The sequence below is a fragment of the Thalassotalea castellviae genome, from assembly GCF_031846185.1.
Lineage (GTDB): Bacteria > Pseudomonadota > Gammaproteobacteria > Enterobacterales > Alteromonadaceae > Thalassotalea_H > Thalassotalea_H castellviae.
The window spans coordinates 1-115,343 of sequence record NZ_JAVRIF010000003.1; the positions used below are offsets into that span (position 1 = coordinate 1).

The 115,343-nt window shown below is 37.9% G+C and carries 113 protein-coding genes and 1 riboswitch (1 of these 114 running past the window's edge); of the genes, 76 read left to right on the plus strand and 37 right to left on the minus strand.

The window, feature by feature from the left end; translation table 11 throughout:
* The 8 genes from RM573_RS06330 to RM573_RS06365 form a co-directional block, all read right to left on the minus strand.
* The coding region (locus tag RM573_RS06330) for a hypothetical protein (RefSeq protein WP_311578964.1) at positions 1-226 on the minus strand (226 nt) is incomplete at its 3' end.
* A gap of 511 nt (positions 227-737) precedes the next feature.
* The gene (locus RM573_RS06335) at positions 738-992 is read right to left on the minus strand and encodes an antitoxin Xre/MbcA/ParS toxin-binding domain-containing protein (protein ID WP_074498713.1); all 255 of its coding nucleotides are present in this window, start codon (positions 990-992) and stop codon (positions 738-740) included.
* Between the two features lie 309 nt (positions 993-1,301).
* Entirely contained in the window at positions 1,302-1,613 is a 312-nt protein-coding gene (locus tag RM573_RS06340) for a hypothetical protein (RefSeq protein WP_074498712.1), read from the minus strand.
* 81 nt (positions 1,614-1,694) lie between these two features.
* Positions 1,695-2,021 (minus strand): peptide chain release factor family protein, encoded by a 327-nt coding sequence (locus RM573_RS06345; RefSeq protein ID WP_074498711.1) that lies wholly within the window; start codon positions 2,019-2,021, stop codon positions 1,695-1,697.
* A 589-nt stretch (positions 2,022-2,610) separates the two neighbouring features.
* Complete coding sequence (locus RM573_RS06350; RefSeq protein ID WP_311578976.1) at positions 2,611-5,811, minus strand: efflux RND transporter permease subunit; 3,201 nt, start codon at positions 5,809-5,811, stop codon at positions 2,611-2,613.
* Between the two features lie 11 nt (positions 5,812-5,822).
* Positions 5,823-7,139, minus strand: a complete 1,317-nt coding sequence (locus RM573_RS06355; protein WP_074498709.1) for an efflux RND transporter periplasmic adaptor subunit — start codon at positions 7,137-7,139, stop codon at positions 5,823-5,825.
* Between the two features lie 63 nt (positions 7,140-7,202).
* Complete coding sequence (locus RM573_RS06360; protein ID WP_074498708.1) at positions 7,203-8,420, minus strand: TolC family protein; 1,218 nt, start codon at positions 8,418-8,420, stop codon at positions 7,203-7,205.
* A gap of 83 nt (positions 8,421-8,503) precedes the next feature.
* Positions 8,504-8,854 carry a hypothetical protein gene (locus RM573_RS06365; RefSeq protein WP_092251245.1) on the minus strand — a complete coding sequence of 117 codons (351 nt, stop codon included), beginning with the start codon at positions 8,852-8,854 and terminating at the stop codon, positions 8,504-8,506.
* A 166-nt stretch (positions 8,855-9,020) separates the two neighbouring features.
* On the opposite strand from RM573_RS06365, the gene RM573_RS06370 reads away from it, so the two are divergent.
* From RM573_RS06370 to RM573_RS06390, 5 genes are all read left to right on the plus strand, one after another.
* Positions 9,021-9,920 carry a cation efflux transmembrane domain-containing protein gene (locus RM573_RS06370; protein ID WP_074498707.1) on the plus strand — a complete coding sequence of 300 codons (900 nt, stop codon included), beginning with the start codon at positions 9,021-9,023 and terminating at the stop codon, positions 9,918-9,920.
* Between the two features lie 74 nt (positions 9,921-9,994).
* Positions 9,995-10,300 (plus strand): hypothetical protein, encoded by a 306-nt coding sequence (locus RM573_RS06375; RefSeq protein WP_311578992.1) that lies wholly within the window; start codon positions 9,995-9,997, stop codon positions 10,298-10,300.
* A gap of 70 nt (positions 10,301-10,370) precedes the next feature.
* A complete protein-coding gene (locus RM573_RS06380) occupies positions 10,371-11,663 on the plus strand; it encodes a TolC family protein (RefSeq protein WP_311578996.1) in 1,293 nt (430 codons plus the stop codon).
* 70 nt (positions 11,664-11,733) lie between these two features.
* Positions 11,734-12,630 (plus strand): efflux RND transporter periplasmic adaptor subunit, encoded by an 897-nt coding sequence (locus RM573_RS06385; RefSeq protein WP_074498704.1) that lies wholly within the window; start codon positions 11,734-11,736, stop codon positions 12,628-12,630.
* 10 nt (positions 12,631-12,640) lie between these two features.
* Positions 12,641-15,769: an efflux RND transporter permease subunit gene (locus RM573_RS06390; protein ID WP_085283341.1), complete on the plus strand. Its 3,129-nt coding sequence runs from the start codon at positions 12,641-12,643 to the stop codon at positions 15,767-15,769.
* A gap of 71 nt (positions 15,770-15,840) precedes the next feature.
* Here the strand turns inward: RM573_RS06390 and RM573_RS06395 are convergent, their stop codons facing one another.
* A complete protein-coding gene (locus tag RM573_RS06395) occupies positions 15,841-16,728 on the minus strand; it encodes a cation diffusion facilitator family transporter (RefSeq protein WP_074498702.1) in 888 nt (295 codons plus the stop codon).
* Positions 16,715-17,446 carry a transglutaminase-like domain-containing protein gene (locus tag RM573_RS06400; RefSeq protein ID WP_074498701.1) on the minus strand — a complete coding sequence of 244 codons (732 nt, stop codon included), beginning with the start codon at positions 17,444-17,446 and terminating at the stop codon, positions 16,715-16,717. The genes RM573_RS06395 and RM573_RS06400 overlap by 14 nt, the downstream gene beginning before the upstream one ends.
* Before the next feature lie 77 nt (positions 17,447-17,523).
* On the opposite strand from RM573_RS06400, the gene cadR reads away from it, so the two are divergent.
* The 4 genes from cadR (at position 17,524) to RM573_RS06420 (ending at position 18,987) form a co-directional block, all read left to right on the plus strand.
* Positions 17,524-17,913 carry a Cd(II)/Pb(II)-responsive transcriptional regulator gene (cadR, locus tag RM573_RS06405; protein ID WP_074498700.1) on the plus strand — a complete coding sequence of 130 codons (390 nt, stop codon included), beginning with the start codon at positions 17,524-17,526 and terminating at the stop codon, positions 17,911-17,913.
* Between the two features lie 42 nt (positions 17,914-17,955).
* A complete protein-coding gene (locus tag RM573_RS06410) occupies positions 17,956-18,333 on the plus strand; it encodes a MerR family transcriptional regulator (protein ID WP_085283343.1) in 378 nt (125 codons plus the stop codon).
* A gap of 61 nt (positions 18,334-18,394) precedes the next feature.
* Entirely contained in the window at positions 18,395-18,784 is a 390-nt protein-coding gene (gene merC / locus RM573_RS06415) for an organomercurial transporter MerC (RefSeq protein ID WP_085283345.1), read from the plus strand.
* Positions 18,772-18,987, plus strand: coding sequence for a GDCCVxC domain-containing (seleno)protein (locus tag RM573_RS06420; RefSeq protein ID WP_085283347.1), 216 nt, complete (start codon positions 18,772-18,774; stop codon positions 18,985-18,987). Before merC ends, RM573_RS06420 begins: the two co-directional genes overlap by 13 nt.
* A 48-nt stretch (positions 18,988-19,035) precedes the next feature.
* Here the strand turns inward: RM573_RS06420 and RM573_RS06425 are convergent, their stop codons facing one another.
* On the minus strand, positions 19,036-19,572 hold the full coding sequence (locus RM573_RS06425; protein ID WP_074498696.1) for a manganese efflux pump MntP: 537 nt from the start codon (positions 19,570-19,572) through the stop codon (positions 19,036-19,038).
* Positions 19,573-19,931: 359 nt separating this feature from the next.
* Positions 19,932-20,186, minus strand: coding sequence for a helix-turn-helix domain-containing protein (locus RM573_RS06430; RefSeq protein ID WP_074498695.1), 255 nt, complete (start codon positions 20,184-20,186; stop codon positions 19,932-19,934).
* Positions 20,187-20,323: 137 nt separating this feature from the next.
* Between RM573_RS06430 and RM573_RS06435 the strand changes: the two genes are divergently transcribed.
* From RM573_RS06435 to RM573_RS06450, 4 genes are all read left to right on the plus strand, one after another.
* On the plus strand, positions 20,324-20,977 hold the full coding sequence (locus RM573_RS06435) for a hypothetical protein (RefSeq protein WP_085283349.1): 654 nt from the start codon (positions 20,324-20,326) through the stop codon (positions 20,975-20,977).
* Between the two features lie 392 nt (positions 20,978-21,369).
* Positions 21,370-22,167, plus strand: coding sequence for a substrate-binding periplasmic protein (locus RM573_RS06440; RefSeq protein WP_311579028.1), 798 nt, complete (start codon positions 21,370-21,372; stop codon positions 22,165-22,167).
* Between the two features lie 116 nt (positions 22,168-22,283).
* Positions 22,284-22,775: a type 3 dihydrofolate reductase gene (gene folA, locus RM573_RS06445; protein WP_349254882.1), complete on the plus strand. Its 492-nt coding sequence runs from the start codon at positions 22,284-22,286 to the stop codon at positions 22,773-22,775.
* A gap of 12 nt (positions 22,776-22,787) precedes the next feature.
* Positions 22,788-23,690, plus strand: a complete 903-nt coding sequence (locus tag RM573_RS06450; protein WP_311579032.1) for a radical SAM protein — start codon at positions 22,788-22,790, stop codon at positions 23,688-23,690.
* Positions 23,691-23,756: 66 nt separating this feature from the next.
* Here RM573_RS06450 and arcA read toward each other — a convergent pair whose 3' ends face one another.
* From arcA to RM573_RS06465, 3 genes are all read right to left on the minus strand, one after another.
* Positions 23,757-24,458: a two-component system response regulator ArcA gene (gene arcA, locus RM573_RS06455; RefSeq protein WP_311579035.1), complete on the minus strand. Its 702-nt coding sequence runs from the start codon at positions 24,456-24,458 to the stop codon at positions 23,757-23,759.
* A gap of 185 nt (positions 24,459-24,643) precedes the next feature.
* Positions 24,644-26,275, minus strand: coding sequence for a sensor histidine kinase (locus RM573_RS06460; RefSeq protein WP_311579038.1), 1,632 nt, complete (start codon positions 26,273-26,275; stop codon positions 24,644-24,646).
* A 99-nt stretch (positions 26,276-26,374) separates the two neighbouring features.
* Positions 26,375-27,412: a methyltransferase gene (locus tag RM573_RS06465; protein WP_311579041.1), complete on the minus strand. Its 1,038-nt coding sequence runs from the start codon at positions 27,410-27,412 to the stop codon at positions 26,375-26,377.
* Between the two features lie 191 nt (positions 27,413-27,603).
* Here RM573_RS06465 and RM573_RS06470 point away from each other — a divergent pair, with 191 nt between their 5' ends.
* From RM573_RS06470 to RM573_RS06510, 9 genes are all read left to right on the plus strand, one after another.
* Positions 27,604-28,884, plus strand: coding sequence for a DsbA family protein (locus tag RM573_RS06470; RefSeq protein WP_311579044.1), 1,281 nt, complete (start codon positions 27,604-27,606; stop codon positions 28,882-28,884).
* A gap of 129 nt (positions 28,885-29,013) precedes the next feature.
* A riboswitch (Lysine riboswitch) is annotated at positions 29,014-29,235 on the plus strand.
* 76 nt (positions 29,236-29,311) lie between these two features.
* A complete protein-coding gene (gene dapA / locus RM573_RS06475; protein WP_311579047.1) occupies positions 29,312-30,256 on the plus strand; it encodes a 4-hydroxy-tetrahydrodipicolinate synthase in 945 nt (314 codons plus the stop codon).
* A gap of 31 nt (positions 30,257-30,287) precedes the next feature.
* The gene (locus RM573_RS06480) at positions 30,288-31,037 is read left to right on the plus strand and encodes a 2,3,4,5-tetrahydropyridine-2,6-dicarboxylate N-succinyltransferase (RefSeq protein ID WP_311579050.1); all 750 of its coding nucleotides are present in this window, start codon (positions 30,288-30,290) and stop codon (positions 31,035-31,037) included.
* Positions 31,038-31,078: 41 nt separating this feature from the next.
* Positions 31,079-32,326 (plus strand): PLP-dependent decarboxylase, encoded by a 1,248-nt coding sequence (locus tag RM573_RS06485; protein WP_311579053.1) that lies wholly within the window; start codon positions 31,079-31,081, stop codon positions 32,324-32,326.
* A gap of 56 nt (positions 32,327-32,382) precedes the next feature.
* Entirely contained in the window at positions 32,383-33,531 is a 1,149-nt protein-coding gene (locus RM573_RS06490) for a succinylglutamate desuccinylase/aspartoacylase family protein (protein WP_311579056.1), read from the plus strand.
* Between the two features lie 136 nt (positions 33,532-33,667).
* A complete protein-coding gene (locus RM573_RS06495) occupies positions 33,668-35,170 on the plus strand; it encodes a M16 family metallopeptidase (RefSeq protein WP_311579059.1) in 1,503 nt (500 codons plus the stop codon).
* 1 nt (position 35,171) lies between these two features.
* The gene (locus RM573_RS06500) at positions 35,172-36,572 is read left to right on the plus strand and encodes a M16 family metallopeptidase (RefSeq protein ID WP_311579062.1); all 1,401 of its coding nucleotides are present in this window, start codon (positions 35,172-35,174) and stop codon (positions 36,570-36,572) included.
* 682 nt (positions 36,573-37,254) lie between these two features.
* Positions 37,255-39,633: a collagenase gene (locus tag RM573_RS06505; RefSeq protein ID WP_311579066.1), complete on the plus strand. Its 2,379-nt coding sequence runs from the start codon at positions 37,255-37,257 to the stop codon at positions 39,631-39,633.
* 77 nt (positions 39,634-39,710) lie between these two features.
* On the plus strand, positions 39,711-40,268 hold the full coding sequence (locus RM573_RS06510) for a PEP-CTERM sorting domain-containing protein (protein WP_311579069.1): 558 nt from the start codon (positions 39,711-39,713) through the stop codon (positions 40,266-40,268).
* Positions 40,269-40,398: 130 nt separating this feature from the next.
* On the opposite strand, the gene yjgA is transcribed toward RM573_RS06510, so the two are convergent.
* A complete protein-coding gene (yjgA, locus tag RM573_RS06515) occupies positions 40,399-40,908 on the minus strand; it encodes a ribosome biogenesis factor YjgA (protein ID WP_311579072.1) in 510 nt (169 codons plus the stop codon).
* A 150-nt stretch (positions 40,909-41,058) separates the two neighbouring features.
* Between yjgA and pmbA the strand changes: the two genes are divergently transcribed.
* On the plus strand, positions 41,059-42,384 hold the full coding sequence (pmbA, locus tag RM573_RS06520; protein ID WP_311580322.1) for a metalloprotease PmbA: 1,326 nt from the start codon (positions 41,059-41,061) through the stop codon (positions 42,382-42,384).
* Between the two features lie 60 nt (positions 42,385-42,444).
* Here pmbA and mgtE read toward each other — a convergent pair whose 3' ends face one another.
* The 12 genes from mgtE to RM573_RS06580 all read right to left on the minus strand — a co-directional run bounded on the left by mgtE (position 42,445) and on the right by RM573_RS06580 (position 51,874).
* Entirely contained in the window at positions 42,445-43,806 is a 1,362-nt protein-coding gene (gene mgtE / locus RM573_RS06525) for a magnesium transporter (RefSeq protein WP_311579076.1), read from the minus strand.
* A 192-nt stretch (positions 43,807-43,998) separates the two neighbouring features.
* Positions 43,999-44,277 carry an HPr family phosphocarrier protein gene (locus tag RM573_RS06530; RefSeq protein ID WP_311579080.1) on the minus strand — a complete coding sequence of 93 codons (279 nt, stop codon included), beginning with the start codon at positions 44,275-44,277 and terminating at the stop codon, positions 43,999-44,001.
* A gap of 4 nt (positions 44,278-44,281) precedes the next feature.
* Positions 44,282-45,136, minus strand: coding sequence for an RNase adapter RapZ (rapZ, locus tag RM573_RS06535; RefSeq protein WP_311579085.1), 855 nt, complete (start codon positions 45,134-45,136; stop codon positions 44,282-44,284).
* A gap of 24 nt (positions 45,137-45,160) precedes the next feature.
* On the minus strand, positions 45,161-45,613 hold the full coding sequence (gene ptsN, locus RM573_RS06540; protein WP_311579088.1) for a PTS IIA-like nitrogen regulatory protein PtsN: 453 nt from the start codon (positions 45,611-45,613) through the stop codon (positions 45,161-45,163).
* A 27-nt stretch (positions 45,614-45,640) separates the two neighbouring features.
* Positions 45,641-45,928 carry a ribosome hibernation promoting factor gene (gene hpf, locus RM573_RS06545; RefSeq protein ID WP_311579092.1) on the minus strand — a complete coding sequence of 96 codons (288 nt, stop codon included), beginning with the start codon at positions 45,926-45,928 and terminating at the stop codon, positions 45,641-45,643.
* A gap of 23 nt (positions 45,929-45,951) precedes the next feature.
* Positions 45,952-47,460 carry an RNA polymerase factor sigma-54 gene (locus RM573_RS06550; protein ID WP_311579096.1) on the minus strand — a complete coding sequence of 503 codons (1,509 nt, stop codon included), beginning with the start codon at positions 47,458-47,460 and terminating at the stop codon, positions 45,952-45,954.
* A gap of 67 nt (positions 47,461-47,527) precedes the next feature.
* Positions 47,528-48,259 carry an LPS export ABC transporter ATP-binding protein gene (lptB, locus tag RM573_RS06555; RefSeq protein WP_311579099.1) on the minus strand — a complete coding sequence of 244 codons (732 nt, stop codon included), beginning with the start codon at positions 48,257-48,259 and terminating at the stop codon, positions 47,528-47,530.
* On the minus strand, positions 48,256-48,810 hold the full coding sequence (lptA, locus tag RM573_RS06560) for a lipopolysaccharide transport periplasmic protein LptA (protein ID WP_311579102.1): 555 nt from the start codon (positions 48,808-48,810) through the stop codon (positions 48,256-48,258). The genes lptB and lptA overlap by 4 nt, the downstream gene beginning before the upstream one ends.
* A complete protein-coding gene (gene lptC, locus RM573_RS06565) occupies positions 48,776-49,342 on the minus strand; it encodes an LPS export ABC transporter periplasmic protein LptC (RefSeq protein WP_311579104.1) in 567 nt (188 codons plus the stop codon). The genes lptA and lptC overlap by 35 nt, the downstream gene beginning before the upstream one ends.
* Positions 49,339-49,917, minus strand: a complete 579-nt coding sequence (gene kdsC, locus RM573_RS06570; protein ID WP_311579107.1) for a 3-deoxy-manno-octulosonate-8-phosphatase KdsC — start codon at positions 49,915-49,917, stop codon at positions 49,339-49,341. Before kdsC ends, lptC begins: the two co-directional genes overlap by 4 nt.
* Entirely contained in the window at positions 49,917-50,882 is a 966-nt protein-coding gene (locus RM573_RS06575; protein WP_311579110.1) for a KpsF/GutQ family sugar-phosphate isomerase, read from the minus strand. The genes kdsC and RM573_RS06575 overlap by 1 nt, the downstream gene beginning before the upstream one ends.
* Positions 50,883-50,890: 8 nt before the next feature.
* The gene (locus RM573_RS06580) at positions 50,891-51,874 is read right to left on the minus strand and encodes a calcium/sodium antiporter (RefSeq protein ID WP_311579112.1); all 984 of its coding nucleotides are present in this window, start codon (positions 51,872-51,874) and stop codon (positions 50,891-50,893) included.
* Positions 51,875-52,232: 358 nt separating this feature from the next.
* Between RM573_RS06580 and mlaF the strand changes: the two genes are divergently transcribed.
* The 7 genes from mlaF (at position 52,233) to murA (ending at position 56,998) form a co-directional block, all read left to right on the plus strand.
* Positions 52,233-53,042, plus strand: coding sequence for a phospholipid ABC transporter ATP-binding protein MlaF (mlaF, locus tag RM573_RS06585; protein ID WP_311579114.1), 810 nt, complete (start codon positions 52,233-52,235; stop codon positions 53,040-53,042).
* A complete protein-coding gene (gene mlaE, locus RM573_RS06590) occupies positions 53,039-53,815 on the plus strand; it encodes a lipid asymmetry maintenance ABC transporter permease subunit MlaE (protein WP_432280222.1) in 777 nt (258 codons plus the stop codon). Before mlaF ends, mlaE begins: the two co-directional genes overlap by 4 nt.
* Positions 53,816-53,862: 47 nt before the next feature.
* Positions 53,863-54,333, plus strand: a complete 471-nt coding sequence (gene mlaD, locus RM573_RS06595; protein ID WP_311579116.1) for an outer membrane lipid asymmetry maintenance protein MlaD — start codon at positions 53,863-53,865, stop codon at positions 54,331-54,333.
* A 26-nt stretch (positions 54,334-54,359) separates the two neighbouring features.
* Complete coding sequence (locus tag RM573_RS06600) at positions 54,360-55,064, plus strand: MlaC/ttg2D family ABC transporter substrate-binding protein (protein ID WP_311579119.1); 705 nt, start codon at positions 54,360-54,362, stop codon at positions 55,062-55,064.
* A gap of 13 nt (positions 55,065-55,077) precedes the next feature.
* Entirely contained in the window at positions 55,078-55,368 is a 291-nt protein-coding gene (locus tag RM573_RS06605; protein ID WP_311579122.1) for an STAS domain-containing protein, read from the plus strand.
* Positions 55,369-55,450: 82 nt separating this feature from the next.
* Positions 55,451-55,708: a BolA family protein gene (locus tag RM573_RS06610; protein WP_311579125.1), complete on the plus strand. Its 258-nt coding sequence runs from the start codon at positions 55,451-55,453 to the stop codon at positions 55,706-55,708.
* Between the two features lie 27 nt (positions 55,709-55,735).
* Positions 55,736-56,998, plus strand: a complete 1,263-nt coding sequence (gene murA / locus RM573_RS06615; RefSeq protein ID WP_311579127.1) for a UDP-N-acetylglucosamine 1-carboxyvinyltransferase — start codon at positions 55,736-55,738, stop codon at positions 56,996-56,998.
* Between the two features lie 191 nt (positions 56,999-57,189).
* Here murA and RM573_RS06620 read toward each other — a convergent pair whose 3' ends face one another.
* The 3 genes from RM573_RS06620 to RM573_RS06630 all read right to left on the minus strand — a co-directional run bounded on the left by RM573_RS06620 (position 57,190) and on the right by RM573_RS06630 (position 60,336).
* The gene (locus RM573_RS06620) at positions 57,190-58,185 is read right to left on the minus strand and encodes a trypsin-like peptidase domain-containing protein (protein ID WP_311580328.1); all 996 of its coding nucleotides are present in this window, start codon (positions 58,183-58,185) and stop codon (positions 57,190-57,192) included.
* Positions 58,186-58,429: 244 nt separating this feature from the next.
* Positions 58,430-59,791: a Do family serine endopeptidase gene (locus tag RM573_RS06625; protein ID WP_311579129.1), complete on the minus strand. Its 1,362-nt coding sequence runs from the start codon at positions 59,789-59,791 to the stop codon at positions 58,430-58,432.
* An 80-nt stretch (positions 59,792-59,871) separates the two neighbouring features.
* Positions 59,872-60,336 carry a Z-ring associated ZapG family protein gene (locus RM573_RS06630; RefSeq protein WP_311579132.1) on the minus strand — a complete coding sequence of 155 codons (465 nt, stop codon included), beginning with the start codon at positions 60,334-60,336 and terminating at the stop codon, positions 59,872-59,874.
* Positions 60,337-60,519: 183 nt separating this feature from the next.
* Between RM573_RS06630 and zapE the strand changes: the two genes are divergently transcribed.
* The 6 genes from zapE to RM573_RS06660 all read left to right on the plus strand — a co-directional run bounded on the left by zapE (position 60,520) and on the right by RM573_RS06660 (position 66,370).
* Positions 60,520-61,635, plus strand: coding sequence for a cell division protein ZapE (gene zapE, locus RM573_RS06635; RefSeq protein WP_311580331.1), 1,116 nt, complete (start codon positions 60,520-60,522; stop codon positions 61,633-61,635).
* Between the two features lie 200 nt (positions 61,636-61,835).
* Positions 61,836-63,992 carry an adenosylcobalamin-dependent ribonucleoside-diphosphate reductase gene (locus RM573_RS06640; RefSeq protein WP_311579134.1) on the plus strand — a complete coding sequence of 719 codons (2,157 nt, stop codon included), beginning with the start codon at positions 61,836-61,838 and terminating at the stop codon, positions 63,990-63,992.
* A gap of 22 nt (positions 63,993-64,014) precedes the next feature.
* Positions 64,015-64,677 (plus strand): TSCPD domain-containing protein, encoded by a 663-nt coding sequence (locus RM573_RS06645; RefSeq protein ID WP_311579137.1) that lies wholly within the window; start codon positions 64,015-64,017, stop codon positions 64,675-64,677.
* 251 nt (positions 64,678-64,928) lie between these two features.
* On the plus strand, positions 64,929-65,357 hold the full coding sequence (gene rplM / locus RM573_RS06650; protein WP_311579139.1) for a 50S ribosomal protein L13: 429 nt from the start codon (positions 64,929-64,931) through the stop codon (positions 65,355-65,357).
* Between the two features lie 3 nt (positions 65,358-65,360).
* A complete protein-coding gene (gene rpsI / locus RM573_RS06655; protein ID WP_303449351.1) occupies positions 65,361-65,753 on the plus strand; it encodes a 30S ribosomal protein S9 in 393 nt (130 codons plus the stop codon).
* Positions 65,754-65,974: 221 nt separating this feature from the next.
* The gene (locus tag RM573_RS06660) at positions 65,975-66,370 is read left to right on the plus strand and encodes a hypothetical protein (protein ID WP_311579142.1); all 396 of its coding nucleotides are present in this window, start codon (positions 65,975-65,977) and stop codon (positions 66,368-66,370) included.
* An 81-nt stretch (positions 66,371-66,451) separates the two neighbouring features.
* Here RM573_RS06660 and hemL read toward each other — a convergent pair whose 3' ends face one another.
* The 4 genes from hemL to RM573_RS06680 all read right to left on the minus strand — a co-directional run bounded on the left by hemL (position 66,452) and on the right by RM573_RS06680 (position 71,075).
* Positions 66,452-67,732 carry a glutamate-1-semialdehyde 2,1-aminomutase gene (gene hemL, locus RM573_RS06665; RefSeq protein ID WP_311579145.1) on the minus strand — a complete coding sequence of 427 codons (1,281 nt, stop codon included), beginning with the start codon at positions 67,730-67,732 and terminating at the stop codon, positions 66,452-66,454.
* A 61-nt stretch (positions 67,733-67,793) separates the two neighbouring features.
* Positions 67,794-68,807 (minus strand): aspartate carbamoyltransferase, encoded by a 1,014-nt coding sequence (locus RM573_RS06670; protein ID WP_311579148.1) that lies wholly within the window; start codon positions 68,805-68,807, stop codon positions 67,794-67,796.
* Positions 68,808-68,925: 118 nt separating this feature from the next.
* Positions 68,926-69,354: a CopD family protein gene (locus tag RM573_RS06675; protein WP_311579151.1), complete on the minus strand. Its 429-nt coding sequence runs from the start codon at positions 69,352-69,354 to the stop codon at positions 68,926-68,928.
* Entirely contained in the window at positions 69,351-71,075 is a 1,725-nt protein-coding gene (locus tag RM573_RS06680) for a chloride channel protein (protein ID WP_311579154.1), read from the minus strand. Before RM573_RS06680 ends, RM573_RS06675 begins: the two co-directional genes overlap by 4 nt.
* Before the next feature lie 72 nt (positions 71,076-71,147).
* Here RM573_RS06680 and RM573_RS06685 point away from each other — a divergent pair, with 72 nt between their 5' ends.
* From RM573_RS06685 to RM573_RS06705, 5 genes are all read left to right on the plus strand, one after another.
* Positions 71,148-71,903 carry a DUF6776 family protein gene (locus RM573_RS06685; protein ID WP_311579157.1) on the plus strand — a complete coding sequence of 252 codons (756 nt, stop codon included), beginning with the start codon at positions 71,148-71,150 and terminating at the stop codon, positions 71,901-71,903.
* A gap of 52 nt (positions 71,904-71,955) precedes the next feature.
* Positions 71,956-72,297 (plus strand): iron-sulfur cluster insertion protein ErpA, encoded by a 342-nt coding sequence (erpA, locus tag RM573_RS06690; RefSeq protein WP_311579160.1) that lies wholly within the window; start codon positions 71,956-71,958, stop codon positions 72,295-72,297.
* Between the two features lie 234 nt (positions 72,298-72,531).
* A complete protein-coding gene (locus RM573_RS06695) occupies positions 72,532-73,620 on the plus strand; it encodes an efflux RND transporter periplasmic adaptor subunit (RefSeq protein WP_311579163.1) in 1,089 nt (362 codons plus the stop codon).
* Between the two features lie 9 nt (positions 73,621-73,629).
* On the plus strand, positions 73,630-76,770 hold the full coding sequence (locus tag RM573_RS06700) for an efflux RND transporter permease subunit (RefSeq protein WP_311579165.1): 3,141 nt from the start codon (positions 73,630-73,632) through the stop codon (positions 76,768-76,770).
* A gap of 217 nt (positions 76,771-76,987) precedes the next feature.
* Positions 76,988-78,394 carry a M20/M25/M40 family metallo-hydrolase gene (locus RM573_RS06705; RefSeq protein ID WP_311579167.1) on the plus strand — a complete coding sequence of 469 codons (1,407 nt, stop codon included), beginning with the start codon at positions 76,988-76,990 and terminating at the stop codon, positions 78,392-78,394.
* 6 nt (positions 78,395-78,400) lie between these two features.
* Here RM573_RS06705 and RM573_RS06710 read toward each other — a convergent pair whose 3' ends face one another.
* On the minus strand, positions 78,401-79,612 hold the full coding sequence (locus RM573_RS06710; RefSeq protein ID WP_311579171.1) for a cyclic di-GMP phosphodiesterase: 1,212 nt from the start codon (positions 79,610-79,612) through the stop codon (positions 78,401-78,403).
* Positions 79,613-79,823: 211 nt separating this feature from the next.
* Here RM573_RS06710 and RM573_RS06715 point away from each other — a divergent pair, with 211 nt between their 5' ends.
* The 10 genes from RM573_RS06715 (at position 79,824) to RM573_RS06760 (ending at position 88,723) form a co-directional block, all read left to right on the plus strand.
* Positions 79,824-80,441, plus strand: a complete 618-nt coding sequence (locus tag RM573_RS06715; protein ID WP_311579174.1) for a tetratricopeptide repeat protein — start codon at positions 79,824-79,826, stop codon at positions 80,439-80,441.
* 57 nt (positions 80,442-80,498) lie between these two features.
* Complete coding sequence (gene rnr / locus RM573_RS06720) at positions 80,499-82,934, plus strand: ribonuclease R (protein WP_311580334.1); 2,436 nt, start codon at positions 80,499-80,501, stop codon at positions 82,932-82,934.
* Between the two features lie 116 nt (positions 82,935-83,050).
* The gene (rlmB, locus tag RM573_RS06725) at positions 83,051-83,806 is read left to right on the plus strand and encodes a 23S rRNA (guanosine(2251)-2'-O)-methyltransferase RlmB (protein ID WP_311579177.1); all 756 of its coding nucleotides are present in this window, start codon (positions 83,051-83,053) and stop codon (positions 83,804-83,806) included.
* A 216-nt stretch (positions 83,807-84,022) separates the two neighbouring features.
* Positions 84,023-84,451, plus strand: coding sequence for an ABC transporter substrate-binding protein (locus RM573_RS06730; RefSeq protein WP_311579180.1), 429 nt, complete (start codon positions 84,023-84,025; stop codon positions 84,449-84,451).
* A complete protein-coding gene (locus RM573_RS06735; RefSeq protein WP_311579183.1) occupies positions 84,432-85,172 on the plus strand; it encodes an ABC transporter substrate-binding protein in 741 nt (246 codons plus the stop codon). The genes RM573_RS06730 and RM573_RS06735 overlap by 20 nt, the downstream gene beginning before the upstream one ends.
* 145 nt (positions 85,173-85,317) lie before the next feature.
* Positions 85,318-85,740: a 30S ribosomal protein S6 gene (rpsF, locus tag RM573_RS06740; protein WP_311579186.1), complete on the plus strand. Its 423-nt coding sequence runs from the start codon at positions 85,318-85,320 to the stop codon at positions 85,738-85,740.
* Between the two features lie 39 nt (positions 85,741-85,779).
* Positions 85,780-86,100, plus strand: a complete 321-nt coding sequence (gene priB / locus RM573_RS06745) for a primosomal replication protein N (RefSeq protein ID WP_303449327.1) — start codon at positions 85,780-85,782, stop codon at positions 86,098-86,100.
* A gap of 59 nt (positions 86,101-86,159) precedes the next feature.
* A complete protein-coding gene (gene rpsR, locus RM573_RS06750; RefSeq protein ID WP_070375547.1) occupies positions 86,160-86,387 on the plus strand; it encodes a 30S ribosomal protein S18 in 228 nt (75 codons plus the stop codon).
* A 20-nt stretch (positions 86,388-86,407) separates the two neighbouring features.
* Positions 86,408-86,860 carry a 50S ribosomal protein L9 gene (gene rplI, locus RM573_RS06755; RefSeq protein WP_303449322.1) on the plus strand — a complete coding sequence of 151 codons (453 nt, stop codon included), beginning with the start codon at positions 86,408-86,410 and terminating at the stop codon, positions 86,858-86,860.
* A 345-nt stretch (positions 86,861-87,205) separates the two neighbouring features.
* Positions 87,206-88,723 (plus strand): EAL domain-containing protein, encoded by a 1,518-nt coding sequence (locus tag RM573_RS06760; RefSeq protein ID WP_311579196.1) that lies wholly within the window; start codon positions 87,206-87,208, stop codon positions 88,721-88,723.
* Here RM573_RS06760 and RM573_RS06765 read toward each other — a convergent pair.
* The gene (locus RM573_RS06765) at positions 88,677-89,624 is read right to left on the minus strand and encodes a 1-aminocyclopropane-1-carboxylate deaminase/D-cysteine desulfhydrase (protein WP_311579199.1); all 948 of its coding nucleotides are present in this window, start codon (positions 89,622-89,624) and stop codon (positions 88,677-88,679) included. The genes RM573_RS06760 and RM573_RS06765 overlap by 47 nt on opposite strands.
* Positions 89,625-89,746: 122 nt before the next feature.
* Between RM573_RS06765 and RM573_RS06770 the strand changes: the two genes are divergently transcribed.
* From RM573_RS06770 to RM573_RS06890, 25 genes are all read left to right on the plus strand, one after another.
* Entirely contained in the window at positions 89,747-90,652 is a 906-nt protein-coding gene (locus RM573_RS06770) for a hypothetical protein (RefSeq protein WP_311579202.1), read from the plus strand.
* A complete protein-coding gene (locus tag RM573_RS06775) occupies positions 90,652-91,260 on the plus strand; it encodes a PilN domain-containing protein (protein ID WP_311579205.1) in 609 nt (202 codons plus the stop codon). Before RM573_RS06770 ends, RM573_RS06775 begins: the two co-directional genes overlap by 1 nt.
* Positions 91,260-91,952: a hypothetical protein gene (locus tag RM573_RS06780; RefSeq protein ID WP_311579208.1), complete on the plus strand. Its 693-nt coding sequence runs from the start codon at positions 91,260-91,262 to the stop codon at positions 91,950-91,952. The genes RM573_RS06775 and RM573_RS06780 overlap by 1 nt, the downstream gene beginning before the upstream one ends.
* Complete coding sequence (locus tag RM573_RS06785) at positions 91,945-92,262, plus strand: hypothetical protein (RefSeq protein ID WP_311579211.1); 318 nt, start codon at positions 91,945-91,947, stop codon at positions 92,260-92,262. The genes RM573_RS06780 and RM573_RS06785 overlap by 8 nt, the downstream gene beginning before the upstream one ends.
* A 14-nt stretch (positions 92,263-92,276) precedes the next feature.
* A complete protein-coding gene (gene mshL / locus RM573_RS06790; protein WP_311579214.1) occupies positions 92,277-93,962 on the plus strand; it encodes a pilus (MSHA type) biogenesis protein MshL in 1,686 nt (561 codons plus the stop codon).
* Positions 93,963-94,016: 54 nt separating this feature from the next.
* Positions 94,017-94,919, plus strand: a complete 903-nt coding sequence (locus RM573_RS06795; protein WP_311579217.1) for an ExeA family protein — start codon at positions 94,017-94,019, stop codon at positions 94,917-94,919.
* Positions 94,916-96,067 (plus strand): tetratricopeptide repeat protein, encoded by a 1,152-nt coding sequence (locus RM573_RS06800; RefSeq protein ID WP_311579220.1) that lies wholly within the window; start codon positions 94,916-94,918, stop codon positions 96,065-96,067. The genes RM573_RS06795 and RM573_RS06800 overlap by 4 nt, the downstream gene beginning before the upstream one ends.
* 5 nt (positions 96,068-96,072) lie before the next feature.
* Entirely contained in the window at positions 96,073-97,788 is a 1,716-nt protein-coding gene (locus tag RM573_RS06805) for a GspE/PulE family protein (protein WP_311579223.1), read from the plus strand.
* A gap of 4 nt (positions 97,789-97,792) precedes the next feature.
* Positions 97,793-99,034, plus strand: coding sequence for a type II secretion system F family protein (locus tag RM573_RS06810; RefSeq protein ID WP_311579226.1), 1,242 nt, complete (start codon positions 97,793-97,795; stop codon positions 99,032-99,034).
* Positions 99,034-99,546, plus strand: coding sequence for a hypothetical protein (locus RM573_RS06815; RefSeq protein ID WP_311579229.1), 513 nt, complete (start codon positions 99,034-99,036; stop codon positions 99,544-99,546). The genes RM573_RS06810 and RM573_RS06815 overlap by 1 nt, the downstream gene beginning before the upstream one ends.
* Before the next feature lie 148 nt (positions 99,547-99,694).
* Positions 99,695-100,306, plus strand: coding sequence for a type II secretion system protein (locus RM573_RS06820; RefSeq protein WP_311579232.1), 612 nt, complete (start codon positions 99,695-99,697; stop codon positions 100,304-100,306).
* Positions 100,307-100,339: 33 nt separating this feature from the next.
* Positions 100,340-100,852 (plus strand): type II secretion system protein, encoded by a 513-nt coding sequence (locus tag RM573_RS06825; protein WP_311579235.1) that lies wholly within the window; start codon positions 100,340-100,342, stop codon positions 100,850-100,852.
* Positions 100,853-100,934: 82 nt separating this feature from the next.
* Positions 100,935-101,417 carry a type II secretion system protein gene (locus RM573_RS06830; RefSeq protein WP_311579238.1) on the plus strand — a complete coding sequence of 161 codons (483 nt, stop codon included), beginning with the start codon at positions 100,935-100,937 and terminating at the stop codon, positions 101,415-101,417.
* A gap of 14 nt (positions 101,418-101,431) precedes the next feature.
* Positions 101,432-101,950, plus strand: coding sequence for a prepilin-type N-terminal cleavage/methylation domain-containing protein (locus tag RM573_RS06835; RefSeq protein WP_311579241.1), 519 nt, complete (start codon positions 101,432-101,434; stop codon positions 101,948-101,950).
* Complete coding sequence (locus RM573_RS06840; protein WP_311579245.1) at positions 101,940-102,509, plus strand: type IV pilus modification PilV family protein; 570 nt, start codon at positions 101,940-101,942, stop codon at positions 102,507-102,509. Before RM573_RS06835 ends, RM573_RS06840 begins: the two co-directional genes overlap by 11 nt.
* On the plus strand, positions 102,509-103,294 hold the full coding sequence (locus RM573_RS06845) for a PilW family protein (RefSeq protein ID WP_311579247.1): 786 nt from the start codon (positions 102,509-102,511) through the stop codon (positions 103,292-103,294). Before RM573_RS06840 ends, RM573_RS06845 begins: the two co-directional genes overlap by 1 nt.
* A 61-nt stretch (positions 103,295-103,355) precedes the next feature.
* On the plus strand, positions 103,356-103,769 hold the full coding sequence (locus RM573_RS06850; protein ID WP_311579250.1) for a hypothetical protein: 414 nt from the start codon (positions 103,356-103,358) through the stop codon (positions 103,767-103,769).
* A 165-nt stretch (positions 103,770-103,934) separates the two neighbouring features.
* The gene (locus tag RM573_RS06855) at positions 103,935-104,546 is read left to right on the plus strand and encodes a PEP-CTERM sorting domain-containing protein (protein WP_311579253.1); all 612 of its coding nucleotides are present in this window, start codon (positions 103,935-103,937) and stop codon (positions 104,544-104,546) included.
* Between the two features lie 178 nt (positions 104,547-104,724).
* The gene (locus RM573_RS06860) at positions 104,725-109,527 is read left to right on the plus strand and encodes a LamG-like jellyroll fold domain-containing protein (RefSeq protein ID WP_311579256.1); all 4,803 of its coding nucleotides are present in this window, start codon (positions 104,725-104,727) and stop codon (positions 109,525-109,527) included.
* 178 nt (positions 109,528-109,705) lie between these two features.
* Positions 109,706-110,749, plus strand: a complete 1,044-nt coding sequence (locus RM573_RS06865) for a rod shape-determining protein (RefSeq protein WP_311579259.1) — start codon at positions 109,706-109,708, stop codon at positions 110,747-110,749.
* 175 nt (positions 110,750-110,924) lie between these two features.
* The gene (gene mreC / locus RM573_RS06870; RefSeq protein WP_311579262.1) at positions 110,925-111,812 is read left to right on the plus strand and encodes a rod shape-determining protein MreC; all 888 of its coding nucleotides are present in this window, start codon (positions 110,925-110,927) and stop codon (positions 111,810-111,812) included.
* Entirely contained in the window at positions 111,799-112,278 is a 480-nt protein-coding gene (gene mreD, locus RM573_RS06875) for a rod shape-determining protein MreD (protein WP_311579265.1), read from the plus strand. The genes mreC and mreD overlap by 14 nt, the downstream gene beginning before the upstream one ends.
* 1 nt (position 112,279) lies before the next feature.
* Positions 112,280-112,864 (plus strand): Maf family protein, encoded by a 585-nt coding sequence (locus RM573_RS06880; RefSeq protein WP_311579269.1) that lies wholly within the window; start codon positions 112,280-112,282, stop codon positions 112,862-112,864.
* Positions 112,865-112,892: 28 nt separating this feature from the next.
* Positions 112,893-114,356 (plus strand): ribonuclease G, encoded by a 1,464-nt coding sequence (gene rng, locus RM573_RS06885; RefSeq protein WP_311579272.1) that lies wholly within the window; start codon positions 112,893-112,895, stop codon positions 114,354-114,356.
* Between the two features lie 94 nt (positions 114,357-114,450).
* A protein-coding gene (locus tag RM573_RS06890) for a YhdP family protein (protein WP_311579274.1) crosses the window boundary here: on the plus strand, positions 114,451-115,343 show its 5' end (the start). 3,097 nt of this gene lie beyond the right edge of the window; the window shows 893 of its 3,990 coding nt (coding positions 1-893); the start codon lies at positions 114,451-114,453; the stop codon falls past the right edge of the window.

A 115,343-nucleotide genomic window follows, 5' to 3' on the forward strand; every position in this document is an offset into this window, starting at 1 on the left:
CTATATGGCAGTTGTTAGGCAACTCTTGAAAGAGCGGAGTGATTACTTCGTCAAATAATTTCTTGTGACTACTTTCGACATCTTTTTTAACCTTATTGGTCAAAGGGTACATTAAAGGTAATTTAGCATCGAAGCTAATCCCTGCACCTAGAAGCCAGCTTTGTTCACTACACTTTAGGTGCTCCTCAATTTGCAGGAACAACTCATTATCAATCAAATCATCCATTTCTTTTTTCCTTTAATAGAGCTGTAAGAAAGATGGCAAATAACGCGTAATAATAGTTTTTATAGGTAGTTCACGCTTAACCAAATGACCCATAATTAACTTCGGTTTCATCGCTAACTTTATTTAATTATTTTAGTAAGTTATCAGCCGACAAAAACATATTCAATGAATTAATAGTGATACTTTGATCTTGTTTGGTTTTTTCGAGAGTCAAATATTAATAGTAATCAGGTATGCCTCGAATATAGAGTTTTAAACCATTCATATAGAGTAAACAGTTTTGTTTACCGCAATGTTTGCAGAGCGACAGCGGTTCGAAATAGACTTTATTTTTTGGACAGCCTTAAAGCCAAATGATTAAGCAAGCTCGCACTGCTCTAGTAGCAATAGTGCAAGCTCTCGCTGGAAGTACTGATAGTTATTATTTGCAGCATGAAACAACACTTCGGCTGTTTTGCTGCGTTGTATATTAGCAGTACATAGAAAGAGGATATTCATTTGCATTTACCTTTTATGAAAAATCCCCTGTCCTCATGCGAACCAGCATGGCCTTCACTGCATCAACATCAATAGTTAGCATCTCAAACGGTGACTTTCCTTGTAAAAAAGGTTTAGGTTTAGTCAGCCATTCCTGGCATATCCGATCATCAAATTTAAATTGTTTCATCAATTCCTGATAAATTCCAAAATGCTCAGTTTTTAAAAATTCTAGCTCAGGTGAATAAGTAAGTTTTTCTACAGAAAATTTGGAGTTTTGATTAGGCATAAATTTGAGATTTAAGTAATGATGACCTTAATCAACACTAAAGCATAAAATCTATTTGCTGTCTAACCCATACTTGAACTTACTATTTTTCAGTTTAGTTTATAGTCGGCCTAGTATTGGTAATTAACTTATAAAACGTCTGCTCTGATATGATAGCTGACCTCACTAATTAGCTTAACCCCTCAAGAATACACATTTTAAACAATTTCACCTTTAAATAGTTCGTAGCGATTGATTGTTAATATTAACGGCATACAGCTTTTTGTGTGTTGTTGATGTGACCATGTCACACCTAAATATCAATACGATTTAATTGCCTATATTTCTTTGAAAAATTCCTGATATGGTGTGGTCGATACTTAAAATTGAACCCTTTTCATTAGAAAATTCAACATCTATATTGATGGCTTTAAATATTGCCGCAATGTCGTGTGGATATAGCCCGATTTTCTTTGGATTTTGACTAATCACATGGGCAGATGAACCATAAATAAGGTTAGAATATTTCTTGCCAATTTTTATTGCATTTTCAGCAGAAAATTCATTATCTATTGCTGATTTAATATCTGAGCTTAAAATATAGTGAGGTGTGTTTGTTGTGTTTACTTTAATTTTAATCATTATGAACCCGCTTATTAAAATCCCCAGTTTTAAATATATAAAGTATATCTAGAACTTTCTTTTTACCATCGACTTTAGCGATTAAAGATAAAGGGGTTGAACTTTCCAAAGGTTTTTTGGGTTAGTTAACCAGCTGATAGCCTTTGCCTCTATTTTAAATACATTAAGAAGCTCATCATGCAAATTTTGATTTTTTTCTAATGTATTATTTACTTGTTTGCATATTTCTCTTTCTAGTTTATCAATAGTAATGATTTTGTTTCTATGTTGTGTTTTTTCAGTTAATGACTCGACTCTGATATTCGTTGGTATGTGTTTGATTTTTAAACCCACTTCAGCACTTCCAGTTTTTGATTCATTGGCCGGGCAAATCATTATTTCAATTTCATTTTCCTTTAAATCAATCATGGCTCTTCTTTTAAATTTTTTATATGGATAAATTTATTGTTTGTAGTATTTATTATAGTCAAAAGCAGTAAATTAATACTATGTTGGTATTAAGTAACATACATAATTAGTGAATATAAAATGATTAAACGAGCAAGTTTAAGTAACAGCAATAACCCTTTGGAGGGTTTCGATAAATTATGGGGGGACGCTCTTAAAGGCTCTATTTTGTTAAAAAACAAGCTCAGAACAAAGGTATTGTGCTTACAACATGTGGATCGCCACAAAGAATGATACATACGACACCAGATAAGAAAATTTATCTTAATTAGTTACGTTTTAAGATCGTCCTTAATCTTTGAAATAAATCCCTCATATGATCACTTATACACCAAACCAATCATTTTTTAGTGAAATAAAAAACCTCAGATTGGGCTGCTTAGATACGAAAGCGGAAGTTAGCTTTGGCCTGTCTAAGGACAAATGTTGCGACAAAGCAGTCATGACTATTAGTTATATTGTTAAATATAATCTTTGTTCTAGCGCATATGCACACGACTAATCCCACGCTAAACGTGACTTTAGCGTGGGGTTAGAGGTCTCAGTTATTTTATCTGGATAGCTCTTCTATTTTTTTCCTTGAAAACCAGCTATATAAAACAGGTAATACGAACAGTGTTAACAGCGTGGCCGTTACCAAGCCACCTACAATAACACTGGCAAGTGGACGTTGTATTTCTGCACCTACACCATTCGACATTAGCATTGGGATTAAGCCTAATGCAGATGTTATAGCAGTCATTAGTACAGGTCTTAATCTTGAAGTAGCACCTTCAAAAACGGCTTTAGATGCGTCAAGTCCGTCTTTAATACGTTGGTTGATACTTTCTACCATAACGACCCCATTCAATACCGCTACACCAAATAAGGTAATAAAGCCAACGGAGCTTGGTACGGATAGATATTGTCCTGATATGTACAAAGAAAATACGCCACCAATAACGGCAAGTGGCACATTAACTAAAATCAGCATAGCTTGACCAACAGAGCTAAAAGCAAAGTAAAGTAACAATGCAATTAGCGCTAAAGATAAAGGTACAACGATAGCTAGTCTTTTTTGAGCACGCTGTTGGCTTTCGAATTGTCCACCTATTGCTACCGAGTAGCCTGAAGGTAGGTCAACTTTCTCAGCAATAACTTTTCTGATGTCGGCTACTACACTACCCATATCTCTATTCTGAACGTTTGCTTGAATAACGACACGCCTTTGAACATCATCGCGCCTTACTTGAGGAGGACCTGATTCAAATGAAACAGTTGCAACATCACCTAAGCGTACCCAGGCGCCTGTTGGTGACTGAATTCGAATATCTGAAATAGCTTCCTTATTTTGTCGGTACTCTTCTTCAATACGCACGTAAATATCATAACGTTCATTGCCTTTGATGATTTGTCCAGCTTCAACCCCTCCAATACCATCTCGCACAACTTCCATTATATCAACAACTGAAAGTCCAAAGCGCGATAGCTCTTGCCTATTAGGTTTTACGACAAGTTGCGCTTCACCTGCAATTTGCTCAAGAGCAACATCTCTTGCACCATCAACACTCTTTATAGCCGCTTCGATCTCTTGTCCTTTAGCTGCTAAAACGTCTAACTCAGGGCCAAATAACTTTATCGCCAACTGAGCTTTTACGCCAGATAGTAACTCATCAACACGAGTCGCAATAGGTTGAGAAAAGTTTAGTAGTAAGCCAGGAAACTCCTCTAAAGATCTCTCCATTTTCCCTTGAAGTTCATATCGATTAGATGCACTGGTCCACTCAGAAACAGGCTTCAACCCTATGTAAATTTCTATGTTATTCACAGGCTCTGGATCTCCACCTATTTCGGCTCGACCAATTCGGCTTAATGCATAGGTTACTTCAGGAAAAGCCATTAGTTTTTCTTCTAGAATTGGTGCCACAGTGAGCGCGGTATCTAAACTGGAAGAAGGTGCCAGCGTTGCTCTTAAGTTTATCGTCCCTTCTTCTAACTCAGGTACAAATTCAGTACCAATTAATGGAACTAATGCAAAGGCAGAGAAAACTAATATAAGTGCGGCTGAAATGACTAACTTGGTGCGTTTTAGTGCGAATGTAAGCCCTTTTCTGTAGAGTTTGTCTAATGGCCTAAGAACAAAGCTTTCCCTCTCTTTTACACCTGACTTAAATAAATAAGTTGCCAGTGCAGGTACGATAAACAACGCAACCACAATCGCAGATACAACGGCTAAGATGATGCTTATTGCCATAGGTTGGAATAACTTTGCTTCAACCCCTTCAAAGCTGAACAATGGCGCAAATACGACTAAAATAATCGAGGCAGCAAAAAAGACGGGACGAGCCACTTCTTTACCTGCATTTTGCAGACGTAATTTAATGCCGTGCTCATCGTGTTCTACATCGTGCGGATCTGCGTCAGAAGTTGGAACACGTTCCTTTACCGATTTCGAATGTGTCGCGTCAGGTCTATTTAAATGTTTAAACATATTTTCAACCATAACCACTGAGCCATCTACAAGCATACCAATAGCGACCGCTATGCCACCCAGTGACATAAGGTTTGCAGAAATGCCCCACCAAGCCATGATCATTAACGCGATACCAATTGAAATTGGAATAGATATTAATACCAAGAAGGTTGCACGTAAATTCATTAAAAATAGTGCTAATACAATACAGATGAAAATAAATGCTAGTAATAGTGCATCAACCACTGTATTTACCGCTTTTTCAATCAAATCAGCCTGATCATAAAAAGGCTCAAAGCGAACACCTTTTGGCAATGCTTGACTAATTAATGGAATTCTTGCATTGATACCATCAATGGTGGCTTTAGTATTTGAACCCATGCGTTTTAAGACAATGCCAGAGACAACTTCGCCTAAATTTTCGACTTTACCGTCTTCGGTTTTGCGCGTCATGGTGACAGCACCTTGACGAATTTCACTGCCCATTTCAACTTTAGCAATATCTGAAACCGTAACAACCGTACCATCGACTGTTTTAACGGGAACTTGTTTGATATTACTGATGCCAGCCTCACCACTCTCAAACCAGCCTGTGCCTCTAATCACAAGCTGCTCTTGCCCACGGTTCATGTACCATCCGCCAACATTCGCATTGTTGTTATCTAGGGCACCAACAACGTCTTCTTGCGTTAGTTCATATGCTAAGAGCTTAGATGGATCGACATTGACTTGGTATTGCCTAACATTACCACCAAAAGATAATACATCAGTGACTCCATCGACAGGCATAACGAGTAACTTAACAATCCAATCGTTAAGGCTTCGAAGCGCCATAGCATCATAACCTGCACCTTTATCTGAAATAAGAAGATACTGAAATACTTGGCCCAGCCCAGAGGTGTTTGGTCCCATTTCGGGTGTCCCAACACCTTCTGGTATCAGTTCTTTTGCGGCTTGAAGACGCTCAAATACGAGTTGTCTTGCAAAGTAAATGTCGGTGCCTTCTTTGAAAACAACCGTAACGCCAGACAAGCCTGTTTTAGAAATTGAGCGCACTTGTTCTACATCAGGTAGGGCATACATTACCGCTTCAATGGGGTACGTAATGAGTTGTTCAACTTCTTCAGCAGCCAGTCCTGGCGCTTCAGTATTTACAGCAACTTGAACATTAGTAACATCAGGAAAGGCATCCAAATTTAATTTTGGAATCACCATAACTGCACCAACCATAGTGGCAAACAGCGCAATCAAAATCAGGAGTCTATTATTAACAGACCAATCTATTATTTTATTAAACATAGTCTTGCTCCCTAGTGGTTGTGCGGATCAAATCCGCCTTTAGCGATTTCAGACGCAACAAAAAATGCGCCTTTAGTTACAATTCGCGTTCCACTATCAAGGCCAATGATTTCTCTAAAACCACCTAAGGCTCGGCCTAGTTCTATTTCTACAGCTTTAAATTCTCCAGGGTGGTCTTCGACAAATACTGTCCAATCACCATCTGCGCTGCGGATCAATGCTTCTTCTGGCACAGCCATCACTTTCTGCTTTGTGGCAAACTGAAAGTAAACTTTTACAAACATGCCTGAATGAAGATTATCATCCGAATTATCTACTCCTAACCTAATAATTCGAGTACGAGTAATAGGGTCAATTGTATGGGCTTCTTGGATAACTTTGGCATTGTAACTCTGGCCTTCTAATTTAAGTACCGCAGGAGAATCAATTGATAAATTCAGCTTTTTATTTGGAGAAACTTTTGCTTCAACCCATAGTTGTTTTTCATCTGCTAACAACATTACTGAATCACCAGCATCAACACGTTGCCCTTGGATAAAATCGTCTTGAAGTACAACCCCTTCACGCTGAGCAATTAATGTATATTGCCCAAACGCTTTTATGTCTTTGTTAGAAATGCCATCTATTGCTTTTTCAGTTAACCCTAAAGCAATAAGCTTCCCGTAACTCGCATTGTATGTAGTCTCTGCTTGTAATAATCTACTTTCACTCACCGTCTTGTTACCCAGCTTTTTCACACGTTGCCATTCGGTTGAAGCGATTAAATAGTCAGCCTGTGCTTGTGCCATTGCTTCACTAAATAATGTAACTAACTTCTGACCTATTTCTACATGCTCTCCAAGCGCTGCATGGCGACTAATAATGACTGACTCTGTACGTGGCGATACCACATAACTTTTATAGCCATTAGCTTTTATTTCGCCTGGTGCATATACGGTGCTAAATTGATATTCAGGCTTAACACTTTCCACTTTAATGTTAGCAAGCGACATCTTCTTTGGATCAATAGTGATACCTTCTTCATGCTCTTCATCTTTTCCTTCCTTATTTACTTTTTCGTGATCATGTTCGTCATGGTCATCTTTTTCTTCCCTATTTTCCTTTTCGTGATCATGCTCGTCATGGTCATCTTTTTCTTCTTTATGTCCTTTATCGTGACCATGTTCGCCATGATCATCTTTATGTTCTTTTACATCTTGCTTCGAAACTTTTGTGACAGAGCCAGTACCATCTGACGACTGTGCAAAAGCGTCATGATTTGTAGTAAACCCAACTAACAGGCTGCTAATTACTACGGCTAATAATTTTTTACTAAATATTGTATTCATTTTTTTAACCTATATTTTGATAAATTTAAGATTTCGTTTTTCGCTACTGAAAAAATAAAGCGTTCAAATCTCAAATTTTGATAACTGACCCATACTTAAAACGAAGGATATTTCTGCAAGCTTGAATTGATTTTCCAAACGTATTCCTGCATGAAGCCCTTCCGCGCGTTGATTTAATGCAAGTAGGTAGTCAGACGTATTAATGTCACCAGCTTCCCAGCGCTTATTTAATAAATTTGCACTGCTATCTAATCTGCCTTGTGTGAGTTTTCGCCATTGCTCATAGTATTTTTTACTGATATTAAGCGATTCATATTTAGCTTTTGCTTCAAAAGACTGCTTTCGATATACCGATCGAAAGTTAGCTTCTGCTGCAATGGCTTCTGAATAAGCGGCTTTAACCGTATCTGAATAGTTATTTCTGATGTTTAAAGGAATTGATAAAGTCACACCAACCAAGTCTTCATCTCCACTTTTCCCTGCGCTAACGCCAATGGTTGGATTAGCTTTAGATTCCATAGTGGTTAGCTGAGCCTTAGATTGTTGTCCCTTCCATTGCGCTCTAGCGAGTTTAACTTTTGGATGATCCTCAACCCACTGGGAGTTAAATGAATAGCTTGTTGCCCCAAAAGTAAATGAAAACAAATTTGTAGTATTAGGCGTCCAATCAGGCAATAACTCCTGAACCTTTACCTCTGCATTTTTCAATGCTATTTGCGACTCAGATATTTCACTGAAAATTTGGGACAAGTTTAAATAGACCAATTCAGCGTCAAGTGGCTCTAAAAGTCCGGCTTTTCGCTTATCTTCAACAATGCCAACGAGCGTTTGCAATTGCTCTTCTCTTTCTGAAAGTAACTGAGCAGCTTCTTTTGCTGCTTGCCAATTAACTAATGCAGTTAAAGCGTTAGCCTTTTTAGAATCGAGTAAAGATAACAATTGTTGCTGGTTTACATAGACATCAATTTCACCAATGCTTTTATTTGCTGATTGCTTATCCCAGAAATCAATTGTTTGGCTGATACCAATGGAGTAATTATCAAAATCACCTTCTTTTTCATAACTAGCTTCTAGCTCTGGGTTATAAACGGCTTGAGTTAAACCATTGGCTCTATGACTACTTGCATTGAGTAACTCTTTCGCTGCTATAACTTCGGGATCTTTATTTATTTGACTATCAAGCCATGAAATATTTTTCTCTTTGCCATAACTGGCAGCTGAAAAACTCACAACCATGCATAAAGACAGGACTAAACCTGTATTTTTTAAATATATATACATAAAAAATCTTAATTTTAAAATTAATAAACACGAACCCTTTATCCATTATTAAAGGATAAATAGGTCATTAAAAATTAATCTAATTAAGAAATAGGCGGACGAAGTATAGCTTCAAGAAAGGTACTTGTTTGATCAATTTGATAAGGCGTTTTATTGATAATATTTAGCTTACCATCGACATTGGAATTACTGACTAAAATCCAAGATAAGTGGCTGCCACTGCAATGACCACAGTGATGACAATCCTTTACATCGTGCTGTTCATCATCTGTATTATCATTTAAGGCATTTCGATCATCTGCATGATCATGTTGAGTTTGAAGGTGCTCTATATCTATTTGGTGATTCTCAGATGTTGAAGATGCAACAGCAGTTAACGATTGTAAAACAATCGAAAAGACTAAGAGCATTTTTAGTACAACATTAAGGTTCAAAGTTATCACCAGTTAAATATAGTATTTAAAATACTAGCAGAAACTATTTTCTTAAACTAGCTTTTCAATTCAGTTTCCACGCTTTTACATTAAATAATTTTTATATTTGACTCTATAGCCACTATAGATTTTATACTTATTTTAATATTATTACGGAATGTTAAATATGTCAGAAAAATGTAGTGGTCAGTGTCAATCATCTTCTACCAATGAAGATGTAAAAATTGATGCGCAATTAGATAACTATAGTGGCGGGTTTGTCAGTACATATAAAGTGCCTCAAATGGACTGTCCTTCAGAAGAAAGGTTGATCAGGTTAGCACTAGATGGTGTGGAACCTTCTGTTGGCTTGCAATTTGATATTCCTAATCGCTTAGTGAAAGTTTTTCATGATGAAAATTTAGATGAAATAACAAAAAAGTTACAACAACTTAAACTCGGTGCAGAGTTAGCATCAACTAAAGAAAGTTGCAGCACAGAAGCTGCAAAAGCAAAAGATCTAGCCCAAAAAAATGAGATGAAAGAAGCATCAACACTAAAATGGTTGTTGGCTATTAACGGAGTCATGTTTTTTGTAGAGATAATTGCCGGGATTATTGCGCAGTCTGCTGGCCTTATTGCCGACTCATTAGATATGTTTGCTGATGCTGCGGTGTATGGTTTAGCTATTTATGCCGTAGGTAAAAGTATCAGCATGAAACTTAGAGCGGCACATATATCTGGTGTACTTCAAATTATTCTAGCGCTAGGTGCTTTGAGTGAAGTCGTAAGACGCTTTATTTATGGTAGTGAGCCTATGTCATCTTTAATGATGATATTTGGTGGAATAGCACTAATCGCTAACATTGCTTGTCTGTTTTTAATATTTGGCAACAAAGAAGACGGCGCTCATATGAAAGCGAGCTGGATTTTTTCCGCAAATGACGTTATCGCAAACGTTGGCGTAATCTTAGCTGGTTTATTAGTTACAGTAACAAGCAGCCGTTATCCAGATTTAGTGATTGGTTTGATAATTGCCCTTGTCGTTTTAAACGGTGCTCGCCGCATCTTACAGCTAAAGTATTAAGCAGAGAAATGAAAATAGTGCACTCCTCGTATATAAAATCAAATATATCATACGTGATAATGATTTTAATCGCGGTGCAGTCTGTATTTTTTTCGCTAGAAGAACTTGAAATAAACTTAAACGAGAGTTCTTTTAACACATCACTAACTGAGTCAATTACCCCATTAAAAGCTTCAGAAACCTCCAATGTATTTGAAGTAAATAATAGCTACACTTCAATTGATGATTGTAATTTTTGTTGCTGTTGTCACCTATTTTTAAATGCAGATTCTTCTTGTAATGTTTTACAAGCAATAGATCAATTTCCCACCTACGCCTTAGTTTCTCCTGAGCTAAAAGGCTATATGTCGGTGCCATTTCGTCCCCCTAAACACGCCTAATTTTATATCAAATTTAAAGAGGTCAACATTATTGGCCTAAATAACAATATAAATTTATAGGAAAGTATACATGGCACTTAATACCTGTGCGCATCGCAAGATAGTAATTTTGAGGTGTGTAACACCTCGGCTTAAATATATCGCGTTTCTCGCTTTGTCACTTTTTACATTTAATGTTTATGCCTTTGAAAAGCAGTTAAATCTTCAAGAGGCAATTCAGCAGACGCTTAAACACAACCCTGAACTCAAAATATTTAATTTCAAACAAACCGCATTAACAGGACGAGAACAAACAGCAAGTTTAAATCCCGCTTATGAACTAGAACTTGAAGCCGAGAACTTTGCAGGCTCAGGTGAATTCTCTGCATTCGACAGCGCAGAATTAACCATCGCTCTATCTTCGGTTATTGAAATGGGGGATAAACGCTCAGCGCGAATTGGGCTTGTTTCAAATTCAAGAGCACTACTCACTGCTGAAAAAGAGGTAATAGCGCTAAACTTGATGGCTCAAGTCACTGAGAAGTACGTAGAAGTACTTGCTGCCCAACAAAGAGTGATATTGGCAGATAATGCATTGAAGTTAGCACAAGAAACGTTAGAGATTGTATCTCAGCGTAACCGCGCAGGTGCTACCCCTGAGGCTGAAGTGAAACGTTCAAAAGCAGTTATTGCTCAGGCAAATTTAACCGTTCAATCTGAACGAAAGCGTTTGGAATATTTAAAACTTTCTTTAGCAGCTTTCTGGGGAGAAAACTCTGTAACTTTCTCTGAAGTACAAGGTGATCTTTTTCAGTTTGGCAATGATAGTGACTTTAACACTCTCTTTGCGAAGTTAGAAAAAAATCCAGCAATTCAAATCTATGCAAGCGAACAGCGACTAAAAGAGGCTGAAATACGTTTAGCGAAAACAGAGGTCAATGCCAATATAAAATGGTCTGTTGGTGTTAGGCGTTCTCAAGAAGCCAATGATACTGCACTGGTCGCTGGCTTTAGCTTACCTTTGTTTGCTGAAAAGCGAAATTCTGGTGCAATCGCTAGTGCGCTAGCAGAGCGTGACCAAGTTGCCATAGAGAAAGAGGCGACTAAGTTGAGGTTTAGAAATCACTTACTACGAGCATACTCCAATAGAAAACAAGCCATATTAACAGTTAATTCATTAAAGCAGTCGGTTATCCCAATGCTTGAAGATGCACTGGAAGATACTCAAGACGCCTATCAAAAAGGTCGATATGGATATCTTGATTATGTATCGGCTAGACAAGAGCTGTTAAATGCTCGGCGAACCCTCATTGATGCGGCATCTGCTGCCCTAATTTATGGCGCAGAGATAGAAAAACTAACAAACGAAGCGCTGTCACTCTAAAAAAGCATCACTTTAAGCTTAATAACAATTTATTGATTCAGTTATTAACTGAATCGTTTAGGAATTCAAAATGAAAAACTATTTACTCGCACTATTGATTTTTATTGGGTATTTGTCACCCATTCAAAGTGGTTTCGCTAGTGAAGATGAACATGAAGGCGAAGAAGGCATAAGCAAAATCGACAATAACATGGCAAAAAAGGTTGGTGTTGAAACAGCCTATTTAGCTTCAAAAACGTTGAACCAAACTATCCCTGTATACGGCGCTACGACGATAGGCGCTGAACAATTATTTCAAGTTGGCGCTAGATATAACGGCGTTATAAAGACAATAAACTCCACTGTTGGTGATAAGGTAAAAAAAGGCGATCTATTAGCCGTTATTGAATCTAATGAGAGCTTAAATACTTATAAAATAACATCGCCTGTTTCTGGGACTGTTTTACAGCGAAATGGAAATATTGGCGGTATCACGCAAAACACCAGCTTGTTTGAAATCGTAAATTTTGACACCTTGTGGGCTGAATTTAAGGTGTTTACCAGCCAATATAATCAAATCAAAGTCGGTCAGCATGTTGATATTGAGCATGGTGAACACGCATTCAACTCCGTTATCACTAATATTATTCCAGCTAAAGATCAACCTTATGTATTAGCGCGGGTACGTTTAAACAATGCTGAGTTAAGCCTAACGTCAGGTCAATTATTAAAAGGCAACGTTAAAATAAATCAATTTGAGGTGGATTTAGCCGTTGAGAAAGTTGCTATACAAGAACTAGGTGGACAATTAGGTGTATTTGTTAAAGAAGGTGAAGAGTACGAATTTGCGCCGCTTGTATTAGGGCGTTCAGATAAGAACTATATAGAGGTCATTGATGGCCTCAGTAAAGGCGCTGAATATGTGAGCAAAAACAGTTATCTGATCAAAGCAGATATTTTGAAATCTGAAGTAGAAGACGACGATTAGGAGACGCAATATGATTGAATCAATTTTGCGTCTAGCAATAAATAGACGCTATTTAATACTAAGTCTGCTGATGGTAATCATCGGCATTGGCATGTGGAGTTATCAAAAACTTCCTATTGATGCTGTTCCAGATATAACAAACGTGCAGGTACAAATAAATACCTCTGCCCCCGGTTATTCACCTTTAGAAGCAGAGCAAAGGGTAACCTTTCCTGTAGAAACCGCCTTAGCTGGATTGCCAAGGCTGTCTCACACCCGCTCCCTGTCAAGATATGGATTATCTCAAGTAACCGTTATCTTTGAAGAGGGAACCGATATTTATTTTGCTCGCAACTTAATCAATGCAAGATTAGCTGCGATAAAAGGCGTTATTCCCTCTGGCTTAGAGCCAGAAATGGGTCCTATTTCCACAGGGCTTGGCGAAATATTTATGTATACCGTACAAGCTTCTCCTGACGCTAAAATGCCTAATGGAGAGCCTTACACCGCTATTGCCCTGAGGGAAATTCAAGACTGGATCATTAAACCGCAATTGGCTCAAGTTAAAGGCGTCATTGAGGTCAACAGTATCGGCGGCTACAACAAGCAATATCATATAACACCGAAACCTGAAAAATTACTTTTTCATCAGGTAAGCTTTGAAGAAATATCTGATGCATTACGTAAAAACAATGATAACCGTGGCGCAGGTTATATCGAACAAAACGGACAGCAAGTGTTAGTGCGCTCCATTGGGCAACTTGCGACAATAGATGAGATCCTCAATGTCATCATCAAAAAGAACGATGGTATTCCTGTAAAAATAAGTGATGTTGCCAATGTTGCTATTGGCAAAGAACTTAGAACAGGGGCTGCTACTCGTAATGGCATTGAGACAGTGCTTGGTACAACCATGATGCTGATTGGTGAGAATTCTCGTACTGTTGCCTTAGCAGTGGAACAGAAGCTCAGCGAAATACAAAAATCTCTGCCAAAGGGCATTACCGCAGAGCCTGTTTACGACAGAACAACGTTAGTAGATAAAGCGATTACAACCGTTACCAAAAACCTCGTTGAAGGTGCGCTATTAGTTATCGTTGTACTTTTCTTATTGCTTGGAAATTTACGCGCTGCATTAATAACCGCCGCTGTAATACCACTATCAATGTTAATGACAATCACAGGTATGGTACAAGCGGGAGTATCTGCCAACTTAATGAGTCTCGGCGCATTGGACTTTGGTTTGATAGTGGACGGGGCTGTCATCATCGTTGAAAACTCTGTTCGTCGGTTAGCAGAGGCGCAACACAACGGCCATAGGCAAGACTTAAGGGAGCGACTAAATACTGTTTTTGAAGCCACTTCAGAAGTCATACGCCCAAGCCTGTTTGGTGTAGCTATTATCACAGTTGTTTACATACCTATTTTTACTTTAACTGGTGTTGAAGGGAAAATGTTCCACCCTATGGCGGCAACAGTCGTTATGGCGTTAATATCGGCCATGATCCTTTCAGTTACACTGGTTCCTGCTGCTGTTGCGATATTTATGAAAGGTAAAATCAGCGAAAAAGAAAGTGTAGTTATTCGTTCAACCAAGTCTATTTATGAACCATTGTTAAAAATGGCGATGAAATTTCGTTGGATTATTGTTTCATTTGCAACGCTGTTAATGGGGTATAGCCTTTGGTTAGCAACTACGCTTGGGACAGAATTTGTTCCACAATTAAATGAAGGTGATATTGCACTACAGGCATTAAGAATTCCATCGACTGGCCTAGAGCAATCAGTAGAAATGCAAGAAGTACTTGAGCAACGTATTAAAGCGTTTCCTGAAGTTGATAAAGTATTCTCGCGCATCGGCACACCAGAAGTAGCAACTGATCCAATGCCACCGAGTATTGCTGATATCTTTGTTATTTTAAAACCACGTAAAGATTGGGCCGAACCTTCAAAGCCAAAGAGTGAATTAGTTGAAGAAATGGAAGAGGTACTGAAAAACATTCCGGGCAACAACTATGAATTCACTCAGCCTATTCAAATGCGTTTCAACGAATTGATTTCTGGTGTTAGAGCTGACGTGGGTATCAAAGTATTTGGTGATGATTTGGATCGGTTATTACTTACCGCAAAAGATATTCTAAATATTGTGAAAACCGTGGACGGTGCTGCTGATGCCCGAATGGAACAGGTCACAGGTGTTCCATCTTTATCAGTAATTCCTAAACGAGAAGCGCTTGGTAGGTATGGATTGAACGTTACCGAATTGCAAGACTGGGTTGCTACTGCGATTGGCGGTGAATCAGCGGGGATCATTTATGAAGGTGACAGACGATTTGAGTTAGTTGTTCGCCTACCAGAGCAAACAAGAACAGATATCGATGGCTTGAAGCACCTGCCGCTTCCACTTGAGGGCGGTAACTATGTGCCACTTGAAGAAGTTGCAGAGCTTAAATCAGAGTCTTTACCTGCTCAAATTAGCCGTGAGAACGGAAAAAGAAGAGTTGTGGTTACCGTCAATGTTCGTGGCAGAGATTTAGGCGGCTTTGTAAAAGAAGTGAAAGCTAAAATTAATCAGGAAGGAGAAGTCCCAGCAGGATACTGGCTTGATTATGGTGGAACGTTTGAACAACTAGAGTCAGCAAGTAAGCGATTAAGCCTAGTTGTACCGATAACATTGGTTGTTATCTTAGGTATTTTGATTATAGCATTTGGTTCATTAAAAGATGCATTAATCATTTTCAGTGGCGTACCGTTAGCATTAACTGGGGGCGTATTTTCACTTTATTTAAGAGACATGCCCTTATCAATTTCGGCAGGTGTCGGCTTCATAGCATTGTCAGGTGTCGCCGTATTAAATGGCTTGGTTATGTTGGCTTTTATTCGAGATCTTTGGCATGAAAAAGGCGACCTTTACGTAGCAATCATTGAAGGTGCCATCATTCGTTTAAGACCTATTTTAATGACGGCACTGGTTGCTAGTTTAGGTTTTATTCCAATGGCGTTAAACACTGGAATTGGTGCAGAAGTACAAAGACCACTAGCAACAGTTGTTATTGGCGGTATTGTATCTTCTACAATTTTAACTTTGTTTGTATTGCCTATTTTATATCAATGGGCGCATGGCTCTGAGAGTAGCAAACAGCAGTCCGACGAAATTTAAAAACAATAAAGCAGCTTAATTTATGTTTAAGCTGCTTTTATATTTAATCTTTTTATTTTAATTTTTAAAGTTTAATTCGTATCATCTCGGCAACTTTCATTTAGAAACTCAAACTCTATCGTCGTATGCGATAAATGATAGGAAGCTAATTTAGTTGCAACTTCTTGTTTAAGTCTAATTAGGTCTTCAACTTCAAAGTTGTCTCTAAGCTCAAGATGCGCTGTTAAAACGTGACTTTCACCATCTAGTGACCAAAAGTGCATGTGGTGGATACCATTAACTTCTGGAAATTCCAGTAATGATTGTTTAATTCGTTCTTGGGTCTCTCTATCTGGTGCCGCTTGAAGAAAAAGCACCAACGTTGATTTCAAGTTTCTAAAAACGTTAAATAAGATAAATAGCGTGAAGCCAATTGATAATAAAGGGTCTAAAATTGGCAGTTCAACAAAAAGAAGTACGACAGAAACAATAAGAACAGCAACCCAGCCAAGTACATCTTCAAGTAGATGCCATGTCAGTACTTTTTCATTTAATGTTTCACCCGCTTTTAATTTGAAAACTGCATATCCATTCACGGCAACACCGAGTATGGCAAGTCCCAGCATCCCCTCAACTACAGGCATTTCAGGATTGGACAACCTTGGAATGGCTTCAAATAAAACCCAAATAGAACCAATAATCAAAACAATACTATTTACCAATGCACCAAAAAGTGTAAGACGGCGATAACCATAGCTGAATTTGTCTGATGCTTCTTTATCTGAAAAACGACTTAAAATCCATGCAAAGCCGATAGACAGGCTATCACCTAAATCATGTACAGCATCTGCCATTATCGCGGTACTGTTGGTAAGCCATCCACCAATAAACTCGATAATAGTAAATGTCACATTCAGAAAAAATGCCCAACCAATACGATCGCCTTTACCATGCTGATGACTGTGACTATGGTTGTGCATTTTGTACCTCTAGTACTTTTTTATTTCTTAGTCTTGATACATTCATATTAATCAAGTGACGTATCACGCGTTGATATATCCAACGTTTTACTCCCGACAAATTAGTACCCTTTTCAAGATAAAACTCATCAGGGGAATCATAAAGCCCAAAGTCGTCATGAATACCTTCTTTTTGAATATAGGTATCCTCTCCACGCCAATCCGTACCGGGTGAAGATAAGCACTTTGTTGCAACACCATAACCACAAAACTCACCTTTTGCTTGGTCAAATTTTTGCTGTAGTGAGCTTAAGTATTGCTCATCCAATATAAAGCCCTCTAAGTTTATCCAGCGTCCATCGAAATAAACTTCCACCCAACTATGGATGATGTATTTAGGCGCTAACCAAAACACATAGGTTGGAATAGCACCTTTTTGTAATTGCTGATCAATAGTAAAACCGTGAAAACGACATTGAATGCCTAACCCTCGCAACAATGCCATCAGCAAGTTGCCTTTGGTATTACATTGTCCGTAACCATCGGATAAAACACTGCTTGCTGAAATATCATCACTCTCATTGTAACCAAATAATATTTCATCTTTAACGAATTGGTAGGCTGCACCAATTTTGTTGAAGTTATCCAAGTTTTTCCACCCTCGTTGATTAATGAGAGATTGGATATTCTTATGTTCAAAATTAACAATTGTCGTATTATTTAAATATTTTTTTGTCATTTTATTCTCCATTCAACTTGTATACTAACACTATAGAATCTATAGTAACTATAGAGTCAATAGCGTTAAGGAATTTTATGAAAATAGGTGAGTTCTCAAAAAAATCAGGCTGTTCAATACAGACAATTAGATATTATGAAAGAGAAGGATTGCTATTAAATCCAAACCGTTCAGAAGGTAATTTCAGGCTGTATGATAGTAAAGCACTAAAACAATTGGAATTCGTAAAACATTGTCGCAGCCTAGATATATCACTCAATGATATTAAACGTCTTATCGAACTAAAAAATACCCCCGAAGAAAGCTGCTCTAGCGTTAACGCATTAATTGATCAGCAACTTGCACTAGTGAATAAACGCATGAAAGAATTAAGGGCGCTTAAAGCTGAATTACAACAGATGGCAAGTGCTTGTGGGTCAGATAATACAATTGAAGCCTGCGGGATCATTAAAACATTGGATAGTTAAACTAAATATAACTTTAGATTATTAGTATTCACAAAGGCAATAATGAAAACCATTGGCAAATTAGCACAATCATTAAATTTAAATGTAGAAACCATTCGTTTTTATGAACGAGAAGGGCTGATTACACAACCTGAAAAACCAATATCTGGTTATAGACAATATGACGAAACAATAGCAGGACAACTTAGGTTTATCACAAAAGCCAAAGCGCTCGGCTTTACGTTAAGAGAAATAAAATCGCTAATGTCTATGGACAGCAACTGCGCTCAAGTTGAGCTATTAAGCCGACAAAAGTTAGTAATCATTCGAGACAAAATTAATGACCTTCAACGTTTAGAGAAAGTAATTGTGGATATGACAAATACCTGTATGCAAAACGAAGATCCAACACATTGCCCCATAATTGATTCATTAAAATGATTGACTCCGTACTTATATACGGAGTTTAAAGTGCTGGTAATATCAACCAATAGACTTTCAAATGATAAATAAAATTTTAGATAAAGTTGGCTCAGGCGGGGTTTGGCTTGCAGCACTTAGTTGTACAGGGTGTTTCCCTGCACTCGGTTCATTAGCATCAGCGTTGGGGTTAGGTTTTCTTTCTCACTTTGAGGGGATTGCTGTAAATACCTTGTTACCTATATTTGCAACTCTGGCGCTACTAGTAAACTTATACAACTGGCACAAAAATAAAAACCATACCAGAGCTGTCTTCAGCATTCTAGGGCCTGTAGCAGTGCTATTAACGCTTTATCCTCTTTGGCAATATGATTGGAGCACATACCTATTTTACTTTGGTATTTGCTTAATGATCGTTATGTCGGTTTTGGATATCGTAAAACCAGTAAGGGAGCAAACATGCAACGTATAGAGCTAAAGTCGACTATTACATGTCCAGAATGTGGGTATAGTCAAATTGAAGAAATGCCGACAAACGCTTGTCAGTGGTATTATGAATGTGAATCGTGCAAAGTTTTGTTAAAGCCTTTAAAGGGTGACTGCTGTGTTTATTGTTCGTTCGGAACAGTTAAGTGTCCTCCTATTCAGGAAGGGCAAAATTGCTGCTCTGGCTAATAAATCATTAAAATCTTAATGTTTAGTGCTAAATTACAACCGTTAAGATTACAGCAACACTTTAAAACCAATAAGAATTAGCACAATGCCACCTAATAGCTCAGCCTTACTTTCAAGTAAAGTTCCGCTTTTAGCACCTATTTTCACACCCAGCCAACTAAAAGCAGCTGTGGTCACACCGATAGTCAAACAAGCTATTAGTACATTTACGTCCATTAAAGTGATTGCATAACCTGCGGCCATAGCATCAATGCTCGTTGCAATAGCTAAAGTCAGTAAAACGCGGTGAGTGACTTGAGATATGTCTTCTTCAATACCTTCAGCAAATGATTCATAAATCATTTTTCCCCCGATGAAGATCAACAAAGCAAATGCTATCCAAGGCGCATAATCGTTTACCCATGATGATATCCCTTTGCCACTAAAATAACCGAATAGCGGCATTACTCCTTGAAAAAAGCCAAAGTAGAAAGCAGCCTTAAAAGCTAGTTTATTTAAACTAGTTGCCTGTTTAGAGCCTAAGCCGATCGACACAGCAAAGGCATCCATACTTAAGGCAATAGCAAGAATTAACACTTCAAACAATCAACTTTCCTCAAGGTTTTATCAAAAAAATTCAGAAAGTCTAACCCACTAAATACAACGATATCAAACCAATAATGAAATGCTCTGGTTACTCTTTGTCTAGTATTGTACCTAAACAATTTTCATTGAGAATTGTTTAGGTACATTAGAATAAACTTTTCGTTGAATAATGTTAATCTCATAAATTGGCTATGAGTGATTGTTTATAACTCAAAAGCTAATGTCTGCTATTGGCTAAGAAATGACATTTACATATTGTTTTTCTATGCCCTAAGAGTTGCTAGCTGACTAATTCGAACAATTTTATAGAATAGTGTCAATGCTCGTAGTTGGCAATAGGAGTAACTTTAAGGTTTTGATTAAGCTCTAGAAATAAAACTTAATTCTTTTAATTTGCTTAGCCCAACAGAAGTATCAAGTTTTAGAGCTTCGCAATATTGTACGTACTCAAATACATTTAGTTTTCTTTCACAGGTTTCTATTCTTACCACAAACTGGTGAGGCTCACCTAATAATTCACCAAGATCACGTACAGTTAATCCCTGCTCTTTACGAGCAGCTTTTAGCCAATCTATCAAGGCTTTATAACGAGAATCGTTTATATGCTTAATCATGGCATCAACTCTATTGTAGAACCCTCTTGGCAACAAAATAGCACCAAGGTATGATGACACTTTGGTGCTATTTTGTTGCCATACTATATTAAAAATTAATAGCTAATGTCATTAGGTATCAGACGGCTGAGGTATACATGAATCAAGAAAAAAAAGAGATGTTCAAAGAGTTCAAGCATATGCTAGGTTCAGGGGCTCTTCGTATTTTACTTAATATTAAAATTGGAGAACCGGCCTTGAACGGCTTAGCAGAGCAACTTCACCGTGATAATGCGCGGTTTCATAACAACAATATTAATATTGCTAAATGCTATAAATTTTTAAAGTATCAATTAAATAAATTTGGCTTAGCAGGCATTCAACAAATAGATAAAGATGAAATAGACTTAACACGCCTTTTCAGGTTTAAATTTGACTTTAAAGTTGAGGACAGTGAAGTAAATTTTTTAATCCCTGAAGCATGGGCAATATTACGTTTGCCTAATACAGAAGATCAAAGAATCATTAGATATAGAATATTTATGAATTGCACACATAAGGACGTAGATTCAGTCAAATTATCTGAAACAATAATGAGTTTGCATCATATTGCTCAAAGCCAAGATAAGTTTGAATGGGTTGCCCCATCTGGAATTAAATTCGTTCTATATAAGGAGAGAATGTTGGGCTTTAGTGAATATGCAACGGATCACCTAGAACGAAATTATGTTCAACCTTATCTTCAGTGGACAAAAGGGCAGAACACACGCCCTAAAATTTTAACGTTACCTGAAATAATAAGTAGAGTATAATTATTAAAATTAGTAACTAGCGTTCTTTATCAACTTTAGTAGAACATCTAGATAGGTATTTTTGCTAAATGTACCGTTATTTATGGTTATTCACAATTTTCACAGTTCAGGAAGTGTAACGGTGCTTAAAGATGATTACGATGTAGAAGTAGAATATCGTCGTTAATTTTCTCGTAACATAAGTATTCATATAATTAATGCCTATCACGTAAATCGATAGGCATTTTTTTTGAATAAAGATTGTTAGCGTTTTCTTTGATAGAGCAACTCTTTCTAGACAGTTTATTTTCAATGAATCAATATTGATTGTACACGCTGATTTACAGCGCATGCAAAGTTGGGATTTTAGACTATTATCAAAGTATAGTTGACTCATTATGAAAGGAATTCTAGTGCGCACTTACATTCACGTACTTATCTTACTCGTTTTCTTATCGCTAAGTTCGTTTGCTAATTCTTATAACAGAATACAAATAAACGTCGGAGCAGGTGTACGCCCTCCTTTTTTACTTGAAGATAACACTCAAGGTGTCGGTCCCGATATCCTTCATGCGTTAAATCTCATTCAAGAGCAATTTATTTTTCAACTAGTGCCTGTACCGATTAAACGGCGTACGCAATCATTATATGAAGGCTGGGTTGATATTATGATGTGGGATAACCCCAAATGGGGGTGGGAACTGGAAAGCTTGCAGCATAGTCAACCATTAATCCATGCAAAAGATGTGTTTATAGCGCGCACTGATAAATATCAATCCCAAGGCGTTTTTGATGAATTAAGCAGTCATAGCTTAGCTATGGTTCATGGCTATCATTATAAATTTGTTAATTTTGAAACTGACCCGATTAAATTAAATCAATCATTTAGCATTACTTTAGTCAGAACAGAAGAAGATTCAATTAATCTATTGTTATCTAAAAGAGTCGATGTTGCCGTTGCAAGTGATGTTGCACTTGCTTGGCACTTTAAAAAACACCCTCAAAGTCAAAGTAAAATAATGATCTCAGAAAAATATGATACAGAATTTATGCGTTACTTTTTAGTGCCTTCTTCCTCTCCCATTTCCGCAAAAGAATTAGATGAGCTGCTCATTTTGGCCGATAATAAAGGTTTACTCGCGCCCATCTATGAAAAATATGGCTTAGATATGCCAAGCTTTAAGCCTCATTCCTCAATGCTATCGCATTAGTTTTCGCATAAAAGATGCTTGATGGGGAAAATTCGATTTATTTGCATGAGTAACGCTAGTACCTCTTGCTGTTTTTTTATTAGAATAGCCACAATGTAAACGGTAAAAGAAGACTTATGACTATCCTTTCTATGATTGTAGCCCACGCGAATAACCGAATTATTGGCAAAGACAACGATATGCCTTGGCATTTACCTGCAGATTTAGCGTATTTTAAAAAAACAACCTTAGGTAAACCTGTCGTTATGGGTCGTAAAACTTATGAATCTATCGGTCGTCCATTACCAGGTAGACAAAATATTGTTATTTCTCGAGATAAGAATTATCAAGCAGAAGGAGTCACAACAGTTACCTCTGTTGAGCAAGCCTTACAGCAAGCAGGTGATGTTGAAGAAGTCATGGTGATTGGTGGCGGTGCAATTTATCAGCATTGTTTACCGGCGGCTGACCGCTTATACATCACCCATATTAATGCTGAGATAGAAGGCGATACGCAATTTCCAGAATACGATGTTGAAAACGATTGGACGTTAGTAAAAAGCGAAAAATACTCTGCCGACGAGAAAAATGCTTTCCCGCTTGATTTTTGTCTTTATCAACGCAAGTAATTAGTTACGCGCATGTACCCACTTACTTATATCGAGCCCGTTTTTAGGCCACCCAGCGAATGGAAAAGCCTGATTCTGCAAGTGACCAATGGTTGCTCTTGGAATCGCTGCACTTTCTGTGAAATGTATACTGCAGAGCAGAAAAAGTTTAAACCGAAAAAACTTGAATTAATTGAGCAAGAAATCCAAACCATAGTCAATTCAGGTTTACCTGTTGGTAGAGTGTTTTTGGCTGACGGTGACGCATTAATGCTACCCTTTCAACGGCTTAAAGATATTTTATTATTGATCAAAAAATATTTACCAACCGTCACTCGTGTATCAAGTTATTGTTTACCTCGTAACTTATCCAATAAAACGGTCGAACAATTAGCCGAGCTAAGGGAGTTAGGCTTAAAACTAGTCTATGTCGGTTGTGAAAGTGGCGATGATGATGTACTTAAATTAATAGATAAAGGCGAAACATATACCAGTTCTTTGATTGCTCTGAATAAAATTAAACAAGCAGGTATTAAAAGCTCTGTCATGATCTTAAATGGTTTAGGCGGACCAGCGTTATCAAAACAGCACGCCATTAACTCTGCTCGATTAATGAATGAAGCACAGCCTGATTATTTATCGACACTTGTTGTTTCGTTTCCTTTAGGTGAAGAACGTTTCGCTAAACGTTTTGAAGAGTTTGACCTTCAAAGATTTCGAATGTTAAATCAGCATGAACTCTTCCAAGAAATGAAATGGTTATTAACTGAATTATCACTCGCTAAAACCATCTTTCGCTCTGATCATGCCTCAAATTATTTAGTGTTAAAAGGGGTGTTAGGGCAAGATAAAACTAAGTTACTACAGTTAGTGAATGAAGCCATTGAGCGACCAAGCAATGTAATGCTGCGACAAGAATGGCAACGGGGTTTGTGATTAACCAAAAATAGCGAATAAAAAAGCCACTTTACGTGGCTTTAATGGTTATATTCACGAGGACTTTTATTCTACAGTACCGACAAATCGATAACCTTCACCATGAATAGTATTGATAAGCTCTGCAGCGCCTTCTACAGATTCAAAATGCTTTCTTAAACGACGAATAGTAACATCAACGGTTCTGTCGTTAGAGCGTAAATCACGGCCTGTCATTTCTTTGATTAATTGCTGGCGAGTGACAATTTGTCCTGTATTTTCAATGAGTAATTTTAAAGCTCGATATTCGCCGCGAGGTATAGAGATGATTTCGCCGTTTGGTGAGGTCATTTTACGAGAGTTACCATCTAACACCCATTGATTAAAACGGATGATGGCACTATCAGACTCGGTTTTACCTTGTGATATACGATTAAGAATATTTCGAGCACGAATGGTTAATTCGCGAGGATTGAAAGGTTTAGTCAGATAGTCATCTGCCCCTATTTCTAATCCTAAAATTTTATCAATATCACTATCTCGTCCCGTTAGAAATATTAGCCCTAAATCACTATTGTTTGTTAGCTCACGCGCAAGCAATAAACCGTTTTTACCCGGTAAATTAATATCCATGATCACTAAGTTAATAGTATTTTTTTGTAATTGTTGCTCCATGGCTTCGCCATTGATCGCTTCTGAGACATTATACCCTTCAGCTTCGAATAAATTACGCAAATTAAATCGGGTAACATCTTCATCTTCTACAATAAGTATATGAGGTTTTTGCATGCTCAGTTTCCAGTTCAAAAATACTTTTCAAAAAATAAGGAAGTAAAATTCGTCTTGTTTAGTCATGCCTATGAAACGTATTGTTAACATAGGTTATAAAACAGTTAAATGACATGTTATATAACCTGCCATTAAAAAACAATTACTAGTTAACGAACAAAACCTTAATTTATTCATTGATATGCTTAAAGTAATTGCTCACTAATTGGGAAGTTTATTTCAAAGGTAGCACCTTTGTCAGGTTCGCTGTCTAACCTAATACTGCCACCAAGTGCTTGTGTCACTAAATTGTAAACTAAATGAAGACCAAGTCCGCTTCCTCCTTCACCACGTTTGGTGGTAGTAAACGGCTCAAAAATTTTGTCTTTAATTGTGACATCAATACCATGGCCATCATCAGCAAAGCTAATATTAAGCTGTTCGCCTAATTTCATTACCGTGATATCAATTGTGCCGTGATCTCTGTTATCAAAACCATGGATGATTGAATTAAGGATCAAGTTAATGAGTACTTGATTAATTGGACCAGGTTTACTCACCACGAGTAAATCTTCAGGACAAGTAATATTGATTTGATAAGGGGTATTTCTAATTTGCGGGGCAAGTGTTAACAACACTTCTTTGAGTAATTCATCAAAATTGAATTGTCTAAAATCTTCATTTGATTGATCGACTGCTACTTTTTTGAAACTAGAAATGAGCTCTGCGGCGCGGTTTAAGTTGCGATAAATTATACCAACATTTTCTTGGCCTTCATTTAAGAACCGTTTCAACTGACTAGATTTTAATGTTTTGTCATCAAATGATTTTTTAATATCATTGAGTCGATCAGATAACAAGGTTGATGCGGTTACGCCTAATCCTATTGGGGTATTTACTTCATGAGCCACGCCTGCCACCATATCACCTAAAGAGGCCATTTTTTCACTTTCAACTAACTGACCTTGAAATTGATGTAATTTTTCTAAAGTAGATAATAATTCTTGGTTGGAATCTTTTAATGCTTCAGTTCTTTTATTTACTTTATCTTCAAGCTCAATATTTAGGAGTAAACTTTGCTGTTCTGCGACATCAAGTTTAGTAATGTGCCGTTCAGTCCTATTTAGCAAGTTGTTAATGTTTCTCGCTAAAATATCGATTTCCTTAAACGGCATAGGCTTCACTCGAAGTGAGTAATCTTTCGTTTGCGAAATATGCAAAATATCTGCATTTAATTCCCTTAGAGGTGTGGTGATGAGGTTTTCTAATCTAAAACTGATGAAGATTACCGATGCGAGTAAGACTAAAAAAGTAACAATAAAAATAATAAAAAGTCGAGTGCTAAAAGTAAGGCCAGAATTAATATCTAATTGAATATAAACATAACCGATTTCTTCTCGATTAAACTCAATAGGTGCGACATATTTAACGATATCATCTTCAAAATAAGGGGAAGCATATAAGGTTTTTTCTTGGGAGGTAATTCGCGTGGTATTTTTAGAAATTGACCCACCCATTTTAAAGTTATAACTGGCAAATATGCCAAAATTTTCTGGATACTTTTTATAAACATCAATGTAGTGAATTGAAGATAATGATTTGAAATTATCAAGTTTGTTGTTGAGGTTATTAAGCTTATTTGTACGAATATCTTCCACACTTAATTGAGCAACATAGTTACCTAAATCAATAATATTTTGCTTGTACTGTTGTTTCGACTCTTTCAGAAAAGTACTAGAAATATAAAAGATAGCGAGTGAAATAAAAACAAAAACAAAGCCTAATACTGTGATCAAAATTGAACGACGAATTGAGCTTATTTTATGGGTTTTTGGCATATTGAGTTGTTCTAAGATTAATAACAGCTATTTAGATAATTATTGATAACTTAACAGATTTCAACTTTTCTTACAGAATTATGTTTTAAATCTGTTGAGTTAGCGTTTCAACCTCGCATGATAAATAGTAAAACCTCGTTCTACGGCCAAAATTTCAGTTTGCCCTAAAGATTGCTCAATAATCGGTTGGTATTTTAGAAAACTATTGGCAACAATGGTTAACGAGCCTTGTTTATTTAGGTGTTTTTTAACCCCAGCTAAAAAGCGCTCTGTCGCTTCATAATGGGTTTTTATCCCTTGGTGAAAAGGAGGATTGGAAATGACATGCTGATATTTCTCAGTAATGTCTGACAAGCTATTTGTTGCAATCACCTTACCTGTTAATCCATTTAGTGAAAGGGTTTTTTCTGATGAAACGAGTGCTAGCGCACTGACATCAGCTAACGTTAATTCTGATTGAGAACAACTTAAGCCTAAGTAGCAAGCAATTACTCCAGCTCCACATCCAAAATCAAGCACCTTTCCCGTGACTTCTTTAGGTAAGTTATTGAGTAAAACTTGCGTACCTGTATCTAACTTAGCTTGACTAAAAACGCCGGGTAATGCGGCAACTTTGAAAGTGAGAGAGCCAATAGCGACATTATAATAATGGAACCACTCTTCAAGATTAAATACGCGGTGATGGTTAGATAATTGCGTTTCAACTAAGGTACAGTGGCGTGCAGAATCAATTTTGTCGCAAAAGTTTGTTTGCTCTTTGAGCAATTTGTTAATGGATTTTATGCCACTTTTATTTTCCCCGACAATCAATATTCTCGTTTCTGCTGTTGAACATTGCGCTAACATCGCAAAAGTAAATAATAGCTCTTGCTTGCTTTTAGGAAATTGAATAATAACTAAGTCATGTTTTTTTTGCGTTTGATAATGTGCAGCAAAAACACAGTGGCATTGTTGGTTTTGTTGATGCTGTTGGTGTAATTCAAAATTGTTATCAAAGTAGGTGATATCACATTCTTTATTTAAAGATGTTAGACTCTGTGACAACTCATCGTTTGGCATGTTAATTAATAAAGGAGTCGTTGCCAATAATAGTGATTCGTTACGAATTAATACTTGGCTTAAGTTACTTAAATACATTGAATTACCTAATTTATAAGCTTACAAAGCAAGATAAGTAGCCTATGATTCATTTACGTTATTTGATGGCGCTATTCTACAATAAGTTATCGAATACACCAATCATTCACCAAGACTAATATCACGGTTTGAATGTTTAATATGGACGTTAAAATAAGGGCATTACCATTACCGCTAAATTAATTTCAAAAATGAAAGCAGCATGGCTGAGAAGTAAAACCAGAGCGCATATATTAACGCTTAAGTATTTGCATTGGCCGAATATATTTGCTGATAAGCCGAGTGTTGAAGTTTATTTAGCACTTAACGACCCCCACAGTTTTATGCTGGTGCAAGTTTTACATGATTTGGAACAGCGGTTTAACATTAAATTAAAACTATTCCTTATATATGAAGCGGTACCGAGTATCTCAATTGATCCTAAGCTAAGGCGAGCATGGGCGCTACAAGATGCTAATTATATTGCTCAACAATATGGGCTTAAAGCCATTGCAGGTTATCCTTCTGCTAAAGCTTTAGTCACTGGTCAACAACTTTGGCAGTTGCAAGAAAAAAATGTCACGCAAGCCATGAAAATATTTGAACAAACTTGGTTTGACGAATTTGATTTTTACTATAATCCTTCCACTCCTTTGATTAATTTTCAAATCAAAAATCAGCAAAGACTGAATAATAAAGGTCATTATTTACCGGCAACGCTATTTTTTGCAGGAGACTGGTATTTAGGGATCGACCGATTACTTCATTTAGAAAGAAAACTGATTGCTCTGGGCTTGATTCATACAGATAAAATTAATAAATATACTGCTAATTTGTTAACCGATAATCAAGCTAGTCAGGATGAAAGCGATAATACCGGTAGTGAGCGTTTATCTAATGAAAACACTTGTGAGGTTTTTGTTTCTTTACGCAGTCCTTATTCATATATCGGCTTTGAAAAAGTTAAAAAATTGGCGCAGAAATATAATACGAGACTGATAATTAAGCCGGTTTTACCTATGTTAATGCGAGGATTGGAAATGCCCATTAACAAGTCACGCTATATCTATTTTGATGCTCATCGAGAAGCTAACTTAGCGAATATCCCTTTTAAAACCTTCAATGATCCACTTGGACAAGGCATCGTTAATTGTTATGAAATTTTCAGTTATGCCGAATTTACCGGGAAAGCTGTCGCATTTATAAGCGCGGCTTTTGAAGCTATCTATGTAAATAACTATGATCTTTCACAAGATCAAGTAATGAAGTTAATCTGTCAATCAATAAACCTTGATTATCACAAAGCCAAAGAATACGCACAGCAACATGATTGGCAACAATGGTCAGACGTTAACCAAACCGAATTAGAAACATTGGGCTTTTGGGGCGTTCCGTGTTTTAAATATCAAGAAATAATTAGTTGGGGGCAAGATCGTCTTGTTCCTATTGAAATTGCCATGCAAAACCGAAACGCTGAGAAAACTAACGATTAATTTTAATACGAGAGAAGGTTTTTGATGGCTAGACGGCTATTGCTTCGCTTTAGAATAAATGTTCTAATAGTGGCGTCCCTTATTTAAGTTAACTTGTCGTGTAAACATCGAAGGACAAGTTATCCCAAAAGGGCCAGAAGAGGAGCGTTAACTAGGTAGTTATCATGAAGAGATCAAACTCTAGTGATTGATAGTAATGGAGATTAACGCCGAGATAATTACATATTTTGATGATGTATTTGTCGGTTGTTTAGGTTGAATCCTAACAATTGTCACCTATTTATTATGTGTTTTAGACCTTAAGTTTTCTAAAATATTTAATGTTAATACTGGTGGAGAGCTTCTGGCCTTTGTAAGCCTCTCTTCATCACAAGGTGAGGCTATGCAAACGCCTTAAAGTTCTCCGAACAAGTTGAGTTCGAGAGAAATGAATCAAACGAATAGCGCTACTAAAAACCAATCCCAACAAATTCAAACGGTTGCACAAACACGTCTGTGGACAGCATTAGTGACACCAATGTTGCTCAATGGAGACGTTGATTTTGTTACGTTAGAAAAACTCGCCATAGAGCAAGCTAATGCAGGAAATGGTATTGCTTTACTCGGCAGTACAGGGGAAGGCTTAGCCTTAACTCCTACAGAGCAATTATCGGTGGTTAAATGTGTATGTGCTTTATCATTAACTGTTCCCCTAATGGTGTCAGTAGGCGGTTATAATCTACCTAATCAATTAGCGTGGATATCCCAGTGTAATGATCTCGAAATCTCTGCTTACTTATTAACTTGCCCTATTTACACAAAACCAGGAGAAGTAGGTTTAACTCATTGGTTTAGTGAGCTTTTAGAGCAATCTGAACACCCGTGCATGATTTATAACATTCCATCACGGAGTGGCATTAATATTCCGCTAGCTGTGATGAAAAATATTCAAAGCCATAAAAACTGTTGGGCCATGAAAGAAGCAAGCGGTGATATGGATACCTTTAAATCATATGCTCAACAATGTCCTGAACTTGACATATATAGCGGTGAAGATGCCATGGTTGCACACTTGCTTGAAGCTGGTGTAAAAGGTCTGGTTTCAGTAGCTGCAAATGTATGGCCACAAGCTACGCATCGTTATGTAAATATGGCATTAGCGGGTCAGCATCAAACATTATTTCCCATTTGGGATAAAGCAGTGGAGGCTTTATTTCAAGTCGCTAGTCCTATTCCGGTTAAAGTATTAATGCATCTCACGAATAGGTTGAATTACCCAACTTTACGTGCCCCTCTCACCGCGTTAGAAATCACCGATAATCCGTTTGCGTTAAAGTCTTTAATGGCAATAGATATCGAAATAAATCAATGGCTTGAGCAAAGCCAATCGTAAATTTAAAACAAATCATTGGAGTTAAGTAGTAATGAATTGGCAAGACACATTAGCTGAGTTAGAGGCAGGTACGATACGTGCCGCGAATCAAGATGAACAAGGTAATTGGCAAGCGAATATTGCTGCCAAAGAAGCGATTTTAGCGGCATTTAAAGCTGGAGAAAATACCGAATTTTCAGGAATATACCAAGGCTTTGTTGATAAAAATAATTTACCAGCCCGTGAATTTACCGTTGAAAACGAGGTGCGATTAGTACCCGGTGGTTCATCTGTTCGTCGTGGGGCTTATGTAGCTCCAGGAGTCATAATTATGCCACCCGCTTATATTAACGTAGGTGCGTTTGTTGACTCTGGCACTATGGTAGATAGTCATGCATTAATTGGTTCATGTGCCCAAATCGGTAAGAATGTTCATGTATCAGCTGCCGTGCAAATCGGTGGTGTTTTAGAGCCTGTAGGCGCTAGCCCCGTGATAATTGAAGATGATGCTTTTTTAAGTGCAGGGGTTGTTATTGTTGAAGGTATTGTTGTTAAGAAAGGCGCGGTTTTAGCGCCGGGAGTTTCTTTATCAGCGTCAGTACCTGTTTATGATTGTGTCAATCAAGTGATGTTAGAAAAAGGCGCTGATATACCTGAACGAGCGATTGTTGTGCCAGGCACACGTCCTGTGAAAGGTGAGTGGGCTCAGTCTCAAGGGTTGAATATGGCATGTGCGTTAATCGTAAAATATCGCGATGAAAAGAGTAACGCATCACTAGAATTAGAATCTTTATTGCGTTAAACGCAAACAATCAATGATAAAACAATCCCTTGAGTGAAAATATGAGTGCAAATACTAATCTCCCAGTGTGGCTTGAGCAATTTAAAGCCGATAAACAATTTCAACCTAGCCTACTTGCACATCAAACGAAAAATGAGCATGAGCAAGCTTACTTTGTTTATCATCTTGATGCCTTAAAAGCGCATTTAGCATATTTACAACAGCAAGATGTCATCAAACTTTGGTTTGCAGTGAAAGCGAATCCGTTATCCAGCATTATTCAAACACTTGATGGTGCGGGGTTTAATTTTGATGTAGCGAGTACTGGAGAGTTGCATCAAGTACTTAAACAGGGGATCAGTAGCGATAGAATTTTAAATACTGGTCCTGCCAAATCGAAAAAACAGTTAGCTCGTTTTATCGAACAAGGGGTTAATACTTTTGTTGTTGAAAGTGTGAATCAACTTAATTGGCTAAATGAAGTGGCCAGTGAGCAGCAAGTCAAACCGCAAGTGTTATTAAGAGTACAATTACAATGGCCTGATGGTGAAAAAAATCCATTAGGTGGTAATAGTTTAACGCCTTTCGGTTTGTCAGTTGCAGAGTGGCAAAATATTCATGTAGATGACTTTAATCAATTAGATCTCTGCGGATTACATATTTTTCAGTGGGGCAATATGCTCAGTAATGAAAAAATGTACTCATTATGGCAACAAATGGTAGAGCCTTTAGTTGACTTGGCAAACGATATTGGCATGTCACTTAATATTCTCGATTTAGGTGGCGGCTTAGGTATCGATTATCTTGAGCAAGGGCAAAAACTATCTTGGCAAAAGATATTAACAGATTTAGCGAATATCAAAGCACAAGCCAATGTAGCAGAGCTTTGGTTAGAATTAGGGCGTTTTGCTGTTGCCGAATGTGGTTATTATGTCGCGCCTGTGGTTGATCGAAAACTGAATTACCAGCAAGAGCAATTAGTCCTTTCTGCTGGCATAAATCATCTTTTACGACCTGCGATTACCGATCAGCCTTTTCCGGTAAGCTTATTACGTGACTCTTCTGCGGATGTGCAATATTTTGATATTCATGGCCCGTTGTGTACCAGTATGGATAAATTAGGCCATCTACCACTGCCTAATGACGTGCAGGTGGGCGATCAGCTTATTTTTGGTTATGCCGGGGCTTATGGTTTTACTGAAAGTATGCCATTTTTTCTTTGTCATCAAATTGCTGCTGAATATACCTATAGCCAAGGGGAGCTAACCGAAGTACGAGCTGCAGAATCAGCTGATTGGTATTTAAGATAAAACGATAATAACGAACAATAAAATTTAGCATAACCAAATAATAATAGAGAAGTAAAATGACACAATTTTCTAAAGAAGTCATGCATGTTGGTGAGATGGCCAGTGGTGCCGCATTAACGGTACCGGTATATCGCTTAAAAGGTCAAAGTGATGCGCCGAGTGTATATATTCAAGCAAATATGCATGGCGCTGAAGTACAAGGCAATGCGGTAATATTTCAATTACTTGAATTACTTCGAAATACACAAATTAAAGGTGATATTACCTTAGTTCCTTATGCTAATCCTGTCGGTTGTAACCATAAAAATGGTGAATATACCTTAGGTCGGTTCGACCCTATTACTGGGGTAAATTGGAATCGTATGTATCATTTTGACGAAAGTATCATTAAACCTTTCGTGCGCGATAGTATAGGTAAAGATGACAAGACCATTGAGGCAAATTTTAAGGCATTAATGATCGATAGTATTGAACAAAAACTCGATCATAATATTTTTGGCTTAACCACCGGACAACGAATTGCTTATCAATTACAACGTTTAGCTCATCAGGCTGATTTAGTGTTAGACCTTCATACTGGGCCTATTTCAAGTAAGCATTTATATTGTCCTGAGTATGCAGTAGAAAGCGCAAAATATTTCGATATTCCACATACCTTATTGATCCCTAACGCGTTTGACGGGGCTTTAGATGAAGCGACTTTTTGTCCATGGTGGAAGTTAGAAGAAGCGTTTGCAGAATTAGGGATCAAATTTTCTATTAGCTCAAATACCTTAAACAAAGAAAGCTTTACTGTTGAATTGGGCTCTCAAGAGCAAATTGATCTTGATGTTGCGCTTGAAGATGCCAAAAGTATATTAAGTTATTTGCAATACAAAGGTGTCATCGACACAAGCGCGTATCAGCCCAAAAAAATGACCCGTTTCGCTTGTTATTTAAAAGACTATAAAGCGTTTTATTCCCCTATGGGTGGCATGGTTGATTATTTGGCGGAGTTTGGCAAGCCTCTCAAAGCGGGCGAACCACTAGCGCGGATTTTGCGAATGGATAATTATCACTTTGAAGAAAAAGGCGATGCTGATCCGCTGCATTATGTCTCTTTAGATCATGAGGTGATCCCTATCCTGCATTTTGCTTCGGCAAGCGTAAATCAAGGCACTGAATTATATAAAGTCTTTACGGAGTTTTTTATTTTAGAAGAGTAAAAACAGTCGCCAATGTAACGCTGTTAAATCTCTTTTATTTTATCTATCTTACAAAACCTTTTCAAAATATAGCTTAGTTATTGACGGTTGCTGTTATTAAGGGCAATCTGTATAAAAAAAATACAAGGGAAAGGTTATGGAACATAAAAAAGCATTGTTTTATGGTGGCTTATTTTCGTTATTACTCGCGGGATGTAGCCAATCAGAACAAGTCAAAGAAAGCGAATCAGCTGCGCCGTCACAACAAACGTTGCTTGAAAAAATAGCTGACAAATCAAACGAAAGTCCTACCGTAACAAGTTTCAATGTCCCAATAGAATATTTCACCTTAGATAACGGCTTGAAAGTCGTATTATCTCCTGATGATACTGCTCCCACGGTGACAGTGGCCGTTTATTATAATATTGGTTTTCGAAATGAACCAAGAGACAGCACCGGTTTTGCCCATCTATTTGAACATATGATGTTTCAGGGCTCAGAAAACCTTGGCAAGATGGAATTCATTAAGTTAGTGAATGCTAATGGCGGCGTACTAAATGGCTCGACCAGATTTGACTACACTAATTACTTTGAAATAGTACCGTCTCATAAATTAGAAACCTTTTTATGGGCTGAAGCTGATCGAATGAAAGGCTTAGCCATTACGCAAGAAAATTTAACCAACCAACAAGGCGTCGTTAAAAATGAAGTAAAAGTGAATGTACTTAACCAGCCCTATGGCGGCTTTCCTTGGCTAGATATGCCTCAATATGCTTATTCTAATTGGTTCAACGCCCATAACTTTTATGGTGATTTGGAAGATTTAGATGCCGCAAGTTTAAAAGACGTTGATGATTTTTTTAACCTTTATTATGCACCTAACAATGCAGCATTAGTGGTAGTGGGTGATATCAATATAGTTGAAGCAAAAGCTATGGTTGAAAAGTATTTTGCTAAGTTGCCTGCAAGTGAATTACCACCGGCACCTGATTTAACGGAACTACGTCAAGAAAAAGAATTAAAGTTTAATAAGTTTGATAAATTAGCGCCGAAACCAGCTTATGCATTTGCTTATAAAATGCCTGAACGCAATACCCCAGAGTATTATGCGATGGGAATTATTGATCAAATTTTGGTGCAAGGTGAAGATAGCTTGCTGTATCAAGAGCTAGTAAAAAATAAGCAAATTACTGGTCAGATTGGCGGCGGTATCAATTATTTATTAGGGAATATGTTTAATTATAACGGCCCCATGTTGTGGATGAGTTCGTTTACGCATGACGAAAATGTTAGCCAAGCACAGATAAGCGCAGCGATTGATTCAGTTATTACTCGTTTAGAAGAGCAACCTTTAACGGAAGAAGAAATGTCTAGAGCGATTGTTAAAATTCGTTCGAGTTTGTTTGACTCATTAGATCAGTTTTATGGTTTTGGTAAAGCGGATTTATTAGCAAGTTTTGCGCTATTCGATAATGACCCAGCAAAAATAAATGCTTTAGAAACTTCTTTTAAAGAAGTAACACCAGAATTAATTATGAGTACTGCTAAGGAATATTTACGCAATACTAATCGGACAATATTAACGGTTACTCCGGGTGAAGATCCTGATAAAAAAGCATCCAATACTGACTCAGTCAGCCAAACAAGTGAAGGAGAATAAAATGTATTTAATTAAAAAATCATTCAACTTGTTGGCAGTTGCCAGTATTTTATCGTTTAGTTTAATTGCCTCACTTTATGCGAAAGAACAGCCACCAGTAGGCAGTAAGCCAAGCAACTTTCAAGTGCCAAAAACGTCGACGATGCAGTTAGATAACGGTTTGAAAGTTACTTTTATTCCTTATGGCACTACCCCTAAAGCGACAATACGGCTGATCACCAACACTGGAAATATCGATGATGGCAACCAACCTTGGTTGGCTGATTTAAGCTACGAAATGTTAAGACAAGGTACTAAGACTCAATCGGCTAAAGAAATTGCAGAAAATATTGCTAGCATGGGGGGACAAATCAATTCATCAGTCGCGATGGATTCAAGTTGGCTTGGCGTTGATGTATTAAGTGAATTTTCAACTAATGCCATTGATGTGCTCGCTGATATGGTATTAAACCCAGCGTTAGCAAGTAGTGATTTAACGCGTATTAAAACTGATCGTACTCGTCAACTCAAAGTACAGTTATCCCAACCTGGTAATATTGCATCGCAAGCTTTTTATAAAGCAATTTATGCTAATCATCCATATGGTGAGCTTTACCCTTCAGAGGAAAGTTTATCAGGTATTTCAGGCGATGATATTAGCCAATATTTAGCGAATAATTTGGTGGCAGGGCGTAGTCATTTATATATTTCTGGCGTCTTTGAGCAAGCGAGCTTAAGTGAAAAAATCGCGAGCGCTTTTTCTAGCTGGCAGAAAGGTCAAGCTAAAAAATCAATGTCGGTGATTAGCCAAACAGGACCTAAATTAATTATGCTTGAGCGAGAAAATTCACCTCAATCGACCATTCGTTTAGGTTTAGCCGCGATTGCTCCAGATCACCCAGATGCCTTGGCGATGAGTATGATGAATACGCTTTTAGGTGGCGCATTTTCTAGTCGAATTACTAGTAATATTCGTGAAGATAAAGGCTATACCTATTCGCCATACTCTACTGTTGTCAATCGTGTGAATTCAGGGGTCTGGTTTCAATCTGCAGACATCACATTAGAGTCTACGGGAGCAGCATTAACTGAAGTTTTTAATGAAATTAATTTGCTTGCCAAAACACCGCCGTCTAAAGAAGAGCTTGATGGTATTAAAAATTATATGGCGGGTATTTTTGTCTTAAGAAACTCGTCTCGAGCTGCCGTAATCAATCAACTTTCATTTATTGAGCTTCACCAATTAAGTGATACTTACCTAAAGGATTACGTTGCTAATGTTTATAACGTAACACCAAAGGAGATCAGTGAAATGGCCAGTAAATACTTAACGCCTGAAAAAATGACGTTAGTGGTTGTTGGTGATAAAGCGCAATTAACACCACAACTTAAAGCGGTTAAATCACTCGAAGCTTATTGGTAAAGTATAGGGTTGAACATACGCTTGATAGTAAATTTATATATTATCAAGCGAATGTTTCGTTTGGCTTAGTACATCTTAATAAGCTGATTTTGGGTGAAGTTAGTTCAACGTTTAATGTTTCAGCCTGACGGAGACGATACTGGTTGAGCTTAGTATAAGCGCGTCAATGGCTAATCTGCGCGCGAATGTTGTGATGCTTGGATCCGTTTTTGTTAAGGCTTCTTCAATTAATGTGATTGCATTAAGCATGAATGTTTTCTGAAATTAAGTATCCACAACGTTTAATAGAAAATTAGCGCTTATCATGGTCGATATTCAATTGTCGATGAACCTTCCTTGGGATGAATAAAACCTAGAGTCTTTATTTACCTTCCCTATTGACAGTCGACAAAAAATTAATCGATTTTTGTCACAATCATGTTTAATTCTGTGTAATTCCACTTCAAGAGAGTAAAAATTTACACTTTTCTCAAGCGATGTTTTGGTTATCTTTCAATCATTATTTTCTTTTTATCAAGAACTTTTGCTGAAAAGATCGGCTTTCTTCTCGTAAAAATCACTCATTAATTATTCAAAATTGTTGTTCAAATGTTAATTTAATGTTGATTAATATATTTTATACAATATACTTTTGGTTGCTTTTTAAGCAAATTAATAATAATAAAACCCCGAGGGTAATGTCGTGAAAATAGAAAACAATCCGTTATATGCCGGCGTATTGCTTGGAATGACTCTGGTCAGTTCCATTGCAAATGCCGAGCAAATACCAACGATGCCGAGTAAAGCAACGGCTCAAGTAATCAATACTCAACATGCTCAGCATGTAAAAAATAAAAGTAACCAAAGTTTTAATCCACCAAGGCAAATGTCACCCCATCAATTCCAACAGTTTTTACAAAATAATCGCGAAATTGATGACTTATACAAGGTCAAAAAAGCCAGTCTGGTTGATGTCAAACACAAGCAATCACTCTCAGAAAAACCAAGTGAAAACGCTAATGTCATTGCAAAAAGTACATCAATGGCACCTGAAAGCTGTACTTCACCTGCACAATTGCAAGGCCTTAGTGGTAACGATTTAGTAACTGCAGTGAAAGCAGGAGAACTAACCTCTTGTCTATATGGATTATTTGATACTTCGCTTGTAGGCACGAATGTTTTTTCTGATCAAAGTGTTTTAACCATTGTAACTGCAATTAATAGTCATTTAGTGGATTACACAGGTACCAATGTCAACAGTGCCGCTGAACTTGAAAAGCTGGTGATTTATTTACGAGCAATGCATTGGGCTGAATGGGGCAATAATCGCGTAATGCCTGCTGGTTATCAATCAGCCCTTGAGCAAGTCTTTGAACAATATTTCTCGGCTGAGCATTTCGTGACCTTTAATGGTGATGTTACGCGAGATTTTATGGTGCGTTATGAATTACTTATTTTATTAAGTAGCTCTGGCACCAATAGTATGCCGTATATAGCCAGAATAACCGATGCAGTGCTTGGTTATGCTAAAACAGTCAACCGAGATGACAATTGGGGCGTGTATTATGAAGAAAATGGTTTTACGCAATTATTAACCCATTTATTTAATGCCTCGGAAAATAAAACTGCCGAACTTGAACAAGCGGTTATCAATACCCCTAGCATCTTGTCAAACCTGCAAGCATTTGTCGATGTGGAAGGAACTTGGCTCATTGGTCACACACGTGAATATCAATGGGGCGATAGTGTGAATGAGTTGGCGCGATTTTTACGATTTGGTGGCTCAATTGCAGCAACGGTTCGTCCAAGTATTCAAGCGGTATTAGCGAATTATAGTTATCAAGGAACGGGGAGTTCAGGCTGGTTAAAAGCGCAATCTGCCGTAACATTTTATGATAGTGAAAATTGCGCCTTGTATGGTGATTCATGTGACTTTGACCTTCAAGCCACTGTGTTATCAGGAAATCATGTCTGTAGTTCAACGTTAAAACTACGGTTCCAACCACCGATTGCCAATGAGAATCTTGTTGATATTTGTCAAACATTAAGCGAACAAGAACAAGAGTTTCATCAATTATTTAACACGACTGCACAGACCCCTGTTGAGGACGATTATAATACCGATCTCGAAGTAGTCATATTCAGCTCATATAATGATTATGACAATTTTGCCGGCAATTTTTTCGGGATCAATACCAATAACGGCGGTATGTACTTAGAAGGTGATCCATGGGTGGAAAATAACCAAGCACGTTTTATTGCGCATCAAGCAACTTGGTTATCAGAGTTTGCCGTTTGGAATTTAGAGCATGAATATGTGCACTACCTTGATGGTCGATTTAATAAATGGGGTAACTTTAGCGAACAAGCTGCCAATTCCGTATGGTGGGGAGAAGGTTTAGCCGAGTATTTATCTCAGCCTGATAACAACCCGAATGCTTTGGCAGTAGCACCACAAGCAACTTATAACTTGAGCGAACTTTTTCAAACAACCTATGAAAACAGTGATACAACTAGAACTTACTACTGGGGGTACCTAGCTACTCGCTTTATGTTAGAACAGCAAACCTCAGAAATAGATAATGTACTACTGCCAAGCCTTCGCGCACCAAAACGAGTGATCCCAAATGGTGAATGTCAATTCGACTGGGGATGGAAACTTAAAACTGAAGCGGTTAGCAACAATTGGTCCTGGGCCTATGATGATAGTGAATGGTCTACCGGTGACTGGGTTTGGACTTGTGGTCAACCTCAACCTGAGATCAGTGAAGTGCCTGCATTTACCCCTTATCAAGAAATATTAAATACTTGGGGAACATCGTTTGATGAACAGTTTTCTCAATGGTTAGTTTGTTTGGTGGCTGGCGAAGGTGTTTGTCAAGGACAAACGACAAAACCTGCTGATCTTGATGAGAACGGGGCAGTGGATATTCGCGATATTAATTTATTTAAACTGTGGTTAAGAGAGCAAGCCAATTTGTCACTTGATTATGATTTTAATAAAGATGGCATGGTCGACCGTCGTGACGTTAGACCCATGATGGCATTATGTGATCTTGCACGTTGTGCTATAGCGCCATAAGTTACTTGGTTGCTTTTTCTTGCTTAAATTCAAACAACGAAAAAGCAACCCCTTATAAAAAGTTACAGGATATAAACATGAAAAAAATACTACTTATTATTGCGTTAATGTTTAGCGTAAACAGCCAAGCAACTATCATTGCATTAAAATTTGATCAAACAGAATATAATAACAACGACAGTATGACAGGTCAGTTGGTGGCGAGTGACTTATCTTATTCATTAGGCGGTTTCGCCGGTACTATTAATTTTGATCCTAGCCAACTTGCATTAACTGGCTGGTCATTTGGTAATGGTTTTGATGATGGATTGGGAAGTTATTTTGCTGCGGATGATAGCGTTGCAGGCACTTTATATTTAGAAGATTTTGCCGATTTTTTTGCCGATGAACTTACTTTAGTTGCGAATCAAGGTACGAGTTTTGTGCTAGCAAGCTTTACTTTTAATGCGTTATCTTCAGGTCTACAAACGGTAAGTTATTTACAAGGTTTAGAAGTGGTAAGTTTAGATAATTCACAACTTGAATCATTTGCTGGCCAGGCAGTAAGCTTTAATGTTTCACAGGTACCTGAGCCTATGTCGATAGTCTTATTGGCTGCCGCTTTAGTTTTCTTAACGCGACGACAAGAAGGTTAATTAACAATTTTGGATATTTTCTCAGGTTTAAAAAAGCAAACAATTATTAAGAGAAAATAACTAATTACGTGAATACAAACAAAGCAGTATGTTAATACTGCTTTGTTTAAATAAGGTCGGTGAGCAGAAATTAAAACGTAATATGCTCTTTTAAATAAGTAAATAAATCGCGGAAACCTTTGCCTGGTTTTTCGAGTTTTTTCTCTTTGGCGGCTTGTCTGATTAATTGGCGAAGTTTTTGACGTTCCATCGTTTCGTGCTGGTTTAATGTCTCTTCAATAAAGCTGTTATCTCCATCCATCAGCTGATCGCGTAGGCTTTCTAAATGTACAAATTTAGCGGTTTCTTGTTGATGTTTATTTGCCATAACATCTAATGCTTGGTTGATAGGCTCTAAATCCATTTCACACAATACTTTCGCCATATGACGAACATGACGGCGCAGGGCTTCATGTTTGTTTTGAATTTTATCAGCTAAAATAAGCTCTTGCTTAAATTCTTCTGTAAAAGGTATTTTGCTGCGTTGATGTTTAGAAAGCTTCACCAACTTTAGGGCAAAATCTTGCATTTGATGCATTTCACGTTTTATTTCTGATTTACTTTTTAATTCTTCATCGAATTCAGCAGCAGAGTCGGGCATAATAATAGGGCAATTTAACGATTGATGTGACTATTATACAACAAACTGTATGATGGGCTCCACACCGAAATTACCTTCAGAAATAACTGTGGGTAATTAATCAACAAAGTAATTAACGAGATAATCATTGTAATGTCAGAATCAAATAACATCATCACACAAATGGAACAAGTTGAAAGTCGAGTTGCAGATGCTTTAGCGTTAGCTAAATCTTTAGGCGCAGATGGCGCTGAAGTAGCAATGAGCCGTCAACAAGGCTTAAGTGTGAGTACTCGATTAGGTGATGTTGAAACGGTAGAATTTACCAATGATGGCGCTTTGGGAATTACAGTTTACCAACAGGGACGAAAAGGCAGTGCCTCTACTGCAGATCTTTCTGAAAATGCTTTGAAACAAGCAGTACAAGCCGCAGTCAATATCGCAAAATATACTTCTGTGGATGATTGCTCAGGCTTAGCCGATAAAGCATTGCTGGCGATGAAACCAGAAGATTTAGACTTACATCATGAAAAAGTTTTATCAACGGATGACGCGATAGCTATTGCCAAAGAATGTGAAGATACTGCTTTAGCTTTTGATAAACGTATTACTAATTCAGATGGCGCTACGCTAGCTTGTTTTGAAGGATTTAAAGTCTATGGAAATAGTCATGGACAATTAGTTGGTTACCCGAGTTCTCGACATAGTTTAAGTTGCGTGATGATCGCCACTGAAGATGATGATATGCAACGTGATTATGCCTATACGGTAAATCGTGACTTTAATTTATTAACGGCTCCTCAACAAGTGGGTCAAGAAGCATCATCAGAAGCGTTATCTCGGTTACACGCTCAAAAACTGAAAACGGGCAAAGTACCTGTTATGTTTCGTGCCGATATTGCCAATACGTTTTTTGGTCATTTTATTGCTGCGATCAGTGGTGGCAACTTATATCGTAAATCGTCATTTTTGCTTGACGCATTAGGGCAACCGATTTTTCCTGACTTTTTACATATTCAAGAGCGTCCACACCTTAAAAAGGCGTTAGCTAGTAGTGCGTTTGATAGTGAAGGAGTCGCTACTATTGATAGAGATATCATTAAAGCGGGGGCTTTAGAAACTTATTTATTAACGAGTTATTCGGCAAGAAAACTTGGTATGACAACCACGGGACATGCAGGCGGTATTCATAATTGGCAAGTGTCCGCAAACGGTGGTGACTTTAATCAAATGCTAAAAACTTTAGGAACAGGACTCTTAGTAACTGAATTAATGGGGCAGGGAGTCAATATTGTTAATGGTGATTATTCTCGTGGAGCTGCAGGCTTTTGGGTCGAGAATGGAGAAATTGCTTATCCGGTTTCAGAAGTAACAATTGCGGGTAATTTAGCTGATATGTTTAAAAACTTAGTAGCCGTCGGCACTGATTATGATGTAAAGGGTAGCATTAAAACTGGCTCAATTATTCTTGATGAAATGCAAGTTGCAGGGAATTAGCACTTACGATAATTCATGCTAACGTGGCTTTATTATGGGCCGCTGCGAGTCAGCAGCGGCTTATGTACCAAGTAATAAGGTTGCTGTTCCTAAGAAAGCAAAAATACCTACCACATCGGTAACCGTTGTTAAAATGACGCTGCCGGCTAGGGCAGGATCTATATCGAGCTTTTTAAGAAAGAGTGGAATAGTCACACCGGCAATACCCGCAGCGGTTAAATTCATTAACATGGCGAAGGCAATTACTGAGCCTAGCATAAAATCTTGTTTCCAAATTGCAACGACTGTCGCAATTAACAACGCCCAAATAATTCCGTTGAGAAAACCTACGGCGAGTTCTTTATAGAGTAAAGTGCGAGCGTTGCTTTCACCAATATGACCTAACGCCATACCACGAATAACTAAGGTTAAGGTTTGATTACCAGCAACACCACCCATGCTAGGGACTAAAGTATTTAAAATAGCTAAGATTGCTAGTTGACCCAGAATATCTTCGAACATGCTGGAAACAGCGACGGCAAATAATGCGGTAATTAGGTTAACGCCTAACCAAACAGAACGTTGTTGAGTACTTTTAAAAACGGGTGCGAATGTATCAGCTTCATCGTCTAAACCCGCCATACTCATCATGGAGTGCTCAGCTTCCTCACGAATAATATCAACAACATCATCTATGGTGATACGGCCCAACAAGCGGCCTTCATCGTCAACAACCGGTGCTGAAAACCAATCATAACGCTCAAACAATTGAGCGACTTCGCGTTCAGGCATATCGGCATTTAGCGCGGTAATTTCATCATTAATGAGTTTAGAGATCACGACTTCTGGTTTTGCTGTGACAATATGCGAAAGTGACACCGCTCCAATAAAGTGATCTTTTCTATCAACGACATAAAAAGAGTCTGTCGCTTCTGGTAATTCGCCTTTAAGACGTAAATAACGTAACACTACATCAACAGTAACATCAGGGCGTATAGTGATAGTATCGGTATTCATGATACCGCCAGCGGTATCTTCATCAAAAGAAAGCGCCGCTTCAACACGACTTCTGTCTTGTGAATCCATTGAACTTAATACTTCACGGTAAACACTATCTGGCAGTGTTCGTAATACCTCAGCAAGATCATCAACGTCCATACCCTCAGCAACTTCTGCGAGTTTTTCTGGACGCATTTTTTTCAAGATGCCTTTTCGAACTTCTTCGTTTAATTCTTCGAGCACTTCACCGTGATGGTCGTGATCGATAAGTTGCCATAACACGGTACGGCTTTTACTGGGAGAGGATTGTAAAATCAAAGCAAGATCGTAGGCAGGCATATTTTGTAATAGCTTGCGGACATAGACAAACATACCACTACCAAGTGCTTTGTTCACTTGCAGTAATCTTTGTTGGTTGTCTTCTTGTTCTGAAGTTTCCGGCATAAAGTTTTCCTGTGCCGTTAAAAAACGAAAATGGTAATTAATTACGAGTTATAGCGGGCAGAATTTGTTATACATAACATAATTATTGGTTGCCCAGTTGCTATAAGTTTATCTCAACTGACTGGTTTTAGCAGCTTTTTTCTTATTATATCCACGAAATTTTACAGCTTTGTGAAAGGGATCTTGAGGTTATTATTCGTCTTCATCGAATTTATCGGAAAAAAGCTGGCAGACATTATCAAGGGCATCTTGTGCTTCTAGCCCTTCAGTATGAATCGTCACTTCTTTCCCTTGGCCGCCGGCTAATAACATAAGCCCCATAATACTGCTGGCATCGGCTTGTTTGCTTTCAAGTTCAATTGTAACTTTGGCATTGAACTTTTGACTTAACTGCGCCAATTTAGTTGCGGCTCTTGCATGCAGCCCTAATTTATTAGTAATTAATAAGGTTTTATTTAGTTTAATAGTCATAAGGTTAAGTACTGGCTACGTCAAGATCTCGATGGCGCGCTTGCACATCTTTACGCTCTTTTCTTAAATTATTTGCGAGTAATTCCGCAATATAAACGGAACGATGTTTACCGCCGGTACAACCAATGGCTATGGTTATATAACTTCTATTATTACGTTCTAAATGTGGTAGCCAAGTCATCATAAAACTATTAATTTGCCAGATAAATTTAGTGACAATAGGTTGGCTAGCGAGAAAATCTTGTACGGGTTGATCTAGTCCCGTATATGGTTTGAGATCTTTTTCCCAAAATGGATTTGGTAAAAATCGAGCATCAAAAACATAATCAGCATCTTGAGGGACGCCATGTTTAAAGCCAAAAGATTCAAAGACCACAACCATAGTGCCAGTTGTTTTACCGAGAATTCGCTCTCTGATCAAATCCGCTAATTGATGAGGGGTAAGTTGACTGGTGTTGATGTATAAATTTGCACGGCTTGAAATAGGCTCTAACAGTTTTTTCTCAAGTGATATCGCTTGATCAAGCGCAATATTCTGTTTGATCAATGGATGCAAGCGGCGTGTTTCGCTAAAACGTTTAATTAAGTCGTTATCATCCGCATCTAAATAAACAATATTTAGATCTACCGCACTGGGTAAGTAATTGATAATTTCAGAAATATCATTAGGATCTGCCGGTAAATTACGAACATCTAAGCTAACCGCTACGGTTTCATAATCATTAATCACCGTATGTGTTAAAGCTGGTAAAAGATTGACAGGGATATTATCAACACAATAATAACCTAAATCTTCCAGCACTCTTAATGCGACACTTTTTCCTGATCCTGAACGGCCACTAACGATGATGAGTTTCATTGTCGAAATCCTTGGTACTAAGGTTTAGTTATTATTTTTCAATAAATTGAAAAGCTCTGAACTCGAGTGACATTTTCGGACCAGTTTGCAAGTTTGTTTATCACTAAAAATTTGTGCAATGCTTTGTAGCGTGGATAAATGTTGTTGACAATTTTCTTCGGGTACGAATAAAGCAATAAAAATATCGACGGGTCTATTATCTATCGCATCAAAATCAATTGGAGACTCTGTTGTGGCAATCACGACAACGACTTTACCCCCATCAGTTAATCTACCGTGTGGGATCGCGATACCATTACCTATCCCAGTTGAACCCATTTTTTCACGTGCCATTAGACTTTCAAGCAGTGAATAAGTGTTAAAATCAGTATAAGACTCGGCAGCTTTTTCACATAATAATTCTAAAATACGCTTTTTGCTAGTAGCATGAACTGCACACAAGGTGCAGTTCTCGTTAATAAGTTCAGTTAATTTCATAATGCTCGTGTTGAAATAGACGATGGATTAATGTTGGTTGATTTTGCCTTTGTACTTTAAAACTTGTTTATCGAGTTTATTAACTAAAGCATCGATTGAAGCATACATATCGGCATTTTCGGCTTTTGCGTGTATTTCTGTTCCGTTAAGGTGGGCTGTTGCTTCCGCAATTTGATTCAGCTTTTCTACCGTCAATACCACATGAACATTATTTATATGATCAAAATGTCGTTCTAACTTGGCAAATTTTGTATTGACACTTTCACGTAAAGCTTCAGTAATTTCAACATGATGACCAGCAAGATTAATTTGCATAAGCTTAGATCCTTATTTAGTTGTTAAAGTAGACTTTTTCGTTGGTTAGAAGGAGGAATTGACAATGATTCTCGATACTTGGCAATGGTTCTTCTGGCGACATTAATGCCTTGTTCTGCAAGTAATTCCGCCATTTTACTATCACTTAATGGTTTGGCTGGAATTTCTGCAGCGACCAACTTTTTAATTAAAGCTCGAATTGCGGTGGATGAACATTCTCCACCATTTTCTGTGCTTACGTGGCTAGAGAAGAAATATTTTAATTCAAAGATTCCTCTAGGTGTATGCATATATTTTTGGGTCGTAACACGGGAAATAGTGGACTCATGCATATCTACCGCTTCTGCAATATCATTGAGTACCATAGGTCGCATTGCTTCTGGCCCGTGTTCAAAGAAGCCTTGTTGGCGTTGTACAATGCAGTTAGAGACTTTTAACAATGTATCATTTCGGCTTTCTAAGCTTTTAATAAACCATTTAGCTTCTTGTAGGTTTGAACGTATAAACTGACTGTCTGTCGATGATTTCATATTTCGTGCCATGGAGGCATATTGCTGATTAACCGATAGTCGTGGTGCTGTATCTGGGTTTAATTCAACCATCCAACGACCATTTTTCTTTTCGACCGAAACATCAGGGATGACATATTGATCATCACCTTTAATGACACTATCACCTGGTCTTGGATCCAGCGATTGAATTAGCTTGATCACTTCGCGTAGTTGATCTTCTTTTAAACGCGTTTTCCGCATGATTTGGCGATAATCTCGGTTACCTAATAAGTCGATATATTCATTAATGATCAGCTTACTTTCTTTTAACCAAGGCGTTTCTTTATCAAATTGATTTAATTGAATGGTTAAACATTCTGAGATAGAGCGAGCCCCAACGCCAACAGGATCAAACATATTAATACGTTTAAGTACGGCTTCAACTTCATCAAGTTCAACTTCTTCATTGCCCATCGCTTCAAGAATTTCTTCAACACTGACTCTTAAATAGCCAGCATCATCGATGGCATCAATAATAGCCGTCGCGATGGCAAGGTCCGTTTCTGAAAATGGCGTTAACTCCATTTGCCAGCGTAAATGGTCTTGAATGGAGTCCGTTGTTTCGCCCTGATAAGTATAATCTTCTGAAGCAGGTGCACTGGCACCGGTATTTGAAACGCCAGCACTGTAGCTTTCTTCCCAGGTAGTGTCTATGTTGAGCTCTTCAGGGATCTCAGATTTATCCATAGCTTCCGTTGTACTAATTTCATCGATAGTAGGAGCTGAATCTTCACTGCCGTCGGATGTTTTAGTGTTTTGTTCTGTTACACCAGCAGAAAATGCTTCTTCTAAGTTATCCGATTGCGCATCATTGTCACTTGGGGTTGATTCATCTACTTCTAATAATGGATTACTTTCAAGAGCTTCTTGGATTTCTTGCTGAAGATCCAACGTCGACAATTGCAAAAGCTTAATCGCTTGTTGCAATTGTGGAGTCATGGTGAGTTGTTGTCCTATTCGGAGCTGCAGACTAGGGCGCATTTATCGTATTATTTTCCTATTTTCTAGCTTCATATTGATTTTTACTTTTTATCAAAGCTTTGTGTAACTATAGCGTGAATTGCTCACCAAGGTATACATCTCTTACTTGTTGATTCGCAAGAATTTGATCTGCATTGCCTTCCGCGATTAATTCACCGTGACTAACAATATATGCATGCTCACAAACGTCTAATGTTTCACGAACATTGTGATCTGTGATTAAAATTCCAATGCCACGTTGTTTTAAGTGTAGGATAATTTTTTTTATATCACCTACTGAAATTGGATCAACGCCAGCAAAAGGCTCATCAAGTAAGATAAATTTGGGCTCTGCCGCTAGTGCTCTCGCAATTTCAACTCGGCGTCGTTCGCCACCGGATAAGCTCATGCCTAAATTATCTTTGATATGACCTATATTAAATTCTTCAACGAGATGCTCAAGCTTTTCTTCTCTACTGATATCATCTAAATCTTTACGGGTTTGCAAAATCGCCATAATATTTTCATAAACCGTTAGCTTACGGAAAATGGAAGCTTCCTGTGGAAGGTATCCGATACCTTTTCGGGCTCTTTCATGCATAGGGAGTAAAGTAATATCTTCATCATTTAAGATGATTGAACCGCTATCACTATTGACTAAACCAACTATCATATAAAACGAAGTTGTTTTACCGGCACCATTTGGACCGAGCAATCCGACAACTTGGCCTTCTTGCACTTTCATACCAACGTTCTTTACGACTTTTCGGCCTTTGTAGGCTTTTGCCAAATTATTGGCAATTAAGGTGGCAGTGGTCATTTATTTTTATTATCCAACGATTTTTTATCTAACTTTTTTTTCTCAAGGTTTTTCGGTTGTAATACCGTTTGTACTCTAGCATTGTCGTCACTGCTTGCCTGTACTTGTTCGGTCAAAAAATTATAACTGATAGTGGTGCCACTGACTTTGCTGCCTTCTTGACGAAGTTCAGCATTTCCTGAAATCATCACCGTATTTTTTTCAGGTTGATATTTAATTTCATTTGCTTGCAGATAAATAGGCGTTCCGTCTTCCAATATTTGTTCGAACGTTGCTGGTTGCCCTTTGGCAATATATGTTTTTTCGTTACTCGTGGCTTCTGTCACAACTTGCACTAGGTCTGCTTTTATTGTTAAAGAGCCTTGGGTAATAATGACATTATCAATGTAACTAAATATTTTATTTTTGAGATCAGCTGCTTGTCTAGAAGCATCAATTTTGATTTCTTCATTCAAATCAACTTTTGCTGCTATAACACTATATGAAAGACTTAAGGTTACCCCTAAAGCCAAACAACTAGTTTTTAATAGGTTGAAATATGGTTTTTTCATGTTTTGTCAGCGTTACTTGTTTAGTGTTTAAGTCTACAATCAGTCCTGTACCGTACATGGTAAAATCAATTCCTTTTATTTCTATCTTTTTTTCTGAACTAATAATATTAGTGTTTAAATCTAATTCTAAATACTTTCCATGGATCTCTTGAATTAAACTTTTACTGTCGGTTGCAATTAACGCCACTTTACTTTCAAGTTTTACTCTATTGCTATTATAGAGTGTGCCTTCATTTGCACTAATTTTCCATGGAGAATCGGTATTTTTTGGGTATAAGGTATATTTAGGAAACTCAAAGTGTGTGACTGATAATTCTGAATAATGTTCCATTCGATTCGCATCGATAATATAGGAGAGTTGCCCTGTGCTGTTATACGTTTCGCTATTTAAGCTTTCAGCAATAAAATCAGGGGATATTTTGTTATCTATAGCATTGGTGATTTGGTTACTGTTTTGGTGCCATTCAATGACAATGTAACTGACCACTGAAAAAATAAAAAATAGTAACGAAGCTATATATATGCGTGTCATATACTTGCGCCACTGGCATATTGCAGGCTGTTTTGACTTTGCATAATGATATCGCATATTTCACGTACCGCGCCAAAACCTCCTTTAATCGTTGTTACATGATCAGCTAAACTTAAAATAGCCGGATGAGCGTCATTCACCGCTATGGATAAACCGACATATTCCATGCATGGATAATCAGGCATGTCATCACCTATATATGCTACTTGTTCCGCGGTTAATTGATATTTCTCAATTAAGGCTTTTAATGCCGGAAGTTTGTTTTCTTCTCCTTGGATAATGTGTTTTACATTCAGAGCTGTCATTCTTGTTTGTACGATATTTGATTGTCTTCCGGTGATCACGGCAACGTCAACACCACTGGCGCCTAAAGCTTTGATGCCATAACCGTCTTTTGTATGAAAGGCTTTTAATTCTTCGCCATCGTTACCTAGATAAATTCGACCATCAGAAAATACACCGTCTATATCACATACAAAAAGCTTTATATTCTTCGCTTTGTGGTAAATAGTATTGGCTATTTCACCGTATAAAGTTTTCGTTGTGTCGTTCGATGACAAGTTAGGCTTTGTCATTAAAGAACTCCTGATTTAAGCAAGTCGTGCATATTCATGGCACCAACGGGGTGATTGTTATTATCAACGATAATTAAGCCATTAATCTTATTGTCTTCCATAATTTTCAAGGCTTGTGCAGCTAACATTTCACCTTCGGCTACCCGAGGATTTTTTGTCATGACACTGGCTATGTCGTCCTGATGAATATCAATTTTTTCATCGAGGATGCGACGCAAATCACCGTCTGTAAAAAGCCCAATTAATTCACCACTGTCTTTAATGACGGCGGTCATGCCGAGACCTTTTAAGGACATTTCAACTAATGCCTCTTTGATCTTCGCCTTTTCATTCACTAATGGGATGCGTTCGCCACTGTGCATAATATCCTGCAGGCGTAATAATAACCGTTTACCTAAACTTCCCCCTGGATGAGAAAGGGCAAAGTCATTGGCAGTAAAGTCTTTCGCATTTAGCAGTGCTACCGCTAAAGCATCCCCCATGACTAATGTTGCTGTTGTACTTGAAGTAGGGGCTAAACCTAATGGGCAAGCTTCTTGTGAAACCTTGATACAAACATGGGTATCACTTAATTTTGCTAAGGTAGAGTCAGGGTTGCTGGTCATGGCAATAAGTTTAGCACCAATACGTTTAATAACCGGAATAATTGCCAATACTTCACCGGTTTCACCTGAATTCGATATTGTCAGTACAACATCTTGAGCAGTGATCATCCCTAAATCACCATGACTTGCTTCGCCTGGGTGAACAAAAAATGCAGGCGTGCCTGTACTGGCAAATGTTGCAGCAATTTTTCCACCAATATGACCTGATTTTCCCATGCCAATCACGATTACGCGTCCTTGACAGTTAAACATTAATTGGCAAGCCAGCTCAAAACCGTCGTCAATATATTGCTCAAGTTCAGCAATGGCTTGCTTTTCAATATCAATGACTTGCTTGGCGAGTTGTTTAAAATTCTTCATAAGTTGGATTAATTTTTCAGTTGGCTAAAGAGTAACATTTGATAAGCAATAAAGGTAAACAATAGTAAAACCCCTTTAAAACGGGTAATTCTAAAGTTGCCTGAATGTCTGCTGAAACAAAGAATAAAGAGTAATAATGTGACACCTAACATAAACGGCGCATCTCGTACCGATGCATCTTGATCGATATCACCCGGTGCAATTAAACCGGCTAATGATAATACCGCGAGAATATTAAAAATGTTTGAGCCAATAATATTGCCTAATGCTAAATCATCCTCTTTTTTGATAATACTCATAATGCTTGCGGCAAGTTCAGGCAAGCTCGTACCGATAGCAATCACCGTTAAGCCAATTACTAAATCACTGATACCAAAAGCTTTAGCAATAAACACGGATGAATCAACTAGATAACTAGCACTTAACGGTAATAGAATAAGGCCAACAGTTAACCAAAATAGCGCTAAAGGCGTTTTAATTGCTTCAGGAACTTCTGATTCCGCTTCAAGGATCATGGCATCATTGACTTTATTGTCTTTCGCTCTTTTTAGGGTAATAAAAAGTAATGAAAAAATGTAAACAAAGAAGCCAATAATTAAGATTAATCCTTCATTAAAAGTAAATTGATTATCCGAAAGCATCCAATAAGCAAGCGCCGTAATAGCTAAAATCAGTGGAATTTCACGTTTGATCGTTGAAGAAGAAACTGATAATGGGTGAAGTAACGCTGTTATCCCCAACACTAAGGCAATATTGGTAATATTAGAGCCGATAGCGTTACCGATAGCTGTGTTGGGGTTGCCATGAAATGAAGCGGTACCTGCAATCATCATTTCAGGGGCTGAAGACCCCATCGCGACTATAGTTAAGCCGATAATCATTGGCGAAATACCAAAGTTTCTAGCAAGTGACGAGGCACCAAACACAAACTTATCAGCACTCCAAACGAGAGTGACCAGCGAAATAAGTAAAATTAAAATTTGAACAAACATTAAGGACTCCATTAAACCAAGGGTAATTGTCGCTGGTTGGTAGAGAAAAAAAAAGGATTTTTGAGTAATGAGGTTAAAAAAAACCTCGATGCGATGAATTTTGCTATTTTTTCAGCAAAACCTCCTGCATTGAAACGAGATAATTGGCTTTTTGTACGAATAGATTTTTGCCAAGGCCGCGTTATCGGGAATAAAGTTTAAAATTCAATCGGTAAATCTTACACTTTCTTACGTTTTGATACGTTTACTTACTAATTATAAACGTAATAAGTTGTTATTTTCGGGTGAAGTATCTCGTTGGATCAGGTAGAATTCTCGCTTAATAATTTATAAGGATAATCGCACTAAAAAACGCACTATGTCAGATATTTTAGTAGATATTAAAAATATGACTTTTAAAAGGGACGAACGTATCATTTATGATGATATTAGTTTGCAAATCCCGAAAGGAAAAGTCACCGCAATTATGGGACCAAGTGGGATAGGGAAAACTACTTTGTTGCGTCTTATTGGTGGGCAATTAAAACCTGAATCGGGCCATATTTACTTTGATAACTTAGATATTCCTTCACTCTCAAGAACAGAACTTTATTCCGCTCGTAAACGAATGAGTATGCTTTTTCAAAGTGGTGCGTTATTTACGGACATGTCCGTTTATGAAAACGTTGCTTTTCCTATCAGAGAACATTCACAATTATCGGAAGCGATCATTGAAAAAATGGTGTTGATGAAACTAGAAGCCGTAGGTTTACGGGGTGCACGGTTTTTGAAGCCAAGTGAACTTTCTGGTGGTATGGCTAGGCGTGCAGCCTTAGCACGAGCGATTGCCTTAGATCCCGAACTTATTTTATATGATGAACCGTTTGCCGGCCAGGACCCTATTTCGATGGGGGTGATTGTTCGGTTGATTCGTGCATTAAACGATGCATTAGGCTTGACTTCAGTTGTCGTTTCACATGATGTGCCTGAAGTAATGAGTATCGCCGACTATATCTATATTATCGCCGAGCAAAAAATTATTGGTCATGGTACGCCAGAGCAAATTGCACAGCAAACTTCTCCTTTAGTGCAACAATTCGTCAAAGGTGAGGCAGATGGTCCAGTACCTTTTCATTATCAAGCGCAACCTTATCAAGAAGAGCTATTGGGTAAGGATACGTCATCATGAATATACTGATTTTATTGGGGCGTAAAGTTCTTGGACGTATCTCGGCATTAGGACGTGCCATATTAATGCTAGGCTCTGCCTTGTTACATGTGCCAAATGTAAAAAAAGGCTTTCCATTATTGATGAAACAGCTTTATTCAGTGGGGGTTTTATCATTAGTTATCGTGTTAGTTTCTGGGTTGTTTATTGGTATGGTTTTAGCCCTGCAAGGCTATACAATTTTGGTGGGTTATGGTGCAGAAGCCAGTTTAGGCCCTATGGTTGCTCTTTCATTATTGCGAGAGTTAGGTCCCGTGGTCGCGGCATTATTATTCGCCGGGCGAGCTGGCTCAGCATTGACCGCCGAAATAGGCTTAATGAAAGCAACAGAACAATTATCTAGTTTAGAAATGATGGCAATAGATCCACTTCGCCGGGTAATTGCTCCTAGGTTTTGGGCGGGTTTTATTTCTTTACCTTTACTTGCTGCCATTTTTTCGGCGGTTGGTATTTTAGGGGCACATTTGGTTGGGGTTGATTGGTTAGGCGTTGATGGCGGTACTTTTTGGTCAGTAATGCAAGCTCAAGTTTCCTTAGAAAAAGATATTTTAAATGGCGTGATAAAAAGCATTGTTTTTGCCTTTGTTGTTACATGGATTGCCGTTTATAAAGGTTATGATTGTGAGCCTACCTCAGAAGGTATTAGCCGTGCAACCACGGCAACTGTGGTACAATCATCCTTATTAGTATTAGGTTTAGATTTTATTTTAACGGCGTTAATGTTTGCAAATTAATCGCAATATTAACCTGAGTGTTTATTTTTTAGAGTGTGGTGTCTGACATGGTGTCGAAAAAAGTTGAGTTATTCGTAGGGTTATTTGCTGCATTGGGTATAGCAGCTCTACTCATGTTATCGTTAAAGGTTGCCGATAGTGGTATATCAGGCAATGGCAAGACTTATCAACTCTATGCTAAGTTTGACAATATTGGTGGTTTAAAAGTTCGCTCTCCTATTAAAGTAGGTGGCGTAGTTGTTGGCCGCGTCAGTAACATTAGTTTAGACGCTGAAGATTATACTCCGGTAGTGACATTAGATATTTATGCGGAGTATGATAATTTTTCGGAAGCAACGTCTGTGTCAATTTTAACGTCTGGTTTATTAGGTGAACAATATATTGGTTTGTTACCTGGATTTATTGATGAATCAGTCGAAACCTTAGTTTCGGGGGATTATATTGAAGATACTAAACCTGCTTTAGTGTTAGAAGAATTAATCGGACAATTTTTATTTAGCCAAGGGAGTGGCGATTAATGTTGGTGTTAAGAAAGTCAAATACGATGAAAAAAATAGTCACTTTTGGGTTAGGGATTAGTGTTAGCTTATTTGGTGTAGCAAGTGATTTTGAACAGCCGTTGTCGAAAATTTCTCCTGAAATGGTGAGTTTTGTTGCGTTAGCACCAGCAGGTGGTACTTCTATTAACGTTGATAAAAAAGACCCGTATAAAATGATCAAAACGGTGGCTGATATCACGTTTAAACGGTTTGCAAACGAACAAACTGCAATCCAAAAAAATCCAAACATTTTAAAGGATATTGTTCGTGAAGAATTGATCCCTTACATTAATTACCAATATGCCGCGTTTAAGGTTATTGGCAGTAATTTCAAAAAAACGAATAAAGCTGAACGCGCTGAATTTGTTCCTGTGTTTAGAGATTACTTGATCACTTCTTATGCACAAGTATTTACCTTATATAAAAACCAACAAGTTATTTTTGCTCCAGCAAAAGACTTTAGCAATGATAAGGTAGTCGCCGTTAATACCAGTGTGATTGAGCCTGGACGGTCTCCCATTGATATTTCATTTCGAGTTCGTAAAAGTAGCAAAACACAAGAATGGAAAGCTTATGATATGGTCGCTGAAGGGGTGAGTTTACTCGATAGTAAACAAGCTGAATTAAGCAGTTTAATTCGTCAAAAAGGCTTACCACATGTGACTGAGATGCTAAAAGAAAAAGCGCAAAAAACGATTGTCTTTAAATAAGGATGTTTCATTGATGATCGAAATCAAACAACAAGATAACCAGTTACTCATTTGCGGTGCTCTAACGCGTAAAACAATTAATCCCGCCTTTGAGAAAAAAGCAAGTCAGCTGTTTACTCAGTCAGTGAATGTATTAGATTTGGCTTCCGTGTCTCATGTCGATACTGCTGGTTTAGCTTGGTTATTACAGGTATTAGCTCAAGCAAAAAAACATCACACAAACCTGCATTTTACTAACTTACCTCAAGAATTGCTTAAGATTGCAAAATTAACGGCGGTAGATACTTTTTTACCGATAAAATAATCTAACTCTCGTCACAGACAATCGTTTTACTCAAAGGTAATTGAGGTTATAATCCCTGTAATTTATTTTCTGGGAGAACTAAGTGGAAGTTTCTGAAATTGAAAAGCTAATCAACGACGCATTAACGTTGGATGAGCTTCATGTTAAATTTGATGGTTCGCAGTGTACTATAATCGCCGTTGCTGATTTTTTAGGTGAACTTAGTCGTGTTAAAAAGCAACAAACAGTTTATGCTCCGCTTGCACAAGTGATTAATGAAGGCATAATACATGCTGTAACCATCAAAACATTTACGACTTCTGATTGGAAGCGTGAAAAAATGTTTAACTTACCCCTTTAAATCCCGTTAACAAAAAAGAAGAGCCCTTTGGACGCATTTAAAATTATTGGCGGTAAGCCAATGCAAGGTGAAGTCACCATTTCTGGCGCGAAAAATGCTGCCTTACCCATCCTGATGGCAACATTGCTTTCAGAGACACCGATACACATCACCAATGTACCTCGCCTTAATGATATTGAAACAAGCATAAAATTATTGTCTCAATTAGGTGCAACCGTGACTTGGACTGATGAAAATAGTCTATTGATTGATGCGAGTAAGGTAGATCAGCATAAAGCGTCTTATGAATTAGTCAAAACGATGCGTGCCTCTATATTGGTATTAGGGCCATTGCTAGCAAGGTTTGGTCATGCCGAAGTGTCCTTGCCTGGAGGCTGTGCAATTGGTGCTAGGCCCGTGAACTTACATATTCATGGCTTAAAATTAATGGGGGCTGACATAGAGGTAGAGAACGGTTATATCGTTGCGCGTAATAATGGTCGCTTGCAAGGGGCGAATATTTTTATGGACACTGTCAGTGTGACCGGCACCGAAAACTTAATGATGGCAGCCGCTTTAGCTGAAGGCGTTACGGTTATTGAAAATGCTGCGCGTGAGCCTGAAATTGTTGATTTAGCCAATTGTTTAAACGCTATGGGAGCCAAAGTCTCAGGAGCGGGTACAGATACATTGAGTATAGAAGGTGTGGCCCAATTAAACGGCAGTGAATATAGTGTAATGCCGGACCGAATCGAAACGGGTACTTTTCTGGTGGCTGCGGCAGTAACTCAAGGTAAAGTAAAATGTTTAAATACGGATCCAACAGCCTTAGATGCGGTATTAAGTAAGTTACAAGAGGCCGGTGCAGAAATTACTACCGGTGAAAATTGGATAGAGTTAGCAATGAATAGCAGGCCAAAAGCCGTGAATATTAGAACGGCTCCTCATCCTGCTTTCCCTACCGATATGCAAGCGCAGTTTGTGACTTTAAATGTCATTGCCGAAGGTACAGCTACCACGACAGAAACTATTTTTGAAAACCGTTTTATGCATGTGCCTGAATTACAGCGCATGGGTGCTGATATCACTTTAGAAGGGAACACTGCAATTACCACTGGCGTTGATAGCTTAAATGGAGCCCAAGTTATGGCGACAGATTTAAGAGCTTCGGCGAGTTTAGTGATTGCTGGACTGGTTGCTACAACCGAAACACAAGTTGATCGTATCTATCATATTGATCGGGGTTACCAACATATTGAAGATAAGTTACAAGCTTTAGGGGCAAATATCACCCGCATTAAAGCGAGTTAAGTTTTCAAGAAAACTTATATTTTGGTTCATAAGTGTTTTAGTTTAAGTGTAAAAATAAGCTAGGCATTTGTGATGAAATAGCTAAGCGCTACTATTTTTCGACAGTAGCGCTTTTTACTTTTATCCTGCTGTAAATTTCCCTATTTCTGGTGCTATATTTCCCTTTCAGCTCAACAGGCATTTTTTATAATTTAATTAGGTCGTTTTTCAAGAATTGTCACTTTAATATCAACCGATTTTTTATCACGGTAAATTTTAAAATTCAGTTCTGTACCAGGATTCGTTTCAGCAACAATATCAAGAGCTTGTGTCGTGCTTTCAATTGGGGTATCTGAAATTTGATAAACGATATCGCCAACCTTTAAGCCGGCATTATATGCTGGACTATTCGGTTCTACCGCTGTAATCGTAAAGCCTTTGGCATTTTGGTTATAATTTCTTGAAACGACCCCTAACCAACCTCGTATCACGCGACCATGCTCGATAATTTTTTGCATCACCTTAAAAGCCAACTCATATGGCACCGCAAATGAAATCCCTTGAATGTCTTGATTAGGATTAAGCTCACTGAATTTCAATGAATTTATACCAACTAATACGCCATTTGAATTCACTAATGCACCGCCTGAATTACCTTGGTTTATTGCTGCATCTATTTGTAAAAACTGTAAATAACTCGTATTACTCAGTCCGCTTCTCCCAGTGGCACTAATAATACCTTGAGTAATGGTTTGTCCTAAATTCAGTGGATTGCCAATAGCTAAAACCACATCACCGGCTAACGACTGCTGGTTAATATTTTGTGGGATCACGGGGAGATTACTAGCATCCACTTTTAAAACGGCTAAGTCGGTATAAAGGTCGTAACCTATCACTTCAGCGTGGAACACTTGACCATTTTGTAATAAAACATTTATTAAAGTAGCATTTTGAACAACATGGTAATTCGTTAATAAATAACCATTACTGTCCATAATAACCCCTGAGCCTAACCGGGTTGTTTTACGTTGTGAATGTGCGTAATTTGGGTTTGTCTGAATTTCTTCAGAATAAATATTTACTACGGCAGGGCTTGAGGCTTGCACTGCTTTCGCAAAAGAAATAGCCGGTTGATTTTCATCACTTGACTGAAAGATATTCCACCAGTCATTGTTGCCTTGACGTAATTCAGGAATGAGTAAAAGCATCACAACTGCGATAATTACTCCATAACTTGCTGAGTTTAAGATATATTTTAGTGCGTTTAGTATTTTCAAAATTGTAAGGTTATCGACAAAATATACTGCAGATTAACATAGATTGTTGATAACCAAAAAGTAGAAGTGAGGTTTTTTAGCTTTTTCCTCGTACAAAAGAAAAGCGACTTATTCCCTAAGCCGCTTTTGTTGATGTACCCTTAGTTATAACTAAGAATGATTACATGAATATTACTTATCTGATGCGAATAAATAAGTTGGTATTTCCACGTATAATTTTAAGTAATGAAATACCTTTATTATCTTTTAAGTAATCACGTAGCTCTGCTATGTTGGTAACTCGGTGTCTGTTTACGCCACTGATAATATCACCAGCTCTTAACCCTATCATTGCTGCTGGGGTGTCTGCTTCAACGGCTTTTATTGCTACACCAAACCCTTTACTGTTATTTTCAAGTTCAGCCCCTTCAAGCATTCTATGAATACTGGCAGGTTCAACGTTGGCCGTTTCAGCTTTTTTCAAGACAACTGTATAGGTTTCTTCATCACCATCAGCTTTAATGACACTCAGTTTTACCTCGTTGCCTGCGCCAATCGCCCCTATTTTTCCGCGTAATTCACTAAATGACTTAATGCGTTTACCATTTACTTTGGTGATCACATCACCTGCTTCTATGCCAGCGATTTGTGCAGCAGAGTCTTCCACTACTTGCTCAACGAATGCACCTTGTGCACCTTCTAGCTCCATTGCTTTGGCAAATTCACCGGTAACACTTCGACCTGATACGCCCAATACACCCCGGCGAACTTCGCCAAATTCAATAATTTGGTCAACTAAGCTTTTCACCATATTACTTGGAATGGCAAATCCGATTCCGACATTTCCACCGTTCGGGCCGATAATAGCGGTATTAATACCGATTAACTCACCACGTAAATTAATTAAAGCACCACCAGAGTTACCACTGTTGATTGCTGCATCCGTTTGAATGAAATCTTCAAAATTATCAGCATTTAAACCACTGCGACCTAATGCACTGACGATACCGGATGTGACGGTTTGTCCTAGGCCAAATGGACTACCGATTGCCACCGCGAAGTCACCGACTCTTAATTTATCTGAATCGGCAATAGTGACTGCTGTTAAGTTTTTTGAATCAACTTGAAGTAGGGCAATATCACTACTTTCATCGGCGCCTATTTTTGTTGCTTCAATTTGGCGGCCATCTTTCAGCGTTATTTGTATCTCATCTGCTTCGTTGATGACATGGTTATTTGTGACGATATAACCTTTGTCAGCATCAATGATGACGCCAGAGCCAAGTCCTTGAAAAGGTCTTTCTCGTGTAGGGTTTTGTTGGCGAGGATTGCCGAAGAAAAACTTAAAAGCATCGGGGATATTCCTTTGTTGTACTTCATGTGTACCTCGAACAGAAATAAGCACAACCGCCGGCGTTACTTCTTCTAGCATAGGCGCCAAACTTGGCACTTTTTGGCCACTCACAGAAAAAGGGAGATTAGCTTGAGCAGGTAAACTCGTTAAAGCTAAACTACTGGTAAGTAAAACGCTGCTGATTAAAACTGACATTTTATTCATATGTAAGGACACTCCAAAAAGACATTAATACAAAAAAATATAAATACTCAATTAAAGACGTTAACCTGTGAACTAAGTTCCTAATTTTCAATATTGCTATTTGTAACAGATTGTTTCTTATCAGCAAAAAGCCCGCTTGCTTCACCTGAATAATCGAGTGGCGCTTCCGTGACTTCATTATCGCTTTTACGTTCTTCTTTATTGTGTCGAAGCGCAACAGTTTGAGCTAATTGTTCTTGGGTTTCTTTCGAGAAAAAAGGCATTGCGTCGCTTTCTTTAGGCGTCGCTTTTTGCAATAACTGCGTACTTTGCTCCATTTGCTGCATCGCTTTTTGGCAGGTGTTATTCATTTGCTCTAACAATTCTTTTGAATGATCTAAATGCTCAGCAACATCCACTTTATATTGCGCCAAAGAGGCTTCACTTTGATTTACTTTTTCTGCAAGCTTTTGATTTTCTTGATTAGAAGCAGATAAAAATCTACTTGCAAAAAAGCCTACAGTTGAGCCAACGACAAAAATGATGATTCCAATAACGATATCCATAAGCTTTTTACCTTTTATTTTGTTGCGGAAAATTGTATTCACATTAAAAATTGGTGAAAATAGAGATTAACACACTGCTTTTGTTTTTGCTTGCAGCTAAACGTTTTATCCTATTAGCAAATATGTATGCAAATATGTTTTTTTCAAGCAAAAACAAGCTTAAATAATAGATTATATTCACAGATGATTACGCTTTCCCCACTCGAAAAATATAGAGAAGACCTAAACCGCGATGATTTTCAATATGATGCCGCTCAAGAGAATGCGGTTAAAAATTTACAACGTTTATATGAATGTTTACAAAGTAAGCCACTACCGGTAACGGGTTTTAAAAAAGTTTTCAATCGTTGGAAACGCGTTGTCGCGAAAGCTGAAATTAAGCCTGTTCAAGGCATTTATTTTTGGGGAGGTGTTGGTCGAGGCAAAACTTATTTAGTTGATACTTTTTATGACTGTTTGCCGTTTAAAAATAAAATGCGAGTACATTTTCATCGCTTTATGCACAGGGTTCACCAAGAATTAGAAGGCTTAACTGGGCAATCAGATCCGTTAAAAATTATTGCTAAACGTTTCGCACAAGAAACGTGTATTATTTGTTTCGATGAGTTTTTTGTATCAGACATCACAGATGCCATGATCTTAGGAACCTTGTTTGAAGAATTGTTTGCCCACAATGTAACCTTAGTGGCAACGTCGAATATTATACCTGATGAGCTTTATCGTAATGGCTTGCAACGAGAAAGATTTTTACCCGCCATTAAATTAATTAACCAACATTGTGATGTTATTAATGTTGATAGTGGCGTCGATTATCGATTGAGAACGTTAGAGCAAGCTGAAATTTATCATGCGCCGCTGGATGAAAAAGCCGATGAAAATTTACATCGTTATTTCGATCAACTTTCAATTGAAGTTGGTGTAAACAATAAAGCTATTGAAATAAACAACCGCGAATTAGCCACGATCAAAGCTTCTGATGGTATTGTTTATTTTGAGTTTTCTGAATTGTGCGAGTCAGCTCGAAGCCAAAATGATTATATGGAAATTAGCCGTTTATTCCATACAGTATTAGTTGCTAATGTCACTCAAATGAATGTAGACAGTGATGACGCCGCTAGGAGGTTTATTGCTATGGTTGATGAGTTTTATGAGCGTAAAGTTAAGTTAATTATTTCAGCCGAAGTCGTGATGGAAGAATTATATACGACAGGTGGTTTAGTCTTTGAATTCAAACGTTGTTTGAGTCGTTTACAGGAAATGCAATCTCATGATTATCTTGCTTCGGAGCATTTGCCTTAAACTATAATTCAGTGATTAATTAAAATTTTGTTAAAAAAAACACCGAAACAACGCGGTGTTTTTTTATGCCAATTTTTTACGGGTTACTATATCTTGTGTTTTTGTTTGATTTAGATCGCAATATATAGTGCTTTGGCTTTGCCCCTTTCTTTTTTTCAGTATGATGTTGAAAAAAATGATAACAATTAAAGGGGAGATATATGCCGCTAACTGAAGAAAAACCTACTCACCATACGCTCAATATACAAGCCGCGTCGATTGATATTTGGGATAAAAAGTATCGACTTAAAGATAAACATGGTAATCCTCAAGAAAACACTATTGAAGAAACATTTGCTCGTGTAGCGAAGGCGCTTGCCGATATTGAGACAACGAACCATCAATACTGGTATGAAAAATTTCTTTGGGCATTAAACTCTGGCGCTTATCCTGCTGGTCGGATAATTGCTAATGCCGGAGCCAGTGAATTTAAACCTGCTACCTCTACGATAAATTGTACCGTGTCTGGGACCATCGATGATTCAATGACCGGTATTTTAGGCAAAGTCCATGAATCTGGCCTTACTTTAAAAGCTGGTTGTGGTATTGGCTATGAGTTTTCAACTTTAAGACCAAATGGTGCCTATGTCGCTGGCGCAGGGGCTCGAACATCAGGGCCTATGTCGTTTATGGATATTTTCGATAAAATGTGTTTCACCGTCAGCTCGGCTGGAGGTAGACGTGGCGCGCAAATGGGGGTTTTTGACATCTCTCATCCCGATGTAAAAGACTTTATTTTGGCAAAGCGTGAGCATGGGCGTTTACGACAATTCAATTTATCATTATTGATCACTGACGACTTTATCCAGGCGGTAAAAAATGATGCTGACTGGCCGCTCGTTTTTCCTATTTCACAACAAGCACTCAATACGGAAAATATTGCCCTTTCAGATCAAAGTAAGATCCTCTTTCGTGAGAATTATTTTGAAGACGACTACCTGAAGAAACATGATTATATTCTCAATGAAAATGGTTTAATCGCTTGTAAAATATACGGCCATATTCCAGCACATCGTTTATGGGACATGATCATGAGTAATACGTTTGACTATGCCGAACCGGGATTTTTATTAATCGATCACGCCAATGAATACAATAATAATTGGTTTTGTGAAAAATTACGCGCCAGTAATCCTTGTGGTGAACAGATACTACCTCCCTATGGCGCATGTTTATTAGGATCAATCAATTTAGTTAAGTTTGTTGATAAACCTTTTACTGATGCTGCACAGTTTAATTGGCATACGTTTAAAAACGTCGTACAGGTTTTCACGCGAATGCTAGATAACGTTGTGGAAATTAATGGCCTTCCTTTAGCGCAACAACAACAAGAAATTTTAAATAAACGTCGCCATGGTATGGGGTATTTAGGATTAGGTTCGACGTTAACGCTATTAAAAATTCCTTATAATAGTCAGCAAGCCATTGCTTTTACTGAAGAAGTTTCTAAGGTTATGGCATTGACGGGGTGGCAAGAAGCGTTAAATTTAGCCGAAGAAAAAGGTCCCGCTCCTGTGTTATTACAAACATTTAGTGTTACCAAACAAATGCTGAGTAAACGGCCAGAAATGGTCAAAGATGGATTTAAAGAAGGTGATAAAGTTAAAGGCTCAGTATTACATGCAAAATATAGCCGATATATGCAACGAATCGCCGAAGAAGATCCAGAACTTGTTGAGGCGTTAGCTAAAACGGGGGCGAGGTTTACTCACCATTCATCTATCGCTCCAACAGGAACGTTAGCACTTAGTTTGGGCAATAATGTTTCAAATGGTATTGAGCCAAGTTTTGCCCATGAATATCAGCGTAATATCATCCGAGAAGGAAAAAAATCAAAAGAGTCTGTTCCTGTCTCAAGCTTTGAGCTTTTAGCATACCGACATTGCATGAATGAAAATGCTGAAGTTTATGGTCAAGAAGGTGAAAATAGATTGCCTGATTATTTTACAGCCAGTGAAAATATTACACCGAAAGAGCATGTTGATATTCAATCAGCCGCGCAATATTGGATCGACTCATCCATTTCTAAAACGATAAACGTACCTACCGATATCGATTATCAATCATTTAAAGATGTTTACCTTTATGCACACGAAAAAGGGTTAAAAGGTTGTACAACTTTTCGTTTTAACCCCGAAGTACATCAAGGTGTGTTAGTGAAAGAAACTGATTTAGCCAATGTGCAATACCAATTTACCTTAGCGGATGGCACTACTATCCATGCCGAAGGTAACGAAGAAATAATGTATGACGGCGAAGTGCATACGGCGGCGAATTTACATGATGCCTTAAAAGAAGGGTATTACGGTAAATTATAACGACTTAAAGAAGAGAAAAAACATGCAAGAAATTAATCAAGCTATTACAGCAGCTAAAGTTAACACGCCTGAGGCGCAAGCAAATAATAACGAAGTAGAAACGTCAATCAAATTAAATGAAACGGTTAAACGACCTGAAATGTTAATTGGCTCAACCTATAAAATTAAGCCGCCCATTTCCGAACACGCATTATATATTACGATTAATGATATTTTATTAAATCAACATACCGCGGCAGAAGTGCGACGACCTTTTGAAATATTCGTTAATTCAAAAAATATGGAGTTTTATTCTTGGGTCGTTGCATTAACCCGTGTCATCTCTGCGGTATTTAGAAAAGGCGGCGATTGCACGTTTTTAGTTGAAGAATTGAAAGCAGTATTTGATCCTAAAGGAGGTTACTACCAACGAGGCACAGGTATTTTTATGCCTTCGGTAGTAGCGGATATTGGTTATATCATTGAAACGCATTTAAAAACGTTAGATATGTTGCCAGCCAGTGAGATTGATACCCATCAACAGGCGTATATCCAACAAAAACAAGATGCGGCAGCTGATCAGGCGATTGAAGAACATGGTTTTCCTAGTTCGGCCAGTCAATGTCATAAATGCCATCAAAAAGCCGTTGTACTTTTAGATGGTTGCACAACATGCTTAAACTGTGGAGATTCTAAATGTGGTTAATGAAAAAGTCAGCGTTTTGCGTAATATTACTCTGCTATACAGGGAAATTCAGAAAAACTAAAAAGATTAAAAAATATACGTGATTTATTTTGTTAGCTTCTGTATAATGCGCGCTCCCTGACGTTACAAATGTCTAATATCCCCAAGATACTAGACGATGGACTCGATACTCGAAGGGGTAATGGCGTAGTCTTTTAACTGATAACCATTTTGGTTATTTTTTAGTAACATTTTAATATTGGGTTTTTTAAATGAAAACTTTTGTAGCAAAACCAGAAAGCGTGCAACGCGAATGGTTTCTAGTGGACGCTGAGAATAAAACTCTTGGTCGTATCGCTACCGAAATTGCAACCCGTTTACGCGGTAAGCATAAGCCAGAATATACACCTCACTGTGATACAGGCGATTACATCGTTGTTATCAATGCAGAGAAAGTTAAAGTTACTGGTAATAAAGCGAAAGGTAAAATTTACTACTCGCATACTGAATTCCCTGGTGGTCTTAAGCAAATTAGCTTTGAAAAGTTAATTGAAAAAGCGCCAGAGCGTGTGATTGAATTCGCAGTAAAAGGTATGTTACCTAAAGGTCCTTTAGGTCGTGAAATGTACCGCAAGCTAAAAGTGTATGCTGGTGCTGAGCACAAGCATACTGCACAACAACCACAACTTTTGGAGCTGTAAGCAATGGCTGATAATCAATATTACGGTACTGGTCGTCGCAAGAGCTCAACTGCTCGTGTGTTTATGAAAGCTGGTAACGGTGCAATTACAATTAACAAACGTGACATTTCTGAATATTTCAGTCGTCCAACGGCTCGTATGGTTGTTCGTCAACCATTAGAATTAGTTGAAATGTTAGAAAAGTTTGACTTTAACATCACAGTAGTTGGTGGTGGTATTTCTGGTCAAGCGGGTGCTATCCGTCACGGTATTACTCGTGCATTAATGGAGTTTGACGAATCATTACGTAGCGGTTTACGTGCTGCTGGTTTCGTTACTCGTGATGCTCGTAAAGTTGAACGTAAGAAAGTTGGTTTACATAAGGCTCGTAAAAAGCCACAATTTTCAAAACGTTAATCTTTATATATACGTTATTAAAAAAACCGACTTTTGTCGGTTTTTTTTTGCCTGAAATTCACTGATTTTTTTATTAATACTAAGAAGGACTTAAAATAAATATTTGGGTTAAGCGCTTACATGGTTTGAGTTTTAAGATAACTAAGCTAAGGTTAGATTATGAAAATTAATCTCACCAAACACTTAATCTCAAAGCAGATATTGCTATTGGGAGAACCTAAATGAAGCATCGTTTAAGTTTCGGATATTTCAAAATTCTCACAGATAATATACTTGAAGTTGTGGCTGATGAAGGGGTTGAAATGACCTTAGAGATGATCGAAGAATGTCATCGATTTGTCGAAGCACACTTTAAAGATGACTTTGGTATGTTAGTGAATCGCGTGAACAATTACACGTATTCTTTTGAAGCAAAGTTAAGTATTGCATCTTATGAGTATTTAAAAGCGATAGCATTTGTATATTACTCATCTGATAGTCAGAAAATTACGGAAGAATTGTATCAATTACGAGCGCTTGATGGTTGGAATTTTCGGTCATTTTCTGGCTTAGAGCTTGGTTGGCAGCAAGCGTTTGATTGGTTGCAACAAGAGCTTATCAGCGTCAAAGTGAATTAACATTTTTACATGAATTTTCTGCTTTAAAAAGAAAAGCTGCTATTTGTTAAATAGCAGCTTTTTATCTTAAAAATCAGATTTTTATAGTTGAGCAAAACAACGGTCGGCAGCCGCTAACGTTTCTTCAAGTAACGCATCAGTATGCGCGGTTGATAAAAAGCTTGCTTCAAAAGCTGAAGGCGCAAGGTATACACCTTCTTCGAGCATAAGGTGAAAAAAGCGTTTAAATTTTTCGCCATCACAGGCGGTTGCTTGAGCAAAACTGGTGATTTTTTCTTCTTCAGTGAAAAAGAACCCAAACATAGCGCCAACATAATTAATTGAAAGTGAAACGCCATTACGTTCAGCTGCGGCTTGAAAACCCATGGCTAGTTTTTCTGTTGCTTGGGCAAGTTGTTGGTGTTTATCCCCTTGGCAAAGCTCATTTAAAGAAGCTAAACCAGCCGCCATTGCTATTGGGTTACCAGATAAAGTGCCTGCTTGATAAACAGGACCAACAGGAGCAATGTAATCCATTATTTCTTGTTTACCACCAAAGGCACCAACAGGCATACCGCCGCCAATTACTTTACCTAAGGTTGTTAAATCTGGTTTTATATTATAATGAGCTTGTGCTCCGCCTAATGCGACTCGAAAACCCGTCATCACTTCATCAAAAATTAGTACGGATTTATATTGATCACATACTTCTCTTAAACCTTCTAAAAATCCTTCAATCGGAAGGATACAGTTCATGTTTCCAGCCACTGGCTCAACGATAATACAAGCAATTTCATCACCAAGCTCTTCGAAAACCTGCTTAACTTCTTCAATGTTGTTATAACTTACCGTTAAAGTGTGTTTAGCAAAATCTTCTGGGATCCCAGGTGAATTTGGTACGCCCATAGTTAACGCGCCAGAACCTGCTTTTACTAATAAAGAATCTGCATGACCATGATAACAACCCTCAAATTTTAAGATTTTATCTCGACCTGTATAGCCACGAGCTAAACGAATAGCACTCATAGTCGCTTCAGTTCCTGAGCTCACCATGCGTAATTTTTCCATCGACGGTACGATTTCTCGCACTTTTTCAGCCATGGTAATTTCAAGTGCAGTTGGCGCACCAAAACTTAGGCCGTTTTGAGCGGTTTCAATCACAGCGGCTAAAATTGCTGGATGATTATGACCTAATATCATCGGGCCCCATGAGCCAACATAATCTATGTATGCTTTATCATTTTCGTCATACACATAGGCGCCATTTGCACGTTTGATAAAACACGGCGTACCACCTACGCCATTAAATGCTCGAACAGGTGAGTTAACACCACCTGGAATAATTTCTTGAGCATGGTTAAAAAGTTGTTGAGATTTATTCATTATTTTTGCCTTACTTAATTTTTATACGCGCCTAAAAAGCTCATTGTATTTTGAGGGCAGCCTAAGCGTTTTTATTACTGTGCCAAGTGATGGGTTTTTCGTACTGAGTTAATTTATCCTCAACCCCTAGCGTTAATGCAAATAATGCCATTCTAACCAATACGCCATTTTGCGCTTGCCTGAAAATAGCTAAATTATCTAAGTCGTTTAAATCGGTATCTAACTCATTTGCTTCTGGACGAGAATCGCGTGGTAAAGGATGCATGATCACCGTATGATCTTTACAATATTGGCGATATATTTCTTTGTTCAAACTAAAGTGGCCACGATACAAGTCGGCTTCATCGGGACTGGCAAAACGTTCTTGTTGAATACGGGTTTGATAAATAACATCACAGGCTAAATTCCCTTCAATGCTATCGGTTAAGGTAACTTTATGGCCTGCATTCTCTAAGGTTGAAATCACATTGTCGGGCATTTGTAGATCATTAGGTGCGATCATCGTGATATTAACGTCATTGTATAAACTTAACAATTTCGACAATGAATGAACGGTTCTGCCATGTTTTAAATCGCCCATAAGTGTGATGTTAATACCATCTAAAGTTTTACCGTGCGGCGACATTTCCGATTGGATGGTAAACAAGTCTAATAGGGCTTGAGTCGGGTGTTCGTTCGCGCCATCGCCGCCATTAATTACCGGGACATTACTGCCTTGTGAAAATTCACTGACAGAATGCATTTTCGGATGACGCATCGCAATAACATCAGAATATCCGCTGATCACTCTTGCGGTATCAAAAAGTGATTCACCTTTACTTAATGACGAGTTTTCTTCTCCAACGGTTTCTCGAACAAAACCACCTAACAAATTAAATGCGGCACCAAAACTGACTCTAGTACGGGTACTCGGTTCAAAAAACAAGTTATTTAAAATAGCTCCCTCTAAAACATGACAACGCTTTTGACGCATTGCATAAGGAGCCATCTGGGCTGAAACAGATAAAATTTTTGAAATGGCTTCACGATCAAATTGTGAAACAGAGAGAATATGGCTACCTTGAAAGGTCATCATGGCTTATGTACCTGTACTATATTTTTTGAATAGCGATAAAAGAATATTCATTCAGCTATTACTATTTATTTGCGCGGTAATATAGCACATTTGAAAATTTATTAGCACGCGAACTCATTTAAAAAGGTTTGAGATATACTAAAAAAATTACTGCAAATAAGATAAGTACAGGGACTTCATTGAAAATACGGTAAAACTTTCCAGAACGCGTGTTTTTATCTTCTTTAAAGGTTTTGAGTAATTTAAAGCAATAACCATGATAAATTAATAGTCCGATCACTAAGCTTATTTTTATATGTAACCATTTAGCGGCAACAAACCATTGATAACCATATTGATAAATCAGTGCGATGCCAAAAATGACCGTTAAAAATGCAAAAGGCGTTACGAAATACAATAAGCGCTTTTCCATCCCTTTTAAATGCTCAATCACTTTTGGTTCATCACATTCAGCATGGTTAACAAAAAGGCGCGGTAAATAAAAAATACCCGCAAACCATGCAACCATAAAACTTACATGCAATGCTTTGAGCCAGAAGATTGTCATAGGGCTGTTTTTCCTTCTAATAAATAACGCCTAATTTGTTCAAAAGATACAATACCTAAAATATTATCTTTACTGTTTTGATAAATATATACCCCGCCTATCCTATCATCGACAAGCGCAAGGTAAGCTTCAGCTAACGTTGATTGAAAATCTAAAGGGATAAGTTTGTGTGCGACAATATTCCCGCTTGCGATAAATTCAACAGTATCTTCATTAATATCTTGTGGGGGATTTTCTAAAGGCGGGACAAACTCATGCCAAGTAAAGACAGGCTCAGAGGAACTTTCTTTACTTATTACCAGTTTTTTACCTTTTGTTGTTTTGAACGTTTCTAAGGCGAGGTCTGGTGATGATTCAGAAATCAAAGTAAAATTTTCTTGCATCACGCCTAATACACCAATGCGCTGCAATGATTTTTCAATCGGAGGCTTACGATATAAGAGATTTTGTACTTCAAGCTGCATAATTATAATGGAACGATTTTTTAAAAACTGCCCTGAAACTACACAAGCCGATGTAATTGCGATCATCGCAGGTATTACTATTTCAATTTGATTTGACAACTCAACCACGGCAAGTAAGGCGGCAAGTGGAGCATTGAGTGTTGCCGCTAAAAAACCCGCCATGCCCATTAATGCATAATCGGTGGCAATATGTTGACCGGGTAAATATGTCATGGCGATCGTTGAAGCACACGTACCTGCAATAGCACCAATGCCTAAAATAGGACCAATAATACCACCAGGAATGCCTAATCCTAAGGCGGTAACTGTCATAATTATCTTGGCAATTAATAACCCGAGTAGTAATTGAAAATGTTGCTCATATTGGAGAGAAAAATTAACAGCGCTGATATCGGTTCCCATAGCATAAGGGATGAAGAAACCTAAACCTCCGGTGATAAAGGCAGCTAATAATAATCTAGGAACGATATGGTAATTACTTGAATATTTGACTAATAAAGTTAAATACCGATTAAAAATAAACGCTAAAACCCCAAGTGCCATGCCTAAAATAATAATAAATGGGTAATGACTGATAGTTAACTCTATTTTATTGAAATAATCTAAATTGTGGGCAGGACCAAAAAAGTTTTGAGTAATCAACGACCCCACAATTGCAGCAATCATTACAGGAATAAAAATATGAACCTTATATTCGCGTAATATGACTTCCATCACGAAGATAACCGCAGCTATGGGAGTATTAAAGCTCGCAGAGATGCCGGCTGCAATACCACAAGCACACAAGGTTCGGGTGGTATTAAAAGATAATTTTAATAAACTGCCAAGATAGCTACTACAGGCTGCACCTAAATGAACCGCGGGTCCTTCACGCCCAACAGAAAATCCAGATGCTAAAGCAATCACAGTTCCAACAAACTGATGAATGGTATTTCTTAAAGGAATAATACCATGAGCGACTTTTAACCGGTGTAAAACAAAGGGGATGCCGGTTCTTAAATAACGATAACTGGTAATCCTCGAAAAGATAATAATGAGTATTGCGCCAATAATCGGTAAATCAAAACGACTTACCATATCTAAACTGGTATAATCGTCTAATTGGTTCAGATAAAATTGTTGTAAACCTTTAATACTTAAAGTAAACAAGATAACCAGCAGTGCGGAAAATGCCCCACCAATAGCCGCAAGCAAGCATAATTGCCATGATGTTCTAGGCAAAGATAAATGTTTTCTTAACGGGGTTAATGAGATCATATTAGGCTTAATTATTTATAGTTAAAGTCAAATATCAGTTTTTTATTTTATGGATATCATAATACGTTACAAATGAGTTGGTTAGCAAAAATAAATCTGAATACTGTCGTACTTCGGTTAGGCACCTTTCGATCGGCAATTTTACTCTTGGCGTTAATCACGACATGTTTATTTTGTGGTTATCGTATGGGGAACTTTTTTCATGCCTATCAAGAGCAAACGCTAGAGCAACAAAAACAACGTTTAGATAACTTATATCGAAAACAAAGTGAACAAACGCGCCGGATAAATACGTTAGAAGTAGAATTAGAAGTTGAGCGTTTAGCAAATCAAAAATCTCAAAAACTGTTAAAAGAAATGGAAGCGCAACATTATCAAGTAAAAAAAGAACTGGCGTTTTATGAAAAAGTTATGGCGCCAGAGAAGCAGGCAGACGGGGTTGTGATTGATAATATAGTGATTTCCGCGACAGCTAGCCCGCATCATTATCGTTTTCAAGTGACCTTAGTACAGCAAAAAGTAAAAAAACGTTATGCGAAAGGTCATGTTGAGCTTAACTTTGTTGGCAGTTTAGATAATAAACCATATAAAATTAATGTGAATAAAATGGCTGAATTATCTAAGAAGCAGTTGTCATTTAATTTTCAATATTTTCAAATGATTCAAGGGGAGTTTACGTTTCCTGAGAATTTTAAGCCGGAAAAACTAACCTTATCTGCCATAATGCCTAAAAGTAGGTGGCAGAGTTATCAACGTGTTGACGAAAGTTACCCCTGGCAAACAGTTCTTGAAAATATTCCACAAACACCATTACTAATACTTGATTAAATTAATCAAGTTTAAGATAATTACCCCCTATATATAAAGAGATTGTTAACCCATGTCTGATACTGAATTACCGATTAAATTTTCTGATGCTGCCGCCAATAAAGTGTTGGCTTTAGTGACAGAAGAAGAGAACCCTGAGCTGAAATTACGCGTGTACGTGACAGGTGGTGGTTGCTCTGGTTTTCAATATGGCTTTACTTTTGATGAAAAAGTCAATGAGGGCGACATGACCATAGTCAAGAAGGGCGTTACTATGGTGATTGATCCTATGAGTTTACAATACTTAGTTGATGGTGAAGTTGACTATGTAGAAGGCCTAGAAGGCAGTCGATTTTTAGTTAATAACCCAAATGCTTCTACAACTTGTGGTTGTGGTGCATCATTCTCTATTTAGTTTTTATAGCACTAAATGACCCTACGTTTAGTGCTTACTTTCCTTATTATTCCTAATAACCTCTGAACCTTACTAGAAGATATTTGCTTACATATTGCACTCTCTACTCAGTAGACGATTCTAGTGATCAACGTTAATATATCCAATAAATTTATGCTTTTAGCATGTAATAGAGCTATATACTTTAATAAATTGTATTGTAAATAGAATTAATCATTTAAACCAAGGACTCGAATGAAACTAAATAAATATGGACGTCAATGGTTAGCGGAGCGACCTTATATATTAGCGCTTATTATCTCATTAATATTAATCCTTTGGATGGCTTCAGGGATAATGCAGGCTCAAGAGTTACCGAAAAAAATTGATAAAGAGAATACTTTAATTCCAAAAGTGAAAGTTGAAACACTCTTTGCTGCAAATGTCAGTGATGTTGTTGAACTTTATGGTCGTACCGAACCCGATAGAGTTACTCATGTTAAAGCTGAAATAACAGGCAAAATTGAACAAGTATTTGCGAAAAGAGGTTCGAGGGTTTCAAAAGGGCAGATCATTGCTCAATTAGCAATCAATGATCTTGAGTCACAACTCGCTAAAAGCAAAGCATTATTAACGCAACGTGAAATAGAATATCAAGGAGCTAAAAAACTAAATGCTGAAGGCTTTCAAGGTGAAGTACAAGTTAGTAGCGCAGCCGCAAACTTGGCGGCTATTAAAGCTGAAATTAAACGTCTAGAAATTGCCATTAGTTATACCACCATTCGAGCTCCTTTTGATGGAGTATTAAATACTCGTTATGTCGAAGAAGGGGATTATGTGAAAAGTGGCGATGATATTGCGATGATTGCCGATTTAGATCCGCTTGTGGTACGTGCCTATGTGACTGAGCAACAGGTCGCGCAAATATCTGTCGGGCAAAACGCAGAAATAAGTTTATTAAATAAAACTCAACTTCCCGGACAAGTTAGGTATATCGCCAGTGTTGCAGATGACAATACCAATACCTTCAAAATTGAAGTGACTATTGAAAATAGCAACTATCAATTATTAGCAGGTATAAGCAGTGAAGTAGATGTTGTTTTAGATGAAGTGCCTGCGATTAAAATGTCTCCTGCTTTATTAGCACTTGATGAAATGGGTAATATTGGCGTGAAAACTGTCACTAATAACACTGTAGTTTTTACACCAATTAACGTTGTAAAAAGTGAAAATGATGGCTTGTGGTTATCGGGACTAGGTCAACAAGCAGATGTTATTACTCTTGGACAAGGTTTTGTCCGTGCGGGTGATATTGTTGATGCTGTGATGAGCATCGAGAAGTAAGGAGACTTCATGTTAACAATTATTGAAGCAGCGTTAACACGGACTCGTTCTGTATTAATGGTGTTTATCCTTTTGCTGATTTCTGGTGCTATTACTTACGCTAATATTGCCAAAGAAGCGAATCCTGACATTACTATTCCCAACATTTATGTTTCTATGGTACATGACGGTATTTCACCTGAAGATGCTGAGCGGATGCTTGTTCGTCCGATGGAAAAAGAGCTGAAATCTATTGCAGGCATTAAGGAGATGACTTCCACTGCCAGTGAAGGACATGCCTCAATTAACATTGAGTTTTTAGCGGGTTTAGATCCAAAAGAAGCTTTAGCGGATGTGCGAGACAAAGTAACCCTAGCTAAAGCAAAACTGCCCTCTGAATCAGAAGAACCTGAAATGCATGAAGTGACAATGGCCAATCAAGTGCCTGCAGTTACTGTTATTTTATCGGGTCCAGTGACAGAGAGAGGATTATTAACACTAGCACGTGACCTCAAAGATAAAATTGAAGGTATGCAAGAGGTGCTAGAAGTTGATATTGGTGGCGACCGTGAAGATATGGTTGAGATTATCGTCGACCCCTTATTGATGGAAAGCTACGGACTTGATCAAACGGATATTTATAATCTGGTTGAACGTAATAATCGTTTAGTTCCGGCAGGAACCATGGATACAGGTAAAGGACGTTTTGCGATAAAAGTACCTTCTGTGTTTGAAACGGTTCAAGATTTACTTGAGTTACCGATAAAAGCAGATGGTGATAAAGTGATCACCTTCCAAGACGTTTCCACAGTTCGTCGTTCTTATAAAGATCCTACAACATTTGCACGTTTAAATGGCGAACGTTCTATTTCGATTGAAGTTAAAAAACGTTCCGGTGAAAACATTATTTATACGGTAGATAATGTTAAATCACTTATCGAAAAAGAACGTGAAAATTGGCCTAATCAAGTGGTCGTTGATTATATTGGTGATCAGTCAATTGAAGTAAAAAATACCTTAAGTGATTTACAAAACAATGTGCTTTCAGCGGTGTTGTTAGTGGTTATCGTGATCATTGCAGCACTGGGTACGCGAACGGCTATTTTGGTTGGTGTTGCTATTCCTGGAGCATTTTTAACCGGGATCTTAGTGCTCGCCATTGCTGGTTTAACGGTAAATATAGTTGTTTTATTTGGATTGATTATGGCCGTGGGTATGTTAGTTGATGGTGCGATTGTCGTAACAGAATTTGCAGACAGAGAGATGAATGAAGGTAAACCTCGCGAGATTGCATATGGCTTAGCGGCAAAACGTATGGCATGGCCAATCATTGCATCAACTGCAACTACTTTGGCTGCATTTGCCCCATTGATGTTTTGGCCGGGTATGATGGGAGAGTTTATGAAATACCTCCCTTTTACATTAATTGCCGTATTAACGGCTTCTTTAGCAATGGCATTAGTTTTTGTTCCAACCATTGGCAGTGTTATTGGAAAAACTCGCGCATTAACTCAGAAAGAAAAAATACAAGTTGAAAATACAGAACAAGGTAACTTAGACAATTTAGTTGGGTTTACTGGTAAATATGTGTCGATATTAAAAACAGCGATCCATCATCCTTGGAAAGTTGTTTTAGGTACTTTTGGTGTGGCGATATTAGTAATGTGGCTATATGGCTCTTCGGGACTAGGGGCAATATTTTTTCCAGAAATAGAACCAAATAGCGCCACCATTATTGTACGTTCACACGGCGATTTATCGGTGAAAGAAAAAGATCAAATAATGCGAGATATCGAAACACGCATACTTGATATGGAAGAAATCGAAACTTTATACACGTTAACAGGTGGCAATGACATTATTGGTTCATTTCAAGTTAATTTTATTAATTGGCAATTTCGCCGACCCTCAGATGAATCGATAAAAGAAATTCACCAACGTACTGGAGATTTAGCTGGTGTTGAATTAGAAGTTCGTAAAAATGAAAACGGTCCGCAGTCGGGTAAAGATTTACGTTTGGAATTAAACTCTCGTTTTCCAGAAAAACTAGATGATGCGGTTAAAATTATTCGACAAGCATTAATTAAAAATGGGAAATTTACTGACATTGAAGACTCGGGAGCAAAACCGGGCATTGAATGGCAATTAAAAATTGATCGTTCAAAAGCGGCAACTTATAGCGCTGATGCAGCGATTGTTGGTTCGACGGTACAAATGGTTACTAATGGCTTGAAATTAGGTGAATATCGCCCCGATGATGTGGATGATGAACTTGATATTCGTGTTCGTTTTCCTGAAGAAAAACGCAATATTGGTCGGTTAGATACTCTTCGTATAAAAACCATGGGAGGATTAGTTCCTGTGAGTAGTTTTGTGACCCGAGAGGCCGCCCCTAAAGTTGATACTATTCATCGAACCGATGGTAAACGTGTGGTTACTATTCAAGCAAATTTAATAAGTGGCGCACAATTATTAACAGAATTACCGGCATTAAAAGCACAGTTTCCATCGTTAGGAATTGATCCCAGTGTTGATATTAGTATTCGAGGGCAAAATGAAGATCAACAAGAGTCAGAAGAATTCTTAGTCAATGCTTTTGGTATTGCGCTGTTTGTTATGGCAATTATTTTAGTGACTCAATTTAATAGTTTTTACCAAGCCTTTTTAATATTAAGTGCCGTTATCTTTTCAACGGTCGGGGTATTCTTAGCTTTATTTCTTGCGCAAAAACCATTTGGTATTGTCATGGGAGGCATTGGTGTTATTTCGTTAGCGGGTATTGTCGTTAATAACAATATCGTTTTAATTGATACGTACAATGTGTTGAGAAAAGAAGGACTGTCACCCATTGATGCGGTTTTACAAACAGGAGCACAACGGCTTCGTCCGGTCATGTTAACTACTATCACTACAATATTAGGTTTATTACCTATGGTACTTCAGGTGAACTTAGACTTTTTTAATCGTACGGCCGTTTTTGGTGCGCCTTCAACTCAATGGTGGACACAATTAGCCACAGCTGTTGCAGGGGGATTAGCTTTTGCTACAGTATTAACGCTTGTGTTAACTCCTTGCTTAATAATATTAAGGGATCGTAATAGGCACGTACGAAAAAGACAAAATAAGTTAAGTTTTATCGGTAAAATAAAACGGTTGATCCCTGCAGCATAAATTTGAGGTATAGCTAAATTTATGTGTAATGGCTATCGACAATATAATTAATAGATCCAGTTAGAGTATGTACTTATACTGTGTCGATAAAATCGATGTGCTTGTAGTCGATTTACTAAGATAGTTACGTATTGATTAAGAACACTTCATCTTCAAAGGAATTTTTGTGCTGAAGTGAATAATCTAATTTGTTAAAAAAATTCAACATGGAGTTTCAATGAAATTGATTAAATTAGCCGCTATTGCTGCTTGTGTATTATCGGCATCAGTTTTTGCCAATGACCCTATTATTCCTGTTTCACCAGAAACAAAAGCCACGACAACGACTCTTCGAGATAAAGCGATCAACGATAATAGCGCCTATCAAATTTTAAAATCTTTAACCACTGAAGTTGGAGCTCGTCATCCTGGTACTCCCGGTGAAAAAGCTGGCATTGAATGGGGTATAAAAAAATTAAAAGCGTTAGGGTTTGACAAAGTTTATACCGAAGACGTAAAAATGAATGGTTGGGTTCGTGAAGTTGAAAAGGCAGAAATTTTAGTACCTTCTTATCAAAAAATGGTGATCACCGCGCTTGGTCGTTCAAAATCTACTCCTAAAGGTGGCTTGGAAGCAGATATTGTTCATTTTAAAAATTATGCAGCACTTGAAAAAGCGGCAGATAATAGTTTAAAAGGAAAAATAGCTTTTATTAGTAATCGCATGGAAAGGTTAAAAAATGGTGGGGGATATGGCCCAGCAAACATTGCTCGTAGTAAAGGGCATGAACTTGCTGCTCAAAAAGGGGCTGAAGCACTATTGATTCGCTCTATTGGTACTGACGATCATCGTAATCCACACACGGGAGCAACAAATGTAGCAATGGGATATACCGCTGTTCCAGCTGTTGCACTCTCTAACCCTGATGCTGATCAGTTAGTTCGATTAATGGAATTTGGACACACGCCTAAAATTCGTTTAAATATTCAAACCAAAGATTTAGGCCCGATCGTGACTAAAAATGTTATTGGCGAAATAACAGGTCGTGAATTACCTAATGAAGTGGTTGTTATTGGTGGTCATTTAGATAGCTGGGATTTAGGGACAGGTGCGGTTGATGATGGTGCTGGAGTCGCAATTGCTATGGCAACTGGTGCTTTTATTAAAAATAATGTCACAGTTAATCCTCGTCGTACTATTCGCGTCATCCTATGGGGAGCGGAAGAATTAGGTTTAATTGGTGCACGTGCATACGCTAAAGCCAGACAAGCAGACGGCACTATAGCAAACCATGTGATTGGTTCTGAATCAGACTTTGGTGCCGGTCCGGTATATGGCCTGCAATCATCTAAAAATGTTTCCGTTAACGCACTACATGTGGTTGATACTATGGCTGCAATCATGGGAAACCTAGGCGTCAGCCGTCGTGGTGGTGACACTAGCGGAGGTCCTGATATGATTCCTTTGGCTGCTTTAGGCGTGCCAGCGTTAAACTTGATGCAAGATGGTACAGATTATTTTGATTTGCACCACACGCCAGATGACACCTTCGATAAGGTCAATCCTGAGCATATGCGTCAAAACTTAGCTGTTTGGACAGTATTTACTTATATTGCAGCAGAATGGCCCGGCTCTTTTAAATAAATATCATTAGCCTTGCATCAATAAAAATTCGATGATTTTGTTCATATTCAGATCAAAATCATCGGCTCTTACCCCTTTAACAATAAAGTCATCATTTTTTGCCAAGTCAATATCTTCAGCCATAACATAATTATTTTTTTCAGAATTATAAAAATATCTCACTTTGGGGTTAGTCGGGTCGTCTATGTTGCGTTCTTCTACAATGGCAATTTTATTTGAATTTAACTCAACTAATGAGCCAACAGGATAAACGCCCATGCATTTGATAAATAGATTTACAAGTCTTTGATCTAAATGGTTACTTTCAGCAAGTTTACGTAAAATATTGAAAGCTTTTATATGATTGTAACCCTTTTTATAGCAGCGATTGGCCGTTAACGCGTCGAAAATATCACATATTGAAATCATACGTCCGTATGTTGAAATGTCATCTCCTACCACATTAAATGGGTAACCATTACCGTCTAATTTTTCATGATGCAGTGCGGCAACTTCCAAACTTAACGCTGAAATACCAGGGGTTTTTTTTATAATATCGATAGAATGGTTCACATGAGTTTTCATAATGGAAAACTCTTCGGTTGTTAACTTGCCAGGTTTATTTAGAATGTTTTCAGGGACCATTATTTTACCGACATCATGTAAAAAAGCCCCAATCGATAATTCTTGGATGATAGGTTTTTCGACTTTTAAAAATCGCGCGAAAATTGTCATTAACACTGAGACTGAAACTGAGTGCTCTAAAAGATATTCATCGGTATTCCTAATATTGATCACACAAGCTAACGCATCAGGATTTTTAAAAATTTCATTAATCGTTTCATCGGTTATTTTTTCAACTGGACTTAAATCTAAAGGTTTCCCAGATTGAGCGTCAGAAAATACTTGTTTTTGGATGGCTTTGGACTGAGTAAATAACTCTTTTGCTTTATAAACGTCCATTATGACGGGCGCGTTTTTATTTTTTCGCGGGTGATGTTCTTTTTTGGTTTTACTCGTATCAATTAAAAGGCTTATTACACCTTTTGCAGCCATATTTTTAATGACAAGATCACTTTTTATATGACCCGGTTGTGTGAGAGTGAATTGTTTGACTTGTTTCACTATTTTTACAACATAATGACCTACTTCTAATGCTGATATTTCTATTTCTTTCATCATTCTTTTATCGAGAACCTTGAGTTTTAGCGCCAATTCCACAGCTTCAGTTTTTAGCATTTCAAATACAGTCAAATTATTGTGGTATTAATTTTGCTGCTTTTTGAAAGGTAATTAAGGTAACGTTATTCTTTGAAGTAAATTATGATTATAGTCTATCTATTTACTGGTACAATTTTTCAAAGTTTTTTTGAATTTTTACGAAAGTTTGCCGATAAAGAACGTATACCATTATATTTTTTATTTTTTTCGTTTTTAAAAAGGTCTTCTTATGCGCTTAATTTTCGGGTTGTTAATACTTATTTGTAGTTATTTACCTACGGTTTATGGGGCGAAATTAAGTGTTGTACAAATTTATACTGATGATGTTTTACTTGATTTAATTAAAGAAAACAAACATTTGAGCCAAATGGTTATCGATGAATGTCAACTTGTGCAAGATATTGAAGCACGTGCGGTGATTTCAAACAAACCGGCTTTTCAATTTTTATGGGGAGATATGTTAGCGTTTGGCGTGTGCGTAAAGAAAAATGTGCCGTTAGGGTTACATTATATGCGTGAATCAGCAGACCAAGGTTTACCTGAAGCATTAGAACAGTTAGGTCGTTATTATCATGTCGGCAAGTTTATGCAACCAGATATTAGACAGGCAATTATTTTCCTCAAAGAAGCGGCTAATCTGGATAATTTAAAGGCACAGATTCGCCTCGCTGAAATTTATAATGCCGGAGAAGGCAGCCCTTTAGACTTTCCTGAATTATACGCGCAATTACATCACTCAGTGACCGATGATAAAAAAACACATAAGAAAATCACACATTTATTAGCAGCTCTTGCTGAAAAAATGCCTGAACGTGTAGTTAATGCAGCGAAAGAAGGAAAATATTAATACCAAATCGTGTAACTAAGATATAATAAGAAACAAATCACTTAATTAAGTATAAGTATTATTAAAGATCCTCACCAACAACGCGAAGCTAAAAAATACGATAACCCAGTGGCAAGTCGTGAATTGATTTTGTCAATTATCGAAAAATTACCAACGCCGCCGACTTTTAAAGCACTTTGTCAGACGCTTAAGTATCAAGAAGATGAGCATATCATCGGTTTAAAACGTCGTTTACGTGCCATGGAAAATGCAGGGCAATTAATTTTTAATAAATTTAAACAGTATGCTATCGCGCCTAAAAATCATTTACTTACTGGCACGGTAATTGGCCATCGTGATGGTTACGGATTCTTTGCTCCCGATACAAAGCCCGGAGAGAAAAAACCAAAAGATTTATTTATTTCTTCTCATGAAATGCAACGAGTTTTTCATGGTGATGTTGTTGAGGCTATTTTAGTTGATAGGTCTGATCGCAAAGGCCGACAAGAAATTAAAATATCGGATATTATTAAGCCGCGTAAAGCGGGCATCGTGGGACGATTTTTTCTAGAACATAATATTTGTTTTGTGGTGCCAGATGATGCGCGCATTAAACAAGATATCTTAATTGATCCAAAAGAAAGATTAGCGGCGCGTCATGGTCAAATGGTGGTTGTTGAAGTGGTTCAACGACCGTCTAAAAGAAATAATGCGGTTGGAAAAGTGATTGAAGTATTGGGCGATCATATGGCGCCAGGTATGGAAATTGAAATTGCACTTAGAGAACACGACTTACCCTATCAATGGTCTCCTGAGGTTGAAGCGGAAATTGCTTCTATAGCAGATGAAGTGGAAGATGACGCGAAATTATCGCGCGTTGATTTACGTGAATTACCACTTGTTACTATTGATGGCGAAGATGCCCGTGATTTTGATGATGCTGTTTATTGTCAACCGGAAAAAACAGGCGGATGGCGATTATGGGTAGCGATTGCTGATGTCAGTTATTATGTTCGCCCAGGTACTGCCCTTGATGACGAAGCGTTAGCGCGAGGAAATTCTGTGTATTTTCCCAGCCAAGTCATTCCCATGCTCCCTGAGAAATTATCTAACGGTTTATGTTCGTTAAACCCTGATGTAGACCGACTTTGTATGGTTTGTGAAATGACCATTAATGAAGCCGGTAAACTATCTGATAGTAAATTTTACCCTGCGGTGATGCGTTCTCATGCGCGATTTACTTATACAAAAGTTGCGGCAATACTAGGTGATGCAGAAACCACAGGTGATGAAGCTTTACGTAGTCAATATCAATCGTTAGTCCCTGATTTAGAAAATTTAAATGCGATGTATCACGCATTAATAGCAGCACGAAATAGCCGTGGTGCTATTGCTTTTGAAACGGAAGAGTCGCGTTTTATTTTTAATGCCGACAAAAAAATAGAGTCGATAGATCCGCTGATCCGAAATGACGCACACAAGATTATTGAAGAATGTATGATCTTGGCAAATGTTGCGACAGCAAAATTTGTTGAACAGCATAAAATGCCGGGTTTATTTCGGGTGCATGACAAACCGAGTGAAGACAAATTTAATAATTTTGTCAGTTATTTAGCTGAACTTGGCTTGCAAATGCCACGTGTTGATAATGAGGATGGTTTACCTGCACCTCAAGATTACAGTGATATTTTGGCGCAAGTGCAAGGTCGTCCCGATCAAGAACTTATTCAAACCATGCTGCTAAGATCAATGCGTCAAGCAGTTTATCAAAGTGAAAATATTGGTCACTTTGGTTTAGCGCTTGAGTCTTATAGTCATTTTACTTCCCCGATCCGACGATACCCAGATTTAGTTATCCATCGCGTTATAAAATCTATCTTGCAAACTCAAGCAGACAGTGCTGGCAATGGTGGTTGCTATAGTTATGCCGAAGAAGCTGTCGTAGAACTCGGTGAACATTGCTCGATGACTGAACGACGCGCTGATGATGCCACTCGCGATGTTTCAGACTGGCTCAAATGTGAGTTTATGCAAGATCATGTTGGGGATACTTTTACCGGCGTTATATCAACCGTGACTAATTTTGGTTTGTTTGTACGTTTAGCGGATTTGCACATAGAAGGCTTAGTTCATATTACTTCTTTAGGGCGTGATTTTTATCATTTTGATGATGTTCGCATGTGTTTATCTGGCGAGAAAACGGGTAATAAATTTCATGTCGGCGATGTGCTAGAAGTACAAGTGGCGGCGGTTAATTTAGATGAAAAGAAAATTGATTTAGCCTTGTCGGGTGATAATGCTGTTATTAGTCGCGCGAAACCTCTGCCAAAAGGTAAAGGAGGTAAGCATAGTAAGTCAGAAGGGTTTAATGGTAAGAAAAGCGGAAAAATGAAACCGGCAAGTGGCGTTAAAAATGCAAAACCGAAAAAAGATAAACCTGAAAAATCAAAATCAGCAAAGCGAAAAGCCAGAAAAAAACGGCCGGGTAAAAATGCGCGAAAAGCTAGCAAGTAGTTAGATTAGCTAAATTTATTTTGCAAATTAGTGCGATTAAGCAATGAATTTTGTCGTCAATATTCAACGATTAACGTTAAAGATATTATTGAAATAAAAGTAAGTAAGAGATAAACATGGCAAAAAATGATGAATTAGTATTTGGTATTCATGCGGTTAACGAACTGATAAAACGCTCACCTGAACGTTTTATTGAATTGTTTTTATTAAAAGGTCGTGACGATGAACGATTAATGCCAATAATTAATTTATCACGAAAATATGCTATTCCTGCTCAAATGGTCAATAGAAAGGTGTTAGACGATAAGTCAAATGGTGAGCAGCATCAAGGTGTTGTAGCGCGTGTTCAGCCAGGAAAAACCTTCACCGAAGCTGACTTAGATGACATTATTGAAACCGCTGAAAAACAAGGTGTTCCGCCTTTTCTTTTGATTTTAGATGGCGTGACTGATCCGCATAATTTAGGAGCTTGTTTGCGAAATGCCGATGCGGCAGGCGTACAAGCGATTATTGTACCCAAAGATAATGCTGCGCGACTAACGGGTACGGTTAGAAAAGTTGCAGTAGGTGCTGCTGAGACTGTGCCTTTAGTACAAGTGACAAACCTTGCAAGAACCATGAAGCAGTTACAACAGATGGGGGTATGGATAATCGGTACCGCAGGAGAAACGGATACTTGCTTGTATGATGTGAAATTATCAGGGCCTATGGCGCTCGTGATGGGAGCTGAAGGGAAAGGCATGCGTCGACTAACACGGGAAAATTGCGATCAACTCGTAAAATTGCCGATGGCAGGAAGTGTTTCTAGCTTAAATGTTTCTGTTGCAACGGGGATTTGTTTGTTTGAAATTGTTCGTCAGCGACTCAACTAAACTTGGCTGAATGGCGATTATTGTTCAATTTCTATTGTCAATCGGTCATTCCACGCTGCATATAAAACGATAACCGATATATTATATTTCAATTGTCGGTATAATTGTCTATTCTAAAAAGAGTAAGTAAGCGGTAATAATATGCATAAAATACTGCTAGCTGTTATGGATATTTAACTTTCAGGGATGCCATTGAACTGATAGTGATGCCAATTCATGTTGCACAAAAACTTAATACTGCTGTTGTTAATTGTTTGTGCATTACTTTGCATCAGCGCCAATGTTTTTGCTAACATTGAAAATCAACCCGTCATAAAATTAGCCGTCTCTAATGCCACTTCAGGCCCAACCGCACAACTTGGGATCCGCTTAAACCAAGGAGCCAATACATATTTTGACCGAGTCAATCGAGAAGGCGGACTTGCAGGTAAACATATTCAATTAGTGCTTCTAGACGATGGTTACGAACCATATAAAACTCTGATAAATACACAGAATTTCTTAAAGAAGAAAGATATATTCGCATTTTTTAATTATGTTGGTACGCCAACGACGCATGCGGTTTTAGATAAAATCAGCCAAAGTCATGTGCCTTTTTTAATGCCTTTTTCATGTGCCTTTTTTAATGCCTTTTTCAGGTGCTGAATTTTTACGTAAACCGGTTATTAAGAATATTTTCCATTTACGGGCAAGTTATTATCAAGAAACTGAGCAACAAATACATTTTTTAGTTGATGAAAAAGGAATGACGAATATCGGCCTGATGATTCAAGCCGATGAATTTGGTATTTCAGTTGAAAAAGGCTATTTAATGGCTTTAAAAAATCGTGGTATAAAGCCAACAGTGACGACACGCTATCGTCGAAATACCAATGATATAAAGTTAGCGCTTAGTATTTTGAAAGCAAAAAACGTTCAAGTTGTTGCATTTGTTGGTACTTATGAGCCATTTGCACAATTGATAAATTCAGCTTATCAGCAGGATTTCACGCCATTTTTTACTTCTGTTTCATTTATATCAAGTCGTGATTTATTTCAGCGGATTAAACAACCAAGTAATGTTTTAGTGACAGAAGTGATGTTAGATCCAGCCAACTGCAATGAAGCTATTTGTTTGCAATTTATGGACGATATGAAGGCTCAAGGCATTAAGACGGTTGATCAGATACTTTTTGAAGGTTACCTCAATGCATTTGTCTTTGTTGAAGTCGCTAAGCAATGTGGTGAATCGTTGAGCCAAAGCTGTTTTTTAGAGAAATTGACAAATTTTACCTATCAAGATAAAGGATTAACCATCGAGTTTTCTGAAAATGACCATCAGGGGCTTTCAAGTATCTTTCTTAATTTCTTTCAATTCGACAAATAAAAACTAATAAGCCGATTAAAAGCTTGCCTTTACTGGTTAATTTACCTACACTACGCGACCTTAATTCAGCCTGAACTTTTTGTTCCTTGCCTCAACTGGTGTTGGCTGAGCCAGATAATGAGGCTACAACCGTAAGGAGCTCGTAATGCGTCATTACGAAATCGTATTTATGGTTCACCCTGATCAGAGTGAACAAGTACCTGGTATGATCCAGCGCTACACAGATTTGATCAATGCTGCTGAAGGCAAGATCCACCGTCTAGAAGACTGGGGTCGTCGTCAATTAGCATACCCAATCAATAAACTTCACAAAGCACACTATGTTTTATTAAACATTGAAGCGCCTCAGTCAGTTATTGATGAGTTAGAAACTTCTTTCCGTTACAACGATGTTGTTATTCGTAACATGATCATGCGTACTAAACACGCAGTAACTGAAGCATCAGCTATGGCAAGTGCTAAAGAAGAACGTCGCGACGATCGCCGCGAAGTTAAGCAAGAAGTTGCTCCAGCTGTTTCAGAAGCACCTGCTGAAGAAACAAAAGAAGAAGCTGCGAGCGAAGAATAAGCTGGTCGTGACAATCTCTACATGTTAGAAAGTTCTGTTATGGAAAATACTAATCTAGAGAATTGCCTCGTGTTGGTAGGGGAAGTGGTTAAACCACCTAAATTATCAACTAGTCCTGCAGGTATTCAACATTGTCAGTTTTCAATGGATCATAAGTCCATACAAAATGAAGCCGGCATGAATAGACAAGCATTTGTCAGAATACAAGTAGTGGCAACCGGTGAAATGTCACAACACTTAACTCGTGATTTAATTGCGGGCAGTAAATTAAAAGTGACGGGTTTTATTAATCGTCATGAATCCAGAAACGGTAATCCGCTTTTGGTCTTACATGCTCAGCATATTGAAATGATTAATTAGGTGATTATTATTTAGCATGATTATTGTTAAAAAATAACATCGAATATTAGGAGAAATCCATGTCTCGTTTTTTTAGACGTCGTAAATTTTGCCGCTTCACAGCGGAAGGCGCTACCTCTATCGATTATAAAGATATTGCTACGCTGAAAAACTATATCACTGAAAGTGGTAAAATCGTTCCTAGCCGTATTACTGGTACAGCTGCTAAATATCAACGTCAACTTGGTCGTGCGATCAAGCGTGCTCGTTACTTAGCATTATTACCATATACTGATTTACATAAGTAATCTAATAAGGGGTTTTGAAAATGGAAGTAATTCTTCTTGATAAAATCGCCAAATTAGGCGGCCTTGGTGACAAGGTAACTGTTAAGTCTGGTTATGCTCGTAACTTTTTATTACCACAAGGTAAAGCTGTTTTTGCCTCTAAAGCAAACGTTGAGCACTTTGAAGCTCGTCGTGCTGAATTAGAGAAGAAATTAGCTGAAGTATTAAGTGCAGCAGAAGCTAAAGCAGCGAAAATCGTTGAATTAGCAGAAGTAACTATCGCTTCATCAGCGGGTGAAGAAGGTAAATTATTCGGTTCTATCGGTACAAAAGATATTGCTGATGCGATTACTGAAGCTGGCGTTGAAATTGCGAAAGCTCAAGTACGTATGCCTTTAGGTACAATTCGTGAAGTTGGTGAGTACGATATCGTTCTTCACTTACATAACGATGTTGATACAAGCATCAAAGTGATTGTTATCGCTGAAGCTTAATTTACTTTTTTAAAGTTAAATTAAGTCAAAACACCGCATGGGAGTTATCCTATGCGGTGTTTTTGTTTTTACTTATAACGTCAAAGCAATGGCTTCGTTGAAAGGTTTTTATTGTGATTAATATCTCGATACAAATCATTAAGCACGAAAATGCGTACTTTATTCATTTTTGACTACACTTGCAGGTAACAAGAATTTTTAATCGCTGATATGTCAAATACTGTTCAAAATACTATTAATGCTTTTCAACGGCTAGTTCGGCATGTGTCGATATGTCTGATCATCTGCGCTCTTTTATTGGTTTTTGTAAATTATTTTCTGCAAGGCCCAAGTACATGGAATAATATGGTATGTATTGTTTCTATCATGCTCTTAGCTAGTTTACATTTGGTAAGTTATTGTTTTCAAAAAATATTACAACAAAAGCTGAAGCCTATTACTGCATTAGAAAAATGGGCAGATATATCGAGAATTTGTGGTGAAATTCAAGTCATTCCTAATAATGAGGATAATTTAAGTCAAACCATTTTGACTTTAAATCAACAATTACAAAAAGCAAAAAATAGTGATACTCATCTCGATAACGTTTTAAGAAGTAACGCACTGCTTGATAAAGATACTGGCGTAGGCAATAGTGAATTTTTTAATAACCGACTTGATGCGTTATTAAAAGAAGATGATTGTCAAGGAGCCGTTTATTTTATCCAATTTAAAGATTTTGATTTAGTACATACCTTGTTTGGTGAGCAACAATCATTAGTGTTATTGGATAACTTAATTCAAACATTAAAATACCGTTTAAACGCATTACCCAATTACTTTATTGCTCGGCGAGATGACTCGGAACTTGCCATTATTGTTCCTGATATCTTTTTTAATGATGCTGAAAAGTTAGCTGAGAAACTGTTACAAGGTTTATGCACCGTTTCACTTCCTGTTGGTATGAATAAAGATGAATTTATTCACATTGGAGTCAGTTATTTTTCGCAAGCTGAAAATTCATATCAAGTGAAGTCTGAAGCCGATATGGCATTACGTTCAGCGCAATTACAAGGCCCATCACAATGGTTTATGTATGATCCCGGTGAAGTAGAACATGCCAGTGCGAAAGGTTCGCTAAAATGGCGCACTTTTTTAAATCATATTATTGCTAAAAATGCGTTAGTTATCTTCTTTCAACCCGTTATTTCGTCGAATGATGAACATACCTTACATCATGAAATTTTGACTAAAATTCGGGATACTGATGGAGGATTAATTAGTGCCAGAGTCTTTTTACCTATGGCGAAAAAATGTGGTTTGATACAACAAATTGATTTATTAGTTTTAAAACAAGTTTGCCGATTGTTAGCCTATGATAATCAACAAAAAGATAAATGCAGTCTTAACTTGTCGATTGAGTCATTATTGTCAGATGATTTTTTGAAACATTTTTTAGCTGTTTTAAAAGATTATCCCCAAATACATGAAAAACTGGTCATTGAGATCAGTGAATATCATTTAGTGAATCATCTTGAAAAACTACAGTATCCTTTAGCCACGCTTCATCAATTAGGAATTAAGCTTATCGCCGATAAGGTAGGCCAATATGTGGTGAGTGCGCAATATCTCAGTGTTTGCCCTATTTTCAGTATAAAATTGCATCGAAGTATCGTATTAAACATTCATCGTAAAACAGAGAATCAAATATTCATTCAAAGTTTAAAAGCAATTTGTGATGTGCAAAAGGTCAATGTTTATGCTTTAGGCGTTGAAAATATTGATGAATGGCAAACGTTAAAACGATTAGGAGTTGACGGAGGTCAAGGGCATTACTTTACCGAACCTGTTGCTCAAGTGGCAAAGGCCATTCACTTGCCTTAAGTTTATTCTGTTCAATTAACCCTCCCAGTCCTTGTAAACCGCCAGTATGCAATAAAACAATTTTATGATGCGGTTGAAAATACCCAATGTTAATTAAATCTAATAAAGCTAATATCATTTTGCCTGAATAAATAGGTTCGAAAGGTACCCCAGTTACTGCTGAAAAAGCTTGTAGTTTTGTTAAGCTCTCTGGGCTAAATTTAGCGTAGCCACCGTCATGATAGTTATTGAATATCTGCCAGTTATTCAATGGTTGATTGTGTTTATCGTTTAATAAGGCTGATACTTCTTCGGTTAGGTAATCTGTTTGCTTTAACACCGCAATACCAAGAATGTTATGTTGATTATTATCGCCAGAAATGAGTCCTGAAATCGTACCTGCACTCCCTACCGGCGTTATTAATGTGTCGTATTGTGTTTGAATATTTAATTCATGACATATTTCAGCAACCCCACGTAAAGCAAGCACGTTACTGCCGCCTTCTGGAATAATAAAATAATCAGGGAACTGTTGTGATAATTGCTGTAAATATTTTTCGCAATTGCGTTCTCGATAGGTTTGACGATCTACAAAGTGTAAGGTCATGCCCCATTTTCTCGCTTTTGAAAGGGTAAAGTTTTCGGCATAATGTGCTTCCCCTCTGATAATTCCAAGGGCGTGCAGATCATGTTGATTGCAAGCAAAGGCGAGTGCATGTATATGGTTTGAATAAGCGCCACCGAATGAGATAATGCCTTTATAGCCATTTTCTTTCACGTGTTTTAAATTGTATTTTAGTTTTCGCCATTTATTGCCAGAAATAATAGGATCAATCAAATCATCGCGTTTTATCTGAACCTGCAGCTGATATTGTTCAAAAAGTGGGTGTTGTAATGTTTGTAATTCTGAGAAATTAGACATAAAAGTTTATGATTTTATTTAATTAATCGCTTATTTTACCTTAAAAATACTTGCGCATAGCGGCTAATCAGGGATAATGAATTTAACGACAATTTGTTTTAAAAGCATAATAATATCGATAAATGTCAATAATCGCACGGATAAATCAACTATTTTCATCGCCGAAACCAACTGGTTCACTCGGTATCTGTTTGCAGCAGCAAGCGCTAGCTTTTTGTTCCCTTGAAAAAAATCAACCTGCTGGATTTCATCAGGCTAAAGTGAATGAACAACACTATGCCTCTGCTTTTTCTCAGGCAAAAAATAAAATCAACTTAACTGGTCAGTGTAATATTGTCTTGTCAGCAAAACAGAATCAATTAGTGCAAGTAGATAAACCCAAAGTCCCTGTTGAAGAAATTAATGCTGCCATCAAATGGCAAATAAAAGATCTGGTGTCAATTGCTCCAGAAGATATGATTGTTGATTACTATGATGGACCTGTGATGGGAGGCGGTCTTGAGAAAATTAATGTTGTTTGCGCTGCTAAAAGTGAGTTGCAACCTTTGGTTGAAAGCATCCATCAAGATAACTGTCAAATACAAACTATCACTGTTGAAGAGTTTGCTTTTGCGAGCTTATGCCCAAATGAAGATGACGCTCGATTGATGGTGTGTCAGCAACCTAATGAAGAGATAGTGCTTATTATTGTTAAAAATAATGAGTTATATTTTCAACGTCGATTACGCGGCATGTCGACTATTGCGAGTAAAACTGAAGATGAACTTAATATGGGGGTTATTGACTCATTGAGTTTAGAAATTCAACGCTCAACCGATTACTTTGAAAGGCAATTAAAACAAGCGCCGATCAGAAGTATTGAAGTATTAGTACCTATGGCTCAAGAAGCGTTTTTAGCAAGAAAGCTTGCGGAAAATACCAATGTCCCCGTGAATTTGTTTTCTATGCCACAAGGCTATGAAAAGCAACGGGAATATGCAGCTTGTATCGGTGCGGCCATGTTAAATAACATGGAGGACAGCGTGTAATGAAAAAGTTATCCATTAATTTATTACAAGCTGAGCTTATTCCTGTACAACCACTTTGGACATTGAAACGGGTGGCATTTATTTGGTTAGGTACTTTCGTCATCATGTTCGCTTGGTTATTTTATAGCAACGTACAATTATCTCAGCAAACCAATGAACTGAATAAACTCACCGAAGTTAAGCAACAAAATGAATTATTACAAGCTGAATTAGAACAGCAAGTGAGTCAAAATAAAGCTGACCCGCTTTTGCAAGAAAAATTAGCAACGTTAAAGTTATTATTAGTGAATAAAAAAGCACTTCATAAACAATTAACCGATACTAGCAGTACTTATGCGGCTGGTTATTCAAAAGCTATGACAGAATTATCAGAGCTTCATCATCAGGATGTTAGCTTACAAAAAGTACGTATGAATAAAGGTAGTATGACGTTTTCTGGGGTAGCAAGAAAGCCTGAAGCCGTGCCAAGTTGGTTAGCGGCTTTTGATAATGCGACGTTTCTTTCTGGGCAGTCGTTTAAACACTTTAGCTTAAGTGAAAATGAAGACGCGGTGACTCACTTTACGGTTAGCTCTGAACGTTTAACTGAACAGTCAGGAGGCCAATAATGAAAGAAAAATGGCAAGATTATTCAGCTAAATTTTTAAACATATCGTCCAGAGAGCAATATTTAGTCTTGCTGACGGGCTTAATTGCGATCATCTTTATTATGTTTAGCCTCTTTATTGATGGAAACTTAGTAAAAATTAATTCACAAGCGAAGCAAATTAAACAAGTCGAAACTAATAATAGAACCGCTCAAACCACCATTGATATCTTGCAACAATCTTTAGCGACAGATCCTAATGTTGCGATTCAAAATCAGATTAACCAATATGAGCAAAAGTTATCGTCAGTAGACAGTGAGTTATTATTATTAACTTCTGACTTAATTAATCCTATCCAAATGCGCTTTGCTTTGATTGAGTTATTAAAAACTCAACCATCGGTTGCTTTATTATCTTTCGAAGTGATAGCAGCACAACCGGTAGCATCGGAAAAACCTTCTCAAAATAACGATGAACTTGAAGGGAATGAAAGTACTGGGGGTGAGCATTCACTTACTTTATATAAGCATGGCATTAAACTTAAATTAAAAGGCAGTTATTTTAAATTAAGGGATTATTTAAACCAGTTAGAAAATATGCAATGGACGTTTTTTTGGCAAGAGTTTAATTATCAGCTGATTGAATACCCTAATAGCGAACTGTCAATTGAAATGTATAGTTTAAGTACGCAGAAGGAGTTTATTGGTGTATAAATGCATTGTACTGTTTTTAATCCTTACTTCTGTTAATGTTAACGCTGAGTCAGTTGATCCAACTAAGCCATTTAATTTTAATCATGGCGCAGTTGCCAGCGTAGCGAATAAAAATGCTTTAGTGTTACAAACGATTGTCGAAAATGACGGACAAAAAAGTGTTGTCATTAATGGTCAACTTTTATCCTTAGGTGATCAAATTCGCCAATATACTTTATCTGAGATAACTAAGCATAGTGTGTTGTTATCTTCACCAGAGAAAAATATAGAGCTCTCAATGTTTTCATCTGTAGTGGCAAAATCAAAATGAAAAGAAAAATAATTATGCATACGCCTCAAAAAAGTTTTTATATCACGTCAATTTTCGTTTTTTTACTCGGTTGCCAATCGGTTCCACCGCAGCCGACACATGTAAAAAAAGAACTAGACAATGCCATTGCTGAGTCAACTAAACGTAAAGCTCCTAAACCATTATCCACCGTACCTTCTGCGGTACAGCAAGAATTAATGAAACAAAGTATGACGCAAGCACGTCAAGGGTTACTGGCTGAAAAACGTTTAGAAATTGCCGCTAGTCAGGTGGATGCTCAAGCGTTTTTTGCTGCCCTAGTACAAGACTCTAATTATAGTGTCGCCGTTCATCCTGACGTTACAGGCACTATTACGTTAAATTTAAAAGATGTCACTCTAGACGAAGCCCTCGACGTGATTGCTAGCTTGTACGGTTATGACGTGAAAAAACAAGGTAACGTTATCAAAATATACCCCGCAGGCATTAGAACTGAAACGATCCCGTTAAATTATTTATTTGTTAAACGTTTTGGCACGTCAAGCACCAGTATTAATTCTGGTGGTGTTTCAGAAAATGACCCTAACAATGGCGGAAGTAACGGAAATAACAACCAAAATAATAACAACAACCGTTCAAATAACAGCAGTAACGGGAATAACCAAAACGGTCAAAATAACCAAAATGGTAATAGCGGTATCAATATTTACACCGAAAACGAATCTGATTTTTGGACTGAATTAAAAGAAACCTTAACGTCCTTAGTGGGCGATCAAGATGGACGTTCGGTGATTGTTTCTCCACAAGCCGGTTTGATAACAGTTCGAGCATTGCCAAGTGAAATCGCGGCAGTAAAGCAGTTTATAAATGACACACAAAATCATTTACGTCGACAAGTGATTATTGAAGCTAAGATCATGGAAGTTACTCTTAATGATGATTATCAGCAAGGGGTGAAGTGGGACCAAGTATTAGGTCATGCTAATAGTACAGATTTAACCTTTTCAACGACTGGAAATATTGCCAATAACGTAATCTCTTCTGCCATTGGTGGCACTACGGCGTTGAGCTTTATAAATTCTGATTTCTCCGGTGTTATTGAGTTATTGCAAACTCAAGGGAATGTCCAAGTACTTTCAAGCCCAAGAATAACCGCTACTAACAATCAAAAAGCAGTCATTAAAGTGGGTGAAGATGAGTATTTTGTTACCGAAGTTTCTAATACAACAACGACAGGTACAGCAACCACTACCACTCCAGAAGTGCAATTAACACCATTCTTTTCAGGCATAGCGTTGGACGTAACGCCACAGATAGATGAACACGGTGAGGTGATATTACATATTCATCCGTCGGTAACCTTAACGGATGAACAGTCAAAAACTATTCGATTAGGAAGTGAAGATTTCACTTTACCCTTAGCGCAAAGTAGTGTGCGTGAATCAGATACTATTATTCGTGCAAATTCAGGTGAAATAGTGGTGATTGGTGGCTTAATTGAAACAAGAAAGGTTGATTTAGAATCTAAAACGCCATTACTGGGTGATATCCCTGTCGTAGGTGAACTTTTCAAAAGTAAAAACCAAACGATGCAGAAAAAAGAATTGATCATTATGTTAAAACCTATTGTGATAGGTCAAAACACTTGGAAAGATCAATTAAAAGATGCACGAGCTTTATTAAAAGAGTGGTTTCCTGAAGAAGAACAAATAGAAGAATAAAGATAAACACCCGAGTTTTTGACAATAAACCTGTATTAATCGGCTAAGTTAGTTATGTATCTATATCATTTTGGGTTAAAAGAATTACCTTTTACTTTAACGCCAAATACTAACTTTTATTTAGGGCTTGAACCGCATAATGAAGCATTAGCCGTATTAACGACGGCTTTAAAGACAGGCGAAGGCTTTATTAAAGTTGTGGGTGAAGTAGGCACAGGTAAAACGCTGTTGTGCCGTAAACTACTTAATGAGATTCCAGAGCATTTTGTTACGGCTTATATTCCAAATCCTTATTTAAAACCGGATGAGCTGAGGCGAGCCGTTGCTGTAGAGCTTGGCGTTAAGCAAGCGCAGCGAATGTCAGTGCAATTATTAACACAACGTATTCAACAACGATTACTTGAGTTACATAATCAAGGACATTCTGTGGTGTTAATTTTAGATGAATCTCAAGCGTTACCCGCTGAGAGTTTAGAAGCGTTGCGTCTATTTACCAATTTAGAAACAGAAACCCGTAAGCTGTTACAAGTAGTGTTATTTGCACAGCCGGAGTTAGATCATCGCTTGAATGAAGAAGCATTTCGACAATTAAAACAACGAATTACTTTTTCATATAACTTAAGAACGATGGATAGTGAAGAAGTTGAAAGCTATATTCACCACCGCATGCAGGTTGCTGGTTATAAAGGTGCCACTTTGTTTACTCGGCAGTTATGTAAAAAAATTGCAAAAGTCACCAAAGGTACACCAAGATTAGTGAATATTGTGTGCCATAAAATGTTGATGTTAAGTTATGGACAAGGCCAATATAAAATGAACAATAAACACCTTAAAATGGCTTGTCATGATACCGAAGCAATAGTAATGCATGACTATAAATTCATTATCATATTCAGTCTTTGTGTCATTATCAGTGTGGTTTTATTTATGGCCTATTATTGGGGAGCACTGACATGAGTGTGATTAATCAAATGCTAAAAGATTTGGATGATCGCCAAAGCGATCTTCAACATTCACAATCAGCTCAAATACCGCAGAAAAAACAGCGCACATCGTGGAAGTTAATTACCTTTTTCGTCATTATAGTGATTGTACTCAATATTGCTGGTGTGTTTATTTGGCAGTTATACAGTGAAAATCAATCATTGAAGAGTGCTTATGAGCCTTTAAATGCTAATAAGCAACGAGATATAGAGTACAAAAAATCTCAAACGTTAACGAATCGTTTAGAGCAAAAAACGCCAATAAGCAAGTCTGAAATAAGCACGGTTAAAAAAGAAGAAATTGTACTCTCTGACCTTGAAAATACATCACTTTCAAAAAATGTTGAAAGCCATCCTGAGGTAACAGTTGGAAATGAACCGTTAATAAACCAAAAAATTGACGCAGCGATTGAAAAAGATCCACAACCAATAAATCAAAAAGCTATTCAAACCACGAATAATAATAACGTTCTTGTAAATAAAGTAGCGGAAGATGCCGTGAACGATAAAGCAACGAGTAAACCTACTTTATCAATTTCGCGCAAACAATTAACGCCGGTAGAATTGACGCAACAAAAAATTGATCAAGCAGAGCAAGCATTGGCTGAAAATAAATTATCAAGAGCTGAGCAATTATTTGAAGATGTAATCTTGATGATACCAGAGCATAAAATTGCCCGGAAAAAGTTAGCGGCTTTATGGTTTGGTAGACAAGCATACCAATCAGCAATTAATTTACTATCTCAAGGTATTCAGCTATACCCTGAAGATAGAGAGTTTCGTTTAATGAAAGCTCGCATCTACTTTAATCAAGGTCAAACAACCGCTGGGGTGAATACTTTGAAAGCTTTACCTAAAGTAGAAAATGTAGAATATCAAGCGTTATTGGCCAGTCATGCCCAACAAATATCACAGTTTGATATAGCTGCAAGGGCTTATCAGTTATTAACAACACTTGAGCCCAATGCCGGTAGATGGTGGCTAGGTTTAGCCGTTGCTCATGATAGCAATAGTGAATTTGAACAGGCGACACGCGCTTATCAACAGGCGACTACTAAGAATGATCTTTCTGAAAATGCAAAGCAATTTGCTCGTCAGCGTGTTCAAGAGCTAGGAGAATAATTAAAATGGCGGCACCTAAATTAAAAATGCGGTTGGGTGATTTATTGGTACATGAACATATCATTACCAATGAACAGTTAATGCAAGCGTTAAATAGTCAAAAATCAACAGGTAGAAAACTTGGTGATACCTTGATTGAATTAGGGCATATTGCCGAACGCCAATTACTCGAGTTTTTAGCCCAGCAATTAGACGTCCCATTTTTAGATATTAGTCAACGAAGAATTGATCCCGCAGTAGCAAAACTTCTACCTGAAGTACATGCCCGTCGCTTGCGAGCTGTTATTATAGAAGATCAAGGAGATTCCGTCCTGTTAGGGATGAGTGATCCGGCTGATTTAAGTGGCTTAGATCAATTAGAACAAATGTTAGCCCCTAAAGCATTAAAGCTTGCGGTTGTGATGGAGTCGCAATTGTATGACGCTTTTGATGGTTTATATCGTCGAACGGCTGATATTGAATCGTTTGCCAGTCAGTTAGAAGAAGAATACGAACAAACTACCGACTTTGATTTAAGTACCTCTTTTGTTGATGAAGGGGGCGATGCAACGGTTGGGAAATTACTGCAATCGGTATTTGAAGACGCCGTGCAAATGCGCGCATCAGATATTCATATTGAACCCGACGAGCATTTATTACGTATTCGTCAACGTATTGATGGGGTATTACAGGAAAACGTTTTAAAAGAAAATAAAATTGCTTCAGCCATGGTATTGCGTTTAAAACTAATGGCAGGTTTAGATATTTCTGAAAAACGTCTTCCTCAAGATGGCCGTTTTAATTTACAAATCAAAGGTCATTCAATTGACGTGCGTATGTCAACTATGCCTGTTCAACATGGTGAGTCAGTGGTAATGCGTTTACTCGATCAGTCTGCAGGTTTGTTGTCTCTAGATGAAACCGGTATGCCAGAAGATTTAGTCAAGCGGGTAAGAAATCAAATTTCTCGTCCACATGGTATGATTCTCGTAACTGGACCAACTGGTAGTGGTAAAACAACGACACTGTATGGTGCGTTAAGTGAGTTAAACCAATCTAGTAAGAAAATTATTACCGTTGAAGACCCTGTTGAGTATCGATTACCTCGGGTAAATCAGGTGCAAGTTAATAGCAAAATAAACCTAACATTTTCAGGGGTACTGAGAACCGCGTTGCGTCAAGATCCTGATATTTTGATGGTAGGTGAGATGCGTGATCATGAAACCGTAGAAATAGGCCTACGTGGTGCATTAACCGGTCACTTGGTATTATCAACTTTGCATACCAATGATGCTATCACGAGTGCGTTACGGTTAATGGACATGGGAGCTGCTGGCTTTTTAGTGGGTAGTTCGTTACGAGCGGTAATAGCACAACGACTTGTGCGGAAAATTTGCGATAAATGTCAGGAAGATTACCAGCCTAGCAGTCAAGAAAAATTGTGGCTAAACCACCTCGCTGGTGACGCAGCCAATAGTGCAAGCTTTAAACAAGGCAAAGGTTGTCAAACTTGCCAATATACCGGTTACAAAGGACGTATAGGTGTTTTTGAGTTATTAGAAATGAATGAGCCGATGATGGCGGCTTTAAAACGTGAAGATGCCGAAAGCTTTACCGAGCTCTCCAAAGCAAATCCAACCTTTACTCCGTTAGCGGTGGCGGCCTTTAATTATGCCAACCAAGGTATTACAACGGTTGAAGAAGTCCTTCGTTTAGTCGAAATAGTTGATGTGAAAGAGTAGTTGAATGGCAGCATTTAGTTATATTGGTCGTAATTCCCAAGGAGCCCAAGTCAAAGGCTCTATTGATGCGCCGAACGCAAATGCCGCCGCCGAGCAATTGTCACGGCAGCAAATTATTCCGATATCTATCGAACAAGCAAAAAAACTGACCGACAATTCCGGGGATCTCGGGCAGATAGATATAGGTGATTTATTAGGGTTTTCAGCGATATCATTAGATGACTTAATTGTTTTTTGTCGGCAAATGTATGCATTAGTGCGTTCGGGCGTTCCTATTTTGCGTGCGATAAATGGTATGGCAGAATCGAGTAATTCCCCCAAACTTAAAGTGGCGTTAGCTGAGATAGCAACTCAACTTGAAGGTGGTTATGAACTTTCTTCCGCGTTACATCAACACCCAAAATTGTTTTCCCCACTTTTTGTATCATTAGTGCATGTCGGTGAAAATACTGGCCAACTTGATGAAGCGTTTAGTAAATTAGCCAGTTACTTTGAGCGCGAACAAGATACCCGTAAACGAATAAAAACAGCCTTACGTTATCCGTCTTTTGTTTTAGGGGCGATAGCCATCGCGATTGTTATTTTGAATATTTTTGTTATACCGACATTTGCGAATATGTTTTCAAAATTAGGGGCTGACTTACCATGGGCGACGAAAGCTCTCATCTCAAGTTCTAATTTTTTCTTAGATTATTGGCCACACTTACTGGTGGTATGTATAGGTGTTTTCTTTGGTTTAAGGGCGTATTTAAAAACAGAAAAAGGCTTATACCAATGGGACAGAATAAAAACAAGATTACCCATTGTAGGCTCTATCATTGAACGTTCAATACTTTCTCGCTTCTCACATAGTTTTGCTATCGTATTAAAAGCAGGGGTTCCGATGACATCCGGATTAACGCTTGTTTCTGATGCAGTTGATAATACCTATATGAGTGAAAAAATTATTGCCATGCGTACCGGAATAGAAAGTGGTGATAGTTTATTACGCTCAGCCGTTGGCAGTAAATTATTCACGCCGTTAGTGTTGCAAATGATCGCAGTAGGTGAAGAAACCGGACGAGTGGATGAACTACTTGAAGAAGTCGGTGATTACTACGAACGTGAAGTTGATTATGAATTGGGCACCTTAACGGCAAAAATTGAACCTATCTTGATCGCGATTGTAGCGTCAATGGTCTTAATTTTAGCTTTAGGTATATTTACACCTATGTGGGACATGATGTCGGCATTTAAGGGTAAATAATGACCAAATATGCCGGGGTAAATAATCGTGAAAAAACGCTCGGTGAAAATGTACTTATTATCGCGTTAATTGCGGTATTAATGGCGAGTTTTTTATATTACTTTTTTAAACAAGAACGCCAATTAACAGAGGTAGGGTTTGATGCGGTAGCGCGTAATTTTTCTGCCAGTGTTTTAGCGATTAGAGCGCAATGGTTTATGGATGGTCAGCCGGATGAAATTGATTTAAAGGAAACCGGCAAACCGGGTGTCACCTTAAAGGTGAACCAACAAGGTTGGCTTGATTTTGACGATGATAATGAAAAGTGTCAAAAAATTTGGGTAGCGTTAATGGCAACAGACTTGTTTTTTATGAACCAACCCATTGCTGTACTTGAAATTCAAACTCACAGCACTGAGAGTAAAGCGATAAACAATAAATTTGTCACTATTTGCCGGTATAGTTTACCTACTGGAGAAAGCTTTGATTATAATCTGGCAAATGGAAAAGTAAGTGTTAACAATCGTAGTTAAGCATTGGCTTTGATGACGTGTTATTTTGATTAATCTCAATTGTGAATGAAATAATGCAAACTTATTAACGAATTAAGTGACTTAGCTAGTGAAACGTTGTTAGAATCAATTTATATAAGATTGTTAGAAAAGAATATTAGAGGTTGATATGAAAAAACAGTCAGGTTTTACCCTTATAGAATTAGTGATTGTTGTGGTTATTCTAGGCTTTTTGGCGGTCACGGCAATTCCTAAGTTTCTTGATCTTACCGACCAAGCTAAGCAAGCTAATATTGAAGGCATGGCTGGAGGGTTTGCAACTGCGGTTTCGTTAACGCGTGCTCAATGGGAAGCGGAAGGTCGTCCTCAAGACACTAACACAAACTTTGTTAATTATGATGGCTCAGCGTTGTATTTAACAACACCAGCAACCAATACCAATGCTTTTCGACCAGGTTACCCTATGGGATTAACTACTACTGGCGCGAATAATGGTAATATGAACACAACTCGATGTATTGAAGTATGGAATAATATTCTGGCTCAACCTCCGTCAATTTCTGACACGGCGGCTGATCTGAACAACGGTGCGAATATTGACTATTTCGTTGTGCAATCAGTAGGTACGGGGAGTAACGGTAATAACACGTGTATCTTTTACTTAAAAGAGTCTTTACCAAAGTCGGGTGGCTCATTTGTTACGCCTACAACAACTGCTCAGGGTAATAATTTTACTTACGACCCAGCTTCAAGCACAGTAGCAATTACTATTAATAATTAATCAACAAATTCTATTCAAGAGTAAGGTAGTTAAATGAAAAATTTATCGAATATAAAGACAAAAAACCAAGGCTTCACGCTAATAGAATTAGTGGTAGTTATTGTGATTCTAGGTATTTTAGCGGCAACTGCAGCACCTAAGTTTATTGATTTAACTGGTGATGCGAAAGCATCAGTTATGGAAGGTGCGTTAGGGAGTATTGAAAGTGCTGTCAGTATGGTACATGCCAAATCATTAGTACAAGGGAAAGCAACAGGCAACAACACGGTTATAATCAATAGTCTTTATTATGCTGTAGCAAATGGCTACCCTCGTGCGGCGAATTTAGGAACTGGTGCTGGTGATACCGCAGCTAATGCAATTGGGATTTTAGGGTTGATTGATATAGACTCTTCAGCTTCTGGTGATTTTGTCGTTACCGATGCTACACCTGCTCTTATTCAACATCGAAGTGCAACTACCGCGGCAAACTGCCAAATCTCTTACCCAGACTCTACAGGTTCTGGTGTTAGACCTGATATTACTATTACTACGTCAGGCTGTTAATTCTTGCCATTATGGTAAAATTTGATATCTTCAAAGGAGAGCATTGCTCTCCTTTTTTAATGTATTTTAAAGTGATTTGTAGATGAAAAGTAAAGGTTTTACGCTAATCGAGTTAATAGTTGTCATTGTCATTCTAGGCATTCTTGCCGCAACGGCCGCGCCGAAATTTATTAATTTAGAAGCCGATGCACACACCGCCACATTACAGGCTGTGAAAGCGTCTATGGAAGGTGCATCTGCTCTGGTTTACGGTAAAGCGATAGTTAAAGGCATTCATAACGAGCCAAGTTCTTTCCCGGCATTACCTTCAATAACTATTGCTGGCGGGGTTACTGTTTATACTCATTATGGTTATCCATTAGGCACAGATACAGAGTGGAAAAAATTAATAGATTACGACACTGATGCCTTTAGTATGCAAAAGTCAACCGACTCAACCAGAGTGTATGTTTATCGAACAGGTGATCCCGTACCTACTTCAACGAGTGATGCCTGCATAGTTCATTACACTCGTTCTACAGGTGCCAATACTAAACCTATCATTGGCGTTAACAAGTGTAACTAAATCAAGGTACTTGTATGAGACCTAAAATCGTTCCCAGTAAGCAGATAAAATCATCTGGTTTTACCTTGATTGAATTACTTGTGACTATCATTATTTTAGGTATTTTATCGGCAACGATAGTACCAAGAATGTTTTCCACTAATGGTTTTGAAGCATACGCATATCGTACCGAAGTTATATCAACATTGCGTAATATTCAGCTTAGAGCAATGCAGCAAACCGTTGATACGGCCATTTGCCGACAAATAAAAATATCGAATGATAATAAAATAATTGGTTTACTTAAAACCGATACCGATAAGGCAAATAACTGTGATACAAACTTATGGCAAGATGCGCAAGCTGGTGAAACTACAAGTGTTGAAGTAGATGCTGATCATACGGTGACTTTTACTTATAGCGATACTGGAGTATTTTCTTTTGATCAAATGGGCCGTCCTGTTGACTGTGCTGCGCCTTGTGAAATTTATATTGAAGGTGAAGAAACGTTAACCATTACCATTGAACCAGAAGGATACATTCATGCGTCCTAATTTGGCTCGTTTTAACATGTGCAGTTATCGTAATTCCTTGGTTTCAGGTTTTACTTTAATAGAAACGGTTATTGGTATTGTGGTTTTATCGATAGCCTTTTCAGTATTAATCACGTTAATTTATCCGATGACAGAACAAAGTGCTGATCAACTTCATCAAATTAAAGCGGCTGAACTCGGCCAGTCGATGCTCAACGAGATCCAACAAAAAGCCTTTGATGAGAACTCAGATAAGACGGGTGGACTCATTCGATGTGGTGAAACTTCAGCCCCTGCTTGTAGCACTATTATGGGATCGGAAGGTGAAACCAGAGGGACCTATGATGACGTTGATGATTATAATGAGATCAACCATGGAAATGATATTGAAAACTCATTGAATGATCATTCTCTTGATGCCTTATATATCGGTTATAGCGTCGATGTGACTGTATGTAACGATGGTGATTATAATGGCCAATGTGATGCAACAACCAATATTGCTAAATTGATCACCGTAACAGTTAAAACACCAACAGGTTTTGATATTGTTTTTTCCACGTATCGAGCAAATTTCTGATGAGTCGACCAATCGCTAAAAAGCAATCAGGCTTTACACTTGTAGAATTAGTTACCGTTATTGTTATTCTCGGTATACTTGCCGTTGGAATGAGTAATTTTTTACAGTTTGGTAGTCGAATTTTTACCGAAACGAGTGCTCGTGACCAATTGGTGTCATCGGCACGATTTGCTATTGAGCGTCTAAATCGTGAAGTTCGCCATGCAGTACCTAATAGCGCTAAAGTTGATAATGCTAGCGGCAATTGTTTGTCATTTTTTCCAACCATTGCTAGTACTATATATAACGACATACCTGTATCACCAGAGGCAAACAGCAATACAATCACTATAATACCATTTGATGATAGTGATATTGCTTTGGCTAACCATGTGATCGTTTATCCTTTGATGGCGTCAGATTTTACCCCTTCCGCTAATACTAAATTCCATGCGTTTAACTTACCTATTGATAAGACTCTGACGCCGTGGGAGTTAAGTTTCTCTTCACCGGTTACTTTTGCCACTGACTCTCCAACCCAAAGAATATTTTTCTATGGAAATGAAGTCAGTTATTGTGTGGTTGGTACGCAACTTATTCGAACCTCCGATGGCAATAGTTCATTAATGGCAGATGATATTCTAAATTACTATAATGCTAATAATGTCGCAGCATTTAAGCTAACGGAAGCCAGCCAAACAAGAAACGCCACTATTCAAATACGATTACTCTTTGGTGTGAACGGCGAAGAGAGCGGTGAACAAGTCACGTTTAATAACGAAATACAGGTGCCGAATGTTCCTTGATGTATCTAATACTAAAGATTCTCTCAATAAGTCGTTCAACAAGCGAAGCAAGGTTATTAAATTGCACAAGCAAAGTGGTAGCTCACTGGTGATCGCAATCTTTGTTATCGTGATAATTTCAATGTTAGGTGCAGCATTAGTGAAAATGATACGCTCAAGTTCAGACAGTATTGTTTATGAAGTGTTAGGCACACGCGCTTATAATGCGGCACAAATTGGCCTACAGTGGCAATTACAGCAATTATTTCCACTTGATAATACTAACCAATTAACTTGCGCGGCCGTGTCAAACAACCCTCCTGACATAAGTAGTCATGCTGGTTTAGAACATTGCCAGGTTAATGCGCCTATCAGCTGTAATGATGAAGGAGAGATATTAGGTACACGGTATTATACTATAACGAGCACTGGGCAATGCGAAGTTGCCGGTGTTATAACTTCAAGAACATTAGAGGTGCAAGCACGTTCTTTGTAACTGTTATTTAACAAAAAAGTGTAAAAACATTTTACACTTTGTTTATTATGGAAAAAAGTTGTTTTTATAAGTAATTGAATTTCATGCTGTTTTTGATGTTGGCTCACTAGTTGCATTACTATGAGCAATTGTAAAGTTGTCTAATCATTAATACGAGGTTTTTTAATGTTTAAGTTTGCTATTAGCGTTTTATTTGCACTTTCATTGTTTGTTTCAAACGCGTCAAATGCGTCTATTCTTTTTGTTGATTATTCAGGTGACTATACTGAAGATAAGCTAACGTCTGATTTACTCGATATTAATTTTATTAATATTGGTGATTGGGACTACGTATGGGCATCGCCTGTTAACACTGAATTTTGGGATAGTGATGGTGATCACCTTTATGATAATCGCTTACTAACGGCAGACTTCCAGTTAAACTGGCAAGAAGCACAAGATTGGCAATTACAATTGTTACGTGATTTAGGGGTTGAAGCCTTTTTTAATGAAGAGACTGGCGAATATATTGAAGCAGTCAAATATTGGAATACAGGTTTCACTGGATTATCTTCAAGTATTGCCACTCCTGATGCGGTGACAACTTCTGATTTTGCTTCTGGATTTATTAGTAGTGCATTCAATGGAATTGGTTTTGATTTCGCTGATACGTTTTATGTTCGCGAAGCTTCTAAGCGCCCAGATGCAATTTCAACTCAAGTACCAGAGCCGGCGACTTTATTAATTTTTTCATTTGCGTTAATTGCTTTGTCGTTAAGAGCCCGATTCATAAAATAATAAATTTTATAGCTAGTTTCATGAAATTTAGCCTTGCAGGATGCAAGGCTTTTTCTTTTTTAGTCACCATAAAAATAGAAATATCTACATAAATACAAGTCGTTACTTGTGAAAATATAGGGTTAAGAGTAACTTTAGCGTATAGTTATAAATATGTTTGACGCTTGGGCCGCTTTAAATGCTTGCACGTTATTTTACTTTTTGTTTTCTTATTATCTTCTTTCATGCATCTGTTGATGCTTCTGAATGTTTGTCTGTTTTCCCTGATTACTATAACCAAGCCAATACTTCTAGCGAGCAATTAAGTAATTTTCCGACTAATAATTCTGGAGCATATCTAACCGATGGCACCACGCTTACTCGTGGCGATAATTATTATTTAGGTTCTACAGTTGGGAATAATGGCCAAATTTATGTTGGTCCAATTTCAGGGGGAGAAACGTCTGCACGCTTGTTTTTTCGTGGCTCTGTTTCTTGGCAAAACGTACGGATAAATGAAAGTGGCAACCCGCAAGATTTAATTATTGTTGTTGATGGTAGCTTATCAATTAGTGGCAGTAATACGCTAATTAACGCCATCATCTACGTAAAAGGGTCATTAACGGTCAATAATGGTACTTTTAATGGTGCGTTAGCTTCGGTGGGGTCTGCTAGTGGCTCGGCTAATTTTAATTATGATGAAAGTTATATCAAAAATGCCGATTTTAATGGAATGTGTGAAGGGGCGGTACAGGCGAGTACAGAATATCGTTTTGATGAAACAAGTTACGACGGTTCAACGAATGAAGTCATCGATAGCATAAGTGGTATGCATGGCCGTGCTCTTTCAACTCAACCATCACAAGGAAAAGTGTGTAATGCCGCTGATTTATCTGCAACGGGCACTTCAGATTATTTGATCCTCGATGAAAATATTTTACATGGTAAAACAGACTTTACCGTTTCATTATGGGCGCAAACCGCAAAAACTTCTAATCAGAGCATATTGTCGGGTGCAGGATCAGGTAGTAGTAATGAGTTAATTTTTTGGTTTATTAACAGCGCAAATTTCCGACCTTATTTAAAAGGTAGTTATAATGGCTCCATACCTACAACGTCTATTGCGGATTATGATTGGCATCATTTAGTGTGGACTCGCTCAGGAAACCAAAACTGCTTATATCGCGATAACGTCATGCAAGGTTGTAATACGCTGACTACTTCTGCACTGAACATTCAAAGCTTAATTTTAGGGCAAGAACAAGACAGCATTGGCGGAGGTTTTTCTTCTTCTCAAGGATGGGAAGGAAAAATTGATGAATTATTGGTTTTTGATAGTGCGATTAGCGCTAGTGAGATAAGCCAAATTTATACAAATCAAAATGCAGGTTTAGGTTATGACGGCACTGCACGAACTTGTCCTCCAGTTCCTGAGCCCACCCCTATTGCTGAATACCGATTTGATGAAACGAGTTACTATGAATACCCTAATGAAGTACTTGACAGTATAGGTGAATTTCATGGCGTAACCTCAAATATACAACCTGATGATGGTTTCCTATGTAATGCTGCCGATTTATCATCAACAGGTATTTCTGATTATATTACATTAGATAATTCTGTCTTAAACGGTCAAAATAATTTTTCAATTTCTGTTTGGGCAAAAACACAAAAAACAGGGCCACAAAGTATAATGTCGGGAGCAAGTCCAGGAAGTGTTAATGACTTAATTATGTGGTTTACTTCACATACCAAGTTTTCGCCATTTCTAAAAGATTCTAGTAATGGCAGTGTCTCAATAAGTTCAATCGCTGATAATAATTGGCATCATTTAGTGTGGACTCGTTCTGGCTCACAAAACTGTTTATATATTGATAAAGCTTTGCAAGGCTGTAGAGCTCTTTCTTCTTCAGCGCTTAATATTGATAGTTTAGTTCTTGGGCAAGAACAAGACAGCGTTGGTGGAAATTTCGATTCAAATCAATCATGGAACGGTTTTTTAGACGAGTTAGTCATCTTTGATGGTGTAATTAATCAAGCTCAAATAACCGAGATTTACGATAATTACCAAGGTGGCTTTGGGTACGATGGCGCAAATAGAACATGTCCGGTTACTTCATTATTAGCACATTACCAAATGGAAGAGTCTACATGGTCTGGGAATGCCAATGAAGTTATTGACCAAACAGGAAACGTTAATGCGACCGCTATTAATGGGCCTGTTACTGCTAACGATAGTCCTGCAATATCAGGTAACCCAGGAACTTGTGCTTACGGTACTTTTGATGGAATTGATGACTATATTGAATTAGACAACAGTTTTGATAATTTGCAAGAAAGTTTTACGATTACGGCGTGGATTAACCCAAGTAATGTGAACTCTGGCTCTAGGATTTTTATTGACGATGAAAACAACAGTAATGGTTTCGGATTTAGTTTAGGTGATCCTGGTAATGGTAAATTAAGGTTTTATTCTCGAGGGGTAAATCCTGTTAGTGTTGACACAGTTAGTTCTATTTCGCCAAATACTTGGACCTTTGTCACAGCAGTACACGATAGTATTGCGAAAACACGACAAATTTATATTAATGGTGTTGCGCAAACGATCACCGGTGGCAGTACTCGTAATACCTATACAGGGAATTGGGGCGTTGATATCGGCCCTGCAACAATCGGTGGTGAAACAGACTCAGGAGAGACTAATAATCGCTTTACCGGAAACATGGATGAAGTGAGAGTTTATCAAGGTGCATTATCACCAGGAGAAATAGCTGATATTTATGCCGAAACGCATCCTTGCCCGTTGCCATCGGTTAATCATTATCAAATCATTCATGATGGCAACGGCCTAACGTGTGAACCTGAAACGATTACAGTAAAAGCCTGTACTAATATATATGACGGTACCTGTGTCTTAAGTAGTGATACGGTAACGCTAGATGTGGTCGCTACCGGTAGTTCAGTGATCACTAATAACCTGACATTTACCGGTTCAACCACCACTAATATTGCGTATACCACGCCAGAAACCGTAGTGCTTTCACTGGCGAATCCAACTATAGCCCCTGAAAGTGCAACCGTGTGTAACGATAACAGTGCCGGCAGCTGTAATTTAGTGTTTGCTGATGCGGAGTTTGTTTTCTTAAATGGTGGCAATGCAGCTAATGTGATTGATAACCAGATTTCAGGGAATACATTTAATACGTTAGAAATTAAAGCAGTAAAAACCAATACAACAACTGGAGAATGTGAAGGGATATTTACTGGCAATGTTGATGTTGATTTTTCTCAGGAGAACATCACGCCTGACAATACTAATCCGGGGAATAATTTTGAAATTAATGGGCTTCCTATAGTTAAAGGTTCGAGTCCCTCAACGAGTGTCACTTTAAACTTTGGTAGTGATAGCATCGCAACTATCCCTTCACCTCGATATTTAGATGCGGGTCAAATCCAATTACACGCCAGTTATAGTGATTCAAATATTAATTTAGAGGGAAGTTCACTATCGTTTTGGGTCAGGCCGAGCTATTTTCAAATTGATGCGACTTCATGTAAGGATGAAGTCGGCGGTTGTACTGCTAACTCAACGACAACTCACAAAGCAGGTGATAACTTCGCTTTCACCGTGACTGCTTATAACAGCCAAGATGGTATAACTCAGAATTATCGTCAGAGTGATGGCCAGCTACAATTAAAAGTAACGCGGGTGTTACCGAATGTTGCTGGAAGTGTTGAAGGCGTATTTAGTTATGCAAATGGTCAATCTCGTTCTACTGCAAGTGGAGGATTTTCCAATGCAACCTTGGAAGATTTTTATAGTAACTCGTATGGCATTTCAACGTTTGCTAATGCGCAATATAACGAGGTAGGCGTGATTAATGTCGATGTGCAAGATTTTAATTATGGGGGAGAAAACTTAGTTGTTGAAGCGCAAGATATTGATATTGGACGCTTCACTCCTCATCACTTTAGGCAAACGATAGAAGTAGGTCACGCTGGTAGCTTAATTGCTAATCATGACACAAGTTGTAACAGCGAGGATTGGGTATATAGCGGACAAACAACCGCGGGTATTGGAAGTATTCGTTATGATTTATTACGACCTACTTTGACGGTTACCGCCTATAATGCCGCGAATCTTCCGACAGAAAATTATCGAGGTGCTTTTGTTAAATTAGCCAATGATGATGTTACATTCGGTGTTGTTAGTTCAACTCATGCCAATACATTGCCTTTGACGGGTGTGGTTTCTATGGATGGCAGTATAACCGATTCTATTGACAATACTGCAATTGCTAAAGGCTCAGTAGAGTATGAATTATCTGACCAACACCATTTTACATACACCCGAAATGCAGCGAGTAAAGTAGCACCTTTTGACGCATCTTTTGAGATTCCAATAACTTCGATTATTGATAACGACAATATCAGCTTAAAACCTTCTGATGGTTCGACAGATTATTTTGTGAATCCTAGTTTTAGTCTTGCTCAGTCAAATACGGTTAATGTTCGTTTTGGTCGTTGGAACATTGAGAATGCCTATGGTCCAGAAACAGAAAACTTACCGGTAGCGATGACCGCACAACAATGGAATGGGACCGCTTTTGAAACCAACAGCGATGAAAGCTGCCTTATTCCACAATACGCAGGTAAAGTAACATCAGGTAGTTTCTACGATCCATTGGTTGATTGGCAATATCGATTATTAGACACAACAGATGGTGAACCAATTACTCCAAGTGATACTGCTGTCACTATACCGGCTCCGCTTTCGCCATTTGTTCAAGGGGAGTATCAACAATTTATCTTCACGATTCCTGATAATGGTGTAACTAATCCACGTGGCTCTCTAGCATTTGAATATGCAGTGCCTACATGGTTAAAGTACGATTGGCAAAATCAAGATGGCACCTTTGATGATAACCCTACTGGTACAATTACGTTTGGTTTATTCCGCGGCAATGATCGCATTATTTCTTGGCGAGAAGTGGGAAATTAAACTGAATTTATCCTTTTTTAGCTATTTGCTGAAAAAAAAGTAAAAAAACTACTGTTTTTTGCAAAATCATGCATCACATCGACTGAAGTCTGGGGTATGATGAGCAGCAATTATAAAAATAACTTCATTACGCTAGTGCAGATTGACACTAGTGAGATAGCAAGGACATAGAGATCATATGTTTAAAAAATTACGTGGCATGTTTTCTAACGATTTATCAATTGATTTAGGAACAGCAAATACCCTTATTTATGTTAAAGATCAGGGCATAGTTTTAAATGAGCCTTCAGTAGTCGCCATTCGTCAAGACAGATCCGGTGGCTCAAAAAGTGTTGCCGCAGTCGGTGCAGCAGCAAAACAAATGTTAGGCCGTACACCGGGAAATATTGAAGCAATTCGTCCGATGAAAGATGGGGTTATTGCTAACTTTTTCGTCACTGAAAAAATGTTGCAGTATTTTATTAAACAAGTGCATAGCAATAACTTTTTACGCCCAAGTCCACGTGTCTTGGTATGTGTGCCTTGTGGTTCTACGCAAGTTGAACGTCGAGCGATTCGTGAATCAGCCTTAGGAGCGGGGGCTCGTGAAGTTTATTTGATTGACGAACCTATGGCAGCGGCGATTGGTGCTGGCATGCCTGTTTCAGAAGCAACAGGTTCAATGGTTGTTGATATTGGTGGTGGTACAACAGAAGTGGGGATTATCTCACTTAACGGTGTGGTCTATTCTTCTTCAGTACGTATTGGTGGTGATAAGTTCGATGATGCGATTATCAATTATGTCCGTCGTAACTTTGGTAGTTTAATTGGTGAAGCGACCGCTGAACGTATCAAGCATGAAATAGGCTCGGCTTACCCAGGTGAAGAATTAATCGAAATTGAAGTGCGTGGTCGTAACCTAGCCGAAGGTGTGCCGCGTAGCTTTACATTGAACAGTAATGAAATACTAGAAGCCTTGCAAGAGCCTTTAACCGGTATTGTTAGTGCAATTATGGTGGCGTTAGAGCAATCACCGCCAGAATTAGCCTCAGACATTTCAGAGCGTGGCATGGTGTTAACTGGTGGTGGCGCATTATTGAAAGATTTAGATCGATTATTGATGGAAGAAACCGGTATTCCTGTGGTGGTTGCAGATGATCCGCTTACATGTGTAGCACGAGGTGGCGGTAAAGCATTAGAGATGATCGATATGCATGGTGGCGATCTTTTTTCTTACGAATAAATGCACTGATTTCTTCTTTGCTACTGGCTTTCATTTCTACTTCAAAAGTACTCATTGACTAACGTCAACTCCGTGCTTTTTCCTTGAATTGAAAGCCATTAGCGTCGAATAAAATAGCGCAAATTATGTATAATTTTGTTTATTTGGAAAATCTATTGGCTTGTAGCATTAATTTATGAATCCAATTTTTAAACATGGTCCATCCCCACAGCACCGACTCGTTCTGGTGCTGTTTTGTTCTGCTTTGTTGATTTTTTTTGATCATAAAGTCAATAGTTTCGAATCGGTTCGTGGTTATCTTCAATCTATGGTGAGTCCTTTGCAATACCTTGCCACTACACCAAAGCAATTAATTGATTGGAGCGTGGAAAATATTGTTACCCGCCGTCAACTCATTGCTGAAAATCAAGAATTTAAAACCAACGAATTGCGCTATCAAGAGCAATTAATGCAACTGAATATGCTTAAAAAAGAAAATGATCGTTTGCGTTCATTGCTCGCATCACCGGTTAGGGCTGATGCAAAAAAGATGGTGGCAGAAATTTTATCTGTGGATAGTGATCCATATTCTCATCAAGTTGTGATAAATCGTGGCGCTAACCAAGGCGTTTTTGAAGGTCAAGCTGTGATAGATGACCAAGGGATTGTTGGCCAAGTATTACACGTAGGCACAATTTCGAGTCGTGTTTTATTGATTACCGATGTTACGCATGCCGTGCCGGTTCGTATTAGTCGAAACGGTATTCGACTAGTGGCCAGCGGGACAGGAACCATAGATTTATTAACCCATAATTTTGTGCCTCATAGTACCGATGTTAAAGTGGGCGATTTATTAGTAACCTCTGGATTAGGCGGTAAATATCCTGAGGGATATCCAGTAGCGCGCGTTTCAGCCGTCAGACAAGATGAAACTCGCCCGTTTGCGCAAGTGCAAAGTGAGCCCGTCGCGCAGATAAACCGATTGCGTTATTTATTGTTATTATGGCCAGAAAAACCGACGAATATTTTCTCCTCCAAAGATGATTTAGCAGCAATAAGTGAGGGTGACGATGTTGGCACATAATGGCATTATCATTATTTTCACCTTATTAGTTGCCTTGATGGCGAGCATTATGCCTATGCCGTTAAGTGTGGATGCCTTTCGACCTGACTGGGTGCTGGTTGTTTTGCTTTATTGGTGTTTAGCTTTACCAACTCGAGTCAACGTTATTACTGCTTGGGTAATGGGGTTTTTATTAGATGTATTATTAGGCTCAGTACTTGGGCTTCATGCAGCTGCTATGGCTTTGTCTGTGTATATTGTTGCGGGTAATTTTCAAAAAATTAGAAACTTTTCAGTTTGGCAACAAGCCTTAATTGTAGGAGTGATCTCTGCTCTGTATCATTTATTGGTTTTTTGGTTTCAACGTTTTTTAACCGATGTCGTTTTTCTTCCTAGTTATTTATATCCGGTCTTTACCTCTATTGTTTTATGGCCATGGGTATTTTTATTGTTGCGAAAAGTTCGTCGTCATTTTCAAATTAAGTAATATGAAAAAACTTATTTTAGCATCTCAATCTCCCCGTCGTCGTGAGTTATTAGCGCAATTAGGCTACCAGTTTACTTGCTGTCCTGCTGATATTGATGAAACGGTACAATTACATGAATCTCCCAAAGAATATGTAGAGCGTTTAGCGTTGGAAAAGTCTGCGTGTATCGCAAAAGAACAGGCGGAGACTACGTTGGTTTTAGGATCTGATACTTGCGTTGTTTATCAAAATTGTATTTTGGGTAAACCTGAAAACCTAGCGCAAGCGACTGATCATTTAACTAGGTTGTCAGGTAATACCCATCAAGTGTTAACGGCAATTGCTGTTGTTCAGGGACAGTTCAGTAAAGCTGTGGTAGTTTGTACTGATGTTACGTTTAAAACGTTAACCACACAAGAAATCATCAACTATTGGCACACAGGTGAGCCGCAAGATAAAGCAGGATCTTATGGTATTCAGGGTATCGCCGGACAATTTGTGAAACACATTTGTGGCAGTTATTCTGCCGTTGTAGGTCTACCCTTATATGAAACAGCTCAATTATTAGCTGAATTTTCTTGTCCAACGCCTGTCCATAGTAGTTAACGTACAGTTTTGAATAAAAGGATCAAACATGAGTGGTGAGTTACTCGTTAATGTTACACCAAGTGAAACACGTGTCGCGTTAATCGAAAACGGTGTATTACAAGAGGTTCATGTTGAACGTGAAGCAAAACGAGGTTTAGTCGGTAATATTTATCTCGGTAAAGTTATTCGAGTGTTGCCAGGAATGCAGGCGGCCTTTGTTGATATTAATTTAGATAAAGCCGCTTTTTTACATGCTTCAGATATTAACTCTAAATTGATCCTCAAAGAAGATGAGCAAAGTGATCAAGTTCCTGATATTCGAAGCTTAGTTCACGAAGGGCAACACATTGTCGTACAAGTAGTTAAAGACCCTTTAGGAACCAAAGGAGCACGTTTAACGACGGATATCACAGTTGCTGCTCGTTATTTAGTATTGATGCCAAATTCTAGTCATGTTGGTATTTCTCAGCGTATTGAAGAAGTTGAAGAAAGAAAAAGACTCAGAGATATCGTGCTGCCATATTGTGGTGAGGAACATGGATTTATTGTTCGTACCGCCGCAGAGGGAGCGGGAGACGAAGAATTACGGCATGATGCAGAATTTTTACGCCGAGTTTGGATAAAAGTTTTAGAAAGAAAAGCCAGAAAGCAAACTCAAACCGCTATTTATCAAGATCTATCATTAACTTTTCGCGTGTTGCGCGATTTTGTTGGTATTTCATTAGAACGGATTCGCGTTGATTCTAAACTTACGTTTGATCAATTGGGGGAATTTACTCAAGAGTTTGTACCTGAACTCACAAAAGTGCTTGAATATTATCCCGGTGAAAGACCCATTTTTGATTTGTTTGATGTTGAAAACGAAATTCAACGAGCTTTACATCGTAAAATTGAACTTAAATCTGGTGGCTATTTAATTATCGATCAAACCGAAGCTATGACTACGATAGATATTAATACAGGAGCTTTCGTTGGTCATCGTAACCTAGAAGAAACTATTTTTAATACCAACATAGAAGCGACACAGGCCATTGCAAGACAGTTAAGGCTGCGCAATTTAGGCGGAATTATCATTGTTGATTTTATCGATATGATGAATGCCGACCATCAAAAACGCGTTCATCACAGCCTTGACGTAGCTATGAGCAAAGATAAAGTCAAATATAGTATCAGTGGTTTTTCTGCGTTAGGTTTAGTCGAAATGACTCGAAAACGCACCCGTGAAAGCTTAGAACACATTTTATGCGGCGAGTGTTCAGTTTGCCAAGGCAGAGGTCATTTAAAAACTGTTGAAACGGTGTGTTTTGAAATTTTACGTGAAATTGTCAGAGTAAATCGTGCTTATGACGCAGACAAGTTTATTGTTTACGCAGCGTCAGCTGTCAGTGAATCGTTACTAAATGATGAGTATCATAACCTTGCTGAACTTGAGGTTTTTATTGGTAAGCAAATAAAAATTCAAACAGAAATCATGTATAATCAAGAACAGTTTGATGTGGTAATGATGTAAATTGCTCAAGGAGGAGTCACACGCATTTACCAATAAAACGTAATCGCCCCACAAAGCAGATAGTCAGACAAGTGTCGAGAAGAATATAGAATTTATGGGTATATCGAAAGTATCAAATCGTTGGTTAAATCGAACATACAAATGCATTGCCATCTTTTTGGTAATATTTGCTGTGTTGATCAGCGCTTTGCGTTTATTTTTGCCCTACGCACACAATTACCGCCAAGATCTTCAAGACTACATAAATACAACCTATCAAAGTGATATTGTCATTGGTTCATTAAATATGGGCTGGCAAAGTACAGGACCGACTTTACAAGCCGAAAATGTTAGCCTTTTGCAGACAGAAGGCTCAGAAGTTTTCATTCAAGCATTTGATATAAATATTGATTTCTGGAAAAGCATTCGATTTAGACGTTTGATCACCAAAGACTTTACCTTAGATGGCGTTAAAGTGTTATTTGATGAAAAAATGTTAGCGGATAATGCTAATAGTCAGCAAAATACGGCGTTAATCAATAGTGTATCTGAACTGTTTTTAAAGCAAATAGGTCGTTTTTCGGTTAAAAATAGTCAAGTAATTTATCGTAAAGACAATAGCAGAAGAACCTTCTTGATTAATCAAATTGATTGGTTGAATTTAGGAAAAACGCACAAGGCACATGGTAGTGTTATTGTGGATGGATTAACGTCAAATAACTTACAAGTGAACGTAGATATTCAAGGCGAGAATATTTCGGATATGAAAGGGATTATTCATATTGATGCTAATCGTTTAAATATTACGCCTTGGCTTGATCAAGTGCTCGCGATTGATAATGAAAATACCCACTCTACAGTTAACTTTAATGCATGGCTGAGTATTGATAAAGGTATTGCAAAAACACTCCAAGTGGCATTGGGCGAAAATCAAATCACTTGGCAGCAACAGACAGATATTCGCACTGTTAACCTTGATCAAGGACAGATTTTATTTCAACACCTTGA

Coding starts and splice junctions, on each gene's coding strand:
- RM573_RS06335 (WP_074498713.1), bottom strand. CDS start 992: ATGCCTAATCAAAACTCCAAATTTTCTGTAGAAAAACTTACTTATTCA.
- RM573_RS06340 (WP_074498712.1), bottom strand. CDS start 1,613: ATGATTAAAATTAAAGTAAACACAACAAACACACCTCACTATATTTTA.
- RM573_RS06345 (WP_074498711.1), bottom strand. CDS start 2,021: ATGATTGATTTAAAGGAAAATGAAATTGAAATAATGATTTGCCCGGCC.
- RM573_RS06350 (WP_311578976.1), bottom strand. CDS start 5,811: ATGTTTAATAAAATAATAGATTGGTCTGTTAATAATAGACTCCTGATT.
- RM573_RS06355 (WP_074498709.1), bottom strand. CDS start 7,139: ATGAATACAATATTTAGTAAAAAATTATTAGCCGTAGTAATTAGCAGC.
- RM573_RS06360 (WP_074498708.1), bottom strand. CDS start 8,420: ATGTATATATATTTAAAAAATACAGGTTTAGTCCTGTCTTTATGCATG.
- RM573_RS06370 (WP_074498707.1), top strand. CDS start 9,021: ATGTCAGAAAAATGTAGTGGTCAGTGTCAATCATCTTCTACCAATGAA.
- RM573_RS06380 (WP_311578996.1), top strand. CDS start 10,371: ATGGCACTTAATACCTGTGCGCATCGCAAGATAGTAATTTTGAGGTGT.
- RM573_RS06385 (WP_074498704.1), top strand. CDS start 11,734: ATGAAAAACTATTTACTCGCACTATTGATTTTTATTGGGTATTTGTCA.
- RM573_RS06390 (WP_085283341.1), top strand. CDS start 12,641: ATGATTGAATCAATTTTGCGTCTAGCAATAAATAGACGCTATTTAATA.
- RM573_RS06395 (WP_074498702.1), bottom strand. CDS start 16,728: ATGCACAACCATAGTCACAGTCATCAGCATGGTAAAGGCGATCGTATT.
- RM573_RS06400 (WP_074498701.1), bottom strand. CDS start 17,446: ATGACAAAAAAATATTTAAATAATACGACAATTGTTAATTTTGAACAT.
- cadR (WP_074498700.1), top strand. CDS start 17,524: ATGAAAATAGGTGAGTTCTCAAAAAAATCAGGCTGTTCAATACAGACA.
- RM573_RS06410 (WP_085283343.1), top strand. CDS start 17,956: ATGAAAACCATTGGCAAATTAGCACAATCATTAAATTTAAATGTAGAA.
- merC (WP_085283345.1), top strand. CDS start 18,395: ATGATAAATAAAATTTTAGATAAAGTTGGCTCAGGCGGGGTTTGGCTT.
- RM573_RS06420 (WP_085283347.1), top strand. CDS start 18,772: ATGCAACGTATAGAGCTAAAGTCGACTATTACATGTCCAGAATGTGGG.
- RM573_RS06430 (WP_074498695.1), bottom strand. CDS start 20,186: ATGATTAAGCATATAAACGATTCTCGTTATAAAGCCTTGATAGATTGG.
- RM573_RS06435 (WP_085283349.1), top strand. CDS start 20,324: ATGAATCAAGAAAAAAAAGAGATGTTCAAAGAGTTCAAGCATATGCTA.
- folA (WP_349254882.1), top strand. CDS start 22,284: ATGACTATCCTTTCTATGATTGTAGCCCACGCGAATAACCGAATTATT.
- RM573_RS06450 (WP_311579032.1), top strand. CDS start 22,788: ATGTACCCACTTACTTATATCGAGCCCGTTTTTAGGCCACCCAGCGAA.
- arcA (WP_311579035.1), bottom strand. CDS start 24,458: ATGCAAAAACCTCATATACTTATTGTAGAAGATGAAGATGTTACCCGA.
- RM573_RS06460 (WP_311579038.1), bottom strand. CDS start 26,275: ATGCCAAAAACCCATAAAATAAGCTCAATTCGTCGTTCAATTTTGATC.
- RM573_RS06465 (WP_311579041.1), bottom strand. CDS start 27,412: ATGTATTTAAGTAACTTAAGCCAAGTATTAATTCGTAACGAATCACTA.
- RM573_RS06470 (WP_311579044.1), top strand. CDS start 27,604: ATGAAAGCAGCATGGCTGAGAAGTAAAACCAGAGCGCATATATTAACG.
- dapA (WP_311579047.1), top strand. CDS start 29,312: ATGAATCAAACGAATAGCGCTACTAAAAACCAATCCCAACAAATTCAA.
- RM573_RS06480 (WP_311579050.1), top strand. CDS start 30,288: ATGAATTGGCAAGACACATTAGCTGAGTTAGAGGCAGGTACGATACGT.
- RM573_RS06485 (WP_311579053.1), top strand. CDS start 31,079: ATGAGTGCAAATACTAATCTCCCAGTGTGGCTTGAGCAATTTAAAGCC.
- RM573_RS06490 (WP_311579056.1), top strand. CDS start 32,383: ATGACACAATTTTCTAAAGAAGTCATGCATGTTGGTGAGATGGCCAGT.
- RM573_RS06495 (WP_311579059.1), top strand. CDS start 33,668: ATGGAACATAAAAAAGCATTGTTTTATGGTGGCTTATTTTCGTTATTA.
- RM573_RS06500 (WP_311579062.1), top strand. CDS start 35,172: ATGTATTTAATTAAAAAATCATTCAACTTGTTGGCAGTTGCCAGTATT.
- RM573_RS06510 (WP_311579069.1), top strand. CDS start 39,711: ATGAAAAAAATACTACTTATTATTGCGTTAATGTTTAGCGTAAACAGC.
- yjgA (WP_311579072.1), bottom strand. CDS start 40,908: ATGCCCGACTCTGCTGCTGAATTCGATGAAGAATTAAAAAGTAAATCA.
- mgtE (WP_311579076.1), bottom strand. CDS start 43,806: ATGCCGGAAACTTCAGAACAAGAAGACAACCAACAAAGATTACTGCAA.
- RM573_RS06530 (WP_311579080.1), bottom strand. CDS start 44,277: ATGACTATTAAACTAAATAAAACCTTATTAATTACTAATAAATTAGGG.
- rapZ (WP_311579085.1), bottom strand. CDS start 45,136: ATGAAACTCATCATCGTTAGTGGCCGTTCAGGATCAGGAAAAAGTGTC.
- ptsN (WP_311579088.1), bottom strand. CDS start 45,613: ATGAAATTAACTGAACTTATTAACGAGAACTGCACCTTGTGTGCAGTT.
- hpf (WP_311579092.1), bottom strand. CDS start 45,928: ATGCAAATTAATCTTGCTGGTCATCATGTTGAAATTACTGAAGCTTTA.
- RM573_RS06550 (WP_311579096.1), bottom strand. CDS start 47,460: ATGCGCCCTAGTCTGCAGCTCCGAATAGGACAACAACTCACCATGACT.
- lptB (WP_311579099.1), bottom strand. CDS start 48,259: ATGACCACTGCCACCTTAATTGCCAATAATTTGGCAAAAGCCTACAAA.
- lptA (WP_311579102.1), bottom strand. CDS start 48,810: ATGAAAAAACCATATTTCAACCTATTAAAAACTAGTTGTTTGGCTTTA.
- lptC (WP_311579104.1), bottom strand. CDS start 49,342: ATGACACGCATATATATAGCTTCGTTACTATTTTTTATTTTTTCAGTG.
- kdsC (WP_311579107.1), bottom strand. CDS start 49,917: ATGACAAAGCCTAACTTGTCATCGAACGACACAACGAAAACTTTATAC.
- RM573_RS06575 (WP_311579110.1), bottom strand. CDS start 50,882: ATGAAGAATTTTAAACAACTCGCCAAGCAAGTCATTGATATTGAAAAG.
- RM573_RS06580 (WP_311579112.1), bottom strand. CDS start 51,874: ATGTTTGTTCAAATTTTAATTTTACTTATTTCGCTGGTCACTCTCGTT.
- mlaF (WP_311579114.1), top strand. CDS start 52,233: ATGTCAGATATTTTAGTAGATATTAAAAATATGACTTTTAAAAGGGAC.
- mlaE (WP_432280222.1), top strand. CDS start 53,039: ATGAATATACTGATTTTATTGGGGCGTAAAGTTCTTGGACGTATCTCG.
- mlaD (WP_311579116.1), top strand. CDS start 53,863: ATGGTGTCGAAAAAAGTTGAGTTATTCGTAGGGTTATTTGCTGCATTG.
- RM573_RS06600 (WP_311579119.1), top strand. CDS start 54,360: ATGAAAAAAATAGTCACTTTTGGGTTAGGGATTAGTGTTAGCTTATTT.
- RM573_RS06605 (WP_311579122.1), top strand. CDS start 55,078: ATGATCGAAATCAAACAACAAGATAACCAGTTACTCATTTGCGGTGCT.
- RM573_RS06620 (WP_311580328.1), bottom strand. CDS start 58,185: ATGCTTTTACTCATTCCTGAATTACGTCAAGGCAACAATGACTGGTGG.
- RM573_RS06625 (WP_311579129.1), bottom strand. CDS start 59,791: ATGAATAAAATGTCAGTTTTAATCAGCAGCGTTTTACTTACCAGTAGT.
- RM573_RS06630 (WP_311579132.1), bottom strand. CDS start 60,336: ATGGATATCGTTATTGGAATCATCATTTTTGTCGTTGGCTCAACTGTA.
- zapE (WP_311580331.1), top strand. CDS start 60,520: ATGATTACGCTTTCCCCACTCGAAAAATATAGAGAAGACCTAAACCGC.
- RM573_RS06640 (WP_311579134.1), top strand. CDS start 61,836: ATGCCGCTAACTGAAGAAAAACCTACTCACCATACGCTCAATATACAA.
- RM573_RS06645 (WP_311579137.1), top strand. CDS start 64,015: ATGCAAGAAATTAATCAAGCTATTACAGCAGCTAAAGTTAACACGCCT.
- rplM (WP_311579139.1), top strand. CDS start 64,929: ATGAAAACTTTTGTAGCAAAACCAGAAAGCGTGCAACGCGAATGGTTT.
- rpsI (WP_303449351.1), top strand. CDS start 65,361: ATGGCTGATAATCAATATTACGGTACTGGTCGTCGCAAGAGCTCAACT.
- RM573_RS06660 (WP_311579142.1), top strand. CDS start 65,975: ATGAAGCATCGTTTAAGTTTCGGATATTTCAAAATTCTCACAGATAAT.
- hemL (WP_311579145.1), bottom strand. CDS start 67,732: ATGAATAAATCTCAACAACTTTTTAACCATGCTCAAGAAATTATTCCA.
- RM573_RS06670 (WP_311579148.1), bottom strand. CDS start 68,807: ATGATGACCTTTCAAGGTAGCCATATTCTCTCTGTTTCACAATTTGAT.
- RM573_RS06675 (WP_311579151.1), bottom strand. CDS start 69,354: ATGACAATCTTCTGGCTCAAAGCATTGCATGTAAGTTTTATGGTTGCA.
- RM573_RS06680 (WP_311579154.1), bottom strand. CDS start 71,075: ATGATCTCATTAACCCCGTTAAGAAAACATTTATCTTTGCCTAGAACA.
- RM573_RS06685 (WP_311579157.1), top strand. CDS start 71,148: ATGAGTTGGTTAGCAAAAATAAATCTGAATACTGTCGTACTTCGGTTA.
- erpA (WP_311579160.1), top strand. CDS start 71,956: ATGTCTGATACTGAATTACCGATTAAATTTTCTGATGCTGCCGCCAAT.
- RM573_RS06695 (WP_311579163.1), top strand. CDS start 72,532: ATGAAACTAAATAAATATGGACGTCAATGGTTAGCGGAGCGACCTTAT.
- RM573_RS06700 (WP_311579165.1), top strand. CDS start 73,630: ATGTTAACAATTATTGAAGCAGCGTTAACACGGACTCGTTCTGTATTA.
- RM573_RS06705 (WP_311579167.1), top strand. CDS start 76,988: ATGAAATTGATTAAATTAGCCGCTATTGCTGCTTGTGTATTATCGGCA.
- RM573_RS06710 (WP_311579171.1), bottom strand. CDS start 79,612: ATGCTAAAAACTGAAGCTGTGGAATTGGCGCTAAAACTCAAGGTTCTC.
- RM573_RS06715 (WP_311579174.1), top strand. CDS start 79,824: ATGCGCTTAATTTTCGGGTTGTTAATACTTATTTGTAGTTATTTACCT.
- rlmB (WP_311579177.1), top strand. CDS start 83,051: ATGGCAAAAAATGATGAATTAGTATTTGGTATTCATGCGGTTAACGAA.
- RM573_RS06730 (WP_311579180.1), top strand. CDS start 84,023: ATGTTGCACAAAAACTTAATACTGCTGTTGTTAATTGTTTGTGCATTA.
- RM573_RS06735 (WP_311579183.1), top strand. CDS start 84,432: ATGCCTTTTTCAGGTGCTGAATTTTTACGTAAACCGGTTATTAAGAAT.
- rpsF (WP_311579186.1), top strand. CDS start 85,318: ATGCGTCATTACGAAATCGTATTTATGGTTCACCCTGATCAGAGTGAA.
- priB (WP_303449327.1), top strand. CDS start 85,780: ATGGAAAATACTAATCTAGAGAATTGCCTCGTGTTGGTAGGGGAAGTG.
- rpsR (WP_070375547.1), top strand. CDS start 86,160: ATGTCTCGTTTTTTTAGACGTCGTAAATTTTGCCGCTTCACAGCGGAA.
- rplI (WP_303449322.1), top strand. CDS start 86,408: ATGGAAGTAATTCTTCTTGATAAAATCGCCAAATTAGGCGGCCTTGGT.
- RM573_RS06760 (WP_311579196.1), top strand. CDS start 87,206: ATGGTATGTATTGTTTCTATCATGCTCTTAGCTAGTTTACATTTGGTA.
- RM573_RS06765 (WP_311579199.1), bottom strand. CDS start 89,624: ATGTCTAATTTCTCAGAATTACAAACATTACAACACCCACTTTTTGAA.
- RM573_RS06770 (WP_311579202.1), top strand. CDS start 89,747: ATGTCAATAATCGCACGGATAAATCAACTATTTTCATCGCCGAAACCA.
- RM573_RS06775 (WP_311579205.1), top strand. CDS start 90,652: ATGAAAAAGTTATCCATTAATTTATTACAAGCTGAGCTTATTCCTGTA.
- RM573_RS06780 (WP_311579208.1), top strand. CDS start 91,260: ATGAAAGAAAAATGGCAAGATTATTCAGCTAAATTTTTAAACATATCG.
- mshL (WP_311579214.1), top strand. CDS start 92,277: ATGCATACGCCTCAAAAAAGTTTTTATATCACGTCAATTTTCGTTTTT.
- RM573_RS06795 (WP_311579217.1), top strand. CDS start 94,017: ATGTATCTATATCATTTTGGGTTAAAAGAATTACCTTTTACTTTAACG.
- RM573_RS06800 (WP_311579220.1), top strand. CDS start 94,916: ATGAGTGTGATTAATCAAATGCTAAAAGATTTGGATGATCGCCAAAGC.
- RM573_RS06805 (WP_311579223.1), top strand. CDS start 96,073: ATGGCGGCACCTAAATTAAAAATGCGGTTGGGTGATTTATTGGTACAT.
- RM573_RS06810 (WP_311579226.1), top strand. CDS start 97,793: ATGGCAGCATTTAGTTATATTGGTCGTAATTCCCAAGGAGCCCAAGTC.
- RM573_RS06815 (WP_311579229.1), top strand. CDS start 99,034: ATGACCAAATATGCCGGGGTAAATAATCGTGAAAAAACGCTCGGTGAA.
- RM573_RS06820 (WP_311579232.1), top strand. CDS start 99,695: ATGAAAAAACAGTCAGGTTTTACCCTTATAGAATTAGTGATTGTTGTG.
- RM573_RS06825 (WP_311579235.1), top strand. CDS start 100,340: ATGAAAAATTTATCGAATATAAAGACAAAAAACCAAGGCTTCACGCTA.
- RM573_RS06830 (WP_311579238.1), top strand. CDS start 100,935: ATGAAAAGTAAAGGTTTTACGCTAATCGAGTTAATAGTTGTCATTGTC.
- RM573_RS06835 (WP_311579241.1), top strand. CDS start 101,432: ATGAGACCTAAAATCGTTCCCAGTAAGCAGATAAAATCATCTGGTTTT.
- RM573_RS06840 (WP_311579245.1), top strand. CDS start 101,940: ATGCGTCCTAATTTGGCTCGTTTTAACATGTGCAGTTATCGTAATTCC.
- RM573_RS06845 (WP_311579247.1), top strand. CDS start 102,509: ATGAGTCGACCAATCGCTAAAAAGCAATCAGGCTTTACACTTGTAGAA.
- RM573_RS06855 (WP_311579253.1), top strand. CDS start 103,935: ATGTTTAAGTTTGCTATTAGCGTTTTATTTGCACTTTCATTGTTTGTT.
- RM573_RS06860 (WP_311579256.1), top strand. CDS start 104,725: ATGCTTGCACGTTATTTTACTTTTTGTTTTCTTATTATCTTCTTTCAT.
- RM573_RS06865 (WP_311579259.1), top strand. CDS start 109,706: ATGTTTAAAAAATTACGTGGCATGTTTTCTAACGATTTATCAATTGAT.
- mreC (WP_311579262.1), top strand. CDS start 110,925: ATGAATCCAATTTTTAAACATGGTCCATCCCCACAGCACCGACTCGTT.
- mreD (WP_311579265.1), top strand. CDS start 111,799: ATGTTGGCACATAATGGCATTATCATTATTTTCACCTTATTAGTTGCC.
- RM573_RS06880 (WP_311579269.1), top strand. CDS start 112,280: ATGAAAAAACTTATTTTAGCATCTCAATCTCCCCGTCGTCGTGAGTTA.
- rng (WP_311579272.1), top strand. CDS start 112,893: ATGAGTGGTGAGTTACTCGTTAATGTTACACCAAGTGAAACACGTGTC.